The sequence below is a fragment of the Paenibacillus sp. FSL R5-0470 genome (assembly GCF_037975205.1).
Classification (GTDB): Bacteria; Bacillota; Bacilli; order Paenibacillales; family Paenibacillaceae; genus Paenibacillus_AQ.
This window is the reverse complement of the sequence record NZ_CP150238.1, coordinates 3,344,378-3,459,720: the sequence shown is the minus strand read 5'-3', so window position 1 is coordinate 3,459,720 and position 115,343 is coordinate 3,344,378. Positions and strand designations below refer to the sequence as shown.

The 115,343-nt window shown below is 43.4% G+C and carries 96 protein-coding genes and 7 pseudogenes (1 of these 103 cut by a window edge); 17 read left to right on the top strand and 86 right to left on the bottom strand.

Annotated features, from left to right (window positions below):
• Positions 1-52: 52 nt before the first annotated feature.
• The 5 genes from MKY99_RS15165 to MKY99_RS15145 form a co-directional block, all read right to left on the bottom strand.
• Positions 53-2,704, bottom strand: coding sequence for a discoidin domain-containing protein (locus MKY99_RS15165; protein ID WP_339264721.1), 2,652 nt, complete (start codon positions 2,702-2,704; stop codon positions 53-55).
• Positions 2,705-3,006: 302 nt separating this feature from the next.
• Positions 3,007-3,930: an aminoglycoside phosphotransferase family protein gene (locus MKY99_RS15160; RefSeq protein WP_339264719.1), complete on the bottom strand. Its 924-nt coding sequence runs from the start codon at positions 3,928-3,930 to the stop codon at positions 3,007-3,009.
• A gap of 69 nt (positions 3,931-3,999) precedes the next feature.
• Entirely contained in the window at positions 4,000-4,515 is a 516-nt protein-coding gene (locus MKY99_RS15155) for a phosphotransferase (RefSeq protein WP_339271657.1), read from the bottom strand.
• A gap of 6 nt (positions 4,516-4,521) precedes the next feature.
• Positions 4,522-5,022, bottom strand: coding sequence for a hypothetical protein (locus MKY99_RS15150; RefSeq protein WP_339264717.1), 501 nt, complete (start codon positions 5,020-5,022; stop codon positions 4,522-4,524).
• Between the two features lie 151 nt (positions 5,023-5,173).
• On the bottom strand, positions 5,174-6,088 hold the full coding sequence (locus MKY99_RS15145) for an ArsR family transcriptional regulator (RefSeq protein WP_339271655.1): 915 nt from the start codon (positions 6,086-6,088) through the stop codon (positions 5,174-5,176).
• A gap of 174 nt (positions 6,089-6,262) precedes the next feature.
• Here MKY99_RS15145 and MKY99_RS15140 point away from each other — a divergent pair, with 174 nt between their 5' ends.
• Positions 6,263-7,759 carry a glycoside hydrolase family 43 protein gene (locus MKY99_RS15140; RefSeq protein ID WP_339264715.1) on the top strand — a complete coding sequence of 499 codons (1,497 nt, stop codon included), beginning with the start codon at positions 6,263-6,265 and terminating at the stop codon, positions 7,757-7,759.
• A 232-nt stretch (positions 7,760-7,991) separates the two neighbouring features.
• Here MKY99_RS15140 and MKY99_RS15135 read toward each other — a convergent pair.
• The 6 genes and pseudogenes from MKY99_RS15135 to MKY99_RS15110 form a co-directional block, all read right to left on the bottom strand.
• A pseudogene (locus MKY99_RS15135) lies at positions 7,992-8,120 on the bottom strand (hypothetical protein); the annotation flags it as partial.
• Positions 8,121-8,219: 99 nt separating this feature from the next.
• Positions 8,220-8,699 carry a DUF6530 family protein gene (locus MKY99_RS15130; protein WP_042188373.1) on the bottom strand — a complete coding sequence of 160 codons (480 nt, stop codon included), beginning with the start codon at positions 8,697-8,699 and terminating at the stop codon, positions 8,220-8,222.
• A 74-nt stretch (positions 8,700-8,773) separates the two neighbouring features.
• A complete protein-coding gene (locus MKY99_RS15125) occupies positions 8,774-9,133 on the bottom strand; it encodes a GIY-YIG nuclease family protein (RefSeq protein WP_042188371.1) in 360 nt (119 codons plus the stop codon).
• 53 nt (positions 9,134-9,186) lie between these two features.
• Positions 9,187-10,398, bottom strand: coding sequence for an MFS transporter (locus MKY99_RS15120; protein ID WP_339264712.1), 1,212 nt, complete (start codon positions 10,396-10,398; stop codon positions 9,187-9,189).
• 291 nt (positions 10,399-10,689) lie between these two features.
• Positions 10,690-11,214, bottom strand: coding sequence for an N-acetyltransferase (locus MKY99_RS15115; protein ID WP_339264710.1), 525 nt, complete (start codon positions 11,212-11,214; stop codon positions 10,690-10,692).
• Positions 11,214-11,882, bottom strand: coding sequence for an epimerase (locus MKY99_RS15110; protein WP_339264708.1), 669 nt, complete (start codon positions 11,880-11,882; stop codon positions 11,214-11,216). Before MKY99_RS15110 ends, MKY99_RS15115 begins: the two co-directional genes overlap by 1 nt.
• 369 nt (positions 11,883-12,251) lie before the next feature.
• On the opposite strand from MKY99_RS15110, the gene MKY99_RS15105 reads away from it, so the two are divergent.
• A complete protein-coding gene (locus tag MKY99_RS15105; protein ID WP_339264706.1) occupies positions 12,252-13,109 on the top strand; it encodes a class I SAM-dependent methyltransferase in 858 nt (285 codons plus the stop codon).
• 65 nt (positions 13,110-13,174) lie between these two features.
• Here MKY99_RS15105 and MKY99_RS15100 read toward each other — a convergent pair whose 3' ends face one another.
• From MKY99_RS15100 to MKY99_RS15085, 4 genes are all read right to left on the bottom strand, one after another.
• Positions 13,175-18,097, bottom strand: coding sequence for an S-layer homology domain-containing protein (locus MKY99_RS15100; RefSeq protein ID WP_339264704.1), 4,923 nt, complete (start codon positions 18,095-18,097; stop codon positions 13,175-13,177).
• Positions 18,098-18,122: 25 nt separating this feature from the next.
• Positions 18,123-19,214: a peptidyl-prolyl cis-trans isomerase gene (locus tag MKY99_RS15095; protein ID WP_339264702.1), complete on the bottom strand. Its 1,092-nt coding sequence runs from the start codon at positions 19,212-19,214 to the stop codon at positions 18,123-18,125.
• Between the two features lie 204 nt (positions 19,215-19,418).
• The gene (locus MKY99_RS15090; RefSeq protein WP_339271654.1) at positions 19,419-21,578 is read right to left on the bottom strand and encodes a GH92 family glycosyl hydrolase; all 2,160 of its coding nucleotides are present in this window, start codon (positions 21,576-21,578) and stop codon (positions 19,419-19,421) included.
• A 57-nt stretch (positions 21,579-21,635) separates the two neighbouring features.
• Positions 21,636-23,813: an alpha-amylase family protein gene (locus tag MKY99_RS15085; protein ID WP_339264701.1), complete on the bottom strand. Its 2,178-nt coding sequence runs from the start codon at positions 23,811-23,813 to the stop codon at positions 21,636-21,638.
• Between the two features lie 307 nt (positions 23,814-24,120).
• On the opposite strand from MKY99_RS15085, the gene MKY99_RS15080 reads away from it, so the two are divergent.
• Together MKY99_RS15080 and MKY99_RS15075 are read left to right on the top strand one after the other, a co-directional pair.
• A complete protein-coding gene (locus MKY99_RS15080) occupies positions 24,121-25,362 on the top strand; it encodes a response regulator (RefSeq protein ID WP_339264699.1) in 1,242 nt (413 codons plus the stop codon).
• Positions 25,355-27,121, top strand: a complete 1,767-nt coding sequence (locus MKY99_RS15075; protein ID WP_339264697.1) for a sensor histidine kinase — start codon at positions 25,355-25,357, stop codon at positions 27,119-27,121. Before MKY99_RS15080 ends, MKY99_RS15075 begins: the two co-directional genes overlap by 8 nt.
• A 270-nt stretch (positions 27,122-27,391) precedes the next feature.
• On the opposite strand, the gene MKY99_RS15070 is transcribed toward MKY99_RS15075, so the two are convergent.
• The 16 genes from MKY99_RS15070 to MKY99_RS14995 form a co-directional block, all read right to left on the bottom strand.
• Positions 27,392-27,934, bottom strand: coding sequence for a hypothetical protein (locus MKY99_RS15070; protein ID WP_339264695.1), 543 nt, complete (start codon positions 27,932-27,934; stop codon positions 27,392-27,394).
• A 92-nt stretch (positions 27,935-28,026) separates the two neighbouring features.
• Complete coding sequence (locus MKY99_RS15065) at positions 28,027-28,554, bottom strand: GNAT family N-acetyltransferase (protein WP_339264693.1); 528 nt, start codon at positions 28,552-28,554, stop codon at positions 28,027-28,029.
• 197 nt (positions 28,555-28,751) lie between these two features.
• Complete coding sequence (locus MKY99_RS15060) at positions 28,752-29,000, bottom strand: hypothetical protein (protein WP_339264691.1); 249 nt, start codon at positions 28,998-29,000, stop codon at positions 28,752-28,754.
• Positions 29,001-29,209: 209 nt separating this feature from the next.
• Entirely contained in the window at positions 29,210-30,238 is a 1,029-nt protein-coding gene (locus tag MKY99_RS15055; protein ID WP_339264689.1) for a hypothetical protein, read from the bottom strand.
• A 63-nt stretch (positions 30,239-30,301) separates the two neighbouring features.
• Complete coding sequence (locus tag MKY99_RS15050) at positions 30,302-32,749, bottom strand: alpha-L-rhamnosidase N-terminal domain-containing protein (RefSeq protein ID WP_339264687.1); 2,448 nt, start codon at positions 32,747-32,749, stop codon at positions 30,302-30,304.
• Positions 32,750-32,847: 98 nt separating this feature from the next.
• A complete protein-coding gene (locus MKY99_RS15045) occupies positions 32,848-34,275 on the bottom strand; it encodes a hypothetical protein (protein ID WP_339264685.1) in 1,428 nt (475 codons plus the stop codon).
• A 141-nt stretch (positions 34,276-34,416) separates the two neighbouring features.
• Entirely contained in the window at positions 34,417-35,301 is an 885-nt protein-coding gene (locus MKY99_RS15040; protein WP_339264683.1) for a carbohydrate ABC transporter permease, read from the bottom strand.
• Between the two features lie 5 nt (positions 35,302-35,306).
• On the bottom strand, positions 35,307-36,239 hold the full coding sequence (locus MKY99_RS15035; RefSeq protein WP_218640913.1) for a sugar ABC transporter permease: 933 nt from the start codon (positions 36,237-36,239) through the stop codon (positions 35,307-35,309).
• A gap of 275 nt (positions 36,240-36,514) precedes the next feature.
• Positions 36,515-38,620, bottom strand: coding sequence for a hypothetical protein (locus MKY99_RS15030; protein WP_339271425.1), 2,106 nt, complete (start codon positions 38,618-38,620; stop codon positions 36,515-36,517).
• Positions 38,613-41,255 (bottom strand): glycoside hydrolase family 2 TIM barrel-domain containing protein, encoded by a 2,643-nt coding sequence (locus MKY99_RS15025; protein WP_339271422.1) that lies wholly within the window; start codon positions 41,253-41,255, stop codon positions 38,613-38,615. The genes MKY99_RS15030 and MKY99_RS15025 overlap by 8 nt, the downstream gene beginning before the upstream one ends.
• A 653-nt stretch (positions 41,256-41,908) precedes the next feature.
• Positions 41,909-44,713, bottom strand: coding sequence for a glycoside hydrolase family 2 TIM barrel-domain containing protein (locus MKY99_RS15020; protein WP_339271420.1), 2,805 nt, complete (start codon positions 44,711-44,713; stop codon positions 41,909-41,911).
• Positions 44,714-44,943: 230 nt separating this feature from the next.
• Positions 44,944-46,056 (bottom strand): alpha/beta hydrolase, encoded by a 1,113-nt coding sequence (locus tag MKY99_RS15015; RefSeq protein WP_339271418.1) that lies wholly within the window; start codon positions 46,054-46,056, stop codon positions 44,944-44,946.
• A gap of 239 nt (positions 46,057-46,295) precedes the next feature.
• On the bottom strand, positions 46,296-48,755 hold the full coding sequence (locus tag MKY99_RS15010; protein ID WP_339271416.1) for a helix-turn-helix domain-containing protein: 2,460 nt from the start codon (positions 48,753-48,755) through the stop codon (positions 46,296-46,298).
• A 102-nt stretch (positions 48,756-48,857) separates the two neighbouring features.
• Positions 48,858-49,994 carry an MFS transporter gene (locus MKY99_RS15005; RefSeq protein ID WP_339271414.1) on the bottom strand — a complete coding sequence of 379 codons (1,137 nt, stop codon included), beginning with the start codon at positions 49,992-49,994 and terminating at the stop codon, positions 48,858-48,860.
• A gap of 131 nt (positions 49,995-50,125) precedes the next feature.
• Positions 50,126-50,752 (bottom strand): FMN-dependent NADH-azoreductase, encoded by a 627-nt coding sequence (locus MKY99_RS15000; protein WP_339271412.1) that lies wholly within the window; start codon positions 50,750-50,752, stop codon positions 50,126-50,128.
• A gap of 34 nt (positions 50,753-50,786) precedes the next feature.
• Positions 50,787-51,371 (bottom strand): DUF3238 domain-containing protein, encoded by a 585-nt coding sequence (locus tag MKY99_RS14995; protein WP_042188329.1) that lies wholly within the window; start codon positions 51,369-51,371, stop codon positions 50,787-50,789.
• A gap of 152 nt (positions 51,372-51,523) precedes the next feature.
• On the opposite strand from MKY99_RS14995, the gene MKY99_RS14990 reads away from it, so the two are divergent.
• Complete coding sequence (locus MKY99_RS14990; RefSeq protein WP_339271410.1) at positions 51,524-51,997, top strand: MarR family transcriptional regulator; 474 nt, start codon at positions 51,524-51,526, stop codon at positions 51,995-51,997.
• A gap of 133 nt (positions 51,998-52,130) precedes the next feature.
• Here MKY99_RS14990 and MKY99_RS14985 read toward each other — a convergent pair whose 3' ends face one another.
• Together MKY99_RS14985 and MKY99_RS14980 are read right to left on the bottom strand one after the other, a co-directional pair.
• Positions 52,131-53,234, bottom strand: coding sequence for a Gfo/Idh/MocA family oxidoreductase (locus MKY99_RS14985; protein ID WP_197071293.1), 1,104 nt, complete (start codon positions 53,232-53,234; stop codon positions 52,131-52,133).
• A 24-nt stretch (positions 53,235-53,258) separates the two neighbouring features.
• Positions 53,259-53,918, bottom strand: a complete 660-nt coding sequence (locus tag MKY99_RS14980; protein WP_339271407.1) for a ThuA domain-containing protein — start codon at positions 53,916-53,918, stop codon at positions 53,259-53,261.
• 224 nt (positions 53,919-54,142) lie between these two features.
• On the opposite strand from MKY99_RS14980, the gene MKY99_RS14975 reads away from it, so the two are divergent.
• Positions 54,143-54,919 (top strand): helix-turn-helix domain-containing protein, encoded by a 777-nt coding sequence (locus tag MKY99_RS14975; protein WP_339271405.1) that lies wholly within the window; start codon positions 54,143-54,145, stop codon positions 54,917-54,919.
• A 141-nt stretch (positions 54,920-55,060) separates the two neighbouring features.
• On the opposite strand, the gene MKY99_RS14970 is transcribed toward MKY99_RS14975, so the two are convergent.
• From MKY99_RS14970 to MKY99_RS14960, 3 genes are read right to left on the bottom strand one after another with little or no spacing between them, the layout of a single operon-like run.
• A complete protein-coding gene (locus MKY99_RS14970; protein ID WP_339271403.1) occupies positions 55,061-56,041 on the bottom strand; it encodes an aldo/keto reductase in 981 nt (326 codons plus the stop codon).
• A 41-nt stretch (positions 56,042-56,082) separates the two neighbouring features.
• Positions 56,083-56,478 carry a cupin domain-containing protein gene (locus MKY99_RS14965; protein WP_076299760.1) on the bottom strand — a complete coding sequence of 132 codons (396 nt, stop codon included), beginning with the start codon at positions 56,476-56,478 and terminating at the stop codon, positions 56,083-56,085.
• 55 nt (positions 56,479-56,533) lie between these two features.
• A complete protein-coding gene (locus MKY99_RS14960) occupies positions 56,534-57,376 on the bottom strand; it encodes an SDR family oxidoreductase (protein ID WP_339271400.1) in 843 nt (280 codons plus the stop codon).
• 327 nt (positions 57,377-57,703) lie between these two features.
• Between MKY99_RS14960 and MKY99_RS14955 the strand changes: the two genes are divergently transcribed.
• Positions 57,704-58,267 (top strand): TetR/AcrR family transcriptional regulator, encoded by a 564-nt coding sequence (locus MKY99_RS14955; protein ID WP_339271653.1) that lies wholly within the window; start codon positions 57,704-57,706, stop codon positions 58,265-58,267.
• Positions 58,268-58,331: 64 nt separating this feature from the next.
• Here the strand turns inward: MKY99_RS14955 and MKY99_RS14950 are convergent, their stop codons facing one another.
• Positions 58,332-58,898 (bottom strand): NADPH-dependent FMN reductase, encoded by a 567-nt coding sequence (locus MKY99_RS14950; RefSeq protein ID WP_042188313.1) that lies wholly within the window; start codon positions 58,896-58,898, stop codon positions 58,332-58,334.
• A 19-nt stretch (positions 58,899-58,917) separates the two neighbouring features.
• Complete coding sequence (locus MKY99_RS14945; RefSeq protein ID WP_339271398.1) at positions 58,918-59,973, bottom strand: LLM class flavin-dependent oxidoreductase; 1,056 nt, start codon at positions 59,971-59,973, stop codon at positions 58,918-58,920.
• A gap of 244 nt (positions 59,974-60,217) precedes the next feature.
• Here MKY99_RS14945 and MKY99_RS14940 point away from each other — a divergent pair, with 244 nt between their 5' ends.
• Positions 60,218-61,264, top strand: a complete 1,047-nt coding sequence (locus MKY99_RS14940; protein WP_339271396.1) for a stalk domain-containing protein — start codon at positions 60,218-60,220, stop codon at positions 61,262-61,264.
• Between the two features lie 47 nt (positions 61,265-61,311).
• On the opposite strand, the gene MKY99_RS14935 is transcribed toward MKY99_RS14940, so the two are convergent.
• The 12 genes from MKY99_RS14935 to MKY99_RS14880 form a co-directional block, all read right to left on the bottom strand.
• On the bottom strand, positions 61,312-62,592 hold the full coding sequence (locus MKY99_RS14935) for an amidohydrolase (RefSeq protein ID WP_339271394.1): 1,281 nt from the start codon (positions 62,590-62,592) through the stop codon (positions 61,312-61,314).
• Complete coding sequence (locus MKY99_RS14930) at positions 62,589-63,926, bottom strand: LLM class flavin-dependent oxidoreductase (RefSeq protein ID WP_339271392.1); 1,338 nt, start codon at positions 63,924-63,926, stop codon at positions 62,589-62,591. The genes MKY99_RS14935 and MKY99_RS14930 overlap by 4 nt, the downstream gene beginning before the upstream one ends.
• 75 nt (positions 63,927-64,001) lie before the next feature.
• Positions 64,002-64,481, bottom strand: coding sequence for a DinB family protein (locus tag MKY99_RS14925; RefSeq protein ID WP_076299753.1), 480 nt, complete (start codon positions 64,479-64,481; stop codon positions 64,002-64,004).
• Entirely contained in the window at positions 64,459-65,655 is a 1,197-nt protein-coding gene (gene solA / locus MKY99_RS14920) for an N-methyl-L-tryptophan oxidase (protein WP_339271651.1), read from the bottom strand. Before solA ends, MKY99_RS14925 begins: the two co-directional genes overlap by 23 nt.
• Complete coding sequence (locus tag MKY99_RS14915) at positions 65,652-66,833, bottom strand: amidohydrolase (RefSeq protein WP_339271390.1); 1,182 nt, start codon at positions 66,831-66,833, stop codon at positions 65,652-65,654. The genes solA and MKY99_RS14915 overlap by 4 nt, the downstream gene beginning before the upstream one ends.
• Before the next feature lie 51 nt (positions 66,834-66,884).
• On the bottom strand, positions 66,885-67,901 hold the full coding sequence (locus MKY99_RS14910; protein ID WP_339271388.1) for an LLM class flavin-dependent oxidoreductase: 1,017 nt from the start codon (positions 67,899-67,901) through the stop codon (positions 66,885-66,887).
• An 11-nt stretch (positions 67,902-67,912) separates the two neighbouring features.
• Positions 67,913-68,665, bottom strand: a complete 753-nt coding sequence (locus tag MKY99_RS14905) for an amino acid ABC transporter ATP-binding protein (protein ID WP_076286779.1) — start codon at positions 68,663-68,665, stop codon at positions 67,913-67,915.
• Positions 68,662-69,372 (bottom strand): amino acid ABC transporter permease, encoded by a 711-nt coding sequence (locus tag MKY99_RS14900; protein ID WP_339271386.1) that lies wholly within the window; start codon positions 69,370-69,372, stop codon positions 68,662-68,664. Before MKY99_RS14900 ends, MKY99_RS14905 begins: the two co-directional genes overlap by 4 nt.
• Entirely contained in the window at positions 69,369-70,154 is a 786-nt protein-coding gene (locus MKY99_RS14895) for an amino acid ABC transporter permease (protein WP_339271384.1), read from the bottom strand. Before MKY99_RS14895 ends, MKY99_RS14900 begins: the two co-directional genes overlap by 4 nt.
• 33 nt (positions 70,155-70,187) lie before the next feature.
• Positions 70,188-71,039: a transporter substrate-binding domain-containing protein gene (locus tag MKY99_RS14890; protein WP_042188293.1), complete on the bottom strand. Its 852-nt coding sequence runs from the start codon at positions 71,037-71,039 to the stop codon at positions 70,188-70,190.
• A 4-nt stretch (positions 71,040-71,043) separates the two neighbouring features.
• On the bottom strand, positions 71,044-71,559 hold the full coding sequence (locus MKY99_RS14885; protein WP_339271382.1) for a GNAT family N-acetyltransferase: 516 nt from the start codon (positions 71,557-71,559) through the stop codon (positions 71,044-71,046).
• 119 nt (positions 71,560-71,678) lie between these two features.
• Positions 71,679-72,572 carry a LysR family transcriptional regulator gene (locus MKY99_RS14880; RefSeq protein ID WP_339271380.1) on the bottom strand — a complete coding sequence of 298 codons (894 nt, stop codon included), beginning with the start codon at positions 72,570-72,572 and terminating at the stop codon, positions 71,679-71,681.
• A gap of 363 nt (positions 72,573-72,935) precedes the next feature.
• On the opposite strand from MKY99_RS14880, the gene MKY99_RS14875 reads away from it, so the two are divergent.
• Positions 72,936-73,469, top strand: a complete 534-nt coding sequence (locus MKY99_RS14875) for a GNAT family N-acetyltransferase (protein ID WP_339271378.1) — start codon at positions 72,936-72,938, stop codon at positions 73,467-73,469.
• 133 nt (positions 73,470-73,602) lie between these two features.
• Here the strand turns inward: MKY99_RS14875 and MKY99_RS14870 are convergent, their stop codons facing one another.
• The 4 genes from MKY99_RS14870 to MKY99_RS14855 form a co-directional block, all read right to left on the bottom strand.
• Positions 73,603-75,540 (bottom strand): hypothetical protein, encoded by a 1,938-nt coding sequence (locus MKY99_RS14870; protein WP_339271376.1) that lies wholly within the window; start codon positions 75,538-75,540, stop codon positions 73,603-73,605.
• Positions 75,541-75,756: 216 nt separating this feature from the next.
• Positions 75,757-76,650, bottom strand: coding sequence for a sugar phosphate isomerase/epimerase family protein (locus MKY99_RS14865; protein ID WP_076299742.1), 894 nt, complete (start codon positions 76,648-76,650; stop codon positions 75,757-75,759).
• Between the two features lie 25 nt (positions 76,651-76,675).
• A complete protein-coding gene (locus tag MKY99_RS14860) occupies positions 76,676-77,533 on the bottom strand; it encodes a sugar phosphate isomerase/epimerase family protein (protein WP_339271373.1) in 858 nt (285 codons plus the stop codon).
• On the bottom strand, positions 77,530-78,588 hold the full coding sequence (locus MKY99_RS14855) for a Gfo/Idh/MocA family oxidoreductase (protein WP_339271371.1): 1,059 nt from the start codon (positions 78,586-78,588) through the stop codon (positions 77,530-77,532). The genes MKY99_RS14860 and MKY99_RS14855 overlap by 4 nt, the downstream gene beginning before the upstream one ends.
• Before the next feature lie 123 nt (positions 78,589-78,711).
• On the opposite strand from MKY99_RS14855, the gene MKY99_RS14850 reads away from it, so the two are divergent.
• Positions 78,712-79,581 carry an AraC family transcriptional regulator gene (locus MKY99_RS14850; RefSeq protein WP_042188277.1) on the top strand — a complete coding sequence of 290 codons (870 nt, stop codon included), beginning with the start codon at positions 78,712-78,714 and terminating at the stop codon, positions 79,579-79,581.
• Between the two features lie 180 nt (positions 79,582-79,761).
• A complete protein-coding gene (locus tag MKY99_RS14845) occupies positions 79,762-80,331 on the top strand; it encodes a hypothetical protein (protein WP_076299739.1) in 570 nt (189 codons plus the stop codon).
• A 35-nt stretch (positions 80,332-80,366) separates the two neighbouring features.
• Here MKY99_RS14845 and MKY99_RS14840 read toward each other — a convergent pair whose 3' ends face one another.
• The 6 genes from MKY99_RS14840 to MKY99_RS14815 all read right to left on the bottom strand — a co-directional run bounded on the left by MKY99_RS14840 (position 80,367) and on the right by MKY99_RS14815 (position 87,040).
• Positions 80,367-81,266 carry a glycerophosphodiester phosphodiesterase gene (locus MKY99_RS14840; RefSeq protein ID WP_081382910.1) on the bottom strand — a complete coding sequence of 300 codons (900 nt, stop codon included), beginning with the start codon at positions 81,264-81,266 and terminating at the stop codon, positions 80,367-80,369.
• A 141-nt stretch (positions 81,267-81,407) separates the two neighbouring features.
• Positions 81,408-81,611 carry a biotin transporter BioY gene (locus tag MKY99_RS14835; protein WP_339271366.1) on the bottom strand — a complete coding sequence of 68 codons (204 nt, stop codon included), beginning with the start codon at positions 81,609-81,611 and terminating at the stop codon, positions 81,408-81,410.
• Between the two features lie 151 nt (positions 81,612-81,762).
• Positions 81,763-82,752 carry an ABC transporter substrate-binding protein gene (locus tag MKY99_RS14830; RefSeq protein WP_339271364.1) on the bottom strand — a complete coding sequence of 330 codons (990 nt, stop codon included), beginning with the start codon at positions 82,750-82,752 and terminating at the stop codon, positions 81,763-81,765.
• A 130-nt stretch (positions 82,753-82,882) separates the two neighbouring features.
• A complete protein-coding gene (locus tag MKY99_RS14825) occupies positions 82,883-83,857 on the bottom strand; it encodes an AraC family transcriptional regulator (RefSeq protein WP_339271362.1) in 975 nt (324 codons plus the stop codon).
• Between the two features lie 284 nt (positions 83,858-84,141).
• The gene (dhaK, locus tag MKY99_RS14820) at positions 84,142-85,902 is read right to left on the bottom strand and encodes a dihydroxyacetone kinase subunit DhaK (RefSeq protein WP_339271360.1); all 1,761 of its coding nucleotides are present in this window, start codon (positions 85,900-85,902) and stop codon (positions 84,142-84,144) included.
• A gap of 1 nt (position 85,903) precedes the next feature.
• On the bottom strand, positions 85,904-87,040 hold the full coding sequence (locus MKY99_RS14815; RefSeq protein WP_339271358.1) for a glycerol dehydrogenase: 1,137 nt from the start codon (positions 87,038-87,040) through the stop codon (positions 85,904-85,906).
• Positions 87,041-87,242: 202 nt separating this feature from the next.
• Here MKY99_RS14815 and MKY99_RS14810 point away from each other — a divergent pair, with 202 nt between their 5' ends.
• The gene (locus MKY99_RS14810; protein WP_339271356.1) at positions 87,243-88,277 is read left to right on the top strand and encodes a PocR ligand-binding domain-containing protein; all 1,035 of its coding nucleotides are present in this window, start codon (positions 87,243-87,245) and stop codon (positions 88,275-88,277) included.
• Here MKY99_RS14810 and MKY99_RS14805 read toward each other — a convergent pair.
• The 15 genes from MKY99_RS14805 to MKY99_RS14735 form a co-directional block, all read right to left on the bottom strand.
• Positions 88,240-88,770: a redoxin domain-containing protein gene (locus MKY99_RS14805; RefSeq protein ID WP_339271354.1), complete on the bottom strand. Its 531-nt coding sequence runs from the start codon at positions 88,768-88,770 to the stop codon at positions 88,240-88,242. The two genes, MKY99_RS14810 and MKY99_RS14805, sit on opposite strands and share 38 nt — an antisense overlap.
• A 2-nt stretch (positions 88,771-88,772) precedes the next feature.
• Positions 88,773-89,492: an ABC transporter ATP-binding protein gene (locus MKY99_RS14800; RefSeq protein WP_339271353.1), complete on the bottom strand. Its 720-nt coding sequence runs from the start codon at positions 89,490-89,492 to the stop codon at positions 88,773-88,775.
• Positions 89,485-90,306 (bottom strand): ABC transporter permease, encoded by an 822-nt coding sequence (locus MKY99_RS14795; protein ID WP_076286793.1) that lies wholly within the window; start codon positions 90,304-90,306, stop codon positions 89,485-89,487. The genes MKY99_RS14800 and MKY99_RS14795 overlap by 8 nt, the downstream gene beginning before the upstream one ends.
• Complete coding sequence (locus MKY99_RS14790) at positions 90,306-90,863, bottom strand: nitrous oxide reductase accessory protein NosL (protein WP_339271351.1); 558 nt, start codon at positions 90,861-90,863, stop codon at positions 90,306-90,308. Before MKY99_RS14790 ends, MKY99_RS14795 begins: the two co-directional genes overlap by 1 nt.
• On the bottom strand, positions 90,860-92,176 hold the full coding sequence (locus tag MKY99_RS14785) for a NosD domain-containing protein (RefSeq protein WP_339271349.1): 1,317 nt from the start codon (positions 92,174-92,176) through the stop codon (positions 90,860-90,862). The genes MKY99_RS14790 and MKY99_RS14785 overlap by 4 nt, the downstream gene beginning before the upstream one ends.
• A gap of 244 nt (positions 92,177-92,420) precedes the next feature.
• On the bottom strand, positions 92,421-95,588 hold the full coding sequence (locus tag MKY99_RS14780) for an ATP-binding cassette domain-containing protein (protein ID WP_339271347.1): 3,168 nt from the start codon (positions 95,586-95,588) through the stop codon (positions 92,421-92,423).
• A gap of 102 nt (positions 95,589-95,690) precedes the next feature.
• Entirely contained in the window at positions 95,691-96,107 is a 417-nt protein-coding gene (locus MKY99_RS14775) for an SRPBCC domain-containing protein (RefSeq protein ID WP_042127759.1), read from the bottom strand.
• Complete coding sequence (locus tag MKY99_RS14770; RefSeq protein ID WP_042188252.1) at positions 96,107-96,430, bottom strand: metalloregulator ArsR/SmtB family transcription factor; 324 nt, start codon at positions 96,428-96,430, stop codon at positions 96,107-96,109. Before MKY99_RS14770 ends, MKY99_RS14775 begins: the two co-directional genes overlap by 1 nt.
• A gap of 181 nt (positions 96,431-96,611) precedes the next feature.
• Positions 96,612-97,703, bottom strand: a complete 1,092-nt coding sequence (locus MKY99_RS14765) for a Ger(x)C family spore germination protein (RefSeq protein ID WP_339248262.1) — start codon at positions 97,701-97,703, stop codon at positions 96,612-96,614.
• A complete protein-coding gene (locus MKY99_RS14760; RefSeq protein ID WP_339271344.1) occupies positions 97,700-98,797 on the bottom strand; it encodes a hypothetical protein in 1,098 nt (365 codons plus the stop codon). Before MKY99_RS14760 ends, MKY99_RS14765 begins: the two co-directional genes overlap by 4 nt.
• Positions 98,798-98,818: 21 nt before the next feature.
• Positions 98,819-100,147: a spore germination protein gene (locus tag MKY99_RS14755; RefSeq protein ID WP_339271342.1), complete on the bottom strand. Its 1,329-nt coding sequence runs from the start codon at positions 100,145-100,147 to the stop codon at positions 98,819-98,821.
• A gap of 194 nt (positions 100,148-100,341) precedes the next feature.
• Positions 100,342-101,250 (bottom strand): hypothetical protein, encoded by a 909-nt coding sequence (locus MKY99_RS14750; RefSeq protein ID WP_339271340.1) that lies wholly within the window; start codon positions 101,248-101,250, stop codon positions 100,342-100,344.
• Entirely contained in the window at positions 101,247-101,873 is a 627-nt protein-coding gene (locus MKY99_RS14745) for a sigma-70 family RNA polymerase sigma factor (RefSeq protein WP_339271338.1), read from the bottom strand. Before MKY99_RS14745 ends, MKY99_RS14750 begins: the two co-directional genes overlap by 4 nt.
• Before the next feature lie 251 nt (positions 101,874-102,124).
• A complete protein-coding gene (locus MKY99_RS14740) occupies positions 102,125-102,814 on the bottom strand; it encodes a hypothetical protein (RefSeq protein WP_339271336.1) in 690 nt (229 codons plus the stop codon).
• Positions 102,815-102,895: 81 nt separating this feature from the next.
• Positions 102,896-103,762 (bottom strand): alpha/beta hydrolase, encoded by an 867-nt coding sequence (locus tag MKY99_RS14735; protein ID WP_339271335.1) that lies wholly within the window; start codon positions 103,760-103,762, stop codon positions 102,896-102,898.
• A 157-nt stretch (positions 103,763-103,919) separates the two neighbouring features.
• On the opposite strand from MKY99_RS14735, the gene MKY99_RS14730 reads away from it, so the two are divergent.
• Positions 103,920-104,618, top strand: coding sequence for a MerR family transcriptional regulator (locus MKY99_RS14730; RefSeq protein WP_339271334.1), 699 nt, complete (start codon positions 103,920-103,922; stop codon positions 104,616-104,618).
• Positions 104,619-105,024: 406 nt separating this feature from the next.
• Here the strand turns inward: MKY99_RS14730 and mtnN are convergent.
• The 7 genes and pseudogenes from mtnN to MKY99_RS14695 all read right to left on the bottom strand — a co-directional run.
• Positions 105,025-105,558: pseudogene (gene mtnN / locus MKY99_RS14725) on the bottom strand (5'-methylthioadenosine/S-adenosylhomocysteine nucleosidase); the annotation flags it as partial.
• 371 nt (positions 105,559-105,929) lie between these two features.
• A complete protein-coding gene (locus MKY99_RS14720; protein ID WP_339271333.1) occupies positions 105,930-106,337 on the bottom strand; it encodes a GNAT family N-acetyltransferase in 408 nt (135 codons plus the stop codon).
• A 168-nt stretch (positions 106,338-106,505) separates the two neighbouring features.
• Positions 106,506-106,835: pseudogene (locus MKY99_RS14715) on the bottom strand (HIT domain-containing protein).
• Between the two features lie 280 nt (positions 106,836-107,115).
• Complete coding sequence (locus MKY99_RS14710) at positions 107,116-108,030, bottom strand: phosphotransferase (protein ID WP_339271332.1); 915 nt, start codon at positions 108,028-108,030, stop codon at positions 107,116-107,118.
• A 433-nt stretch (positions 108,031-108,463) separates the two neighbouring features.
• Positions 108,464-108,643, bottom strand: a pseudogene (locus MKY99_RS14705) (SDR family NAD(P)-dependent oxidoreductase); the annotation flags it as partial.
• 84 nt (positions 108,644-108,727) lie between these two features.
• The gene (locus MKY99_RS14700; protein WP_339271330.1) at positions 108,728-109,408 is read right to left on the bottom strand and encodes an NAD-dependent epimerase/dehydratase family protein; all 681 of its coding nucleotides are present in this window, start codon (positions 109,406-109,408) and stop codon (positions 108,728-108,730) included.
• Positions 109,409-109,460: 52 nt separating this feature from the next.
• Positions 109,461-109,595, bottom strand: a pseudogene (locus MKY99_RS14695) (MarR family transcriptional regulator); the annotation flags it as partial.
• Positions 109,596-110,029: 434 nt separating this feature from the next.
• Between MKY99_RS14695 and MKY99_RS14690 the strand changes: the two are divergent.
• From MKY99_RS14690 to MKY99_RS14680, 3 genes and pseudogenes are all read left to right on the top strand, one after another.
• Positions 110,030-110,755, top strand: a pseudogene (locus MKY99_RS14690) (IS110 family transposase); the annotation flags it as partial.
• A gap of 47 nt (positions 110,756-110,802) precedes the next feature.
• Positions 110,803-110,931 (top strand): annotated as a pseudogene (locus tag MKY99_RS14685) (transposase); the annotation flags it as partial.
• On the top strand, positions 110,932-111,216 hold the full coding sequence (locus tag MKY99_RS14680) for a hypothetical protein (RefSeq protein ID WP_339271328.1): 285 nt from the start codon (positions 110,932-110,934) through the stop codon (positions 111,214-111,216).
• A 285-nt stretch (positions 111,217-111,501) separates the two neighbouring features.
• Here the strand turns inward: MKY99_RS14680 and MKY99_RS14675 are convergent, their stop codons facing one another.
• From MKY99_RS14675 to MKY99_RS14660, 4 genes are all read right to left on the bottom strand, one after another.
• Positions 111,502-112,125, bottom strand: a complete 624-nt coding sequence (locus tag MKY99_RS14675) for an HXXEE domain-containing protein (RefSeq protein WP_339271326.1) — start codon at positions 112,123-112,125, stop codon at positions 111,502-111,504.
• A 23-nt stretch (positions 112,126-112,148) separates the two neighbouring features.
• On the bottom strand, positions 112,149-112,730 hold the full coding sequence (locus MKY99_RS14670; protein ID WP_339271324.1) for a TetR/AcrR family transcriptional regulator: 582 nt from the start codon (positions 112,728-112,730) through the stop codon (positions 112,149-112,151).
• Between the two features lie 257 nt (positions 112,731-112,987).
• On the bottom strand, positions 112,988-113,341 hold the full coding sequence (locus tag MKY99_RS14665) for a VOC family protein (protein ID WP_042188233.1): 354 nt from the start codon (positions 113,339-113,341) through the stop codon (positions 112,988-112,990).
• 76 nt (positions 113,342-113,417) lie between these two features.
• On the bottom strand, positions 113,418-114,218 hold the full coding sequence (locus tag MKY99_RS14660; RefSeq protein ID WP_339271321.1) for a phosphotransferase: 801 nt from the start codon (positions 114,216-114,218) through the stop codon (positions 113,418-113,420).
• A 220-nt stretch (positions 114,219-114,438) separates the two neighbouring features.
• Between MKY99_RS14660 and MKY99_RS14655 the strand changes: the two genes are divergently transcribed.
• Positions 114,439-115,343: the beginning of an ATP-binding protein gene (locus MKY99_RS14655; protein ID WP_339271320.1), read on the top strand. Its footprint extends 2,206 nt past the window's final position; only the first 905 of its 3,111 coding nucleotides appear in the window; it begins with the start codon at positions 114,439-114,441; the stop codon falls past the right edge of the window.

Here is a 115,343-nt window from a genome sequence, read left to right as displayed (position 1 = left end):
TTTTGTGTTTCCCGCTATTATTTGTTATTCAAAAACCATGGTTCGAACCGAACTACAACCCATAGACTTCAAACTCATAAATTCGTGCTGCTGTATCGGCTCCTTGGGTTGGCTTAAGAGTTATTAATTTTACATAGCGAGCTTTCACCAAAGCAATCGCGTCTGTCGACTCAGCTGCCGAGTTTCCTTGCACGTTTACAACATCCGTCCAGTTCGTTCCGTCGTTACTCACCTGAATGGTATAATCGCTTGTATTAAACCCGGACCATTCTCCTCCACTCTGAGCATGCTTGATGATAAAAGTGCTGATTTGATGCTCGGCTCCTAGATCGACTTGTAGCCAATGAGGCAGATTTCCAAGTGCACACCATTTGCTATTATCCGTCACTTTACCGTCAACTGCGTTTGGTGCGCCTTCCTTGTCTCCGCATGCATGATCGGCTGTTGCAGGTTTTCCAAGTGCTAAATTTTTCACCGCACCAGCTTCCTTACTCACTGTAATGAGCGCCTTTTTCATAATTGTGTCTTGGCCCGAACTGTTGGTTGCAGTTAGTGATACGTTATATATGCCCTCCTGATTGAACGTTACAACCGGGTTTTTCGATGTGCTGACAGCTGGGCTACCGCTTTCGAAGCTCCATGACCATTCTTCTGTCACTTCGGTCGACAGGTCGGTGAAGTTTACGCTCTCACCTGGAGCTACCAAGGTCCGATCTGCCTTGAACTCTGCAATCGGCTTCGGATAAGCTGGCCAGCTGATCTTCACGCTGGAGGCCTGACCTTGCTCGTATCTCCCATTGATTGCAACGACCTTTAATGCTGTGAGTGTTTCTTTGTCTATTCTTCTCATCTCAGGAACGTAAAACACATGATTTGGCGTTGCGCCCAATAACACCTCACTGCCATCTGGCAGTACTCGATAGATTTCGTATTGCTTCACCTGCTGGTCAAGTGGTTTCCACTCCAATCTAGCATCTCCATAAATTCCATCGCGGAAATCGGATTGAGTAGCCTTCAGTTCGCGAACCGCTGGTAGCGTTTTAACCGGGTCGTTGGTATTTTGGATGGAGAGCTGGCCAATTTGAATACTATAATTACTAATTGTATCCTTGGTATCAAAATAAAGTGATACTGCTACGATTCGTTTCCCTTTGTATGGGGTCAAATTCAAAGTTTCGGTAGTCCAGTCTGGTGCTGTCTTATCCTTCACATTAAGAAAGATTAATTGGTCTGGTTGGTCTGCAAAAGCAAGACCTACCTTCAAGCTTGGCTTGTTCAGTGTTTTATAAGTAACCGATAGCTTTGTGCTTGCTTCGATTTTAAGGTCTGTCTTGTAGAGCTTCAGATGTGTTGCATTGTTATGGCTCAGATCACCTGAAACCTTCAGTGAACTGCCGCCGTAATACGCATCGGACCAATCGAGTTCTGGAGTAAGTGAAGTTCCTTTGCTGTCTGCGATCCAGCGCCATGTTGGCAGGATATCCTGCAGGCTCCGGTTATTCCATCCCTTATCTCGTACCTGCTGCCCTCGGACATAATATTTCTGCCCGCTTCCTGTATTGAAATTTGTGATGAAAGGTAGCTTATTTACAGGGGATGATTCTACCACATTGTTCGCGATTCCTTTCCAGGCCTGATCGCTCACGGTGTTACCCGGATTCCCGTTTGGCCCCACCCAGAATTTGTTCTCGCGTGCGAAGAAATCCTCCATGCTTTCTGCGCTGTTGAAAGCCCAGTCTGGACGGTAGATACCAAGGGAAGTGACGGCAGGTTGACCATCCGGAAACAGCAGATTCCAGTTCACATTCGTATCGTAGCCCTTGGCTTCAACATCTATCCCTGCATACAGGTCATACGGACTTCTATCTAAACTTTTGGCCTTCTCTGCCGAGCTTTTAAGATCTTTCCACCAAAAGTTCAGGAACATATTGTCTGTTATTTTCTTATTATTGTCTTGCAGGAACATTGCATTCTTGTCATTTAGCGCATTTTGCCAACTGATACTGCCCTCCTTGGTCATGGAGTCGTACCATACGATTTGCATAGATGCAGATTTGTGCGATTCTAGATAACTTAGGAAAGCTTTCATTTTCTGGGCATCAGCTGGTGTTCCACCCTCAGTCTCCTGGTTAATAAACCAGCCGTCAAATCCGTAATACTTCGCAACCTGGATCAGCTTATCTGCGGCAGGAAAGGAACCGTCGCTGTTCTGCTGAAGCATTTGCTTCACCCATTCAAATTTCCCTCCATAAACAGTTGGTGGGAAGAACACTGTTCCGACGATCGGTACGCCATTTTTATGTGCTGCGTCGATCGTATCAGCGCTTGGTGGTACGATAATTCCTTCCCCGGCAGATCCGCCCCAATAGACCAGCTTGTCAACATATTGCCAATAAGTAAACGTATTAGCTCCAAATTTGTCTGATCCCTGTGATGGCACACCACTTGTTCCCGAGTTCAGTGCTGATAAAGCCATAACTTTTGGCGCTTTTGTCGCATGAGCATTGACTCCATCTGTCACAAAGCGGTCTTGCAGCGGAATTGTACTTCGGTTGAATACCGCATCCGGGTCGGATGCAGGACTCCACTGAAGCAATTGCTCTGGAAACCAGTAGGATGAATAAGGCTGTTTAGCGAACGCAGTAGTGGATAATGCTACGAACATCACAAATAAGAATATAAAACCTGCACCAATCTTTTTCATGCCGTACTCCTCCAATCGATAATTTTATGATTGCGCTTACATTTTATCAAGTTGGACAAAGGTGTAGATAGTGGATTAATGACAAGTCCAGGTGCAAATATTACAGATTGTAAGCCTGAAGCTCTATAACAAGCATCATTACTAGGATCAATAATCCTAGTAGGAATTAGAAATTTGATATTTATATACAAAAAGCCGCAACTATGCGGCTAGTATATGTATATGATTTGGTCATCTTACATGAAATCAATTTATACTGAAGTGTTTACCTTGTATCCATTCAAATGTAAAGCGTTCTGTTATTAAGCTTTCAGGTTTAAAAGAAAATGCCGTGTGTCCTGATAAGCATCTGTCCAGCCCATCTTAGCATAGAAACGAAGTCCATCGAGTCCCTTAAAATAATAGGCGCCGATTAGCCGCTCCTCAAAATTCGGGGTCACTATTCTAGCTTTCTCTTGATAGTTTTGATACGCGTTAATGACATCACACCAAGGCATATGCTTGTCGAGAATCGCAAGGTCTATGAGAGAATCGCCATACATGCAATTTCCATCAATAATTCCGGAAATCCGTGTTCCGTTGGACAAAATATTCCACTGTTGAAAATCTCCGTGTATAAAGCTTCTATTAAATTCATTATAGGGTACGTATGTCATCAAACGACTATAGATTTCTTCGTATACTTCTCTCTCCAAGCAAGACGTGCGGAAGAGTTCATGCCAATTCTCCCAGAATGTCCCCGTCTGATCTTCCGCATTTACGGCAATGACGAAGTCTTTCCAAGATGAATAGGAGCCATTACCATCTGGTCGGATCCAACCATACCCGTTAGTTCCACCAATATCCGTTTCGGCCAATCTTGTTAAAATGCCGATAATTTCTGGCATCAGACGGGTTTGTTCCTCTGCTGTAAAATCGGATAGATTGCGACCTTCCATTCGCTCCATGATCAAATAGGTTAACTGATTAGTCCTCCCTAACCCCAAACATTTTGGGAAAGGAATATCTTGATCGAGTATCAAATTGGATACAAATTGTTCGGTCTCATATGCTCGTTCCAAATCGCTGAATTTCACAACATAGTCTTTTCCTTCTAAAATAAATGAAAACACGTTGCTAATGTTGCCGCCAGACAACGGTGTAATCTCAGCCGCTCCCTGTCCAAGATGATTCCACAGTACTTTTTCAATTTCACTCATGGTCAATTCCGGTTTTTCGTAAGTCATTTTACTCCAACTCCTGCTTATTAGAGTCTACTATGAAATTATCCGCAGCATATCAAAAACACCATCTTCCTAAATATCTCGTTCCTCATACTCAAAGGGTTCATCACATGAGTAAAATTCATGGAAAAATCCTACATATGGGATATCGTCTTCTAGACATTTTATACGATATGACAGCTCTTCATCGCATTCCGGCTCTTCACCATTGTTCCGCGTTACCTCGAATGCATCAACAATGTTTTCCATGAGGGTTACTTGGATAAATAATGGCAATGTGTCTAACATCGAATCTTCGATCCTGGTCTCGGATCTGTAGCCCTCAAGCACTGTTTTAAAATAATCATCCATAAACTTTTTGCGTTTAAAGACGTCTTGTTCAAATTGTATCCAGCCCACTCCAAGTGTCCAGAGATTTGCCAGGTCATACATATACCAACAAAAGCAGGAATTATCGAAATCAAAAACAGTTATTTGCCCTGTATCAAAATCGATCATATAATTCCCATCGCAGTAATCAAAATGTACCATCCCAAAAGACTCGTGATTCCTGTCCATCCCTTCTAAGGTTGTAAGGAGATCTACCAGCTTCTCCTACAGCAGAGATAACGAGTCAGGTATTAGCTTATCTATATAATCGGCATTGTATTTATCAAAAAAATTATACCGAGAATGGACAGGCGTATATCCCTTCGATAAGTGATGCATTTTCCCAAGGACTTTGCCGCAGTTATAATAGTATTCAGTAATAGGAACGCCTTCCCGATACCGATAATGATTTTCCACGAGCATGCTCCCCTTGGCCTTTTCAAACAAGCAGACAAAAAAGGTATGATTATTAAGAGTGATCGTTTCCAACAGGTTCCCCTTCTGGGAGTTGACTACATTCGAAACACTGCCGCCATGCTCGTACAAATACCTGATATATTCCACTTCACCCAAAATATCTTCTCGGCTTCTGTCACTTAAGAAGGCAATTCTGATTATTTTTGCTTCAGAATCAGCTTTATCACAGTTATATGCGATATTCCGTCCTCCTTTATGTGCATTGATAAGCCTGATTTCATAACCTTCCAATCCGTACAATTCCATCACTAATGGAAGTAAGTGTGTATCAGCGATTTTAATAACCTCGTTATAATTCAGAATATCTCTCCTCTCAACTTCTTCAATATATGGATAGTTTACCAGTTCCAGCTGATAAACTGGATGGAGAAAACAACTATAACTGAAATATCCGGCTTCATTAGGTCATTGTTCCTAGGTACACACGAATTAAAATATCTTGGTCATGGTTACCGAATCCAGCCCCATAAAGTGTCAAACCACCAACATTAACAGCCTTCTCGTCAACTGCGAACCGAAGCGTCCAGAATTGTTCCCGTAGCAAAATATCTGCGACAGTAATGTCCGACATCCTTTCTTCATCAATAAATGTGCCAGAAGTGTCAATGCGGATCGTCTTCAATAACCCGTATTGATTTACATTCCGATGCCACCAATCCGGAGTATATATGCCTCGTGTCGCTCTTCCAAAGTCTGCTGGACTGGTCCAAGTTCCAAGCTTTACACCGTTAAAAAAGAACTCAATATCCGAAGGCCAATGATCTCTCAAGCCTGGCGCTTCAGAAGCAATTTCCATTGAAATCTCGATGGCCTCGGGCATTTGACCGGCAAGTAAGTAGTTAGGCGTTTTGTACTCTACGTAACCTCTCCCAAACCACAAAATGCCAGCGTTGACCCGCTCGGGATCGAGAAAATATCGGGGATCGTCCCAAACCCCAATTTCTTTCTCTTGTGTCCCAAGACCACATGTAGGATGGACATCAAATGAGGTATAATGACCCACTGAAATGGTCTGCTCTCTGATCCTCGGGGTTTGAGTGGCAGTGGGGAGTTCGATTTCAACTCTTTTTTGTTTAAGGAAACACATTTTGTGCGTTCCTCCGTTTAGGCGTACCCTGTGGCTTCCTGTAAGTCCAGCTTGTTCGAGCTTTCGGATATGCATAGTGACTATGGAAGGGCTAAGCTCTAACTTAGCCGCAATCTCCTTCACATTCATTTCATTATCAGCAATAAGGCTCATAATCCTCCATCTGACTTCGCTTGCCAGCGCTTCATATAACGCCATGAATTTTGCTTCGCCGTTTGCTTTGATCATCATCATAATCACCTGACCTGTGCTTATTGAAATTACATATATATTAATTTAATAAATATAACGTATATCTTCAACCCTGATTCATTGAAAACCTATAAGCAATAGTGTTTAATTTTCTTAGTAGTTAAATATATTGAATTCTTATTTATATGAATTTATTAATGAGGTGGAGAAATGAAATACAATAATCCGGTCATCAAAGGGTTTTATCCTGATCCCAGTGCATGTAAAGTTGAAGACACTTATTATTTGGTTTGCAGTTCCTTTCAATATTTTCCCAGTGTTCCGATTTTTGAAAGTAAAGATTTAATTAATTGGACCCAAATCGGTCATTGCTTAACCCGAAAGAACCAGATTCAACTGGATATTGTGGACAGCTCCGGTGGTGTATTCGCCCCCACCCTGCGGTACAATAATGGACGATTCTACATGACGACCACTAATGACACTTTGCGCCAGAACTTCTATGTCTGGACTGACAATATTTACGGCGAATGGTCTGATCCGATTAATGTAAATCAAGGCGGTATTGATCCAGATTTGTATTTTGAAGACGGCAAAACATATTTCATGAGTAATGGGACAGACGATTACGGAGTTAATGGTATAGTCCAATGTGAAATTGAAATTGAAACCGGGCAGAAGCTGTCGCCAAGCCGTTCAATCTGGCAAGGATCCGGTGGGCGTTATTTGGAGAGTCCTCATTTATACAAAATTAATGGACAATACTATCTGCTAGCAGCTGAGGGCGGAACCGAATATGGGCATATGGTTACTTATGCAAGGGGCAATTCTCCTACTGGTCCATTCGAAGCCTACCCGCATAACCCCGTATTGACTAATCGAAATTTAGGCGGTTACGAGCTTCAGGGAGTTGGACATGGAGATTTGGTACAAGACCATGAGGGGGATTGGTGGCTGTTACATCTTGGATTCCGGCAGACTGGCCAGTATCTTACCTATCACCATTTGGGGCGCGAGGTTTTTCTAACTCCGATTACCTTTGGCGAGGAGGGATGGTTTACAGCAGGTCATGAAGGTACCACTCTTATAAGTTTCGAGACTGATCGTATTGCGGACAAAGTCATTCAGCAGGAGAAAAGAGTCTTTACGTTCGAGAACACAGATTGGAATTTGGACTGGTGTTACCTGCGTCACCCGGTTACAGAAAATTATAGGTTAGAAGCTGATAAAATAAAGCTTAAAGGAACTGCTGTAACGTTAGATATCCCGGCTACCCCGACATTTATTGGTATTCGTCAAAAAGACTTTAACGCGATTATTTCATGCGAAGTCAGCCTTACGAATGGTGAAGCCGGAATTACACTTTACATGGACGAAAATCACCATTATGACTTGGCCTTGCGTAAACATCCAGAGGGTTATGAGATTATCGAACGGCTGAATATCGGAGATATCAAATCCATTGAAAAAACAAAAAATATAAGTCAGTGCAACCATGCTTCATTAATTATCAAAAGCAGTCCAACACATTATCACTTTTATATCCAGGTAGATGGTACTGAGATCTTACTCGGAGCTGCGCAAACCAAATATCTATCCTCTGAAATAGCCGGAGGGTTCACAGGTGTGCTTATTGGTTTGTACGCCACTGGAGAAGACCAAGATTATAATGCGAAATTCACAAATTTTAGCTGCCTTTATTCTTAAACCTCCAAAATAGAATGAACTGTACAAGGCTAAGGGTGTTCTTATAAATAAAAGATGGGTTAACCCCTTAATTATGGTTAACCCATCTTTTATCAAAACCAACAAAATCGTAAGAAAAATTAGATATCCAGCTTCTTAGTACTTAACGCTTTTACCATTACAGGATCTCAATGTGAAAAGAACAGGCTTTCTTCCCGGACAGGCTTTGGAATCACAACAACTCCTCTTTGCGTTAATCAACATAAAACCACTTCAATAGAATGACGTCTACCTGTTTCGGTACACCTCCAAGAACTAATACCTCTGATTTAAAGCCTGCTATTCGTCGCAGAGGAAAATTGACTACAGCTATCATTTGTTTTTTATGACTTACTTTTTGTTCTGGCAGTATATATGCTGATTATAATAAAAAGTGGCAGTCACGAAGGCTTTTTTGCCCTGTTTGACTACCACTCACTGTTTAATATCCCATATCCTTTAATATTTTGGATAACGTGCTCAGACGCTCACCGATCATTTCATCGTCATCGCTAAGAGCTTGATTAAATAGCTTAATATCTTCATTAATTCGCTCATTATCTGTACATACCGCTACAGTCATCGCATCCCCTTGCAAGCCAACTCTGTCGATGACGGGCTGCTCCGGGTCATATAAATTCTCATATCGATACGCTTCGCGGAAATGTTCTAACGACCGGCAAATTAGAATGGACAAATCAAGCACGCGATGAAGAGGCAGTTCCTCTGATTGTCTGGACCATTTTTCCCCGGTATATCTCCATACCTTAGCAGAAATATCGACCTTTCCTCGATCATTCCACTGCGCCAATCCTAAGGAAAGACCTTTCGCATCTGTGTTTCCAGCCATTCGGCCGTCAACCTTCTCATAATTCTCCGATACGACAACAGGCTTATGTTTTAAAGTTGTAGGTATTTTCATGTTTTTTTCTTCCTTCCAGTTACTATTTTACTAATTTACTAAACGACGGTTTCATCTTATCTTGGATTTCATCGTTAGTCAATTCGTGGTTTGTTATAACCTTTATCTCCGTAGGGCTGTAACTTCTCTAACCATGGCTTTAAGATTTTCTTCCGTTCCCAGCGCATATCAGTTACCTTATCTATCTCCTTCTGTTCTAGTACCTCATAAGTGAACGCATCCGCACCGAATTCTTTCCAATCCTTCTGGAGCTGGGCATTTGCAAATCTCCCTGAATCCAACTGCATTTGCAGGGTAAGCCATTTGTTTTTCAAATTAGGATAGCTGTCGATAAATATTTTGCCGTTGATTTGGTTTTTGATTTGAGCAACACCCATATAAATCTTAATCTGTTTGTACTCCTCGATCAGCTCTTTGCGTTTATTCATATCCATATCTTTCTCTCCTTATCTTAGATAATAAATTCATGGAAATTGTAGTTGGATTTTCATTTTCCCAGCGATTCCAGCTCCACATTACTTCTTATCTTAACCACAATAGGAAGCAGAAAAAGTGCACCGATAAGCACAAATACACCACTCGCCATAAATACGCCCATCAAGGAGAACGTATCCTTTAGATAGCCGGAAATGAACATGCCAACCACCATCATTCCCATAAAAATAGGCATGATTGCTCCTGAAACTCGGCCAATAAAGGCCCCTTCGGTATTTCGCACAAGAAGTGTCTGAATCCCTCCTTGAATGCAAGGGTAAAACAAACCACTGATCACCAAGAAAATAATCGTCAGCCAAATTTGCTTAGAAGCTCCCATTCCAACCGTACAGACGGCATTGACGAGTAAGCCTATCAAAAGCAATAGCTGTGGCCTTACTTTTTTGGCTATCCCGATTATTGCAGCTCCGCCTACTAACATGGCTGCCCCACTAGCCATCACAAGCCACTGAAGAAATTGTTTGTCCTTACCTAAATTCTCGATGACAAGAAAAATCTGAAGCGGCTGAGTTAGTCCTGATGCCAATCCCACCACCGAGAAAGTTAAACTAAGTGTTCTTAAGGGTTTACTCGATCCGATGTAACGCAAGCCAGCCGTTAACTCTTTGATGAAGCCGCTGGCTTTACCTGACTTCGGTTCTTCTTCATCCCGAGGAAGGGAAGACAATATAAGCGAAGAGCCCAGAAACATAACGGCTGTCAGGATCAGAGATACGTGAATTCCAAACTTAATAAAAATAAACGTACCAATAACGGGTCCCAAAACCGTAAAGACAGCGACAAGGGTTTGGGACATCGCCATAACGCCTTGCAGCTGTTCAGCTGGCACATGTCTCTTGTACAGTTTCATCGCCGAAGGCTGAGAAAATTGAGATAAGCTGGCAGATACAAAAGATCCGATAAGAAGCGCAATCCATTCGCCATTCATGACCGCAATCAGCACCACCCCGACGGACAAGCCAGATAACAAATCGCTCCATACCATGGTTCTCTTCGGCCGCCATCGGTCGGCAAAGGTCCCACCAATAAGACCAAAAAGAAAGATCGGTGCAAATTCGGCAACCGATATCAGAGATACATCTACCGGATTATTATTCGTCAATTCAGATACATAAAGAAGGACGGCATAATTCCGGATCCATATTCCGAGCTGCAATAACACACGGGAGAGGATAATTGTTCGAACATAACGATTAGAAAACATTTTAATTCCCCATATCCTTTACTATTTTTTGCACCTTCTCAAAACTCTCCAACATGACAACAGGATTATGTTTAAACGTTGTTGGTATTTTCATTGCACCACTCCTATTTACTAATTTACTCATTTACTAATTTACTAAATCACTGCTTCATTTTATACAGGATAGTGTCGTTCGTCAAGCCGTTTTCAGTCTCGATATTCCACAATCCTTTTTTTAAAGGTGTTAATTGATTCTGTAAACAAATAAAAAAGTGGAGCAACTGCCGTAGCATTTGCTCCACTTTTTTACGTTTATCTAATATCAAAAAATTCTTTAGCGTATTCGACAACGCCATGGACATCTGAGAGACCGTCATCTATAAGCTCAACGGCCATAAAATTATCGTCTGAAACTTCGAAAGGTGCATCTATACCAAATTGACTAGCTTTTTTATAACCAAACTTCGGATAATACTTATCATGACCCAAAACGACAGAGCCTTTATATCCAAGCTGTGTTGCGATTTTGTGGCCTTCAGTAATCAGTAGCTTCCCTATACCCTTGCTTTGCATTTCTGGTAGTACTGCAACAGGTGCAAGCGCAACCAGAGTTTGATCACCCACTAGAATTTCTGTAAAAAGGATATGACCGACGATCTTATTCTCATATTCAGCTACAAGAGATAACTCCGGAATAAACTTTGTCGAGCTCCTTAGTCTATTTACCAAATTGTGCTCATCATGATCTGAATGTTCCGCATTTTCAAATGATTTTTGGACTACATGGTAGACTTCGTTAATATCTTGAGCTTTTTCTTGTCTAATGATAATGTTCATTAAATTAACCTCCTGATCATGGATTTGAGCTCATTGCTTTCTATTCTGGGTCTTGGATAACCGTTAATCGTTACCAGAATCATAGCTCGTCCCAATTGTTCCGATGTAATGACACTGTTTAACTTCTTTAGCATGGGATAAAGTGGCTTCATCACATCATAAAAAATCTGATACACTTTTGTTTTGGATTGTATGCCATATAGGGGTAGAATTACACCTGGTCTGAACATATAAGCGTCCTTAAAAGGTAGCTTCAACAGATCGTTTTCTGTCTTCCCTTTCACTCTTGCCCACATAGAGCGTCCTTTTTCCGAACTATCCGTCCCACTTCCAGAAACATATACAAAGGTCATTTGAGGGTTCAATCTTGCTAATGTTGTTCCGGCGGATAGCGCGATATCATATGTTACTCTTTTATATTCCTCTTCCTTCATACCAGCAGAGGAAACCCCAAGGCAGAAAAAGCATGCATCATAACCTGTGATTTCATGTTCTATACTTGATAATTCAGCTACATTGGATAGTTGAATTTGACTTAGTTTTGTATGTTGCTGCTCTGTCTTTTTACGCCCAATCGTAAGTATTTCTTGAACTCTATCATCCATCAAACATTCACGTAACGCGCTTTGACCAACCATACCTGTAGCTCCAAAAATAATGACCTTCATATCATTGACTCTCCAATCTAAAAGATGATTCTATTTCCAATAGTAACAGGCATTTTCGAAGCCAACAATCTTTTGGCGTAATCATGGATTGTAACAATGTGCTTGCTTCTTCATCCTTTATAATCATGCAACAACAGAAGGATTCCCAATTTCCGCTTCACCTAATATAAAGTCCTAGAAAGCTATACTATAAATCTATTAAAGTTTGACCTTGTTTAGGATCAGTGAGACGAGCATATTCTATCGAGATTGATAATAGAATGAATGAAATGAAACCCACTCCAAGCCCTTCAACTTAACTATGATGCCCTAACCCCAGCTAGTGGCCTGGGAGGAATAAGTGAAACGATTAACGGAGGTGTTTTTTATATGCAATGTATTTTGTGTGGTCCTGCTCCAGCTATTACCGTATTCCATGAGTATCATTCGTTTACGTTGATGCGGTGTAGCAACTGTAGTCTTATCTTTAGAGCGAATATTGCGGAGGTTGATACAACCGGCTTAATCGCAGATATTTATAATACAGAATGGATTGCAATGCGTGAAAAATATGCTCAAGCTACCTATTCTGATCATGCTCTGTTTAATTTAATGCTGCTGGAAATGTTCAGTCCAGAAAAAGGAGCATTGCTAGAGTTTGGTTCTGGAACAGGTGAATTTTTACATGCTGCTGGAAATGGCGGCTGGAGAGCGGTTGGCATTGAACCCTCACAAATGTCTCGAGCCTATGCCAAATATAAATACGGTGTGGATCTGGTTAAAGATGAATGGAAAAGCACCCAAGACGATGACTCGGCTGAAAATCCTGATCTTCCTCGTTATGATGCGGTAGTGTTCTGGCATGTGCTTGAGCATATTTCCGATCCATTTGCATTTTTGAAGGATATTCGTAATCTTTTGACAACGCAAGGGAAAATTTATTTCAGTATTCCCAACAGCCATTCATTAACCAACGAAGTCTACGGACCTGAATCACCGTTATTTATTGAACCCGATCACCTGTATCATTACACGGACGCTAATGTGCGTGAATTACTCAATCAGGCTGGATTTGAGATCATTTCGATATTCACGCGGCAGCTGGTCTCTGTTTCGGATGTTTTAATCGATGCACATCCTCACTGTGGGCCGAATACTCCATTTGTAGAGCGAATGGCATTATTGGCCAAATGGCAAGGCGAGCGTCGCGGACATGAGATATGTTGTGTGGCCAGCGTGAAGGAATAATATTTTATACTTGCAAGAAAAAAAGCTGGAGCCAAATACACTTGGCTCCAGCTTTTTTGTGATGATTACAATCCCACAATTCTATAAATCAAAGCAGCAGCCTCCGCACGGGTGGTCAGATTCAGTGGTCTGAAGGTTCCGTCGGAATAACCATTGATTATCCCTGACTGCTGCAGGTACTCAACTGCTTCCCTGGCATAAGCTCCGATTTGCTTCTGATCAGCAAATACTACCGTTTTGCTGGAGTAATCCGGCTGAAGAGCAGCTAAACTCCGAGCGCGAAACAAAATAACAGCCATTTCTTGGCGAGTAATCGGTTCTTTTGCGCCAAATAAGCCTTCGCTGCGTCCGTTAACAATCTTTAGCGCCTGAGCTGTTGAGACAGCTTGGTAATACCAAGCGTCTGGACTCACATCTTCGAAAGTATTGCTGTTCTCAGCCTGAAGGTCCAGTGCCGATACCAGCAGTTGAACAAACTCCGCTCTTGTGATTTGGCGGGCAGGCTCATATTTGCCATCGCCTGTGCCGTGCACCAGGTCACGGGAAGCCAACGCTTCTAGGATAGCAGCGAAGTCCGAATTGACATCAGAGAAGTGTATATCTCCATTCGCTGCAGCGTATAATCCGAAGTTCCGTGTTGTGAAGGTGATGCTCTCTGTACCTGAAACGTATTTGGAGTTCTTGACCACTTCCGCCAGCCCCTCGCGGGTAATAGAATAGACGATGGCTTGATTCGGCGCTTCACTTGGATTCAATTTATATCCAAACGATATCTTCATTGCCGCAGATTGACTTAATGTTTCTATTTGCTTTCCATCTACCATCAAGGAGATCCGGTACACGGCATGCGTTTTCCATTTCTCTTTTAATGCAACAGAAAGGGTTGAAGGATCAACAAAATGAATGGACAGCTCCAACTGCTTGGAACCCTCCGGAATATTGCTACCCATCTTGTCAATTGGGAACGTTACGGTGGTTTCACCTGCTTTTATTGTAAGAGAGGTAACATTATCTTTCAGTTCGGTAACGGGCAATTGAAAGGTTACTCCCTTAGCTGTGGCATCTAATTTAGTAAGCTCAAGTGCCAATGCACCATCTTGCACACCCTTCATTGCTTTTTGAATTTCTCCAGTAGGAAGCTGTGCAAGGCGCATTCCTTCAGCATCAGGTGAAGCCTGAATCTGAATACGGCCGGCTGAGATTATATTCACTGGATTAACTATTTTCCCTCCATTGTTACTATTGTTACCGCCATTATTGCTGCCGGACGAACTGCCAGGCGTTTCTGTTCCCCCGCGGTCTTCACTCCGTACCACTTTCAAAGTGTAGGTCTTTGTTGTTGTTCCATTTGCGGCGGTAACTTTGATGCTGACGCTATTTTCTCCTACTTTTAGTTCACTTCCGCCAGTTACTGTTAATTTGGCTTTCGGATCTAAAGGTATCCCTATAACAGTCACGGCTGTTTTAGAAAAGGGTACATTTATTGTATAGGTCAATGTATTACGGTCAAACCCGGGAATATCTGTACCGTCCATACTCAAAAAGCTCAAATCAGCATTATCACTTGGTTGTGTCTCCTCCTCATCTTCGACATACATAAACTGGAAGGTGCGGAAAAGTGCCGGATCCTTCGCAGCGCCTATGCCTGATCCCCACTCAATATACCCTTTTCGGCCAGCACCATCATTATCGTTAACCAACATCGAGAAGCTCAAGATATTGCCTAATGCTGCCCGAATTGGACTTACTTCACTCCAAGGTAGTGCCAGTGCATATGAGGTAATCTTAGTCGCTTCATCTCGGGTTACACTTAGAGTTCCTTTGGTCAACACTCCGGTAGCGGCACCCTTCATAGACAGCCAACGATAAATTTGCGGCCCCTCCGGCGTTTGCGATATTCCGTATTCATACCAGGATTGGCTATCGCCCGGTACACCGGGAGCAAGGCTGAATTGAATACTGTCATTTTGCCAAATATTAATCCCGGATGCATTATGGCTGAATACATCATCACGGATGTCGGCAGTCAAATAAATGTTATCCGCGTCCCAGCGTAATTGCGCTGTTCCGCTAAGATCATCCGTACCGTTATACCCGCTCAACAAAGGGGTTCCGTCTGCAAGATCAATCAGCGCGGGAGTTCCTGTGTCTGACTGATGCTTCATCCGGTTAATATCTATGTTTTGCTTGAGGTGAACTGTCTCATAGCCTTCAAGGTCAACGGTCAACTCTAGTGGATATTTAACGCTTTCAGAGAATCCCGGCAAAGGAATTGGATAAGTAAATCCGCTATTCGGAGCGATTTCAGCTAGTTGCGACTGGCTACCACTGAGCTGATCACTTCCTTCTCCTATTTTCCAGGAAATTTTGTTAATTCTCAGAGGGTCTACTCCAGAACTGTTTGTAAACTGAAGTTGAAGGGATATGCCTCCGTTTCTACCATCTGTAATATGAGGAGCAATTTTTAAGCCTTGAAAATATAATCGCAGATCATCCACAGGTGCTTCAGGCAGTGTGGCAGGATCAAGTCCGGGTCCATTATAGGCTCCGATATTCGGTGGATTTTCTGCTGAAACAGCATTTCCCCAATAGTCACGGCCTCCGTTGTCTGCAATGATTGCACCAGCCCCAAGCGCAGGGGAGCCTTCTCTTAGCTTGTAACCGTCCACTGTATTCCAGCCAATTCCACCGCTGCCCTGAGCAACCAAGAGCGGATTCGCTGTGACGGGATTCGTATTTTCCGGCTCGCTTACTGGATGATTTCCATACAACAGGTTGTGGTCGAAGCTGCCATTTACCCCGGGCAGATTATAACCTCCCTGTCCAAGGTTGTAGACCAGATTGTTCCTGAACGTATAGGGAGCGTTGATATTTCCTGCGTCGTCCCATTCATGGTCGATTATTTTGGTGTTTTGCCCAGTGCCGATATAGATCGTATTGTTATAGATTTGCGTATCCGGCGTAACCCCACCTGCAAAATTAAACGTATGCGTCAGATCATTCTGGCTGATGTTGTATCTGACTACATTGTTAGAGGAGCCGGTCAGCACTCCTGGAGTTAAACGGGCATCGACAAAAAGCATGAATCCGCCCTTATTGCCATGGCTGTAATTATATTGAACTACACTGTCCATAGTATCAATATCCAGATTGAAGCCCTGACCATCTCCCTCTGGTTTATTTGTGTTAAAGGACTCATTAAACTGCACGATATTATTCTTGCCCCGAGTTGGCCAGATTGCGGCTGAGCCGTTAAACTCGCCTTCTTCGGAGTAGTTCCCACCTTCTTCTGCTATGTTATGCTCAATTAACGCTCCGTCCGCACCGAAGGTGAGGATGCCGTCGCTGTCTGCTTGTTTGACATAATTTCCGCGGATCGTAACATTGACCGTAGCATAGTCGGCTCCGTTGAAACGCTGATCCCATACCACAATTCCTGTCCGTCCAATTCGTTCGACCGTGTTGCCTTCGATCCATACCCCATCAAATTTGTCCGTGCCCGTCGTTCCGCCCACATATACGGAGATTCCACCGAACGCATGTGGACCACCTTCTGCACCGGAAACTGTCGGATAACGGAAGCTGCTTGATACATCATGTATATAGTTATCCTGGATGCGGATATTTCTTAAAGTTCCTCCGTTTGCGTTCTCCACCATTATGCCTTCCCGGTAAATGGTTCCTCTCTCGGAAGCATAGTTAGTGACCTCCAGATCCCGGATGCTCCAGTTTGAGGCGTTGCGCAGGTATACAGCTGCTCCGGCCATGCCTCCACCATTGATAGTCGGTTTACTTCCGCTGCCATAGGCAGTGATTGTTATCGGTTTATCGTCTGTTCCGCTACCCTTAGGATATAATTGTTCGTTCCAGATTCCACCCTTCTTTAACAAAATTCGGTCTCCAGCCTCAAAGGTAGTCTGGTTAACTACAGAGAAGGTCTTCCAGGCTGTCTCAGGTGTTCTTCCATCATTGCTATCGCTGCCTGCAAATGAATCGACGTAATAATCTCCGTCTCCACCGCTGTTCCCTCCATCTCCAGGCAAGCGGTTGGACAAGGAGACCGATCCTAGCTGCATCAGCCAGGGGGCGGAATCGCCGCTGAGCTCGATTTTCAAATAATGAATGCCGGAAGGAATCCTTTGTGCTGGGGTATAATTCGTCCCTGTCCAAGCTGCATCTCCTGTGGCCTGTGGAGCTTCATGTATTGCTGAAATTTCTGTCCACGTGGATGCATCCGCCGATCCATAGAACTTGATGCTTCCGCTAGACCCGGCAAAGGAATGCAGACGGACGATGAAATGCTGCAAATTATGCAAATGGTACACAAGTGATTCTGCCGAATCTGCTGTTCTCACTGCACGAGAATGATCTCCACCAAAAAAAGTGGGATTGCTTGTATCTAAAGACCAATTTGTACTAAATGCATAGAGCTGTGAAACGTCATCAAGCTCATCGTTAATCGTTTGAGGTGCAAGTGATACATTGGAGAGCGTAAGGTGTCCGAGCTGCATCAGCCAGCTGTCAAGGTCGCCGCTGATCTCGATTTTGAGATAATTGATATCATTCGGAAGTGTACCTGCGGGCGTGTATATTGTTCCATACCAACCAGAACCGGTTGCTGTAGGACTGTCATTAATGGACGGAAGCTCCGTCCACGCTGTCGCATCGCCCGATCCGTAGAACTTGATTACGGCTGTTGAGCCAGAGAAATAATAGGCCTGAAGCGTAAACGACTGAATTCCTGTTAATGAATAAACGGCATAACCGGTATCCGTGGATGTCCTGACCAACCGCGTAGCATCTCCGCCGAAGAATTGAGGATTGCTGCTGTCAATCAACCAATTCTCCGAACGCAGCTCCGCTGCTGGCAGAGCAGAGAAATCATCGGCATACGTCTCTTCAGCATGGGCAGAAGCACCCATTACAGGGAACACTGTCGTGAAGATCAGCATTATCATTAGCAGTGATTTTGCGAGTTTTTTTAACATTGTTGTAGGATTCCCCCTTGAATATTTATTGATTGGCTTGGTTTGCGAGTCTTTCGGCCATCGGGTAATTCCATTCTGCGATAGCTTTGCCTAACTTATCGTCCACCATGGATCTAAACTTCTGTTGCGCCAAATGAAGTGTGATAGCATCCTTCACTTGATCGAAAGGTTCAACTCCTGCATCCTCTATCGATAGACAGTAAAGTAGATGAATGGCCCCATTTTCAGCAAACAAGCCACTAATCTGTCCAGGTGCAAGCTGATCTGCAGCAAGCAATACCTTAGGATTTTCCAGCGCTGCTGTTCGCCGGGAAGCACTTGTTATTTTGACTTCGCCTACGTTTATACCCAGCTCTTTTGCCTGCTGATGGATGCCTGTGTCTGATCTTATTTCTGCTGCTATTACTGCTGCCCGGAGCAATTCCATTTTCTCCAAGGCCTTCTGCTGATCTTTGTATTCTGTTTCCGGACCAAAAGGCAGTGACGCCCATTCAAGACGTATAGCTCCCGGCCGAGAATATTTAGCAGCTAGATTTGCTTCATATTCCAGCCTTACCTGTTCATCTGAAATCACGATACCTCCGTTGCTGCGCATTGCCTCAATCGTGGCATCCTCAAGGTTGCTCATGTAATAACTGTAATAGGCCTGTGCGTCCAGGTGAAGAGGACCATACACCACCTCCTTATTCGCTGCCGCCTGACTCCTCCGTTGATTCTCGTGCTCCATTCCTTTTAGAAAACCTTCAAAGTTGATATCCGATACCACCCCTGCTTCTTGAGCAAGCTGCAACTCCATCCGCTTCGTCAGTAGCTGTGTCTGGGATTCTTTTATCCACCTGTGGATTGGTTTTTCGCCGGAATAGTCGGTAGACCAGAATTTCTCTGAGTAGTTGGCATCGTAGGTCTGTTTGAAGTAATCAGCAGTCAGTGCCCGATTCATTTGAAGATGCCAGTTGAACTCCGCTGCAGTGACCTCCTGTCCGTTAAGGGTCAGAAGTGGTTCTTCTGCTTGTGGAGCCTGCACATTCATCGCGCCAATCAGCAGCAGGCTTCCCGCAATCAGGGCGAATAGAATAGTGATAAGTCGATTTCTTTTGGAATGAAGTCTTAAAGTCATAAGTTGATTCCTCCTCTCCGCACTCATATTAAGCGCTTTCATTCTCTTCGATATTAGACATGTTACCTTTGAAAAAACAGGCGGGAATGCTGCGAAATGGTTTGCCATTTCACCATTTGCCTAAAAAGAGCAAGATGCTCCATCTATAAATACAAAAACAGCCCGGAATGTTCCGGACTGCTTAGCATTGCTCTTATGTTGGGGCTAACCCGAAAACATACTGAAGCTCAGGACGCCGCCTTTGATAATCTCTTCATGAGGCAAAGAATGGTGCTCCCAAAGCGTATGGTTCCAGTGGATTGATTTACTGTACACATTGGCGGGGCTGTTGTTTTGCGCTTCAATGACCCATTGCCGCCCATTTTCAAGCCGAATCGTTACTTTATCAAATAGTGGGCTGCCCAGTACATATTCAGAAATCCCGGGACTTAACGGATACAGTCCGATGGCGCTCCAAATATACCAGGCACCCATGCTGCCATTATCCTCGTCACCGGGCAACCCATCCATTCCACTGTTGAACAGTTTAGCCATGGTTTTGCGAACCCAGTACTGTGTTTTGGACAATGCCCCGAGTCTGGCGAAAATATAAGGAATATGGAAGCTGGGCTGATTGCTGATGGCAAACTGCCCTAGATCGGCCGCAGCCATTTCCGACATTTCATGAATTTCCAAGCCATAAGACCCCACTTTGAATATCGGTTCCTCGGCCATTAACTGGTCCAGACGCCGAACAAAAGCTTCCTCGCCACCCATCAGACTGGCTAATCCCGGGAAGTCATGGGGAACCGCCCAGCTCCCTTGCCAAGCTCCACCTTCACAGAACGGATCACCCCACGCTAAAGGATCAAATCCTTCCTGCCAAGTACCGTCCTCGTTACGGCCTCTCATAAAACCAACCTCGGCATCAAACAGCAGTTTGTAATTCTGCGCCCGGACCATAAAACGCTCATAATCATCCATTTTGCCGAGTGCTTTGGCAATCTGGGCTATACAGAAGTCCCCGTATATATAATCCAGCGTGTTACTTACACTTTCATGAAAACGATCATGCGGCAGATAGCCGTGCTGCAAATACAATTCTAGCCCCCGTCTACCCAGCTTCTCGTCTGTAGCCGGACGATCTGCATGTTTCAGCAAACCTTCATATATTAGCTCTACGTCGAAGCCGCCGATGCCCTTAACCACGGCATCCGCAGCTGCCGCATCGATCAGTGTGCCGGGCATGGCACTGCGTTCGCCTGGTGACAGCCATTTTGGCAGCCAACCACTTTCACCGTAAGCTAATGTCCAAGCCTGCATGATCTCACCGAGCAAGGATGGAAACAGGATACTGTATAACGGGAAGCTAGTCCGGTATACATCCCACAGTCCGATATCTGAATACATTGGACCCTGGCAAATGCTGCCGTTAAAAGGACTGTAATGAATTTGCTCGTCCTGCTCGTTATATTCATGCCATGTTCTAGGAAACAGGCAGATCCGGTACATACAGCTGTAAAAGGTGCGGAGGTTCTCTTCATCCGCGCTTTCGGCTACAATGCGGCTCAATCGTTCTTCCCAGCTTGCCTCTGCTTTGCTCAAAATCTCCCCAAAGCTGCTCTTGCCGACTTCCCGGTCCAGATTCAGCAGCGCCTGTTCCTTGCTGATAAAAGAAGTGCCGCATTTCACTCCTACTATACCGGATTCCGGTACGGCTAATCCTACGTATGCGCCCAGCCTTTCGCCAGTTCCTTCATATGTGCCCATTGGCTGATAATCCCCGTCAAAGATTCCCGACGCTTCTATAAGAATGTTCGTATCAAACTGAAAGACGAAATACATTGCAAAATTATCGGGTACCCCGGCGGTATGGCCTCTTGTAAAGCCGATGATCCTGCTTTTCTCCGGTTGAAAGGTGAGTTGAGACTCGCCTTTAAGCGGTGCTATTATGAGCCTGTTCTGCTGTCCCTTAGCGTATGTTATTCTAATCACCGCACAGCGCTCTGTAGGGGTCAGCTCCAGTCGGGTACGATATCGCTGAAGAGACACACCGAAGTAGTGTGGGGACACTTGCATCTCTTCCGGTTTAAAGGAAGATGAGCGCGAATCAGGACTGAGCATTAACGGTCCAGTCTGCGGCAACAGTGTTAGATGTCCATAATCTCCGATCCAAGGACTGGGCTGGTGAGTTAGTCGTATGCCCTCCAGGTGGCGATGGTGCGGATGGAAGAACCAGGTCCCCCCTGCTTCGTGGGTTTGCGGGCTCCAAGCCGCCATGCCAAATGGCATCGCTGTAAGCGGCAGCGTATTGCCGTGTGAGTAGCGGAAATCCGACTTAGTCCCTTGTAATGGATTAACATAATCTAACAAACCCAAATGGATACACTCCTTTGGCTGGCTTACACCAGCTCTATAATCTCCGACCTTAACTGCTGCCGGCTAAGATAATCGAAATACTTGAACATCTCCAGCTTCTACCCGTATAGACAGGTGAGTTGTTGAAGGTTCAAACGGATTTATTGGCTGAATTTTGGCATTCCCATCGTCAAACCATGGCTCTACTGAGGTATAATTGGCAGGCAGCGTAACTTTGGCTTCTGCCAACGTCTTCCCTTCATTATGCACATAGAGGAACGCACCTCTGTCTTCTTCAACTTCCCACTCGGAAAGATCAGCGCGGACACCTCCGCTTACTTGCACATTCGGCTGTAGCTTCAATTCCTGCTGTAAAAGATCGCGCACTAACTGGAGCGTTCCGGTATGTCCATCCTGCCAGTAGGCAGCCGCAAGTAAGGTACCGAACCACACAGCACGCCCATTTCCATAAGCAGCGGCCGTCAACACAGGCATGTTGTCCTCGGCAAATTCGGCTAGGACCTTCACATGACTTTGCAGCGAAATATCTGATTTGTAATAGGAGCCGTGTGCCTTATCATCTGCGGCTGCTTCCCCTTCCTTGCTGTGCTCCATTACATTAAGGAGTGGGATCGCCGTCCGTGATTCGAATGCTACCTGATGATAGCTATGATCCAGATTCTCGGCAGAATGAATCCAAGTCTCCCGAACCCCAAAGACTTCATCAAATCCGTAACCGGGAACTGTATAGCTGTGACAGCCATTCTCTGCCTGAAGCGCGCCGAAGGAGCATTCCGAAATCAATATGCCTCCCTTTTCTACCCACTCACGCAGGAGGTCACACAGTTTACGGTTCAGATACAGTGGATAAGGCATCCACAGGCAGCGGTATTGCTCCAATGTCTTTTCCGTAACATCCGACTCATGCAGAAATTCCACTTTATAATTAAGATCATGTAGCAGTTTATGGACGCCTTGAAGGGAATCGTTATAGGTGTCCAAATGATCATGGGCAGCAAAGTTTGCGATTTGGTTCTGTGGGCTGAATAGAATAGCAATCCCGTCCCCACGCCGTTTTGCCTGTAAAAGCTCTTGCTTATTGTCTTGCACAAGCTTATTTAGTTGGGCCATATCCTTGTACCATGGGGTTGGACTGCCGTCCAAATACACACTACCCCAAGCCGGAGCCTCCTGTCCTAATACCTCCGGTCTATACTGCCAGAACAGATATCCCGTGATGCCACGGGCGAGCGGGGTCAGAATATGCTGCTTCATTTCTCGCAGCTCCGGCTGGCGCGGTTTCATCGCCGTATTGCCAGGCAGCGCATGAATCTCTGAGTTGATGATCGGTTTGCCTTTGGCGGCAGAGATCAGTAGATCAGCCGACCAAGCTGAGGACCCTAGGCTATTGCCTGTCAGGTCACAGGGCTCAGCCAGCTTAAAGTCGTCTGATCCTGCTGTAATCATATTAAAAATAGGAGCTGGCACAGTATGTGCCATAACAGGATGCAGCAGATCCAGTGACTTCACAGTATCTACCCGGCTCCGCAGCTCATCTGTTAAAGTACCGGACATGAACAGCCGCCAGTCCACCAAATCATTGAATACGCCTTGCCCACGCGGTGCCTCTACTTCCTCCCAGCTTCTGTAAGTCCGCTGCCATGATTCGTTCAGAGCTTCCAGAGTAATATATTTATTTTTCAGCCATTCTTGGAATGCCAGCACTGAGTGCTCGCAATAACATACCTGGTTGTCAAATGACAGCTTGCGCTTAATCCCTGTTGTCAGCTCAGGCTCATTCCATAAATCCCACACCCAGAGTGCAGGATGATCTTTGAAAGTCTTCACTGTTTCCACCAGAAATTTCGCCTTCTCCGTGGCTGCAGCTGCATGGTGATAACAAGGTCCAGGAGCTCCGCCAATCTGGCGGCAGTTAATTGCCCTTGGTTCCAGAACGGAACCGTCTGCTGTGATCATTTTGGAATCAGGATGTTTTTTATAAAACCAGGCTGGCGCCACATCGAAAATCACGTTCAAAATGACCTTTAAGCCATTCTGTTGAGCAATATCCATCAGCTCCTGAATATCATCGAACTGGTAGACCCCTTCTTTGGACACGCTGGCGCGCCACTGCACCCAATACTTTACACAATTGAAGCCCTGCCCGGCAATATTGCTCTGGTCTTTCTCCCATTGATCCCGGAATGGGGTTGGGGAACGGTAATATTGAAACCCGAATGGAATAAATGAATTTTGTATCAAGGGTACTCCTCCTACAGCGTTCAATTTCGATGTCATGTATTTATAAAAGCGCTTACCGCTCTTTTACGGTTAAAGTCTATCACAGTACATTTTGCAAAAGTTAGGATGGAATCCTATGAAACGGTTTGTTAAGCTGTTGAAATGTTTAGAACTTCCGCTATGCGGAGATTTTTGTACTTAGCCACCGGTGAACATACTGCGAAATCGTTTGTGATCCTGACAACTGAGAAATTACCGCTCCTCTAAAAGAGGTTTCATGTTTATAATGACTGTAAGACATATTAGAAACTACTTCGAGGTGAGGCCAATGTTGAAAGCGCTTATAGTAGATGATGAATATCTCGTCCGTATGGGCATCACCCAAACCATAGACTGGGCAGAATACAACGTCGAGATCATAGGAGAAGCCAGCAATGGTGAAGAGGGTTTGGAGCTTGCACGACAGCACCGCCCGGATGTGATTATTACCGATATCCGTATGCCGTATATGAACGGTCTTGAACTTATCGAGAAAATACGGGAGCAGGACATGCTCGTAGGCATTGTCGTACTTAGCGGTTATGACGAATTTCAATATGCGCAGGCTGCATTACGTTATGGTGCCTCCACCTATTTGCTGAAGCCCATTAATATAGAAGAACTCGCAGATACAGTACGAAGCGTTGGTGATGAAATCCTGGGGAAAAAGCAACTCTCCAAGCGATATTCACAGCTTAATGAGGAAATTGCCGCGATATCCAAACAATTCTGGCAGGATTTACTGCATGGCCAGCTGCATAGTGAGGAATTCATTACCAGCAAAATAAAGCTGCTGGAGCTGCAATTGGAACCAGGAAAAGCTATGCTGCCGCTGTCCATAGCCTTCCCTGCTGATAATGGTCTTCAAGGAACTGATGTAGGCAATGCGTTGGAGGATGAAGCAGCGGTTATTCTGGAAGCGTATTCTTTTGAACAGCTCTGTCTATTCCGCGATAGTCATCTGGAGTGGGTTATGATTCTCCGAACCGATGAACCTGAGCTTGCCGGTGATTCTGCCCGCAGATTAGGTAAGCAGCTATCGGAATGGAGCCAGCAGCACTTCGGCCAGGCTCTTAGCGTTGGCATCGGCAAACCAACTGAAAAATGGAACGGAATCGTAGATTCATACAAACAGGCTATGCTTGCTGCGCAGCGTGCCTTGTCTGGTATTGAACGCGTGTTGTACGCTGAGGAAGAGGCCGGAGCTCGATGCCGGCGTGAAATCAGAGACGCCCTCGCTTTTATCCGGGAGCATTATGCTGGGAACATTACAGTGGAGATGGTTGCTGCTGCGGTGTTCGTCAGTCCAACCCATTTAATGCATCTATTCCGCAAAGATTTGAACAAGACGTTCTATGAATGTCTGACGGAATATCGGATTGAAGAAGCCAAACGTATGCTACGCAATCCGATGTACCGGGTCTATGAGGTAGGCAATCAGGTTGGTTTCACCGACTCCAAATACTTTAGCCAGATTTTCAAAAAGATGACGGGCATCCCACCGAGCGAATATGCAAAAACCTATGGTTAAGCTAACGATGGCCAACCGGATGGATTCTTGGATGCGGAAGTTCAAGATCAAAAGTCGGATTGTTGTTGTCCTGTTAGTGGGATTGTCTCTGCATCTGGTGCTGATGCTTGTTATTTTTAACTTCTATTCCTATACCTATCTGCAAAAGGATCTGTATCGCCATGTGGTCCAGACTCAGCGCCAAATTGGGCTCAGTGTGGAGTTGATGGTCGATGACATTCAGATGTTGTTCCTGCGATTTCTGGTGAACAGCGACATTTACCAGATCATTAATAACGATTCCCTGCCGGCTGCAGACAAGGAATTACGGATCGGGGCTATTATCGACGGTATGCTGGCACAGAATGATCTGGTGGGCAATGTAATCATCAACACCAATGATAATATGCTTTACTCTTATCAGTCCAAGGAGCAGATGCTCGAGGTTCCCGAAGCCTTGTTCATTAAACGTATACAGGAGAGCAGCATGCCTGTTGTCGGTGAAATCAAACGAGATGGCGACGGTAATGCCTATATCCCCTTTGGACAGCAATTCCGCAACTTCAATACGGGGCAAAATATCGGGGTCGTCATCATCTATGTCAGAGAAGCCGCCTTGGCAGATCTTTATTCCTCCAGTTTCACTGGCATTGGCTACTCCTTCCTGACCTCCAGCGACCGGATTATATCTCACCCCGACAAGCGGCTCTTGGGCAATTTTTTGGAGGAGAACGCCCCTCTTCGTCCGGGTCAGAAAGAAGGCTACCGCACCTGGTCAGATAACGGGAATTCCTATATCATTGCTACTTATCCTTTGAATCCTAGGTTGGAAACGCTTGGCGTTAGCTGGGAGTTCACCAGTGTGATTTCTAGCCACAAGTTGCTGGAGGGAATTGCCAAGGGTAACCGAAATGCCCTTCTTTTCGCCAGTGTTACCTTCATTGTGCTACTGATTCTTTCCTTTTATCTGGCGGCCAAAATCACCCGACCACTACTGAACTTGAAGAAGAAGCTGAGTCTGTTTGGCAAAAAAGACCTAGCAGCTGTTTATGAGCAGCGGGCACAGGTCGATGAGATTTTCCAGCTAGAGAACAGCTACTATCAGATGGTAGAACGGATCAGCCAATTAATGCTTGAAAAAGATGAGGAAAAAGAGAAGCAGCGCAAGGCGGAGCTGACTGCGCTGCAGTCGCAGATCAATCCTCATTTCCTCTACAACACGTTAGATGCGATTGCCTGGATTGCCCGGCTGAAGAAGCAGCCCGACATTGAGCGGCTGATTTCTTCTCTCGCGACCTTTTTTCGGATTAGCCTGCATAAAGGCGATAAATTCGTTACTGTCGACGAAGAAATCCGTTTGGTTGAGAGTTTTGTGACGGTCGAGCAAATGCGTTTCCCGAATAAATTCGAGATTGAATACGATATTGAGGAATCGCTGCGCAAAGTCCGCATTCTAAAGCTGATTCTTCAGCCAATCGCAGAGAATGCGATCAAGCACGGCATTAGCGAGAAACGTGGCATGGGCAGAATCTGGATTAAAGGCGAGCTGCTGGAGGATGAGATTCGCTTTACAGTGACGGATGACGGAGTCGGCTTTGCCAACGGTGCGACACTTAGCCAAGCTAAGGAAGATGTGCTGTTCCAGAGCGGATATGGGTTGCGAAATGTGGACGAACGGATCAAGCTGGAATACGGTCCTCAATATGGGCTAAGCATCTCCAGCACTCCGGGGCAAGGCACCACGGTTACGATTAGCTTGAAGAAAGATCTGCCCAATTAACTAAGATTGTTAATGAATGCGGACACTACAAAGAAATCGTTCCTTTTTTGAGAGGTAGGTGGTACTTCCACTTTTCTCATAAAGAGCGATTTCTTTTTTTGACGTGTGAGCAGTGTAAATAGTTATTCTGTCTTTTCTCAAAGTGAATTAAGCCCTCTGATTAGTTCATCTCCTAAGGAAGGGTGTCCATTCATTACTTCAACAAATAAAAGAGGAGCATTGCCATGGCAAGCTCCTCAGAAATCATAAACCGTTAGTTCAACCAATTAATCATTTCATTGATTTTGCTAACGCGACCATTTCCACTTTAGTCAAATCTCCACTGTTGAATTCAATAAAAGTACCATCTTGTACCACACGTAGGTATCCTCCTGGTGTATGATTAGCCCATGGTTCAAATCGCCCTTCGATTCCGTTTATGTTAATTTTCTCTCCACGTTCATTAAATTTAAAATCCTCGACTATAGTTCTTGTTGTACTTGTTTGGTTACGAACATCTAAATTAGTGACAACTCGGTTTATTTTATAACCAACCGCCTTATGTTCTTCAATTCCAAATAAATATGTCTTTCCTGATTCATCAAAAAAATGAAGTCTAACTTTTGAAACTGATTGACCAAGAACAAGCGGATATGGTTCCTTAATTTCTAACTTATAACCTTTAAAAGAGTGAGACGGTACTAGTAGTTTGAATTCCGCAATTTTCTTCAGCTTATCCAACCCCATATTTGAAAAAGCAAGCGTAGGCTTAGCTGATGCGATTCCAGCAGACAGCGTAAAGATTAAAATCAATGAAATAATCCATTTAAACAAGGGCGATTCCTCCAAATTTTTTGGGAATATTATGCCCTTGATTAATTCAACTATCCTGCCCGTTTAGTTAAAATCCAACTCTATTCTGGTGATTATAATTTCTTTAGCATGTGAATGTCATTAGGTTCTTTTTCAAATAATTCCAAATCAATCTCTGATGTAATGGCTGAATCATGACTAGTATAAAACTTCACCGCAGATTCAGTCTCGGTAGACGAAATATATAAGTACTTCGCCCCTTTTTCAACTGCTGCTGTACTCAGTGATTCCATAATAAGACTACCGATTCCTCTTCTTCGATATTCACGTGTCACATACATAAGGTCAATCTGAAGCCTATCATTATCATAACCCCTGAACTTATGAGCTAAGACACCAAACCCGACCAGTTTATCTCCGTTAAATGCTCCAAAAGCCCTACCACCATTGGTGAGTTCATATTCATATCGAGATATTATCTCTAGATAGATATCTTCTGTCCATCTGGGACTTTCATGTGCTGTTCTTATTTCTTCAAGTACCCCGTGCTTTAATTTGTACGTCAATTCTATTGTTTCCGAACGATCGATGTCACGAATTTTATAAGAATCATAAAGTATCATTTGAACAATTGAAACCATTGTAATCCCTCTTTTTTAAAAATTCGTATTCATCATTATCAATTTAATTGCATACATCAGAATCTATAATATAAGTTTTAGACTGCCCCTAGAACTTGAAACAGCGACATCAAAGGACTATAAAATAAAGTCCAGACTGTCGCTATTTCATTAAGTAACGTATCCCGTTAACTTAATGCTGTGGATTGGATACTGATTTAATAAATAATATCGTGTTGTTCCCCGTCTTTGGGATCGTTAATAACAACCCACTGTTCCTCAACTATGTTTAGTTCCTCATTGCAGAACTCCATTGCTTCTTCTAATGTTTCATAACAATAGTCAGCATTTGCACCCTTATTTTCATGAGTTTCAAATAGAAATAAATAAACACGATACTTTGATTCATAAATCATTACCTTACTTATGTCCCCTTTTGGTTCTGTAAGAAGAGCATACATTCTCATATTTTCACCCCATATGTTCTATTGCATTATCTTACCATAACGTTATCCAGCCCAATAGTTGAACAAACCCCTACGAAGTAGATTCGCTGTGATCGGTTCCCACCCAAGTAGATATAAGCACTGCTAGCCAGTGACCTTTTGGAGATTTTAGCAGGTAGCCTGAAATTCCAATGCTTCATAGATTCTGTCTGCCATTCCGACTGCCAATCTTAGTCTTTCATCGTGGAGTTAATTTTTAAGTACAACTGTTTCAGCGGATTAACAATACTGCCACTAAGCATTGAAATCAGCAACCAGAACACTATGAACACGACGATGTTTAATCCGATCATTAAATACTTAAATGTCCGCAGCTCTGCATTCATCCCGTCTGCAGAGATGTAGGTGACAATGCGCTCGTCCGATTCGGGCAGCGGATAGAGCAAAATCAAGCCGTCGGCCGTTTCACGCTCCAACAAATCCATAGCACTGCTACTTGAACTATCTTGTTCTTCCGGCATAGCTGGATTATCCTTCTCTGGTGTGTCCAGCGCAGTTCTAATTTCTTGCAGTCGCTTCATGGGCACATCCGCCGCATTCAGCAGCTTTCCGTTACTTGTCAGCAGATAAACTTCATTCTCGCCGTAGATCGTATTCTTGCCTGACAGGTAGAAGCTGTACAGCTTGTCAATCTCAACTTCGAGCGAGAGCAGACCTAAAATTTGCCCCTCCGTATTCTGAATTTTTACCTCAAGCAGCAGACGGTCGCGCAGATCAGAAGGCGCGTTCATCAGATGTTCCCGGTTCAGCACCGTCCAGCGCAAAGCCTGTTCCCGATTATCCAGAAATTGTTCCATCCCCGGAACTTTCTTGATCTCTGTAAAGGGGAGAAGCCCGGATACATTGCTCGAGGAGTACGTCCCCCCTGCTTCACCCCAAATATAAATGCCGAGAATGTCACTGCTAGAGGAGCGAATGCCCTCAAGTATCGGAGAAATCGCTCCGTCGTACGCTGGTTTTTTCAACGCATTCTGTACCACCTGATTGTTGGAGATAAGCTTGGAGGTCTCCTCTAGCCAGTTCATGAACAAAAGAGTGTTCTTATGCTGCTGGCCAGTGTATTGAACGGACAACTGCCGCAACATATCCAAGCTTCTATGCTCCATAGTACGGTACAAAATGAAACTCGAAGCGGCAATGTAAACGGTAATAAACAGCACCAGGACAAGGCGGATGTTGCGGCCGAATGATCTGAACATATAACTCCCCATCCCCTCTGGTGTATGAATCAACGAAAACGAAGATCAATTGAAATCAGACTATCAGCTAAAGTGACTAAAGTCGATCTCCTTATAAATAGAACCTGCATCTGTTAGCAGCACTTCATGATTAGGCAAGATAATTGTAATCTCCGAACCGACTGGCCAGTTAGCTTCAAAATGGAAGCTTTTATGTCCCGCTTCTGAATGGATTTCCCATTTTACATGTATTGGACCCAGACTTGTGCTTACGATTCCACTGGCCTGTTGCAGTTCGCCGCAATGTGGCTTTACGGTTATTCCCTCTATCCCTTGCCGGACACCCAATATCCCTCTTGTGAACTCAGTGATCGGCAGCGCGCTCCAGGCGTGACAGTCACTTCTGGTTCCAACAGAGTCCATTTCTGGGAGTGTAGTGAGGTTCAAATCCAGCTGCTTCATCCAGCGTACCCATAGTCCGAAGGAGCGGTCATACAATCCGCAATGCTCCAGCGCGCGAAAAAGATAATAGCTCATCGGCAGCGAAAGTTTAGCCAGTGATGTGTCAGCCATTGTAGCCTCTAGTAGTACTGCCCCCTCTACAGCGTCCACCGTGCCAGCTAAAATCGCCCAGACCTGCGTATGCTGGCTCAGCTGCATTTCCGCTGTTGCCGCCGGACTGTCGCGGAACATCAAGCTGTTCGATTGGCGACAGCAATCCAGTACCGCAGCGTTGACCGCGGCTTTGCGCTGGCGCAACTCAGATGCAATCTGCGTCCACCCGCTGGCGGCAAGTAATTCAGCCGCTTGCTCCAACGCGGCTGCATACATCAGGCTAAGCACGGTTGCAGGTGCATCATCCGTACAGTCTGGTGCACCAAGTGGCCATTCTTCTACCCAGTCGAAATAATTCCAATATTGGCGAGGTGTTCTGTCCACCAGACCCTGCGGTGTCAGTCGCTGATCGAACCAGTCCAATACAGATAACAGTGGCAGTCGGTACTGATTTACGATATCCAAATCTCCAAAGGATCTATAGTGGTCATGAATCATCCCGATCCAATACAAGGAGAAGGAGGGAATGACCTGTGGCAGCACGGAGGGGTAGCGGCTTTGCAACATGCCGTTTGGCAGCTGCGAAGCCCTATAATCTTCCATTGCCCTCCGTGCCAATCGGTCGTCTCCTGATAACAGGTACGTAAATTCCATCATTAGTTTGGTATCCATGGTATATTGCAACTGTTCATAATACGGCGTATCCTCGTAGGTCTCATGCATGCAGCGTTGTAGTGTTCGGACACTCAGCTCCCAGAGCTGGTTATATCGTTCATCGTTGCAATGAAAGCTTCCTTCCGGCAGCAAAGGATATCCGGTCTCCCGATAACTGAAGCCGGATATCGTCAAAGGCTCAGCTCCAGTATTCACCTCCAGCCGGACATACCGGAAAGTACGAAACCAGAATGGCTCATAGCATTCCATCTGCACCGAGGTGCCATAACCGGCTGGATGGTAGCTGTCATAACCGCCTCTTAACACATGCTCCTGCATATCATCGCGGACAGCTTTGCGGCGGATCTCGTCATCCCCAGTCTCTTCTTCGTAGCACTCGGCGTACAGTAGGGTGATCCGGCTACCTTTCCCCCCAAGAAGCTTAAGCTGCGGATAAGCTGTGATTAGCTCACCTGCATCCAGCTCCAGCCAGAGTTGCTGTCCCCCTTCTACGTGTATTCCTGCAAATGGCGGCGAAGCTCCAGCAGCTTCATTCCGCAGCTCCAGACTATGCCCGTTTTCAAAAAGGGCTTCCCCTTCACCACTACTGCTGCGCATCAGCTTCAGGAAGAGTTGCTCGCGCTCATACAGCAGCGGAATCGGTCGCTTCGCCAATTGCCAGGGGGTTAATTGACCATAATCATCCCGTACCGGTTGTACAATACCTGCGGCTAGCCAGGCGCTGTCGTCATATTCCGGCAGTGTCCAATCCAGCAGCGCTACGTCCCCATCCACCTCTTCCAATCCGCCCATCCAGCGCATAATCGGAAACGGTTGAAGCCGGTAGCTGTGGTCCCTAATGCTTTTCCATGAGGTATCTGTATTCAGTTCCTGCACAAGCTGCCCATTTTTCATAACTTCCGCTTCTACAAGCAATCCGCCTTTTTGCGAACGCCAGATAGATAGAGGTCCGTCTTCCCCCAGCTCAAAGGGAGATGTCCCAGCATAATGAACTACCATAACAGCAATCACATTTATACCTGGTTGCAAAACGTCGCCCAAATTGAACTCCTCATAATAGTGAATATGACCATGACCCTTGCAAGGACCGGCCCATAAACGCTTCCCGTTAACAAAGAGTCTGTAGCGACTGTCAGCAGTAATGGCCAAATTCAGACTGTAGGCCCTCCCGGCTCCAGCTGGTAGCTCAAACATTTTGCGAAAATACACTCGCTCGTGTTGCTCCTCCCAACTTTCTGTTCCTTCCTCATCCAAAGGCCAGATCCATCGCGCGCTCCAGTCTCCCCATTCTTTTGCAGCCATATAATGCACCTCTCCTTTATCCCTTAGAGTAGATTTGGCAATCACGCAGAAACGGCATCGCCGCCCTTCAGAAGGACGACGCCGCCGTTTGACTGTGTTTATTTCACCTTGTCGAGATAATCACGTTGGAATTCTTCAGCAGCCTTAGTCAAAATCTCCAGTGGATCTGCGTTTTTGTCCGTTAGGACGGTTTGCAGTACAATATCCAGCTTCTGGTACAATTCCTGAGCGTTGACCGGCTCTTCTGCCCGCATGCCTTTACTGCCGTTGTCCATATAATCACGGAACAAATCCAAGTTTACATTGTTGTATTTGTCGAGAATCTTCTGTTCTTCACCGATCCGTTTCTCATCTGTCCAAATCCGCAGTCCGTAAGGGCCTACGATCAGACCCTGATCACTCAGTGTCTTTTTCTCGATATCCCAGCCGGTCAAAGCCTCCTCTGAGGATTCCGGAGTGAATCCGTAGGTTTTTAGCCATTTGAATCCAGCATCAATCTGCTCAGGTGTTACATTAGGCGAGAACATATATAGACCACCGCCGAGCAGGGTTACAGGTTTACCGATCGGTCCGACTGGAAGTGCGGACATTGCCACATTATCTTTAGACATTTTAGTCTGCTGCTGGATGACTGGAGACCAGTCATTCGTGCCGAAGCTCATAGCGACTTGATCAGTTCCGAACAAGCGGAACATATCATTTGTAACATCCACCAGATTATTGTCCGGCAGTACATCATATTTCCACTTCAAGTCTTTCACATATTGCAGTGCTGCCGCTGCTTCTGGAGAATTGAACACCGCTTGCCATTTGCCATCTACCTGTTTTTCGAATTCAGCGCCGTAAGCCCAGGCAATATTCATGAACATCCAACCGCCCTGGCCACTTTTTGTTGGTAGGAACATTCCCGCCTTACCAGTCTTTTGCTTGATGATCTGCGCGGTTTCTGCCAGCTCATCATATGTCTTAGGGAACTTTGGTATGCCTTTATCGTCCAACAAACCAGCTTCCTTGAAGAGATTCATATTGTAGAGCATACCGATGACGTATCCGTCCTTCGGAATCCCGTAATATTTTCCGTCTTTAGTAACCATCTTAAGCAGATCTGGATTGATCGCCTGATCATAACCGTATTTTTTCATAGTATCCGTTATATCAGCTGCGTAATTTGCCTTGATAATTTTGCTTGTTTCTGTAAAAAAGGTCTCGTAAACCGTTGGAAGCTGACCGCTGGCCGCTTTAGGCAGGAAAGAGCTGACGTCATAACCCCATTCATCCTTGTCCACAATGATATCCGGAAAATTAGTTTTCATCTTCGCCATAACCTGCTCATACTGGGCGATTTTGGCTTCCTCATTCGGCTTTGGCCAGTTACTGACCTTGATCGTCACCTGTTTGTTGCTCGCTTCCTCCGTATTCCCTCCAGCATTCTCCTCTTTGGAACCTCCGCAACCAGCCAGACCGGCCGTAAGAAGTAGCGTTAGCGCCAGTGTAGCTGTGATTTTTTTGGTGTGTTCGATTCTCAATGTAATTCCCCCTAGTCTTATTGTTAAAGCATTCTTCACAACATGTAAAGCGCTTTCTTTTGAATCTGAAATCATCTTACCACGCACCTTCTGCAGCACCCTACGGGGCAAAACTGTGAAATGGTTTGTGATCGGGTGATGTTACCCTTTAATACTTCCGCCAAAGGATTGCCCGTTCATAATGTACTTTTGGAAAAAAACAAACAGAATAATCGGCGGCAGAATCGCAAACGTCAGCGCAATAAACTGAATGTCCTGCGGCAAAGTCGCTTTCAGATTATAGATGGCCACAATGACCGACCAGGTCGATTTATCCTTCAGCACCATAAAAGGCCAGAAGAAGTCCTGCCAGACACTGTTCATCGTTAGTATTGTAATTGTGGCCATAACTGGTCCGCTAAGCGGGAGGATTATCCTGATAAAAATGCCGATGGTGCTCGCTCCGTCAATTTTGGCCGCTTCCAGCAGCGCCAGTGGGATGGTATCAAAAAAGTTCTTGAAGATCAGAATTACCACTGGATTCACGGCAGCCATAAACCACATCGGCCAGTAGGTATTGGTCAGATTCAAGTGCAGCAGTGGAAAATCAATCAGGTTTTTGAAAAGCGGCACCATTCCGACTGTATTCGGAACCATCATGGTCCAAACGATCAAGGCAAACAGCAGTGCACTCCCTCGAGGCTTCAGCTTAGAAAAAAAATATCCTGCCAGCCCGTTAAACGTAAGACAGAACAGTACAGAACCGACAGCTAAGTAAGCCGTATTCAGATAGTAACTGAGAAAGTTAAATTCCTGCCAGGTCTCCCATAGCTTGCCAACATTGAATGAGCGAGGAATCAGGGTAGGCGGGATCGCATAAAACTCTTTGATGTCTTTAAGACTCGAAACCATAATCCAGACCGGAGGCAGAATACAGACGGCGGCAAGCACAATCATCAGAATGAACATGCACCAATACAGCACGCGTACCCAAGGTGACCTGTATTCTATATTGCCGATAATGCCAAATGCTTCTTTTGTTTTCATAGCTTCTACTCCCTGTTCAATTTCTTATCCAGCCGGAAATATATAATAGTTAGCACCATCAGGACAAGGAAAGTAATAACCCCCAGCGCCATGGAATGGCCTGCTTCAAAACTCCGGAACGCATAGTAATAGCTTTGGAGCATTAACGTCATAGAGGCGTTGTTCGGCCCACCTTCGGTCATAACCAGAGGCTCGTTGAAAATCTGGAATACACCGCTGATCTGCAAAATCATCATCAATCCGATCATGCTGGAAATTTGCGGAATGGTGATGCTTTTAAATCTCCGCCATACATTCGCACCGTCGATAGAAGCCGCTTCGTACAGATCATGATTAATGCTTTGCAGACTGGCTAGATAGAGCAGCACCGTTCCCCCGAAATTCCGCCAGGTAATCGTGAAAATAATCAGCATAATCGTCATGTCCGGGTCCTGAAGCCACTGCTGCACCGGGAATCCCAGAGCGCTCAGCATAATATTCAGCACGCCGCCCTTCCCAGGCTCAAACAGAAACATCCATAACATCGAGGCAGCAATGCCGGGAACCATGCTCGGAAAAAAGACCGAAAAGCGGAAAAACGATTTCCCATGCCTGAGCTCATTGATCACAACTGCGACTATAATGGGTACAGCAAAACCGATCAGCAGCGACCAGAACACATACACAAAAGAGTTGGTCAGTGTCTGCTGAAATGCTGAGTTCTGTATCACATCCTTGTAATTCTGCAGTCCGGCAAAGCTTACGGCATTATAACCCTCTGTATTGAAAAAAGAGAGCACAATGCCCTTCACCAGCGGCTGCCAGGAAAAAAAGAAAAAGGCAAACAGCGTAGGGACAATTAATATCCAAGATGACCAATCTCTAAATAGACGCCGCACAGGATAACCTTTCTTTTTCTTAGTCATTAAAGGATTTAGTTCAGTGGTTTTTCCAATCATGCTCCTGTCCTTCCTTCCTCCCGAAGCCAAGAATTCACTCCGGTCAGGCGTTGTATAGTTGTTATATTTAAATGATAGCGCTTCCTACAAAACCTCGAAATCCGGTAACCCTGCGAAAGCGTTTGTAAAGCTACTTATTTTGCTGGCAAGCAATCATGCGAGAAATATAAAAGATTGTGTATGGTATGAAACTTATACTTTCTTATATTTCAAAAAAAGCGATGTACGCACCGGAATGGTCGTACACCGCTTATGTTCATAGTATGACGTTTTGTTTAGGCCTCACTTAGCCCTGAGCTAATGCATAGGACGGCTGCTTCCGCTCGAAATGCTTCGCTCGCCGGATTGGGCTGCTCCTCCAAAATGCGGAGTACCGCCTGCGGCTCCACGCCGGGCTGCGGCACACGGGATGGAGATACTACGTTCCAGTCCTGTTCACCCTTGAGCCTGTAAGATAACTCATAGAGATAATAACCCGCATGCTGCCCGTCAGCGAGTTGACTTACCCCATCCTGCCACGAGCAGAGTTCAAGAGGATGCTGTTTGTCAGGTAAAACACCGGACGCGAGGGTAATGCACTCATTACGGACTACCTGCTGCTTCTGTTCCCAAGCCTGCTGATCTAGGATCCCCAGCTCTAGGCGGTATTCCATTCCCGGCTCTCCATAAAGAGTCCAAGCCACTGGACTACCCACCGCTACGAACTTCGGTGCCTCCAGAAAAACTGGCTGATGAACCGGAACAAAACGTTCCGTCTGCTCCCACTCGCCCACAGCTGGACTGCGTCTGCGATAATGCACCGTCCCCGTGAATTCAAGCTCCTGTTCCTGTAGTATAGCTTTTAGACACAGAGCAGCCTGCTCGTAAAGGTCCGTGCAGTTGTTATGCCCGAAGCGGTAGCCGATCTCATGGCGAAGTGGAATGCCGTGACTCCGGACCAAGGCCGCGAAGGCAAAGCTGAATCGGCTGAGGGTAAAGGCATCATGCGTGCCATGATTTATCAGTAGCTTAGTGCCGCTCGCTTTAAGGCCGTCTATGAAGAAATCGGATTCTAGTCCGGTTGTTTCCCGCAGGCTCGCAGAGTCACCGGCTCCCGTAAGAGTCTGTAGCAGAGTCTCGATACCTGATCTTCCGGTCTGAGGATGCCGCCAGTCCTTCTTCCAGATATCCCGGTAACCCGTATCCACCTCTGCCACATGCCAGATCAACGGGCATGCCCCTTCCGCAAACTCACGGGTAAGCCCGTTCAGAATTAGCGGAGGTGCATAACACAATGTGTACCGCACCCGGTACGGCAGCCTTAGAGGATTGCCTCCCGCCAGCAACGCGGTCAGCCCACCGCGTGAGCCACCCACGGCCACAACCTGCTCCGCATCACCACCATAGCTATCTTGGCCTCTGGCAATTGCCGCCCCAATGCCGGCGTAAATGGAACTTTGCAGGGAGCGGCTGCCGATGTAACTTCCACCGTTCCAGAGAACACCAACAACACCTTTGCCTGTGCTGGCCAGAGTCTTTCCGATGATTTCCAGAAATGAGGGACCTACAGTGCTGAAGGTATTTTCATTGGCATCATAATAACCGTTGAATAACAGCGGATAGCCCTTAACACTTTTCGCACTCCAATTGGGCGGCAAAATATAGGACGCAAGGCTATGCTGACCGTTCTTCGTAACTAACAGACTGCCGCTGATGAGCTGAAACACAGGCGCATTGCTTAAAAGAGCCCCATCGTCAGCGGATTCATTACGGTAGACCACCGGATACCCGAAGGTCTTCAGGATACGGTCGCTCAAGGAGATGGCAACTAAATCATCTACTGCATAGAGACTGTAGCGGTCACCAATATAGCGTTCAAATTGCGGGGTTTTAAGTTCTTTATCCCCTTCGTTACTGCCGAACAACTGATAATCTTCGGTATTGTATACATAAGGGCTATCTGGATCGTTATTATAGAGCCGTACATGCTCAGCTACAACCTTCTCTCCAGCTTCGTCCATCCGCAGGGTCCCGATGCCGTCGGTCCCACCATAACGGAAGCCGCCTTTCCCCTCAGCAGCACTGTTATCCCAGTGTGACACTACTGGAAGCGTATTGATCAGTAACGGACTGACCAATACGAACACTCCTTCCTCTGAATTCTGGGTTCCTTCCGCGTTTTCAGCCTCGACTGTATCCTCTCGCAGGGTTGACCAACCGGCTTTGTGATAAGTTACTTCACCGCTCCGCAAGTAGGCCAGCAGTAGTTCTGCATCGTGCATTTTTAAGTAATCGGCCACAGCCCTAGTAACAGGTAGAGCAATGGGCTCAGATCCACCACTCAGAATAAACCGACTTAGCGGAACGTATTTTCCCGGTACAAAACACAATGATTTACTCATAAATTCCTTCTCCTTCATCTGGTATCGTATCGCCATGTGCTGTCAGAAACGAGCAAAATTTAATTTCTGGCAGACCGTCGGTACTACAGTAATTCTCCCCAGCCAGAAATCCTCCCGACAGTTTTGGTGTGCAAGTAACCGTCACCGTCCTTTTTTCTCCTGGAAAAAGGGTGAGGAACTGTTCATCTGCTTCCATCCAGTAGCGGTCCCCCTTCTCCTCTGCATGTACATGTAACAGTACTTCACTACCAGTATTATGGAGAGTGAAGTGAGCTTGGTGACTTATCTTTCCTACACCAGTAGGTTGCCATAAGCTTTCCTGCCGCACCTGAAGGTTGCCACCTGTAAGTTCAAGTGCTGGGGCATAAAGATGTTGGTTAGCTGTAGAGAACACATATAAATTTTGCTGCGATTCTTCTTCAATGTTCCGGAATGACAATCTGACAAAATATAATAGATCCTCAGGCTCAGGCACGCTGAAATTCAACTCCCCAACACAGACAGCACGATCTTTGTCTCCTTCTGCCTCGAAGGTTTGCCGATATAGGCTTCTACCCGTTGCATCTAGCACTTCTGCATCAACCTTTACCTTGCCTCCATCCACACCATGCACGAATACATTTCCATGAAATCTAGTACCAGGCGTTAAAAGTAGGCTGCGATAATCTAGCGAAGCATGCTGCGGACGGAAGGCTTGTTTCACCCAGTGGTAGGCCATTTTAGTTTCACCATAATAATCTACAAGATTGGTGCAAGACACATTCGGCCATGGCTCGTTGAACTGCCAGACAATGCTGCCGCTGTTCCTGAATTTGCGGCGACGGTTAGCCTCAAGCACGAAGCGGATTCCTTCTGCCTGCATCCATTGGCTGCAAGCAGAGAACTGCTTCAAATCATTCATGCTACCGAACATTTCTTCTTCACGGCTTAGCGTATCCCACCACTCCCCGTGATGTCTCCATACGGCGCTGTTCTCCATCGAGACAGGCTGCTGGTTGGCTTCATTCAGAAATTTCTCTAGGCTTTTGAGAGAACTCAGACCGTCCACACCAAATTCGCTATGCAGCAGATTATCGTTACTGCCATATAATTCGTAGTGATAGGGGTTGCCCATATACTTCCAGTAGCCATGAACATCATGCCCCTGGCCCTTGGCTTCCGTAATATACTCCACCGGACCAGATGCCGAGGTCGGCAGAAAGAGCCGCTGCGGATCATACTGCTCTACCAGCCCCTTTAGCATCGCCAGATTGGAATCACTGAGGTCTGAAGGCTTGTTTGGTTCACTCATTAATTCATTTCCACCGCTCCATACCGTTAGTGATACATGATTGCGTTTATCACAGAGTGCGGTGCAAGCCGTCTTACGCAGCAGTTCCAGGAACTCTGGCTGCTTGGATGGAATATTATCAATGCCAGAACTCGATTGGATGAACTCCTGCCAGACCATAATGCCATTTACATCACATAAGTCGTAAAACGCTTTCTTCTCAATGATTCCACCGCCCCATACCCGAACGAGGTTGATATGTGCCGCTTTCATTAGATGGATCATCTGCTGATACTGTTCGACCATCACATTTCCGTAGAGATGATCCAAGGGTGTCATATTTACACCTTTTATATAAATCTTGCGCCCGTTGATCACGACCGTATAAGGTAGTGCGTTGTCGGGGCTTCCTTCATTAAGGATATAATCGAGCTTGCGGATGCCTGTCTGTAACCTCCGGGTATCCAGCACCATATCCTCTTCGTCCAGCAGCTTCAGCTCAAGGCTGTAGAGCGGTTGTTCTCCGTAACCGTTTGGATACCATAGCTGAGGTTCAGGTATTTCGAGCTCCGTGTTCACAACTTCTCCCGCAAGAACAGAGTACGTCTGAACCAGCAGCGGATTCCCCTTCGGATCAGAACAAGTGATGCTCGCTGTCAGCCTTTCTGTATGTTCAGGACCAGCCATCTGTTTGATGCTTGCCTGAATAGAAATTCGACCAGACACCTCCCCGTCATTTTCACCAAGGTCCGCATCTGTAGTGATCGACACGTCTTGCCAAGAACAATCCCGGTGAACCCTCAGTACCACATCATCCCAGATTCCGACGTTAACTAACCTGGTGGAGAAATCCCATTTATAATTAAAACGGCTCTTCTGCGTAAAGGTGGCCGAGGTTTTGCCGATTTGGCCCATTTCATCCGGTGCCTGCTTCAGTAGCATTGAGATTTCCAGACTCTCCCGCTCCGAGAGGAGATCTGTAACATCAAATACAGCAGGCTCGAACATTCCCTTATGTTCACCCAACTGGATATTGTCGGCGTAAACAGCTGCTTCATAGTCTAGCCCCTGAAAGACCAGTTCAACTCGGGATGCCTTCAGCTCAGGATGTTTCAAAGTCGTGCGGTAAACCCACCAACGGTTCTCTACCCATTCACAGCTTAAGCTGTTCAACTCTTCATAAGGATTGCTAATCCAGCCCTGTCTGTAGAGATCATAATGAACTCCACCCGGCACAGTAGCTGGCATCCAGTCTGTAACTCCCATCAATTCCTGTCCTAGCTCCATGCTGGTGCCCTTTAACGGCACCCAAGGCCAGTACCCTTTGACTTCCCACTTTAGATCGTTCAATAAAATTTGTTTCATGTCTTCTCCCGTTCCCCCAAATCCTGCTTAATTTGGCGCTGTTCATGACTAAGAACGGCTCTGGCGCCATCGGTTAATGCGCTTACAATTCTATTCATCTAGCTTCATTACCAATGATAGCATCGGGTTATCATTTTCGAAGGCCCCTAACCCTGTGAAATCGTTTGTTAATCTGCGCAGTTGCAGCTAAATACAAACAACCATTCTAGAACCAAGCCGTTTGTAGAACGCGAAAAAGGAGTTCCCTCAAGCCGTGAAAGGCCACCGGGGATCTCCTTTGCTTTTTGTTTGGACTGAGATTCAAGAACTCCTGCAACGACGTAGCACCTATCGGACTGAGATGACCCTAAGCGCAGTATTATTACACTTTTGGAATGCTAACGGACCCCGAGTCGCTATTCGCATAAAAAACTCTGTAATTGAGCCTCTTTCTGAGCAATAGGTTCACTGGAGTCCGAAACTCTCACAAGCTAGAGGATGATTACACTGTTGAAGTTGAAGTCTGCCTCCTGACTAGCACCAAAAGAGCAGCGGTTCTCTCGTGACTTAGAGAATCGCTGCTCTGCTGTTAAACGGGCCATCGTATATAAAGAAGCACTGTCCCTGTGTTCTGTTCATCCATATGAAATACAAAGAAGAGTCTTAGAAACCCCCTACTTGATTAACTCAAGAAGCTCGTTAACAGTTGCTTTGTATTGTGGTTTGAACGCTGCGGATTTCATGTAACCCGCAAGGCTTGATAAGAACTGTCTTCCTTCAGGCGTATCGCTTACCTTGTCTGCATCTAAAGCGCACACTAGTAAGTTGCCTGCTCCTACGCTGCATTCCACGAGGAAACTAAGCTTATGATTTCTTTCAAAATTGTCGATGGTCTGCACCACGGGATTCCAACTGCGATCAGCTTCATCCATGATAATGGATTTTGAGTGCTGAACGATATTCCACCATGGATATGTTGAATACTCCTCGCTAGGGAACTCGTGGAATACAGGATGGCTGTTATCAATTAAAAGTCCCATGGTACCCACAGGAACTGGCCGGTTCATGCTCTCTGAGATAGAGCGGAACATTGGGTAACACCAGAAATCTGTGCAGTAATAACCCTCGACAGCATTTTGGAGAGTTTCCGGTTTCGGCATCAGCAACACGTTCTCACCTTGCTCCAGTAGTGCAAGCGCATCACTAGACAGCTTGTCGAATACATGGATGCCTTCCAGCATATTGCCGCTCTTTTCTGGGTAAATCCATAGATCGTAGCTCTTACGAATATCTGTCCCCTGTATCGAGAGAGACAATACGATTGTACTCATCCGGTCAACTACAGGCAGCGTTATTTCCAAATCGCAGATATCGATGTAATTCGTTCCTGCAGGAACGTTCACCTCGCTTGTACCTTCTGCCAAAATACCATTATCCACAGTCAGTTCCCAACGTAATTCAAGTGTATCTGGCAAACCGCTGCGGAAGCAGCTTAGCTCTACATGAGCATCGAACGGTTCACCGGAGACATAGTTATACTTAGGAAATCTCGCCAGCAGAACGGCATCATTACAGAAGGTTCGCCATTCCTCAGGGCTAATCATTCCTTTGGAATCCATAAAGGCGTCGAGGACACCTACTAATGCTGTTCCCTGACCGCTGAAATCCTGGAGATCCAAGAGCTGGAAGCCGGCAAGCCGCCGGGAGCGGAATGCCGCCTCGAGTTCCTCTTTGTAACAGGCTACGGCCAGCTGCCCTGAACATTCGAAGTATTTAGCGGCTAAATGCCCCAGTCCCTTACTTTCCAAGCGTTCACGGAAAATTTTGAAATTCTCGGCCTTGAGTGGTCCGTTGTATTTTTCGATCTCTTCAAAATTTGGATAGGTTGCGTATTGTCCAATCTCATGCGAAACAACAGGAATGTGCGGTATCCATTCTCCGGAAGCCTCATCTGCTTTCACGGTCTTGGCTTCGGCACCATACTGAATCTGGATCTCACCGCCAGCTGTATCTTCCATCTTCTCTCTATTCAAGAGATCCAAAGGTACGATCTGATCATCATAATCCTTCAATGAACTCGGCAAGGCAGTCTGTACATGTCCTAGTGGTGCATCACACATGGCATAAGAACCTCTGAACAGTCGGTCTCTGGAAAAGCGTACCCCACTGAAGAAATCGTCATGTTCCAGAATTTCCGGTACCCATTGGTGGTTATTGGAGCCCTGTGTATAGAGAATCCGTTTATCGAACGCTTTATAGTCCTTCAGGAAAGAATCAATTTTAGCTTTACTGCCCCATAACTCATTACCAAGGGACATCATCACGAAGGAGGGATGATTGCCGAAGGCCTGGAGAATGGCATAACCCTCACTGATCAGATAATCCTGCTCTGCTTGATTATGGCCATCATCGGTTTTTTCCGTGATTGTACCCCAGAATGGAAGTTCTGGTTGCATATAGATCCCAAGCATATCCGCAGCGGTAAATGCAGCCTCCGGTGGACAGCAGGTATGGAAGCGATAATGATTGATACCGTAGGACTTGGAAATGCCAAGGATTCTTACCCATTCCTCGACATCAGTTGGGGCATAGCCGGTGAGCGGGAAGATCAGGCCGTCATGTTTGCCGCGGAGAAAGGTTTTCTCTCCGTTGATTGTAAACTTGTCGCCCTCCGCTCGGAATTCCTTCAAACCAAAGATGAGCTCCTGTTGGTCAGTAATATGTCCATCCATGTCTTTCAAAACAAGGGTTATTTTATAAAGATTGGGAGCGCCTTCACTCCAGAGCAACGCGCTTTGGCCCAGCACATAATCGACGGAAAAAAGCCCCGGTGAAACAGGAAACTCACGCTCGTCCACCGCGTGTGTCTCTTCACTATTGAAGCTTTGAGCAGACACCGCAAGCGTAGTTTCACAGTTGCTGTCCAAAATTGCTGTAATACGAACCGTACGTGCAGCCAGATTCGACTCCAGTCGGATATTAGTAAGCTGCGATTCCCCATAGAACTGAAGCTCCATACGACCGGTAATTCCATTCCAGTTGGTCTGGGTATCCTGTGAAGTCAAATGTCCGCCTTTGGTTGGGTAATCGGTATTGTCCACACGGACGGTGATTGTATGAATTCCAGCTTGTAGCTTCGGCAATTCATATATATGCGGGGTGTTCAGACTGTTACGGCTACCGATCTCCGTATTGTCCAGCCAAATCGTCGTAAGTCTCGTCCGTTCCAAAAATAGATAGCAGGCCTTACCGGCCAGCTCATCCGGAATGAATACCTCTCTTGCAAACCAGACTTGCCCTTCAAACAAATATTCATCGGTTAGAGCGCTTACTAAAACTTCCTCGTTCTTTGGTCCTTTACGTGCGTATGACGTTGTTCCCGGCAGTGTGATAACATCTGTAAAAGGCAAGGTTAGTCCCTGTTTTGTCTCATCCAATTGCAACTTCCATTCGCCTTCTAGGTTGATCTTTGTCTGCAAAATATCACTCCTATTATGGTGATCACTGATCTATAGCAGTATAATGCTCTACTATATAAAGCTTAGCATATTAAGCCAGATAATTCAGTAGAGTGGTTAACACTCATTTGAATGACGACAGGTCTAATCTTACAATATAGCCGGAGCATGAATGTGCCTGATGACAAGATTTAATAGTAATTTCAGAACAATAAAAAAAGCCGCAATGAGCGGCTTTTGAATATAATTTATTACACATTCTCCAGCATGAAATTCCCAATTTCAATCAAACTATCTTCCGCTTGCGGTGTGACGCCCACCTGATCGGCAAAGCCGTGAGAAAGTCCTTTGTACCGTACCGTTTTCACTTGGACGCCCGACTCCTTCAGCTTTAAGGCATAAGCATCATCTTCAATACGCAGAAAGTCATATTCGCCAAACAAAATAATGACAGGCGGCATCCCTTTCAGATCTCCTCGCAGCGGGCTCACATAAGGGATTGTATCATCGGACACGCCCAAATATTCGCCTAAGCCCACAGTTCCTAAACCACCGCTCAACAAATTCAGTATAGAACGAATCTCTTTATCCTGAGACGGGGATATTTCATAAACATCTCTGCGCTGCATATGTTCCTGCATACCTGCTGCGTCCACGCTTGGATATAGTAGTGCCTGTGCCTTTACCATCTGCGTTCCTTCATCCCGATCTTTCATTGCGCATACCGTGGCTAAATTCCCACCTGCGGAATCACCGGAAATACAGATGCGATTCGGATCACCATTAAATTCTTCGGCGTGAGCATATATCCATTTCAACACGGTATAACAGTCGTCGAGCCCAGCGGGGTATGGGTTCTCCGGAGCTAAGCGGTAATCAACCTGAATCGATACACAGCCCGTATTTGCAACCACAAGCTTGCACATCTCCTCTACTACTTCGGGTCCTCCTGCTACGAAACCGCCTCCGTGGATGTAATAGAACACTGGCTGCAACTCTCCACTCTTCTTCTGCGAAGTGTAAATTCGCACCGGGACAGCAACATCACCGTTTTGAACGGTAGCATGCCTCACATCAACACCTTCAGTAATCGGAATGCTGTTCACGCCATTCATCATCTTGCGCATTTGAGCTGCACTTTTTTGGATATTTTTCTTTCGGCTGCCTTTCAACATCATCTTAACCAGCATTCCCTTGAAACCTTTTAGGATTGACTCCATACTTTGATAAAAGCGAGGATCCAGCACACCTGGCTCATCGGTTTCAGGAATAGGCTTAATCAGGATATCCAGTCCATTTACATTAATTACATGTTGCCTTTCTAGCATCGATGTAAGAAGCTGTTGCGAATATTTACGTTCCATGATGATTACTCCTTTTCAAATGTTGTATGGTAAAATGATTTGCGGCGATTTGTATTGGTTGCCATAACTCAATTATAGGTTTGGGTTTGCAGAAAAAATATCGCATTATTTCTTTTGTTATATCCTTCTTTTATCATTATTATTGAAAGCGATTTCAAAAATGATGTCGAGAGCAAAAATACAATATAAAAAACAAAAAAGGACAACACTAAAGTCATCCTTGTTATACTATTCTCTATTTAACGTGTTAATCTAATCACTTGTACCTCATGTGGTTGTACAACAGCATTTACCACAAAATTTGCTGTCACTTGCAGTGAACGTATTTGAAATAACGGCAGGGACCGACCTTCAAGATAAGACCATTCTTCTGGACGCATGTCCTTAGGTGCCCCCATATTCAACCATTCATCAAAGGCGCTTCCCCCAGCCGGACCTACCGAATACCTTCGCTCTGTATAAACACCCGGCGTTAAGCCGTCTAGACGAATGTGATACTGACGGGTATTGCGTATATTGAACACGTTGTAACGTTCGGTTTGAGTCAAGTGAGTGGTATGACGGTAGCGATATAGAGTATCATAATGACAATAATTATATAGAAATATCTGTATTTCAGCTTTCGAGGAAGTTATAAAATACCCATCACCTTCAGCTATCAGACCGCTTCCTGCATAACGCAACAATTGCAGCGCCCGATAACAGCTTTTGGGCAAACCTCCGCGAGTGAATAAACCAAACCCGCCATGAAAAAGATCCGACGAAGGAACAATCTCCTCCAAATGGTCACTAAGCGACCAGTATCCCATAGCCTCAAAGTGGTCGTAATTCTCCAGAATATTTTTGAAAAGAAAAGTAGATTTGTAGGAGGTATCATTACACAAATCACGCTGCCATATGTTATTACTCCACTCTTCAAGAATCACGGGCAGACTAGCGAAACCACGTTGACGCAACAGCTTTTTGACCTTATGTAACGCGTGTTTCATAAACTGTTCATCGCCGCTTACCGCAAGTGGAAAAGCTTCATCCTCTGCCATGAGCTGAAGACCAGTGTCTTCTTGACCCGGTAAGATGCTGTGATAAGCACGTAGAGCCAGAGAGTCGGGCAAACAATTTCCCTTACTGCAAGACACTAGGAATTCGCTGATAAAATTACTAGAGTCAATGTTGCTTCCTGGACCAACAATATGTAGCTGCGGATCGATAGCACGGATGGCGTGGCTGGTTTCACGGTAAAGCACCCAGTATTCTTCCATGGTAAACACACCATATCCTGAGAACTCTGGACTCACGAAAGGAGCAAACCTCCATTCCCGCACGGACTCAATCCCATACCGATCAATGAAATGCCTAACAAGTGAAGTCACAAGGTCGAGCCATTTGTCAAGATGCTCAGGCATAGAAAGGATGCTTGGCCTCTTAAATGGAAACACGGCTTCCCTCGCTAATGCAGAAGGCATATAACTAAATTCAACATAAGGCTTTAACTCCACTGAAAGCATGAAGTCCAGTACCTCATCTACATAAACAAAGTTATAATCTGCGCTACCAGACATTTTCCTGACATACAGCATCATGTCATCGTCTAACAGACCTTTGCAGCGCATATAGCGAAAGCCAATCTCCTTTTGCAGCTTTCGTATTTGCGCCTGTACCGCGCCATTCAACAGATCCTTGGCGTAACCTGCATTAATCAACGTCCGCCAGTTATGACTCAGCGTCCGAATCTTACGGCCAGTGTCCACATGAAGATCATATCCCTCATTGACTTGAGGTTGGACAATGGAGTGCTCGTTGTGATGCAAATGCCGCATTAGTGAAGTGAAATCGGTCGAAAATCCCGCTGTGACCATTCTGTTCTCCTGTGGATCTGTCGCATCATGCTCATTTACTAGACGGTATTGCCCTGGTGTAACACCAAAGCGCCGTTTGAAGGCGTCGATCAAAGCGTTGGTACTTGGAAATCCAACTTCTGAGGCGATGTCCGTGATCGTTCTTTCACTACGAAGAAGTGCCACTGCCTGACTCAGTCTGACATTTGTAAGGTAGGCAGTAAAAGTAAGACCAAGCTGTTTCTGAAATAAATGGGACAGGTAGGAGCTACTTAAATAGATAGTAGAGGCTAATCCACTCAGAGTAATATTTTCCCGATAATGTCGGTGGAGATAGTCGGTTGCTTTGCGCAATCTTTCCTTACTTGAGGATTTGGAGGGATCCTTCTGCTTGTTCTGCTCAAGAAAAGTATGCACTAGACTGTTCAGCAGTACACCTACACGACTACGCATTAGTATAGGTAAACGAGATTCGTTTTTGTAATAGGCCTGGAATACACTGGCGAACTCACTTCGGATTACATTAAAGCGAGCTTGTTCGTCCTTAGGGTATAGAAAAGACTTACACTCTATAATTATACTTTCAATCTCAGGACAAAAAGCTGCCAAAAATGCCGGCGAGATAAACAGCGATAGCGCCTTGCCCGAACCTTTCATATTTAAAGCGTGCAGTTGGTAGCTATTCAATACAATAATGTCATCCTGCTGAACTTCATAGGTAAACTGATTGTCATCCAACTGTAGTACCCCAGTTCCCTGCAAGATGTACATTACCTCAAGTTCTTGATGCCAGGAAGCGATAGCGTCTTCAGGGAGGTTAATTGAAAACCTGAAATCCGAGGCTATCAATGTATTTTCTTGCATACCTAACCTCCTATTCTTAATCTTAATAGAGCCTTGCCTCATTCAAAATCCTATCATATAAACCCATGAAATCAAGTTTACTGTCTTATTGATAACGAAGGTTCATGTTGTTTTTAGTGTCTTTTTTACAAACAATATAAAAAACACCAGACTAATAAACCCAGATATAGCACAAGTAATAAATACCATCTGATATCCCATAAGCTGTGAAACAAATCCAAGTAGTATAGCTCCTAAACCAATTCCTAAATCAAAAGCAGTAAAGAATGTAGCGTTCGCTACACCTCTTTTCGCTGGCGGGGCTAATCGAATCATCGCTACTTGAAGCGCTGGTTGAGCTGATCCGAATCCAATTCCGTACAAAATAGCTGTAATAACCACTCCAACAATTCCTTTAGTCATTGTTAGGACGAATAGTGCGACTATCAATATGAAAAGAGCAGGTACAATAATGACCCCTTCCCCATACTTATCGGATATCTTCCCTGTAAGTGGTCTAATTACTGTAAGTGTGACTGCATACACTAAGAAAAAAGCACCCGTGTTAACTTCAATATTTGCCGCAAACAGTGGTAAAAAAGTTGTAATACCACCAAAAGTAAATGATAAGAAAAATGTAACGATAGCGATAGGTAAAACTGTTTTTTCATAAAATGATATTGTTTTTTTTGATGTGTTTTGTACTGTTGGAATTTTTGCACCAAATCCAAGTATGAATGCAATCAAAGCTAATGCTGTACATAGAAGAAATAGGTAATGAAATGAATAAGATTTTGTTACCCAAAGACCAATGATTGGTCCTAACGCCATACCTAATGTCATTGCTAGTCCATACCATCCCATTCCTTCTCCACGACGAGATTGTGGAATAACATCAGTCACAGCCGTTCCTATCGAAGTTGTAGCAACTGCCCAGCTGACTCCATGAAGGATACGTAATATTACTAAAAATATAATGCCTGTTACCCAATCATAAAAATACATGGTTATAGCAAAAAAAAGTAATCCGCTTATTATAAATGCACGTCGACCAAACCGATCCATTAATCCTCCAATAATAGGACGAAAAATTACTGCCGATATTGTAAACACTCCAATTATTAATCCAACTTGAGATTCACTTCCACCTAGTTGTTTGATAAACATAGGCAATGTTGGCATTAGTAAATAAAATCCACTAAATAGTAATAAAGCTGTAAGGGTCAGCATGATATAGTTTTTTGTCCATAAACGTTCCATTGTAATGTAATCCTTCTTTCTATCGACTTTAGGTAATCTCCAAAAATAGTGAAATAGGCGAATAAAAAAGCAGCACCACCGCTATAAAAGTGTTGGTACTGCCCTATATAGACTGATACACGCTTGGTTATTTAGAACGTCCTTGATACTTTAACAGCTTTTTCAAGCCCTGCGACAATAATCTCTTCTGCCTTATCAGGGAATTGGCTGTGCCCTTCAATGATAATAGTCTCTATATTTTTCACACCAAAGAAGTTCATCATACTTGTTACATATTTAACAGCCATCTCTAAATCAACTTTTGGTCCCTCAGAATACACACCACCACTTGCGTTTAATAACACTATTTTTTTATTTCCAATAAGCCCTACTGGACCTTCTGGTGTATATTTAAATGTTTTGCCTGCGCGGTTTAAGTAATCAATATATGTGTGTAGTACAGCTGGGATGGTTAAATTCCATAAAGGGAACCCAAATACGACTTTATCCGCTGCAAGGAATGGATCTAAATACTTATCAGCAACAGCTACTGCTTTTGCTTCTTCTACTGTTAAATCTAATCCTCTACTAGACTTAAATGTTCCGTTAATCATATCTGCACCTACGTAAGGCAATTCCTCATTGTATAAATCCAGCTCTACTACAGTGTCATTTGGATGTGATTCTTTATAGCTCGCTAAAAAAGCCTCAAATAATCTAACACTTATCGACTGATCTGCTGGTCGATTGTTTGCTTTTACAAATAAAACGGTTGTCATTCCTTGTTCCTCCTGATGTGCACTCTTATGTTGTTTATAATATTTTTTTGAAGCTATACTCCATTTCTCCAGCCATAGCTTCTGGTGTATCACCAGTTACTCTGTAATCATGTGTATAAATTTGTTCGAACGTTCCAAAGTTCACTTGTTTATAAAATTCAAAACAAGGAAATCCATCATGTGCTCCTTGCATATTGACAGTACCATCCTTTTGAATATGAACTATTAAAAGATAGTCAACTGGAGGTGCAAATGCATTTAATGGATTGCTAGCACTTGCACTCATTTGAAACCTAACGTCTTCAGAGCCCCACACAATATCAGTGCACAAAATACCTTCTGTAGTAGCTTTTCCTGTTTTTTTATTAACAGAACCATCTGGAGTAGTGACTCTTTCTGTTGTAATACCAGTATTTGCATATGTGAAAATATCTTTTTTGTAAAAATCTACAACTACTTCTTGTTCCACTCTGGAGCGCATAGCGTTGACAGCATAGGGTGTGAATTCACGTGAGTCACCTTCAAAATGGATTACGTTTCCTGTTTCTTCATCCTTCCTAGGATCAGTCCACGGTGTTGGAATAAATACACTTGCTCTAACTTTAACAATATTAGTCATGAGAACCCTCCATAATTTATTAATTCTGTTTCAGTGATTCCTGTTTCTTTCACAACAGAAAATATAGTCAACTTGATTGACTACTTTTCGCATAGTACAATGTATTTCGTACAAAGTCAACTAAGTTGACTTTATTTAAGGAGGTTTTATGTATGACTCAGGAAGTCTTTAGTGAATTGGATCTGACAACACTTTTATCATTATCCTTTAGTACATCAATTAATGAACTACATGATAGATTGCGTGAATTAGGATTTGCTGATATTAGACCTGTACATGGTTTTATGTTTAAGTGTATTGTTCCAAACGGAGCAACAGGTATAGAATTAGCCGAATATTTAGGAATTACGAAGCAAGCCGTAAGTAAAATGGTAGATTATCTTGAGAAAAGTGGTTATGTAATTCGCGAAAATCATCCCACTGACAAGAGAGGAAAAATCATTGTTTTGACTGAGCGAGGTTGGTTAGCAGTGAAAGCAAAAGAAGAAATACTAACTGAGATTGAGCAACGTTGGATTGAAATCATAGGTGCTGAACGACTGCAGATGCTCAAAGATGATTTAACAACACTTGTATATAAAGCAAATGAAGATAAATCTACTATGAGATCAAGACCTGTCTGGTAAGTGTATGGTGAAGATTTGGTGTATGCTGCGATTCATCAAACCAAAAAGGGTAGAAGACTTAAAGATCTGTCTTCTACCCTTTTTGAAAGCTGATTATCTGCAGCATACATTTAGTATTTGTTCTGGGAAATTACTACTCTAAATACCCTTTGACTAAGCCCAGCGGCAATGGCTTGGGCTGCTCGCAGCTGGTTACCAGTTGAGCATATTGCTTAGAGTCGGAACTTGTATGGAATGCATGCATGATCTCAAGTACGTGATTGGCGAGTTCTCCGTTTGCACGAGGAGTCTCCCCCGTGTCGATGCAGTGTGCCATATCTGCTACTCCTATGCCTCTACTATTATCTGCATAATTGTAGATAAGTGGGATCTCTTGGAATTCCGAGCTGTGTGCCGGGCGTAAAAGGATCGGCCCTCCAAAGTTGTTAGGGTCCGGTACGATCAAGGTTCCTTGCGATCCGTAGATTTCGATCCTCGGTAAAGTACTGTGCCAAACATCAAAGCTGGTAATCATGGTTGCCACAGCGCCACTGTCAAACTCAATCGTTCCAGCAACATGTGTGGGCACCTCTACATCAATGACTTTGCCAAACTTTTTGTCGCTCGTGATCGTTCTATGAGCAAAGGAGGTTTTAGTGATGCCGCATACTGTTTTAGCTGGGCCTAGCAAAGATACTAACGCAGTTAGATAGTAGGGTCCCATGTCAAACATGGGTCCTCCACCGGCTTTATAATAAAATTCCGGATCAGGATGCCAGCTTTCATGTCCATGACAAAGCATAAAGGCAGTTGCTGCCACCGGCTCCCCGATATAACCATCCGCAATCAGCTTACTGCAGGTTTGCAGACCGCCTCCAAGGAAAGTATCTGGTGCGCAGCCAAGGAACAGGTTCTTTTCCTTCGCCAGACGAACTAGCTCAGTGCCATTTTCAAGGGAAAGGGATAAGGGCTTCTCCACATACACATGCTTGCCAGCTAGCAAGGCTTGCTTGCACACGTCAAAATGAAAATTAGGCGTTGTTAGATTAACGACTATTTCAATCTCTTCCGAAGCAAGTAATTGTTCTGTCGTCCATACATGAGGAACGCCATATTTCTCCGCCGCTTGCTCTGCACGACTTTTATCCAGGTCGGAACAAGCATAGACCTCAGTATTAACGAAGGTCCCATTCAAATTCTCAAAATAAATGCTGCTGATGTTACCGCAGCCGACTATACCTACCTTCACTTTGCGCAAGATCATTCCCACCTTATCTCAGTTTTAGTTAGCCGCCCACAAAAAGCCTTTTCGCATCAGTTCCTTGGCTTCCGGTATATCGAAAACGTCTGCATGATGGCCAAGTGAATTATAGAAAACCTTCCCTTTTCCCCATTTCTTCGTATATACAACGGGCATCCTGATGACACCATTTGCTGAATGCTCACCCTCACTCATTACAAACGTAGTTGTTGCCAAGACATCCACTGCAGGATCTACATGTAAATAATATTGTTCCGATTTCACCTTGAAGTCTTGGATACCCTCCACAATGGGACTGGAGCCAGAATGTACGATATTAACTTCATACTCTACCCCATCGTTAAATGGATGTGCTACCCATTGTGACCCAGTCAAAAATTGCCACTCTGTATTGTTACGGAAAGAGTCGCACATCCCTCCATGACAACCGGCAATTCCTACTCCAGAAGCTACTGCCTTCAGAACTGAGGATACCTGATCATTACTGATTTCTCCCATGGTCCATACCGGTACAATAAGGCTTAAATCCGTAAGCTTGTCTACACTGTTGAAGCTATCCAGCGTATCAGACACTTCAACTTCAAAGCCTTCAGCCTCTAGAATGCCAGCAAAAATTGCGGCTACTTCATTTGGTTCATGCCCATCCCATCCACCTTTTACAATCAATGCTTTCTTCGTCATCCTGCAATCTCCTTTTCCTTTATATATGTAATCAACCTTTCGTCCATCTGATGAAATTGTAATCCAGATCAGAGAGGTGTGCTCGCCATTTCACTTGTAGGAATGGTCATTTTTTGCTAAGTTTTAGAGGTGAACCTAAAATTCAAACCACATGAACAGGAGATCTCATGAAAGCCTTTCACGAAAATAGAACTTACCATTCGACTTTCCCCTTCACTGTAATAATGTCTAATGATATTGATTTTCTAGCCCACTGGCATAACGATCTTGAGATAGTCTATGTATTTGAAGGTTCAATTCGGATGGGAATTAACTCCGAAACGAGGATCTTGAAAGCGGGAGATATGGCTATATGCAGCAGCGGAGACATCCACTACTATGACAGTAAAGACAGCAGCTCCAAGATAATGATGGTGATATTCAATCCTTCATTAATCGGTTTTCCTGGTGGATGGCCTTTGAATGTGAGGCTGACTTCCCCATTTATGGAGAAACGAGCTATACGAGAAGAAGAAGTGCGTATCAACAACCGTCTTTCTCAGATCCTGCAGGAACTTATGGACGAATATAATCAGAAGCTGGAATATCATGAACAGGTAATCATTGGCCTTTTGCACGAGTGGAGCGGACTCATTTTACGGCATGTCCCCTTGGATAAGATTAATCTACAGAAAGATAAAAGACGCATCACTAACATGAAGATTATGCAAGGGGTTCTTGAATACCTCGACGTCAACTACATGCATCCCATCACACTTGCTGACGCCGCAAGGCAAGCCAATATGAGCCTCTTTTATTTCTCCCGCTTCTTCAAGAGTCTTTCGGGTATGAGCTATATTGCATACCTTAGCAACATCCGAGTCAACCAAGCAGAACAGCTGCTGCTGACCACAGACAAATCCATTTTAGATATCGCACTGGAATGCGGTTTCACTAATATCCGTACCTTTAACAGAGTATTTAAACAGATTAAACAACGGACTCCAAGTGAATTACGTTAAGAGATACATGGTCCGTTATCTTATTATGCAAACAAAAAACCGATGATCTTTTGGTTTAGATCATCGGCTTTATTTTAATATTCGAATGCACAAAGACGGCGAAAAGGTCTACGTTTAAGTGACAAGCTTAACCAGTCTTCATTACTGAGCTCCAACTATTGGATGTGGAACATACAACTCTTCAAGGAATGAAATTTCTTCAGGTGATAATTTCACCGCTAGAGCATCTACTGAATCTTCGAGCTGAGCAATTTTCGTCGCGCCCACAATTGGAGCAGCTACAGAAGCTTTTTGCAACAGCCATGCAAGTGCGATATGAGTACGTGGTACACCTCGTTTCTCTGCTAACGACGCTACTCGCTCAACAATTAATCGATCTACATCAGCGGTTGAATCATACTTTGATTTTTGAATGAGATCGGTTTCGGATCTGCGTGTTGTTTCCGACCAATCGCGAATCAATCTTCCTGATGCCAGAGGACTATAAGGAGTTACCGCAATTTTTTGATCCTGACAAAGCGGCATCATTTCCCTTTCCTCTTCTCGGTAGATGAGATTAAGGTGATTTTGCATGGATACAAAGCGAGTCCAGCTATTTTTCTCGGCTACATGTAATGCTTTTTGGAATTGCCAAGCATACATAGCAGACGCACCGATATATCTAGCCTTTCCAGACTTCACTACATCATGCAAGGCCTCCATGGTTTCTTCAATGGGTGTGTTATAATCCCAGCGGTGAATGATATAGAGATCCACATAATCGGTCCCAAGTCTCTTCAAACTGTTATCTATTTCGCTCATAATAGCTTTTCGAGAAAGCCCACCACCATTAGGACCTGGACGCATCTGGCCCCAGACCTTCGTGGCAAGTACAATTTCATCCCGATTCGCATACTCCTTAAGCGCACGTCCGATAATCTCTTCACTGGAACCACTTGCGTAAATATTAGCTGTATCAAAAAAATTGATGCCGAGCTCAAGCGCTCTTTTAATGATAGGACGACTGTTCTCCTCATCGAGCACCCATTGGTGCCCTCCAGGCAGCACTTTTCCAAAGCTCATACAACCAAGGCAAATCCGAGAGACGTCCATTCCCGTATTTCCAAATTTGATATATTCCATAAAGCAAGCCTCCATTTCTATGTTTAAATGAGTTTTAGTTCTTACAGTGCTTCAAACCATTCATCCTCGACAGCTTCAAACCATTCTGTTTCGCCTGGAGTCATAGCCAAATGAACGAACCAACTATCCTTTGTCGCGCCATGCCAATGTCTCACATTAGCTGGAATGTTGACCACATCACCTATTTCGAGCAATTGAGCAGGTTTTCCTTCTTCCTGATACCAGCCATTTCCACCAGTGACTAACAGAACTTGTCCAACCTGATGAGCATGCCAGTTATTGCGTGCGCCTGGAGCAAAGGTTACATTACCAATTGCGGTATTAAGCGGCTTCGGATCTGTAAACACCATTTGCAAATAAGCGTCACCCGTAAAGTTTGCTTTAACCTTTTCCCCTAAAGGAAAAATAGTGCTGCTACTAAGTTGTTCATTTTTCATCGTTGATTCCTACTTTCTGCCTATAGTTAATGATTATTAGTGCACTGCGATCCTCTTACTCTCCCGCTGGAAAATCAGTAGAAGCTGCCAGTTCAGTCTGCTTCTCATAGTGGGCAACACGAGCTTTGAGGGTCGAAATCGTGCTAGCCAGTGCATGAGATCCAAGTATCATTCGTATCGGTGCCGGTTCTAATTCAACACTTTCTATGATTCGGGCAGCCATCCGCACTGGATCTCCAGGAGCTAAACTCTTAGAAGCGTCCAGCATGTTCAAAAAGTTATGTGCTGGGTTGCCTTCGTATTCTGTCATGAGTTTCGCTACCTGTGCGCTCCCATAACGGAACTCGGTACGGGCTCCTCCCGGCTCCACCAATGTAATACCGATGTTGAAAGCTTCAACCTCCTGAGCAACGGACTCACAAAAGCCCTCTATCCCAAACTTGGTCGCATGGTACATCGAATTTCCTGGGAAGGCGACCTGCCCGCCATAGGAGGAGATCTGAATTATGCGTCCACCACCCTGAGTGCGCAAATGCGGGATAGCTGAACGAATAAGCTGGATGGACCCCGTTAGATTCGTGGCAATGATATGATTAACCTCGTCGTCAGAGAGTTCTTCTGCAGCCCCAAAAAGGCCATAACCAGCATTGCTTATGATAACGTCGATACGTCCAAACTTTACAAAAGATCTATCGACAAGATTTCGAATGGCTGGAAAATCGGTCACATCTAGAATCTCGCAACTGAAGGTTTCGGGATACTTCTCAATGAGGTCAGCGACCTTGCTTTTGTTACGAACAGTACCGATAACCTTATTGCCCTTCTGAAGAAGCTGTCTCGTCATCTCATAACCAAAACCACTGCTCACACCGGTGATAAGCCATGTGCGATTGTTCATAATCATTTCCTCCTAAACTTCATATTCCGATTTTGCTGCTGGAATACTTAGCATATGAGTAGTTGTGACGAATATTTAATACGCATAATTACAATAATGATCACATGTCTATTATTATAATCAGATTAAATTTGGTGCCAATTGTTAATTTGATGCGATTTGTACATTAATAAACAAAACCATCGAAATTGTTTATTTCCTACTGCGTATTCGCGATTCTTTTATATAAATTTATAAACAGATGTCCCATTGATGAGCTCGTTATAGTATGTTATATAATGAATTCTTACTCTTTTGTTGATGAATAAAGAAAGTTCGGTGAGCAAATTGTCTAAAGTCGATCGAAGAATCTTAAAAACACAGGAAGCCCTGAAGACAGCAGTCATTGAACTAATGACTGTGAAAAATTTTGATGATATAACCATTCAGGAACTCTCAGATAAAGCAAACGTAAGCCGTGGTACTATTTACCTTCACTATATGGATAAATATGATCTTCTTGATAAGCTTATCGAGAAGCATATCAATGAACTTCGTGAAAGATGTGAAGCAGCCTCTGATTTGGATTTTGTAACGGGGTCCGTGATTTGGACGGAATACTTTGAGAGTAACTATGCCTTTTTCTCCATGATGTTAGCTAGCAAAGGAGCCCCTTTCTTCCGGAGTCGTTTTCTGGAATTTCTTATAGAAGAGTTCAAAGACGAAGTGGATATCACAAAGGGTAAAAACGAAGGATTAAATAAGGATCTAATCGTACAATTTGTAGCTTCTTCGTATGTAGGTGTAGTTGAATGGTGGTTTACGAACGAAAGACCAGTAACCTATCAAGTATTAGCAGAACAGCTGGGAGCCTTATTGGAACGAAATTGTACAAATAACCCCTCATCCTAAAGGATGAAGGGTGACTTGGAAAATAGTAACTAGTTTGCGAAATATTAACCTATTTTGATCTTCCTTAGAAACCATATTTAGCTTCTTCAGCCTCTCGAATTTTGGCATAGGTCTCAGAGAGTACATAGGTATCTTCCACTAAGCGATCTATACGGAATAGCACATCATCATTTACTATTTCTTTTCGATAAAAATCCTTCTCTTCTATAAATACATAGGTTTGAACAATTTGCGCTTTCATATAGGCCAATATCGGTTTCAATTGCTGCTCAGCTACCAGATAGTGACGTGCAGAACCTGCCGTGACGAGCATACTTACAACCTTGTGTTGAAATGCTTTTTCGGGCGCTAAATCGAATATATTCTTTAGTGTTGCTGGGATGGAAGCTTGAAATATTGGCGTTCCGATTACGATTACATCTGCTTCCATGATCGTTTGAATTACGTACTTGGTGTCCCCTTCGTATTCCAGATAATTGCGACCATCACTGAATTGAACATCATACTCCGCCAGATCTAGAAGCGTAACTTCTGCATCTTTGTATTTTTCATGAAACGAATTTATTGTGTAATTCATAGCGATTCTAGTTTTCGATCCTATCTTTGACCCTGATAATGCTACAATTTTCATAATTCTGACCTCCTGGAGTTTATTTTTTTGCCGTATATTTTTTAATAGCTGGTAGAATTTCAGAACCAATTAAATCTATGTTTTTCATTAAATTTTCAAAAGGTACGCCACCAAAATCCATTTGTGCGATATATCGTTGATGGCCGAAGAGTTCATGTTGATATAGAATTTTTTCAATGATTTCCTGTGGGCTGCCAATATTCATAACATCGCGGGGATCGGCTCCTTGAGCAAACGCCTGTTTAGGAAAACCACGTCCATTGGTTAATTTCATTCCTTCGTTTATATATGGATAATAGGCTCTTTGTGCCTTCTGTGTCGTTTCATCCGCGTAAAAGAATCCAGCAGTCGCTAATGGCAGCTTCGACGGATCGAATCCGTTCTGGCTTGCAGCTTCACGATAAGCATCAATGGATCTTTTGAACAAGACAGCGGGACCCCCTAAATGGGCCAAAAACATAGGAACACCTGCAATGCCTGCTTTGATCGCACTGGCAGAAGTCCCACCTACAGCTCTCCATATCGGTAAGTTTCCCTCAGGACGGGGGAGGATTCTTGCATTTTTGAGAGGGTTACGAAATTCTCCCTTCCAATTCATAACTTCGTTTTCATTTATCTTTAATAACAAGTCGAATTTTTCTTCAAATAATTCCTCATAATCATTAAGATCATAGCCCAATAGTTCATATAACCCCACTCTAGAGGCACGGCCAGCTATTATTTCAGCTCGACCATTTGAGATCAAATCAATTGTAGCGAAATCTTCGTACACCCTAACCGGATCAGAGGTGCTTATAATCGTAGATGAGCTACCTATTTTCATTTTCTTAGTAGCCTGTGCAATAGCTGACAGCACAACGGTATGCGCCTGAGTAGCAAAATATTCTTGATGACTCTCTCCTACACTAAAAAAATCAATTCCTGCTTGCTCCGCTAATTGAGCCAAGTCAATAATTTCACGTATGCGTTGTTTGGCAGATATTCGGCTCCCAGTTTCAGGGTTCGCTAGATGATCACCTAATGTATAGAGTCCAAACTCTAAGCCGTTGTCTGCATTGATCCGATATTGTTCCATGATTATCCTCTTTTCTTTAAGAAGTAAGAATTCATTTATGATTTGTCGATTAAATATAATTAAGTAAGTCACTATAATAAGTATAGTTAAGTGCTTGCATAATGTCAAACTAATGATCCTGTTAAGAAAAAACTACTCGATTTAAGCCTTGTGCTAAGAATCCCCTATAATAATCTCCACATGGTATATTTAGGATATTGATTTGATTATTAAAGTGATAAACAAAAAAAGGAGACTTGTATTCATGCACAACCGCCGCTTCATGAACGTATTACTTATTCTTTTCTTATCGGCTTCCAATTCGACTCCGATCTTTGCATCGGCTTCGGTTGTACCGAAGTTATCCGATTCTATCCAACGTTCTGCGATCCAACCCTCCGTCACAATTAATGGCATAAACTTTTTCTTTCAAGATGAGTTGCCTACGTTAATAGAGGGAAAAACGTTCGTTCCAACCCAACTTTTTGAGCATCCCGACATACAAGCCGATATTTCGAAGTTTATAGATAACCCTTATCCGCATGTTTTTATATCACATTTTAACGGAGCACTTTCTATTTATCCGGATAAAAATGATTATATGTTTAGCGATTACAACGAAGATATAGAGGATTCTGATGTTTGGATCAATTGGAAGAGTCCTACACCTTATCTCTCCGGCAGTGATATTATGGTTCCATTGCGCGCTATTGCCGAACGAATCGGGATCTCCGTTGATTGGGATGTAACAACTAGAACAGCGATCATTACCACGGATGATGACTTTCGTGCTGAACTCGAATCTCCTGAGGAGTGGGAAGATTGGCTAGGAATGAAACCTATCGAAATGGATTATCCCTCAGGAGAGGCAATAACAGAGCAGGAGTTAACTGAATTTGCTATTTTGAGCGGACTCCCAGTTCTGGATTCTCGGATTATTGATAAATATACAGCTGTACTCTTACATATCGAAGAGGAAGATGGCGTAGAATCGCTTACGTTGAAATACGTCGATCGTTTAAAAAACGGGAGTTTAGACTGGAGTATGGATTTAGGCATGGGGGATGATGGAGACGACGTCCAAGTGAAGAGGAGCGGACAACTCGTTAGTGTCGGTATGTTCGATCAAGGCCTTAAAAAGCAATTCAGTCATTTCGAGGTAAGTTACAAAGTTCATGATAAGAAAGTAACTCTCACCTTTGATATCGCGGGTAAACAAGGCATGTTTTTTGACATTCCTGAGGAAGTGACAAGCGGTGAGATAACTTTCTTTGGGAAAAACGGTTATACATTCGAAACGTATTTCTGGTGAGTTGACAAGCCTAAACAAAAGTAAAAGGTATCCCATTGGGGTACCTTTTACTTTTGTTTGCCGCTGGCCGATCCATTATGCTGTATTGCGAGTCTAACCAGTATCCTCGCACCATGAACTAGCATCGCTTCATCGATATTAAACTGTGGCTGATGGATAGCATGGACAATTCCCTTCTCCTTATTACCGCAACCAATAAAGGCGAAGGCACCGGGAACCTTTTCAAGATACCAACCAAAATCCTCACCAGCCAGACTTGGCTGCTCCAGAAGTATTACCTGATCCTCACCTAGAACTTCACGGGCTGCATGAAGCACCTGCTGCACCGCTTCCGCATTGTTCACTACTGCAATTCCTTCACGCAGCTCCAGCTTGTATTTCCCTCCATAAGACTCAGCTATAGCTGAAGCATGGCGCTGTAAACCATTTGTAATTACAGCTACCGTCGTCTTGGTAAACGCTCTGAACGTTCCTGTAAGTTCACTGTGTTCAGCGATCACATTAACAGCAGTACCAGCCTGCAACGTTCCGAAGGCCAACACCGCCGCCTCCTGCGGATCGATTCGATTAGCCATCATTCCGTTAATCTCTCCTATATATCGTGCCGCCATCTGGATCGCATCTACAGCTCTGTGCGGAGCACTATGATGACCGGATGTCCCCTGAAATTCCACCTTAAAATGGCTGGACGCTGCCATGGCATCATGAGGGTGAATACCAAGCGTTCCGACCGGAAGCTCTGGCATGACATGTAGCGCGTAGGCATGGTCGACACCTTCCAGCACGTTATCCTCAATGAGATCGCGGCCGCCTGAGAGTAATCTTCCATCAAGCGGACTCTTGACCGCGCCTTCCTCAGCTGGCTGGAAGACGAAAATGATCGTACCCATCAATCGTTCCCGGAAGGCTGCCAAGGTTCGGGCAGCCCCCAATAGCATAGCGGTATGGGCATCATGGCCACAGGCGTGCATGATGCCGTCATTGACTGACTTGTAAGGCAACTCATTACACTCTTGTATCGGCAGGGCATCCATATCTGCCCTTAGAAGAAGAGTGGGCCCACTATTGCCATTGTCTGCTAAGCCTTGCAGGAGGCCGACCACTCCCATTCCGAAATGTTTGCCGACATTTCTCCGTACTGTGATCCCCCACTCCTCCAACAATTCTGCTACTTTATTAGAAGTGCGGACGACATCATACAGTAGCTCCGGATGGGCATGCAAATCACGACGGTATTCAATCATTTCATCCTGCAGCTGGCTGGCGTAATGCATCATCTCCGCAATATTCGAGTTTTGGCGGATTGTGAATACTGGATCAACTGTCAAATTTGCCCTGCTGGCTGAGAAGCTTTGGAATAGCGGTTCTCCGGCAACGGAATGCCGAGGTTTCCACGCAGCGTGTCACTTTCGTATTCAGTGCGGAACAAACCCCGCTCCTGCAGAATCGGTACCACCCGATCGATGAATTCCTCCAGTCCGTTAGGGACGGCAGCCGCGATCATAAATCCATCTGCCCCACCACTCTCAAACCAAGCTTGAATCTGATCAGCTACTTGCTCCGGTGTGCCAATGAAGCTGCTGCGTGGGGTAGCCGATTGCAAGGCGACCTGTCGAAGCGTCAAGCCTTTCTCCTTCGCATCCTTTTTGATTTTATCCGTGCCGCTCTGAAAGCTATTGCGCCCCAACTCACCAAGCTCAGGGAACGGCTCATCCAGCGGATATTGCGAGAAATCATGATGCTCGAAGAATCTGCCTAAGTAGTTCAGTGCATTCTCAATCGTTACAAGGCCAGCAACCTCCTGGTACTTGCGCTCTGCCTCCTCCGGCGTGTCACCGATGATTGGAGCAATACCAGGGAAGATCAGCACTTCATCCGGATTCCGGTCAAACGAAGCTACCCGTGTCTTAACATCGTTATAGAATGCTTGGGCATCTTCTAACGTTTCGTGTCCAGTGAAGATAGCATCTGCTTCCTTGGAGGCGTAATTCTTACCGACTTCCGAGGAGCCTGCCTGAAATACGACAGGCTGCCCCTGTTTCGAACGAGCAATATTCAGCGGCCCCTTCACAGAGAAGAACTCTCCTTGATGGTCCAGGGTATGCATTTTTTGCGGATCAAAGAATACACCTGATTCCTTGTCTCGTACAAACGCATCATCCTCCCAAGAATCCCATAGTCCGCGTGTCACCTGCAAATATTCGGTGGCAATACGGTAGCGCTTGCCATGGTCAGGATGCTCTTTTTTGCTGTAATTTGACGCAGAACCTTCCAGAGGTGAAGTCACCACATTCCAGCCGGCCCGGCCGCCGCTGATTACATCCAGTGAGCCGAATTGACGCGCTACGGTAAATGGTTCACTGTACGAGGTAGACAAGGTACCAACTAAACCGATGTTAGTGCTGACGGCTGCGAGTGCGCTAAGAATAGTCAGCGGCTCAAACCGGTTAAGGAAATGAGGAATGGACTTTTCATTAATGTACAGTCCGTCTGCGATGAAGATCAGATCCAACTTGCCTTCTTCTGCCTTCTGTACCCACTCTTTGTATAATTCAAAGTTTACACTGGCATCTGGTTTGGCATCTGGATGGCGCCACATCGACGTGCTGCCTCCTACCCCATGCAGCAGTGCACCCAGCTTCAGTTGTCTTGGTTTGGTCATGTTCATTCCTCCTAAAAGTTTTGTGAGCATACGCTTCCTTGATTTCACTTCATGCAAAACTGACTTTGGAAGCAATCATTGCACAAACGATGCATTAGCTGCGCCCTGTTTGATTCGCTCGATCTGACCAAGATGTCTCTCCACATGTCCAGTGAAGCCGTGCACGATATCGGAAATTTTCACGGTCTCCCCCTTGAAATTAATTCCGCTTTTCTCCCAATCTTCTTCGCTAAGCCGTTCAAACAAAAGGCTGTTATAGTAAAGCAGGCTGCGGAACAGCTCCAGATTGTCGGAAGCATTGCCGCTGTTGGCGTACTGACCGCTGACCCAAGCATCCTGATTGAAGACTGGAAGCTGTGTAGTCGTAGCAGCGAGAATATCACGAATGCGGAACGAAACTACGATGCTGTGATCAGCCAGATGAGTCAGTACCTCAGTCACACTCCAACTGGCGGGTTCTGCCTTCCATTTCAGTTGTTCCTCCGTTAACCCGGCGGTCGACTTTACTAATTGATGATATGTCCTTAGATAATCACTGATTTGAACTCTGCTCATTAAATCCCCTCCAATATAAGACTTGTTGCGAATGATCCGATGGTGCGAAACGAGATAACGAAAAAGGCTGGATGTTATGAGTTGTAACTCCGCCGATCGCTAAGTCAGCCAGTATTTCACCCACAACACTAGAAAATTTAAAACCATGCCCCGAAAACCCTCCAGCTATCAGCACATTGGAATGGAGCGGATGGCAGTCTATAATGAAATCTTCATCAGGCGTATGCTCATATTTACATGCAGAACCTTTTAGCAATCGACCAGCAGCACCGGGCATGTAAGACTCCAGTACCTTGCGGAGGTCACCCTCATCGCTGGCTTCACTGCCGAACGGGGCAAGCTGTGTACCCGGCTTCCATTCCAGCCCTGTATCATGCCGGCCGATCTTCAGGCCAGCTCCATCAATGCTGGGAAATCCGTAATAGCCACCTTCCTCTGCTCCTAACGTAAAGCCAGGGAAATTACCAGCAGCAAAAGCAGGGGAGCTCTCAAACCAGCCCACAACTTTGCGGATTGCTTTAATCGGCAAATGTACAAAAGGTGCCAATTTGCCAAACCAAGCTCCGGCACTAAGAATAACTGCCGCTCCGTGATAATCGCCATTTGTCGTATGAACCGTAACGCTGCCTTCGCGAGCGGTGACATTCACTACTGGAGTGTTCGTCAACAGTTCCGCACCATGTCCAAGGGCAAGCTGACGGTAGGCGGAAATACAGCGTTCGCTGTACAAATATCCGGCATCTGGTTCATACATTGCCGCGAATGATTCCGGTATGTTCAATGCCGGCCAGCGCCGCCGGATCTCTTCGGCATCCAGATGATGGACCTGCACCTTCCGTTTCTTCGCTTCTTCGAGACGACCGTTGAAGGAATACACTGCGCTATCCGCGAGATTCAAGACACCTGAGCGGACAAGGAGTTCTGTTCCGCTCAACTGTTCCGCTTCTTTCCATAGTGTATCTGCCCGTAAAGCTAAATCAGTGTAGGCGGGGTCACCGCTGTAAGCATGCCGGATCAGCCGGGATTCCCCGTGATGGCTGCCCTGTGTATGTGGAGGATCGAAGGCATCCACTAGTAGCGTCTTCACTCCGCGCCTCGCAAGATTGTAACCAGCGCTCATGCCCATCGAGCCTGCGCCTACGATAATTACATCGTAACTCTTATGTTCAGCTATAATTCTGCACCTCCACCGGAACTGTGGTACTCAAGGGAACGTACAGCCGCATCCGCAAGGAAACGTGCTGCCGCAGGCAGTGCCTGTTCATCCAGATTGAAGGCTGGATGATGCCATTCTTGGCTTCCTTCAGTACCTATAAAGACGAATAATCCCGGTACCACGCGCTGATAGAAGGCAAAATCCTCTCCGGCCAGTGAAAGCTCTGGTTTGACCGCTCGGTAGCCAAGAGCTTCAGCCGACTCTACCCCTAACGCCGCTAAGGCGGCGTCGTTGATGACCGGAGGCGGCCCTTCGATCCAGCGGACAGTGGCTTTAGCTCCAAGAGCAGCTGCCACACCAGTCGCCACTTCCCGAAAGCGGTCAAGTACTTTGCTGCGCACCGTTTCATCAAAGGTACGGATTGTACCCTCAAGCACGGCTTTTTCGGGGATGATATTCCATGAATTTCCGCTGTGAATCTGCGTCACACTGACCACCGCACTTTGTAGGGGACTGACATTGCGACTTACAATGGATTGAAATGCAGTCACGATATGCGAAGCAGCTACAATCGGGTCTATCCCAGCTTCTGGAACGGCAGCATGAGAACTGCCACCCTGCACTTCAATCACAAACCCGTCAGCCGCTGCCATTAAAGGGCCCGCCGTAATACCGATCGTTCCGACTGGCAGTTCCGGCTTGTTATGCAGCCCGATTACTGCCCGGACTTCTTCTAGCGCCCCGCTAGCAATGATCCGCTGTGCCCCTTGCGCCTTCTCTTCAGCCGGTTGAAACAACAGGCGTACCGTTCCTAGTAACTGACCCTCTCGCTGCTTCAACTGATAGGCGGCACCGATCAAGGCAGCCGTATGGAAATCATGTCCGCAGGCATGCATTTTGCCGGGATACAACGACGCATAAGCTGCTCCAGTTTCCTCCTGGATTGGCAAGGCATCGATATCTGCGCGCAGCGCGATGACCGGACCGGGCTGCTTGCCCCCAATTTCTGCGATCACTCCGGTAGACAGACCGTAATCTACGACCCTGACTCCTGCCCGCTCCAGCAGGGAAATAATATATTTTGTTGTCTCATATTCTTCGTTCGACAGTTCCGGGTGCCGATGCAGATGACGGCGTATCCCGATTAATTCTTCTCCAAGCGCTTCCGCACTCAGCTCTTTAGCTTTACTAGTCATATACAGTCACCCTCCTTTAAACGATTTCCCGTGTGATCCTGATCCGCCCGCTTATGCCTCTGCCGGCACTTCAGAGATTGCTTCGCTCAGTAGCTCAAAGGAGCGGAACCGTTTGTCAAAAGGCTGCACATTCGTAGTTATGATGAACTCCTCAACACCGGATGCCTCTGAAAGTGCCAACAGCTGTTCACGTACAGAGTTTTTTGTTCCTTTGGTAATCTCTGGTTCCAACTCTTCAATCGTGTATGCTTCATTGCTCTGGCGGGCAAACTCCTCCGCCTGTTCCCGGGTTCCAACGGTTAGCTTCTTCCCGCTTGCCAGCTGAATCCGAATCAACTTATGTGCGCCCGCCAGTTCTTTCGCTTCCTCTTCGGTATCAGCCACCACTAGTGCTAAAGCGATAATTGCTTGCGGTTGTCTGCCCTGTGAAGAAACAAAACCGCTTCGGTAAGCACGAATAGCATCTAGCGCTACTGTCTTATCGCTATTAATAAATAGGGAGAACACATAAGGTAATCCAAGTTCAGCAGCAATCTCTGCACTGCCTACACTCGCGCCAAGCACATACAGCTCAGGCGGAATACCAGGAAGGGGACCTGCCTTCAAGCCAGCCAGCGGGTGGTTTTCTTCGAGCCGGTTATGCACATATTTCTCCAACTCGATGATTTTGTCCGTTAAGCTAGGGGATTCGGTTCTTTCCTGCTGAAGCGCTTGTGTGCTGCGCGGGAGTCCACCGGGAGCGCGTCCCACTCCGAGATCCACTCGGCCAGGAGCCAGTGTAGACAGCACATTGAAGTTCTCCGCCACCTTGTACGGACTGTAATGCTGGAGCATGATGCCACCGGAGCCAATGCGGATGCGCTCTGTTTTGGCCAGCAGATGTGAGATGAGTACTTCTGGAGAAGAACCGGCTACCTGCTCAGAGTCATGATGCTCGGAAACCCAGAATCGATGAAATCCAAGCTCCTCAGACAGTTGAGCCAGCTTAATGGTATGCTGGAATGCTTCCTCTGGCGTTTCTCCCGGATAGATCGGACTTTGATCGAGTATGCTGATAGTAATAGCCATTGTTTTTCCTCCTATATGGAATAGTTAAATTCAGGTGTGATTCGCTTCAGGAACTGCTTCGTTCTTTCTTCGCGCGGATGATTAAACAGCTCTGTCGGCGTTCCTTCTTCAACAATGACGCCTCCGTCCATAAAAACCACATGATTCGCCACATCACGAGCAAACCCCATTTCATGGGTGACTACAATCATTGTGATGCCTTCCTTGGCAATTTTTCGGATAACAGCCAGCACCTCACCCACTAGCTCAGGGTCCAGCGCCGATGTTGGTTCGTCGAACAATATAACCTCTGGTTCAAGCGCCAAGGCGCGGGCAATCCCTACACGCTGCTGCTGACCCCCGGACAGCTGACTCGGGTAGGCGTCCAGCTTGCTGGCAAGACCAACCTTTTCAAGCAGTGCAATGCTCCGCTTTCTCGCTTCGTCCTTCGGAAGCTTTTTGACAATTAACAGCCCTTCCATCACGTTCTCCAGCGCGGTTTTATGACGGAACAAATTGTACTGCTGAAATACCATTGCCGTTTTTTGCCTTAGCTGATGAATCTCCTTTTTGCGGGCATGTTTGCAGTTCACTTTGAAATCGCCAATGGCGATCTCTCCGCTGCTTGGCCTCTCCAGATAATTCACGCAGCGTAAGAGAGTCGTTTTGCCGGAGCCACTGGGGCCGAGAATGACGACAACCTCTCCCTTCGTCACCGTTAAATCTATATTATTTAATACCTGATTCCGACCGAATGACTTCGAAATTTGCGCAAGTTTGATCATGCTACTCCACCTCGATTGTACAGATTAATCCTTTTCTCAATGACCGACGTCACGCGTTCGATCAGAAATGTTAGTGCCCAGAAGATCAGTGCTGCCGCCAGATAAGCCTCAAAAAACTTCCAGTTCGTTGAAGCCACTATCTGTGCCTTAGCATTGATATCCACCACCGAAACAGTAAAAGCAAGGGTAGATCCGTGCAGCATACCGATTACTGAATTCGAAAGATTAGGCAGACTTGCCGCCAGCGCTTGAGGAAAAACAATCCGCTTTAGTGCTTGGGGCGTAGTCATACCGATAGAGTGGGCTGCTTCTAGCTGACCGCGATCCACAGCGAGCAGACCGGAACGGACGACCTCGGACATATAAGCTCCAGCAGTAATCGAGAACGAAATATAAGCAAAACCGATCATCGGAATCGAAACCGACCTAAAGCTCCAGCCGAAATGCGCCGCCAGACCATCAATCAGCACAGGAAGCCCAAAATATATAAGCAGCAGATGCGTCAGCATCGGTGTCCCTCGGATGAAAGTTACATAACCAACTGCCAAGGGGTAGAGCAGTGGAACTCTGTATAGCCGGATTAAGGCTACAGCCACGCCAATCACAAAACCAATTAACACAGAGACACAGGTGATATATAAGGTCGTAGGAATTGCACTTAGAATCTGCACCAGAGCGGTCCATATAAACGATGGGTCTAGTTTCATAATCCGGTGCCTCCTTTGCCCGTTCCTAATTCTGCAATAATGCGACGGTAGGACCAGCTTTTGTTGATTTTGAACAAATTTTTCTCCGGTGTATTCCGTTTCTCATGCCGTAGCAGATGGTGTTCTGCTACAAGCAGCAGCTTCTCAATCGTAAAGCTGATGACCAGATAGATAAGCGCAAGCGCGATATACGTTTCAATAAAATGCTGAGTTAGGCTGCCAAGCGTCTGAGCTTTACCTGACATTTCCATCACCCCGAGGGTAAAAGCTAATGACGTATCTTTCAGTAGTGCAATTACTAGATTAGAGAATACCGGAACTGCTATACCTAGCGCTTGGGGCAGCACGATTCGTGTAAAAGCTTGAAACCCCGTCATCCCCGCAGCATATGCAGCCTCCACCTGCCCCTTATCCACCGCCATCACAGAAGCCCTAATCATTTCGGACATGTATGCTCCCGTATGCAGACCGTAGGTCAGAATCACAAAGACAAGTACTGGAGTTCGGGTCATATCCACATGGACCAGCTTCATGATTTCAGGCAAACCATAATAAAACAAGAAGAGCTGGATAAGAATCGGAGTTCCCCGAAAAAAAGAAATATAGATTTCGGAGAGGGTCTTTAACACAGGCACTTTATAAAGTCTTGGCAGAGCTACGAGAAAGCCGACAATAATTCCTGTCAGTAGAGAACAGGCGACAATCAGAAGCGTGGTGCTTAAAGTCCCTAGTAACTTAGGCAAAAACGAAAATACAAAACTGATATCAAACTGTGCGCCCATATATTCCCTCCCTTCCCGTGCTCACCGGCTCAATCATTTAACCGAATCCGCTGTAACATCCGCACCCAGCCATTCCGTGCTCAGCTTACCCAGTGTTCCGTCCGTCTTCAGCTCTTTAATCGCACTGTCAATCGCATCTGACAGCTTTTGTGAATCGGCATCATCCTTACGGAAAACATAGAGAATGTCCGCGGAGGACAGCTCGTCGCCCGTAGCTTTTAGCTGACTCTGCGGATCAATGATCGGCAGGACAAAATCTGCAGCCAGCGTAGCGTCCACACGCCCAGTACTAATCTGTGCGACGGTATCATTCGCTGCACCGTTCTGATACACGATATTAATCGCATTGTCGTGCTCTTTATTGTAGTTCTCCAGAATTTGCGCTTGTGCGCTTGTCGCACCGACTAATACCTTTTTTCCTTTAAGATCATCCAGTGATTGGATCGAGTCATTATCCTTCGCCACTACGATGCGGTTTCTCCAATGGGCATAGGCTTCTTTGTTAAAAGAATATTTCAACTCCCGCTCCGGATTTTTCTCCATGACATGGGCAACCAGGTCGATTTTTTTGGTTTCCAGACTCAGCAGTAAATTGCTGAAATCCATGGTTTGAAACTCGAATTCATATTCAGGCAGCTGCTTATCGATTTCTTTGAGCAGTTCCACATCAAAGCCTGTAAGCTTGCCGTTCTCATCTATGAAGCAGACCTTCGGAAAAGCAGTACCCGTGCCTACGATGATCTTAGTTACCTTTGTCGAACTATTTGCCGTTGCCGAAGCTTCGGCTGCATTTCCATTCTGACTACTGTTCGTGCTGTTATTTCCGCAACCTGCTATCGCCAGTGTCAATAACGATGCAATTACTAATGAAATGGACTTTTTCATTGTTCTATCCCCTTTGAATGATTTGTGGTTTATCTATGAGTGTTTTTTTCATCAGATACATAATGCCGTCACCATTCTGCTGATCCAGTTCCAGAAACCGTTCATATCCCCGGCGTTCATACATTTGAACTAACCATGGGTGCTTCTTCGCCGTTGCCAGCGTGACCGCAGCCGAACCCAATTGTCCAGCAATAATGTGCTCTTCCACCCAATCCAGAAGCTTTCCACCATAACCTCTGTTACTGTAATCCGGATGAGCAGCAAACCATTTAATAAAAGGCAGTGGGCTAATCTTCTTAATCTCTTCTTCTTTTGAAAGTGTTATCGTCGCAACTATCGTTCCATCAACTTCAAGCACATAACACTCATTCGTAGCAATATTGTCTTCAATAAGTGCCAAGTCAGCTGTAGCCGCCGGCCAATGCAGCCCGAGCTCACGAATCAGCTCATACGCTCGATATGTAACCTCAAGCAAAATCTCCGCATCTTGCAGTTCTGCCAGTCTGTATGTCTCACTCATCGCAAGCCCTCCATCCTTCCGAAATTAAATTTTATAATTCCTATCGAATTAGTCGTCATTATATGCAATTAACTTTATCACTGCATGTGTCCATGCGCTAATAGAGTTTTTTAATACATCTATACAATTAGTCGATCTCCCGTTTTACCAATCCCGAGTTCAAGTAGAGTTTCTATGAATTCAGCGTTCTCCCCATTTAGTGAAATCAGGCTGGTACGTAAGGAGATGCCTTCCGTCTCCGCAATATCCACCCGTACTAACGTCCCAGCTGCTACTTCCTCTTGCACACTAAGTGCCGGAAGGAAACAGATACCTGCTTTTTTCAACACCAGCTTCTTGGCTGTCTCCAGGTTATCCACCTGATATTCAATCTTCGGCGGCTGTTCCATGCTCTCAAATACACGATGCAGTCGCATCCAATCCAAAGACCCGCATTCAAAAAAGACTAACGTCTCCTGGCGAATATCTTCCAGCGATGTACGTTGTGCCTTAGCTAAGCGATGCCCCTTCTCTACATACAGCGAAATGGGGTCTTCGCAGAAAGGAAAGGCTTGAATGGCTGGATTTACGACTTTACGGATAAAAGCCAGATCTAGCTCTTTCGATTTCAGCTTATCAATCAATACTTCCGTAGAAGCTGTCGTCAGCTTGATCGTGATATGCGGATACCTGCGCTTCAAATGAAGCATCAGATGCGGCATTAAATAATTGGATACCGAGACAGTACTGCCGATTCTCAGTTCATTTGGAATATGCCCCTTGGCCTGAACCTGATATTTACCGTTCTGATAGATCTGGAGAATCTGCTGGGCATAGGGAAGAAATTGCTTACCTTTATCCGTTAGGCTAATCTGCTTACCTAACCGATCAAACACTCTGCAATCCAACTCCCTTTCGAGCGATTGAATCCGTGCCGTAACTGTCGGCTGAGAGATATATAGGACTTCGGCCGCTTTATTGAAGCTTCCATAATGGTTAATGTAGACAAAAGCCTCAATATTTTCAATGTTCATCCCTAATCCCCCTAAACTAATATTAATTTTACTATTCCGATGAAAAAACAATGAAATAAAACGATGCTTTCCTATAGATTTTGTTTATATCTTATGCACCCCCCTATTTTTTGTCAACTTAAATTCCGTGTAAAATAATCGGATTTCCACAAAACTTCATTCATAAAGGATTAATAATTTAAAATTTGAAACTACAGAAGTTATAGTAAATCCCTTTATAATCGACTGTTATGTTTATTTCATATAGAGCTTTTCTATTCATTTATCAAAATAATAAAATACCCCTTATATAACTCGGAATTATCGTTTATAATGACTTCATTCGTATGAACTATACATTAACTGAAAGGGGATCGCGAGATTATGTCACAAAAGATTATTATCCGTGAAGCTGAGAATAATGACCGTGATGCCATCGCTGAAGTGATACTGGACGCTTACCACCAATATTCGGAAATCATGCCCGAGCCGTTGTGGCTAGCGTACCGGAAATCACTTCTTGAATCTGTCCATGGCGATGCCCCGATCGTGCGGATCATCGCTGAAATCGACAAGAAAATCATTGGTAGCGCACTCTTGTTTAGCTCCTCGGAAACGGCTTACGGTAAACCAGAACTAGGCATTCACTCCCCTATCCTTCGCCTGCTTGCCGTATCCCCATCCGCTCGCGGCCTCGGCGTTGCAACCCATCTAATTCATGAAGCTGCAAGGAGATCTAGCGAGTTGGGTGCCACCACTTTAAATCTGCATACCTCAGAAATGATGGCTTCAGCAATCAAGCTCTACTATCGCTTAGGCTTCAAACGGGCGTATGAGACCGATCTTATGAACGGGGAAACCCTGGTACAGGGTTTCCAACTAGACCTACTAACATCAGTCCGTAATACAGCAGGATAATTATAAAATTCGAGACAGACTAACTCGATGAATATAACGCATTCTTAAGCATTGTCTTGAAATTATAAAAAAGAAGCCTCGGGAAGCTTCCAATGTTCTTATGTGATTATTGCGGCGAACTTCCGAGGCTCATTTAATTTCCTTTTTTATAAGTAATTTCTTTAAAACTCACAGTGATATCGCCTTCAGTATCTGCATCATTCATGCGATGATCTAAAATTACAGTTGCGCTGGAGGGGATGGACGAAAAGCTAGCCCCCTTCTGCTTCTTCTTTACATCATAGAGATAATAAGAAACATTCTTAATCTTCAGCCCTATAGTATCCTTGTACAAAAGTTCTACGGAATAGGATTTAATCACAGCTACATTAGCGTCCGTCCATCCTACAACTTCAACGGCTGCATCTTCATGGTCGCTTTCAGTCTTAATAGAGCTGATGGGAAGCCCATCCTGATTATAAAAATTAATTTTTTGTGGAGCGATTTTCAAATAATCGATGTCGATGTCATGGATTCGGTTTTGGTTCATCTCTGCTGTATCCATCCAGGCAATCGTGCCCGCCGGGTTCCACTTTATTTTCTCAGAAGGTACATACTGCTCTTGTGGTAACGGCACAGTACGTAGCGAAGCTCCATTATTATCATAAAAGGTTAATTGGCCGCTCTCATCATCATGTACAAATCTCTTAAAGGTTGGTGAAAGAAACAGGGATGGCGCACCGGTCGTCGAGTGAGGGATTACCGGATATTTTAGAAGATGCACATCGTCCTTTCCTTTCCTCAGATCAAACAACCATACATTGCCGAGGTAACTTTGCATAAATAATATTTGTTCATCCGCATTCCACTGGAATTTATAGATGTAGTCAGAATCATCAGAAAGCGGCCAAAAGTCTTCCCGAAGTCGCTCAATATCTCCTGTAACAACGTTATAAGAGGACAAATGATATTTCCCAGCTTCTTTCGTCAGATCCGATTCCAGAAATAATAGATGATCCTCGTCCAACTTGATTAGCATATTATAGTTGTTCATAAATGCATTGTTCCAACGGTTATCGGTATCGATCAGCTCATCGCTCCATTTCACCATCACCTCATCCGTAGCAGGATCATGGGCTAGTAAAGCGTTAACTGCATTATGGTCGCCATAGAAAAAATGAATGGTGTGATATAAGATTCCTTGTAATTCAACCACTGCCCCACCGTTTAATAGATAGTTATTTTCGGTTATGCCAATTGGTTTAGCCACCAGTTCTCCATTTGAGCTCCGTACTGCATTAAACTCCAGACCCTTAAAGTTTGCTTCCAAGAATATAAGCTTTTTTAACTCGACAGTTGATTCCTTAGTAAGTGTATAGCCTGTGCTTGTTTCGTTCACATTCATTAACATGCCTTGCTCGCTTGTTTCGTTAATCCATAGATGAAAGGCATATTTAGTATTATTTGAAATTAGAACAATATCGTAGTTAGGCGTTGCGGTATTTAAATTTCCTGGTATTTGTACAGCGGTACGGATGGCTCGGACGAAAGTTTCTATGCTTTCATGATCTATGTATTCAGCCTTTATGTTAGCATTCACTGAACCATGTGCTAGAGATTTCGCTACTGTGATTCGCTTGATTTCTTCGTCAATTTTTAGATTATCGGCTTCTACTTGTTGCTCATTGGGTTGAAATAAGTCAAGTAAAACTACTTTTTTTGTTTCCGGCAGCTTGTAATGTCCATTTTGTCCTAATTTGGTGAAAAGACCACTATTCTCGCCCTTAATCCAGAATGAGAACTTTTCGTTATCTTTATTCTTCAATTCAACAGTAGCTTCATAATCAGGTGCTGCAATATCAAGCTTGGCGCTGTCATACTCAGCAGTATGTATAGCTTCATTGAATTGTTCTATTAAATTGTTGTCCGTTATGGTTATCGATTCACCGCCAGCATTCTGGACTTTAATGGAATTAACAGAACTCAGATCAATTAGTGGTTGATTCGCTTTATCCTTATTCCCTGTATTGATACATCCAACAATGATTACTGAAATGACTGCTAAAAGGGCTAGTAGATTTATCTTTTTCATATAGGCTCCCCCTTCATGTTCTCTCTTCTTTAACGCCAAATAGAGGATAAAGTTGCAATAAATGAGATTAGCAATTGGATCAGATTCTTATCCTGAACTAAGTAAAATTGTTTGTAGCAATAAAAAAAGCCACCGTACAGGCCTGTTCTCCTGTAAGGCAGCTTCTCTTTTATCCCAAAGGTTGGATGAACTATTTAATCATTATCACTACCATGTTCAGACCCGAAAAGCCTTTAAAAAATTCACAGCCTGGCGGATATCTTCCTCTGGATTAGTGCCAACTTCCCGTTCTATGGTCAGGAAACCTGTATAACCGATGTCGTTCAGCGCTTGCAGATAATTGTTCCAGTCGACAGAACCTGCTCCAAGTGGAACTTCACGGAACGCCGAGCCGGTCTCGGCCATTTCAGCCATCTTCTCATGGTCTAATGCGGGTGCTTCATAACCATATTGACCGTAAACATCGCGCGGATCGATATCGGCAAGTTTGAGACCATCTTTAGCATGGGTGTGTACAATGTAGTCTTTTAGTGTATGAACACCTTGCACGGGATCATCACCAGTCACCATCACCATGTTGGCCGGGTCAAAATTAACAGAAACCCCTTTGGAACCCAAACCGTCGAGGAACGTCTTCAGACGCGCAGCGGGTTCTGGCCCAGTCTCAATCGCAAAGTAAGAATTCATCTCATGCGCGTATCTGCTTAGTTCCTCACAGGCGATGTGCATGGTTTCATAAATTTTACTGGTGTGGTCAGAGGGAACAATACCGATATGTGTAGTTACGATATCTGTACCTAGCTCCTTGGCCAGCTCCATAATGCGTTTGGACTTTTCGATTTTGGCACGGTTCTGTGCAGGGTCCTGAAATCCATGTCCGCCTAAATCTCCAACGAGGGCAGAGATTTCGAGACCCAGTGAAGCGATGTATTCCTTCCATTCACGGCGGGCTGAAGGAGAAAGGTTAGCGGGATCAAATTCACCTTGCACCGCATAAATCTGAACTCCATCAGCCCCTGCTTCTTTTGCCTTGCGCAACCCCTCTTTTACTCCGACCTGAAAACTGTCTACGATAACGCCGATTTTGTTAGTGATAATTGGTTTAACCATGGTAATAATCCTCCTTTAAAATGAATTAGATTTGGTTCCAAACCCGCTTGATATATTCTAACCCAAGTCTTGTCCCCTTACGGCACTCTTCCATTCCCTCAAATTCTACAGAGATATATCCATCGTAGCCACTTTCCTTAACGGTTCGAATGACACTCGGCATATCGATGTCTCCTTGACCAACGATGGCACCCCTCAACCAGTTCCCACCAGTAGACTGGAACCAGCCTTCGCCAGGCTGGCGATCCTGCGGACGAATATAGAAATCTTTGAAATGTACCATCGAAGCAAGCTTAATATTGTTAGTCACAGCAATAAGCGGATTCTCATCTGCGCACAGGAAGTTACCAATGTCGAGTGTTGTACGGAAGTTATCTCTTCCTACTGCGTGAACCAACGCCTGTACACGATCGCTGTGCTGAATAAAGTATCCATGATTCTCCACACTGGTCGTGATGCCCAAACCTGCGGCATAATCGGCAATTTCTCGACAGGCTTCAGCCAAATGTGGAAGCTCTTCCAGAAAGTGCGCAATAGATAGATCATTTGACGAGGCTACATCATGCCGCATCCGCTGAATGCCTAACGCCGCACAGACGTCTACTTCCCGCTTTACCCGTTCGACTTCACGCTGTCTTTCCGCTGTCTCCAGACCGGCAAAATTCGCCCCGATAGCATAATTAGACAACTCTAGTCCACGACCTGCTGCTGTTCGTACAATCTGATCAATTAGCTCAGGATTCTCAACCAAATTGATGCCCAAGGGTACAATCTCCGCATGCTCCGCGCCCAGATCGGCGATCGTCTCAATGACTCCTTCAAGCGTAAGCTCACCCGTTGAAAAAGCTGAATGCAAACTGTAGGTACTGATTCCTAGCTTCATAGTTTCACCTCTTCGCCTTTGGCAGCGGATTCATAGATCGCGCCGAGAATCTTCATGATTGTAACGCCGTCCTGCACAGGACTAATCGGTGTAGAGCCGTTGCTGATGTTGTTCGCAAAGTGATTAATCTCATTCTGGAATGCACTGTTGAACTCAAACCCCTTATGATCGGTCTGCGGATAGATATTGACGATCGTATCCGACTGTTCTTTGACGAGGACTATCTCAGGATCAATTTCAAACCCACCCTTGTCACCGTACAGGCGGACTGAGCGCTCGTCTTCTTTGGCATGCAGTGTAAAGCTAACATCAACCATCAGCGAAGCTCCATTCTCAAAACGAATTAGTGCATTTGCTAAATCTTCCACCGTATTGTTCGCTGCGTCGTAATCAGCGGCTTTATAGAAAGAAAGATTCTTGATATTGGAACGATTGCCGAGCTTCCGGTAAGTATTGGCACTTACTGATACTGGATTCGGACGGCCCATCAAATACCAGCATAGATCGATCACATGGACGCCGATATCAATCAATGGTCCGCCGCCGGAGCGTTCAATATCACTGAACCAGCCGCCGGGATTACCAAGTCTCCGGAACGTCGTTGCCTTCGCATAGTAGATTTCGCCGAATTCTCCTTGTTCCACCAATGTCTGAAGTAGCTGGGCATTAGAGTCATAACGTCGTACAAAGCCTACTTGCAAAATTTTACCGCTCTTTTCCACTGCCTGCTGAACCTGAAGCGCTTCTTCCACCGTGCGGCAAAGCGGCTTTTCCACAAGTACATGCTTGCCTGCCTCAAGTGCCGCGATGCTGATCTCAGCATGAGAGTTGTTCCATGTGCAGATGCTGACTGCATCTATTTCGGAATTAGCCAGCAATTCACGATAATCCGTGTATACGTTCTCCACGTTATACTCAGCAGCAACATCTCGTGCACGCTCTTCATTCAGGTCACAAACCGCATATATGATTGTCTGCGGATTAGTCCGATAAGCACTTAAGTGCATGCTGGAGATAGAGCCGGTTCCTATTACTCCAATTTTAATCATATCCATAAATATTCTCTCCTTTATTTTGCATAGGTTATGATTCGTATTATAATGATTTCAACCCTAAACACCATGCAGAACCTTGCGGTTTCATTTGTACAATTGTGCTATAGGAGGTGCAGTCAATAAATGTTGGACTATGATAAACATCTACAGGAACCCATGGACATGCCGGATCCCGAGTTTCCGATTAAAGTACATACCCAGCGCTTCAACCAAGAGGGAGTTTTGTTGTTCCCACATCATTGGCATGAGCATCTTGAGTTTCTGTTTATTGAAAGCGGTGAGGCTGTTTTTGAATGCGGACGAACACCGATCAACGTACGGGCTGGTGATTTAGTTGCTGTGAACAGCAACGAGCTGCATTATGGGGTGAGCGCTTCTTCTGATTTATTGTATTATGCGATCATTGCAGATACTTCTTTGCTGCATAGTGCGGTAAGCGACGCTGCCGAGACCAAGTTCATCGCCCCGATTCAGCAGAACCAGCTGCTGTTACGTAATCATATCCGGGGGGATCAGCACATTACAGACTGTGCGCTGGCGATTATTCGGGAACTGGAACTTCGCGAATTTGGATATGAGCTGGCCGTGAAGTCCGAGCTATACCGCCTGCTAACGTTGCTATTGCGCAGACATATCGTCACCGTACTCTCACAGGCTGAGCAAGAAAGACGTATTCAAACCGTTGAACGCTTCGCACCTGTTTTGCGTTATATCGATACACATTACCAGGAGCCCATTCAAGTTGACGAACTTGCGGCACTAACAGGGCTAAGCCGCTTCCATTTCAGTCGTCTCTTCAAGGAATTAACTGGTCATACGATTTCGGAATATATAAATGCTGTCCGTTTAGACCGTGCAGATTATTTGCTAAGGCATACCCAGTTAACGATTTCTGAAATCGCTACCACAACTGGCTTCAGTGATATCTACTATTTCAGCCGGACTTTCAAAAAACATAGAAAAGTACCCCCAAGCAGTGTGAGAGGGTTCTAGTTAGGGTGAACAAAGGAAGCAGTCTTGTACTTGCTATCGCTCCTTAATTTTAACATCAAAAAGGTCAAGAAAGGGTAATCCCCTCTACTGACCTTTTTTTATTTTATTAATTGCATAAAAGAAACTATCTTCCATCTTATGGGTATAATTAACATAACAAAAATATAGGAGGAGATTTCATTGAGAAAAATAATTAAACTGACTATATTAGCACTTTGTATAATGATTCTACCGGGAACAATGATTTATGCCGCATCGAACCAATCAGAAGTTTCATTATATTTCAATAATGTGGTACAAAAACAGGCAGCAGTAATATCCGAGGGGGACATCCTCTTACCTGTTGAACAGCTCTCTAAAAATTTGTTTGCATTAATCGCTTTAGATGAAACAAGTAAAACGGTTCGAATCTACAAGCCAAATGTGAACATGGTATTGCTTGATAACAATGGAGAGATTTTCGGTAAGGTAAAAAGCCCTGCGCGGTTTGCCTTTTCAACCTTATTACAAGTAGATCATTTAAAAACAGAAATTTCAGATATAAAACTTACGATCACTGATCCTGCAGATAAAACAGAAACTATCGATAATCAACAAATTAAGAAAAGTGAAGAAAACTTTTGGTTCAAAACTAACGAATTTACTTATTCGTTTAATACAAAAGGTACCTATACTATTCAAGTTTTTTTTAAAGACGTAAATTCAAAAACATGGTATCCTGTCTCTGAAATCGATGTATTCGGCATATGAATTTCCGATAGTTGAATTCCCGTTTCCGTACTTCCTCACTTCTTATTATTCTTAATCACTTCATTAAAACGGTCAGGAAAGTTGGTATGTACCCCGTCTACGCCCCAAACCACGGCTTTGTCCATATTCACTTGATAATTCACTGTGTACGGAAATACCTTTAGACCCGAATTTTTCACCTGTGCCACATAGGAGGAATTTATTCTTTGAAAGTTAGGGCTAATACCAACTGCATAAGTTTTCACCCGATTGATAAAAGACTCTGGTACTTTGTAAACCGGAATATTATACCAAACAATTTGATAAAGCGGGATCTCTGGGTTAATCGAATGAAGCTTACGTAAACTCGCCTCACTAAATGAATGTACGGAAACATGATCAGACAGATTATATTTTTCAATTTGTTCGTTTAATATGGTTTCGATATTCGGATTCAAAGCAGGATCTTTAATCTCAATCATATAGTCCACTTCTTTTCCAAACCTTTCAAATACCTCTTCTAAAGTCGGAATACGTAATCCAGCATATTGATCCCTAGCAAACATGGGATATTGTTCGTTAAACCAAGAGCCAGCGTCTAATTTCGAAAGCTGCTCTAAAGTATAATTCTTAACATACCCCGTTCCATTTGTCGTACGATTAATAGTTTCATCGTGAATAACAACAGGAACACGATCCTTAGTTAACTGAATGTCTAACTCGATATAATCGGTATCCATATCAATGGCTAGTTCGAATGCAGGTATAGTATTCTCAGGAGCATATCCCGAAGCGCCACGATGAGCAATGGTATAGACTTTGTCCGCAGGCTCGAGAATTTCCTTCACTTTAGTACGAATCCATGGAGAATAGGCATACATTGAGGTACATAATAAGATCAACAAAAATATGTGAATAAATATAAAGTACATTTTAGAATTTTGAATCCTTTGCATAAAGCTTCCCTCTTCTTTTCAATAATTTATTGTTGTTTACTTGGTGCTGTTTTCTACATCATATCCAGTTAATTACCATTCATAATCCTATCAAATCTCCTCTTGATTTATAATTATGTAAAACCTGCGGATTATTCTAAGCTATATCGCAATGATGGCTGCAATAGCCGCTTTAATGATATCACCTGGAAGAAAGATCACCACACTTGTTAATCTAGCCCAAATGGGAGTATTCGTAATCAATGCCATGATAGGCGCACCTATCAGATTAATCAACATTACACCAAAAATCAAATTTACGACAATCAGATTCCAAGTTCTGACATACAGCGAATAATGCAGCATATACAAATTCTTTGATTTTCATGAAAAAACCTACATAGGAAAATTGAATGTATTGATTAGATTCATAAAGTTGGAAGAATCTCGAACTAAAAAACACTGATCCAGATTAGGATCAGTGTTTTTTAGCTACACATTTTTAAACAGAACAGCTCTACTTGTTGATATGTTCCTTGATTTGTTCAGCGATTTGTTCCAGCAATGCCTCTTTCCCCAATGCAAAGAATGCTTCATTGTAATTTTGTCTGCTTGTCATGCGATATATATTTTTCGATTTTACAGCTTTTAGGCTGCTCCAGACCTTACTTTGGTCTAGAACATTCCGGTCATTATCAGATAATAAAATGATGTGGTCTGGATTAAAGGTAGACAGTGCTTCTAGACTTGTTACTTTTCCTCCCCATGGGTCTGGTTCCGGTGTACCTGGCGCGATGAGTAATCCAAGATCATTAAAAATCATATCTGCAATACCTGTGCGGGAATAGATCCGGATTTCTTTCTCTGTAGCTTCGATTACCGCAAACGTTTCTTCATTAGTTATCTTTGTGATTTGATCATGCAGTTGTTGAGCACGTTGATCATAGGCCTTCAGCCACTCATCCATTTCTGTTTTCTTATCAAGTACCTCTGCAACAAAGGCAAACCGCTCTCTAAAAGCATTAAAGCCATAAGGAACCCTTACAGTTGGAGCAATCATATTTAATTGATCATAGATTTTCTCTTGCGTAGGCCCTGCCAGTATCAAGTCAGGACTTGCTGCACTAATCGCTTCCAAGTTAACTTCCGTTTGAAACCATCCAACGGGCGTTACATTAGGCAGTTCTTTTTTTAGAATAGGTGTGATTTCCAGTGAATTAGCCATGTCTGTATTCCCGGTAATCACAGGTTTATATCCAAGCACTAAAAGTTCTTCAGTTGAGCCAGATACATCGGCAATTCTAACCGGGTTTACCGGTATTTCAACATCTCCCTTGGCGTCCTTAATGGTACGTGTTTCGGAGGAATTCGTAGCGACGGGTTCAGATTTTACCGCAGGTGGGGAGTTCTCCCCTTGAGCCTCCTGCCCTGAATTCCCACATCCGTACAACATCACCATCATGAATAAGGCGATTCCGACAAAAGAGATACGTTTTAAACTGAACATTTTTTCCAACCCTCTCCAATCTATTGATAATCATTCTCACTACTAGCAAGTCCGATCTTACACTCTGCTGATAGGGCTAAACTACCGATAGAGGGATTGAATAACGGTTTGGCGGATATTTATTTGTTGTCTAACGTTTTTTTATTATTTCAGAAGGATTTTTTCCATACTGCTTCCGAAACGCCTCCGCAAAATGACTAAAGTTGTTGTAACCTACCATCGTCGCTGTTTGACTAACACTACTCTCCCCGCAACGCATGATTTCCCATGCTTTTTCTAAACGTTTGTTCCGTAAATAGGCAAATACAGTCGTACCATACTCTTCCTTAAAACCAACTTTTAATTTGTATTCGTTAATACCCGCCAGCTTGGAAAGCTCTATGAGTGATGGAGGGTTTGCCATTTGCTCGAGTATGATTTCTCTGGCTCTCCGAATACTTTCCCGGTCAGTGCGAGATAAATGCAAGCTACGTTTAGTATGACTCTGCTCAAAAAGAAAAGCGCCCAAATATGCGGAAAGGAGTTCTAATGCCTTACCCTCTGCGTATAACCTGCGCATTGAGGTATGATATGGGCAATCTCTCAATTGAACCAATATTCGGGAGGTTTCTGGAAGAATAGGCATACGGAACATACGAAATGATTGTGTATCTAACAGCCCGGATAAACTGCAAGTATGTAGAGATCCTTGCTCTACCATCCATGAATCGAACAGTGTTACCGGTACACCAATGGACAGTAAACGGATGGGTTCAGCACTGCGATAGTGAAATTCGGCTTGGAAATCTCGCATGAGCTGCAATGAACAACTGTCGGGCACCAACTCGTGACTATTGCCTGTTACATGAACTTCTCCGCTGCCCTGTAGACAAAAGCTTAGCTCTATCATAGCTGCTTCGGATTGAACTCGGACTAAACGATCCTTAGTGAAACGGTAATCACTATCTACAATTTCGATCCCGGAAGATGTGATAACCCTATCGACGTATCCATGGTCACTAGGTTGTGAAAAATGCATTCGCTCTGTGGTGTCCCTTATAGACGGAGTCTCAAACAATGCATTGAAATACCCGTTATAGATGTTATGAATTGATTTTCTTGTCATTAATTCATACCCTCAGTAGATCTGTAGTACGCTGTAACCCCAATGTAGTGTTTTATCATGAGGAGATCACCTTTATTCATATATTAAATGATAACGATTATCATTTGTATCATTATATTCGAGACATTAGCTAAACTGCAATGAACAGTTTATGAGGAGTGTTAGCGTATGATTCCAAATACAAACACCCCCTCATCCTAATGGATAAGGGGGTGTCGATTTCTGTTAATCAGCTTTTAACTTTCGTAGCATTATTCAGATCCGGATTCAGTTTATATTATCTCTTATCTCATCGATTTAGCTAGCTCTGTGAAAATAACTCCAAGCGCGTAAGCTCCTGCATCCGGATAACCAATGCTGCGTTCACCTACCGTGCCTGCTCTTCCCATACGGGCGACGATATCGGAAGTCTTCCGGGCACCGAGAACTGCCGCCTCAGCAGCTTTGATAGCTGCCAGCTTTATATCTTCGCCTTGTTCTGCGCTTTGTGTCCAGGCATCCGCAAAAGGTACAAGCGCATCAATTAAAGTCTTGTCTCCAACGACAGCACCTCTCCCGAAAGACCTTTCGCCCGTATCTTGAATTCCTTTGACAACCGCTTGCATCATATTGGCAAATTCCTGAATGGATAACTCCTGCTTCTGCAGCGCAGTCTTGCTCGCAGCGCGGAAGCCCGATCCCCAGATCGGCCCTGAAGCTCCTCCACAATGCTCCATAATGATCAATGAACAAGCATCAAGGAAGTCACCGATATCGCTGTGATGATTAGCTAGAATATCTTCCCATTCTACTTTCAACTGCTTAAAGCCCTTGGCTACGCTCATCCCAAAATCACCATCTCCGGCGTGGGCGTCTAGCTCGCAGAACGGTACCTCATTCTCGATAATGACCTCACTCATTTGATCGATCAAAAATACGATATTTTGTAAGGAAAACTGGTTGTTCTTAATTATCGCTGCTTCAGCATCCGTATTATTCTTGAAGGATACCGTGCTGTCTGCTTTCTCTTCCTTGATGACTTCCGTATATTTTACAGGCTCAAATGGACCTTTAACCGACAATGCCGGTGTATCACACGGAGCAGACAACCATTTCTTCAGCGTCTCATCCAGCTTCATAATCGACACTGATGCGCCAGCCATATCGATGCTGGTCATATAGTTGCCGACAAATACTTTAAACACTTGCTTATTCTTCGCCGTCAATTCACGGATCACAGAATTATTCAACAAATAAAGCTCTTGCAGTGGTGTTCCACCAAATCCATTGATCAGAACTGCAACTTCTTGCTGCGACTCATCGTTCATTTGCAAGTTGCTCAGCAAGGACGTAACCATTCGCTGCGCGAGTTCATCCGCTGACACGGCTTTTTCTCTGCGAATTCCAGGTTCACCGTGAATTCCAACACCGTATTCCATCTCATCCTCTTCGATATGGAACGTCGGGGTTCCTTTGGCAGGAACGGTGCAAGATGTAAAGGCGAAGCCGATGGTGCGAACATGGTCAATCGCATGTTGCGCCGCTTCTTTTACTTCCGACAGGGACAGCCCTGCTTCTGCCGCAGCCCCGGCTACTTTATGAACGAGAACAGTTCCGGCCACCCCTCGTTTCCCTACGGTGTAGAGACTGTCTTCAACGGCAATGTCATCGTCTACTTTAACGTATTCCACTTGTATGCCATCTTCACTTGCGAGATGAGCCGCATTTTTAAAGTTCATGATGTCACCGCTGTAGTTCTTAATAATAAGCAGCGTTCCCTTTTTACTAGCAGAGCTACGGATCGCTTGGTAGACCTGAATCTGGGATGGAGAAGCAAACACATCACCACACACGGCTGCATCCAGCATACCGCTGCCTACGAACCCGGCATGGGCCGGTTCATGCCCACTACCGCCACCGCTTATAAGTGTAACTTTATCGGTGTTGATCTCTTTTTTAGAAATCACTTTGAATTTATCGTTGAAATCCAGCTCAGGATGCGCTAAGACAAGTCCATTACACATTTCCCGGACTAGCGTTTCCGGCTTATTCATAATTTTCTTCATCTTAAAGCTCCTTACTTAATTTGTATTGACGGCCTAATTGGTCGGCAGCCATAATCGCAGATGCTACGGCTTCTTCTGTAATTGGGAACGGCATCGAATGAATCGATTCCTCAGCAATACAAGCTTTTTGAGCAACCTCAAGAAGTTCTTCGTAAGTGACTTGCTCCACTCCGATATCTGCTAAGCACACCGGAAGCCCAATAGACAGGCAGAAATCCAATACTTCTCTTAATTCGGTACGGTCTGCATTTTCAAGCACCAATTGAGCAATTGTACTGAAGGCTACCTTCTCACCATGATAATAATGATGCGTTCCTTCTAAAGCTGTTAAACCATTATGGATCGCATGAATCGCAGCCAATCCTCCACTTTCAAAGCCTAGTCCCGATAACAAAATATTCGTTTCAATGATATTCTCCAAGGCTGGGGTTACGATATTCAGATCGCAAGCCTGCTTCGCCTTGAATCCATTTTCAAGTAAAGTGTCATAACACAGTTTGGCAAGACCTAGTGCGGTTATCGTTCCTTTAGCTTCCCCACAAACACCTTCACGAACCCCGCAAGGCAATCCCGCATTCACATTGGAATAAGAATTTGCTGTAGCTCTAGCTTCGAAATAAGTTGAGAGTGCATCACCCATCCCTGCAACAAGAAATCTTGTTGGCGCTTTGGCAATGACTGTTGTATCGATCATGACTACACTTGGGCTTTGTTTGAAATAAGCATAATCATCAAACTCACCTTCTGGGGTATAGAGTACCGCGGAGTGGCTCGTTGGTGCATCAGTGGCTGCTATCGTTGGAACGATAATCAATGCTTCACCTTCTGCTACGCATTTTGCCGTATCAATCGCCTTGCCTCCACCCAAACCAATCGTACATGCACATTGATGTTCCTTAGCCAGAGCCTGTAATCTTGCAACTTCTTGTCTTGAGCATTCCCCATGGAAGCCACTTTCAACAAGCGTTATATTAAATTTCTGTTTAGTTGACTCCAATTTATCTTTCACACGTGTAACATCATCTGGATGTGCAATGAGCAGTGCGGAATCACCGAATGTTTTTACAAAATAGCCTAAATTCAAAAGTTCATTCTCACCTTGCACATATTTCGTCGGACTGATAAACGCTCTTCTCATTTTCATTCCTCCTAGGTTGTATATAGTTATTATTATAGATTGCTCTATTTCGGTATGCATGAAACAATAAGATCAGAATAAAGCGTTTTCTTATCGAGTTTTTTTGTCTTCTTATTAAGGAATAGTATTATCTTGTCCTTTTGAGCAAAAATTCGCTATAATGTTCAATATGTTTCTATAACTTACCTAGGAGAATATCGTGATGTCCAAATCTCGATTTAATTTAGAAGAAATAATTGATTTGAAGAAATGGGAGAAACTGCAGGATTCTTTATCACTCGTGACTAAAATGGCGATTCTTACCGTAGATTATAAAGGCGTTCCCGTGACTAAGCACAGCTTCTGTCAGCCTTTCTGCCAAGGCGTTCGCCAAGATTCTACTCTCTCTCCTTATTGTCAAAAATGTGATGCTCGTGCCGGCATTGAAGCTGTACGCCAGAACAAGCCTTATATTTATTTATGCCATTTCAACATTATCGATATCGCGATTCCAATTATTATTGACGATCAATATTTGGGTGCAATTATGGCTGGACAGCTTAAGCTTCGTGAACCTGATGTGTCACAGCTGGAGCAGATAGTATCTAGGCCACCTAATGTTGAGTCGAACATGAAGTTTCAAGCGCTCAAAGAGGATTACGAAGCACTTCCTGTCCTATCCTACGATGAGGTAACCAAGTGTGTGGACCTACTTCTACAGTTAAGTACTTACATCGTGGAAGAAGCCATTCAAAAGCGTACTACCGTTGATTTGTACAAAAGAGTACTGACCACAGATATCGATATATCTGCTTCAGCAGAATCTTTCGAGGAGACAGACCTTACTTATCGCAAAATTCAGTCTCTGCAGCAAGAGTTGTCAGGAGCGCTTATTGAGACCAAATTGAAAAATGGAGCACAAAAGTTGGTCTCTTCAAATGCAGTGCTTCAGCCTGCGTTCGATTACATCTATGCGCACAAAAATGAAAATTTCAGCCTAAAAGAAATGGCCAAGCTTTGTCATATCAGCCCTAGTTATTTCAGTCGCATATTTACAAAAGAAACAGGCGAGAACTTCTCCCTCTTCGTTGCCAGGCTCAAAATTGAATGGGCCAAGCAGTTGCTGGAAACCACAGACGCACCTATTAATCAAGTGAGCGATGATTTAGGATTTTGTGATACTGGTTATTTTATTAAAACCTTCAAACGGTTCGAGAATCTCACTCCAGCTGTATACCGGAATATGTATATGAATTGATTAGTTGCATTAAGGGGAAATCTGTGATTTCGCCTAATATAGCCTCTTTGATCTTTCCCTCTCCGTTTATAATAAACGTAGCAGGAAGCGCTCTAACTCCGAATGAAGTAGATATTTTTCCGGAAACATCGATGACAACTGGAAAAGAAAAACTGTGATCCTTAAGATATTCTGATACAGTCCCTTTAGACTCACCAACATTAATAAACAAGGTTTCAATTTGAGAACTAGTGGATTTGTGAATGTCATTCAGAAGGGGCATTTCACGCACACATGACGTGCACCAGGAAGCCCAAAAGTTAAGCACCACAATCTGTCCCTGAAAATCGCTTAGTCGAACCTTTTTACCTTCTATAGTAGTAGCTTCAAATTCGGGAGCGATAGAGCCCACTGCAATCCTCTCAGATGAATCTCTTGTTTCATTATGGCTAAATACCCATACAACAGTCGTGACAGCTGCGATGATCACCAGCAAAGCAATGATTCGACGCATGCTCATTTCAGACCCAGACTATGATTAAAGGCTGTATACAGAGAACCAAATTTCGCATGAAATTCTTTGGTCGGACCTGAACCAACATTTCTTCCATGACTTAAAAAGACAATCTGATCTGCGATCTTATCAGCGATTTCTAACTGGTGTGTGGAGAAAATAACAGTATGCCCTTCTTCCTTGATTCTTTGGAGTAGGTCTACGAATTCATTCATCCAGAAAGGGTCAAGACCGTTTGTGGGTTCGTCCATAATTAGCAACGAAGGCTTGGCCAGCAATGCCTGAGCAAATAAGATACGCTGACGCATTCCCTTTGAAAAGGTGTTGACCAGACGATTTGGTTTATCCTGTAGACCTACTAAGCCAAGGACTTCGTTTACTCTCGCTTTGCGATTGGGTACCCTACGGAGAGCGGCCCAAAAAGTCAGAGCTTCCTCTGCCGACAGCCCCTGATTGAATTGATAATCATCCGGCATATAACCGATTTGTTTCGAGAATTGTTTGCGTGATTTGTGCCAGTATAAACCACCCACTGAGATTTCGCCCACCGTAGGCTGAAGAATACCCGCAACCATTCGCAAAACGGTGCTTTTGCCAGCCCCGTTACCGCCACATAGTGCAAGTATGCTTCCAGTGGGGATTTGAAAGCTAATCTCTTCAACTATTGTTTGCTTTTTAATAACCTTAGAGATTCCTCTTACATTCACTAAGGAGTTATCCACGAGAGCGCCCCCTTTCCCATATCCAATATACAAACAGGATCGAGCTCAACATCCAGACTAGACAGACTCCCATAAACAACAAGCTACCCTTCGAACCATTTATCCATTCTACCCATTGGTAATATTCAGGTCCCAGTACTGAACCTCCGCCCAGCTTAATTACAACGAATAACCGAACAAGCTCTGCTGGGTTGAGTATTGTGAATACGACCAGCAAGGGCTTAATCCAGAGATAAGGCATTAAACCTAAAAAGGCGATCAAAAAGGTCGGCCACCCTATTACTGTGAAAAACCACACAGCAACAGAAACAGTCAGCGCCTGCCAGCGGTTTCTTGATAATGAACCGATAAACAAGGCGATGGTCAAGAATAGTAAAACAAGTCCTGCGGAAAACAACAAAAATAGAAAGTAAGTAGTAGAATCATAGGCCATGCCCAAGAATCCACTAATCATTCCCATTAAACCATAGCCGAAAGCCACAACCGTAAGTAATACGACAGCCAGCCCCACATACTTGCCAAGAATAAATGACAATGTTCCTATTGGATAAGTAGATAAAAGCTGCCAACTACCTTCTTCCTTTTCTGAGGTCAGTGAAAAAGAGCCTAGGAATAAGGTCATAAGCGGCAGCAGATACAAAATCAGACTTAGCATGGAACCTGTAACTGCGGTGTAGCCTTGAATCTCATTTTGTGCATTAATCAGCAGTAAGCCAAGACTAAACGCACAAAATAATGCCAAAAAAGAATAAGCCCATGGATTTCGAAACCCCATTTTAATCTCTCTGCGTGCGACTTGCAGGATATCAACCATTACATATCCATCTCTTTATCCGATGTCATACCTTCCATTTCCTCAGACTTATGCTCGTCCATATGACCTTCTCCGCCATTCATATCCATTTGCATCATATCCGTATTTTGTTTCCATTCATGCTTGGACAGATCACTTGCGGACAGAACGCTGCCAACACCTTGTTCCTTCACAAAAGCTTCGGCTGAAGCAGTGTCCTTGAAGCTGATAACTCCATAAGCCATAGGTGTGCGTAGTGTCTCATCATAGACAAAGCTTGCCTTACTGAATTCCACCCATTCTTTGTCGTTATAGTCACGGACATAATCCTTTCCGATGTTTTTGGTTCCATTCTTGTTCTTCCATTCATTCATACAACCAATATCATCAAACTTATAATTCTTCCCGTCTTTCGTTGTTAGCTGAGTAGCAAAGGCATCGTCCTTAACCTGCATATTGCAAATCGCGCAAATATCAACTTCTTCATTAATCGCCAAAGGTTCAAACTGTTTGGAACCACAAGCCGCTAGAATTAACAAACCCACCATCAACATCAGCATTAAACTCCATTTTTTCATAACCGTAATACCCCCATATATAGTATTGTGATCACAGAGAAAAACAAAAGCAGCCAACCGGCTACCATCACCGACCCTTGCCCCTCACTAACTTGTCCAACATCTGCATGAACTGAATCCAATTGCATAAGCGGCTCTGGATCGGTGGACCATTGTTCTTTATCATTTGTATACAGATCGCTTAAAAATGTCATGCCCGGTGATTGAAAAAAGAGCTGATAAGCAGCATTTTCTGTAACTAATTGCTGATAAAATGGATTAATAGCATATGGCAGATCACTTATGCCATCACCCGATACATCCAGACCTTCGAATGAATCCCAAAAATTTCTCGTCATCTTATTATTCTTAGAATCCGTTGCCTGTGCTTCAATCACATTGGCAATAAAAGCATTCTTCTGAAAGCGGTTGCCTTCAGAACCCTCAAATTGAATCCCAATATAATTTCGGAGCACCATATTATTCTGGAGAGTGTTGTCGGAGGATTGTTGCATATAGATTCCTACCCGATTTCCTTCCACGAGGTTATTTACAATCTGAGAGGTACGAACGTCAAAGAGCAGGATTCCTTGAGAATGAACATTCTGATTTTGTTTACGGAAAGAGTTTCTTGATACCATAACGTCGCTCACTCCCATCACCATCGCGCCAGTAATGTTGTATTCTCCAATATTGTTCGTAACAGATGATCCATTGATATACATACAGTGAACACCGTATCGTAAATGATAGAGCCGATTGTGATCAACCTTTGTATTGCGACTCTTCTCTAAATAAATGCCATCTCGGAGATAAGAGATTTCATTCTCTCTGATATCTGAACCATGAGAGTTATAGAGATCGATGCCATTACCTCTTTTTCCCGAAGCAGCACCTTTAGGTATAAACCAACGGATTTTATTGTTTACTATAACTCCACTATCAGCCTCACGTAGCATAATGCCAAAGCCAAATGTATGTATGACTAAATCTTTCAAAGTTACCTGATCGGCTTCCACCCGAATCGCTGCTGCTTCTCCCCCGTTATGCTGCTGTATATTAAGTCCTTGAAGCTTTACCCCATCAGCCTGAATCATAACTGCAACCTCAGCATCGGGAGATAAATTTAATAGTGTTGCCCTTCCTTCCCCGCTAATCGTCAGCCTTTTATCAATTTGAACCGGACCCAGGTAAGTACCTGGAGCTAAAGTAATCGAATCTCCGATTTGGGCCGCATTAATAATCGGCTGGAGTGGAACCGCTTTCGAAGTAGTATTTGCACTGGCACTCCCACTGTAGATCGTGATTATTAAGAAAAGGCTGAATAACATCATTAGCATTACTCTGAGGTGACAGAAACTTTTGCGTATAACCATTGTTCACCCCCTATCAGTAATTCATTCTCTAATCTATCATTTGCCTAATTGTAAAGAAAAGGAAGTTGCATGCCTATAGCTCAATGTAGCTATCCCTATTAATAAGATGTGTCTAAATTGTGAGTTATGTCACATCGTTTACTATCCCAAATGTGTGTCCATATAATAAAAAACCGCGCATAGCGCGGTTTCATTAGGTTAACTAATTATTTTCAAGGTATTGATAAACGGCCATCATTTCTTGTTTATTTAACTCCCGAATACGATTGAAAATTGGAATATCTGCTACAGCATCAATATTTGAGCTTTCAGACATAACATCACTAACATTGCCAGTTAGCCAAGTTTGTACGTCAATGCCTTCGACAATTTCTTTACGCCCTTCATCATTAATGCCACTTGCGTAACAACTAACACATGGAATCGTTAACTTATAAACGCCATCGTGAAGTCCATCTTCGGATATGACTTTCTTTCCTTTACAGAATGGACATGGCTGACTAGCTTTTATCTTATTAATTAGAGTGACCAGTTTTTTGTAACCAAACGCTTCGTAGACATAAGTCAGCTTTTTGTATTTTCCATTCGTGAAATACTTATCAATGATGTATTCTCTGGTTTCGGTGATATTCTCAAAATCACAAATCGTAATCTGATTATTCAAGCTAATAGATTCAATACTGCCGCTAATATCGCCCCAGAATGGCAGTGCATTTTGTAATACCATTTCATAGTGCGCAAAGCTCGCTACTTCAAGTTCAAGCATTTTTAGAGCAACTTGTATTTTCCTAGGCAATAGAGAGACATCCTCTGCTAGAACCATATCACCGCCGACAATAGCTTTCATTTTTTCAAGCACCGGTAATTTGCCAACGGTACTGATCACTTGATCAAGAGGTAGTCCAATGATCTCACGAATATCTGTGTCGCCAAACTTTAGCTTCTTATGATGATTTAGTACGGTTCCTTCACAGATTGGACAGGTAATCAGTATTTTGGATTGTTTAATATGCTCTTTAATAATCGCTTTCGATATCACCATGTAGTTCCCAATGATGTAATTAAAGCCTTCCCAAGTTCTCGTTGCCTTGCTTGCTTTATCATAAAATGACTTTTCCCAATATCCGTACCAAAATGTATGCTTTTCTGCATCCATCATCTCATTATAACTCTTACTGATATCTTGTCCGAGTTCATTCTTAATCTCATCAAAGATGAATTTGATTTTGGGGAATTGATAGAATTTCAGAATATCCATTGCATCTGGATGCAATAAGCCATCCCAAAATGGCACATTTTTATTCTGAAGAACAACTTCAAAATCAAATTTTTCAATGACTCGACGTCCCTTGCAGCATGGACAATGATTGTCTTGATTATAGAAATCGAAGCTATTTGTATCTTTATTGGTCGGATGTGCTGTTACAATTTGGTTGATCAAGCCACCAATTTCATATAGAAAAGTATATTGACTATATAGGTGTCTTTCCAGATCAATGGCGATGACAGGTGCAATGGTATCTGATTCATATTCACCATATATCAAACGCGCCATAGAAGATAAGCTTTTTAAGATGCCACCTTTATAAACGTTTTCCGCATTTTTAAAGTAGGCAATTTGATTTTCTTTTAAATAGTTAATGCCATTTTGTTGCCGCAGTGTTGAAGAAATCTGCAATGGAGCGACATGATCTTCACTGATTTGCTGGAGATAATAATCTTCATGACTTACAACTTCTAGATGCTCAACAGGTTCAAGCTGTCTTTTACCAAAATCAACGATAAAATCAGAATTTTCCAGCATATACGAGTTATGTTCAATCATCATTATGGAGACGGATTCGTCCTGAAGAATGTCTCTAATGCTATCAATGAATTGATTTAGAATATTTTGTGATAACCCTTTGGAAGGCTCGTCAAAAATGAAAAGTGTATTGGGGTTTCTTGAACCTGCAAATAGCTCGGAGACTAAATGAACACATTGAAATTCACCTGTGGATAAAGACTGTGTTTTTCTTTCCAACGTTAAATAACCCAGCCCGAGCTTGATCAATAAACTTAAACGTTTATGAGCGATGTCTTCATTTGGCAGTTCATCAATAATATCTTCAATTGAGCGCTGAAAAATATCATCAATCTCTTCGCTATATTTTGTGAGCTTTCTCTTAATATCAAGAAAAGTCGCAACCGTAGACCGGCTGGTAATCGATTGATTTCGATCCTGCCCCACAATCACCAGCTTATCCTTGGGATATCGCTTCACAAAATCCTTGGACATACACTCATTGACCAATGTAGATTTGCCGCAGCCAGATTCCCCAGTGAACGTTACAAGTCTATTACGGGGAATCTGAATTTCGGCGATTTGAATATTACGACAGTAAAGATCATGAAAATGATAATATTCAGTTGGAGCTGTCTGATTTATTTCTCCATTGATGGGCGCCGGACGTGGCGATTCTTCAACGATTTTTCCGCCGTATTTACCACTTCCTGGTCCAAAGAACAATTGCTCGTCCGTTATGTCTAATACGGTATCCGAATGATCAATAAGCCAAATTTGATTCTTAAATCCTAGTTGTTTTATCTGCTCTAATATTTTCAAAAGGGTTTGGTGATCAAGACCCACAGAGATTTCGTCAATGATAATTACTGTATTTTCACTGGTTGCCATGAATTCTGCCAAGTAAAGTCGTGTTAACTCTCCACCTGACAAGGTACCCATTATTCGATTTAAGGTTAGATAACCAATATTCATATGGATTATGTTCTTTAGAATGTTTTGTTTACCTTCACTAATGTTTAGAACTTCTGCTAGAGAAAAAATGGTTTCAATGCTTAAGTCATTAATATCGGAGATACTCTTGTCTTGATCTAATAACTCCATTTTGTATTGTTCAGCTTCGTGATTATATCGCTTACCCTTACACTTTTTACATTCGACATTTTTAGTAGTGCCGCGACCTTTACAATCTGGGCACCAGCCTAATTCATTATTAAATGAAAAAACCTCTGGCGATAGGTTATATTGTTCAGCAATCGCAACTCGAATCTCTGTGAACACGCCCGTATGTGTGCCAATGGTTGAACGAGGATTGGAAGAAATAGATGATCTCCCTAGAAAAAGTACGAGTGGCATTTCTTCCATCTGAATCGCACTGAAATTAGTCTCCATAATGTTAGGGAATAAATACTGATATTCTGCCTTTGGCAATAAAGAAACGAGACGTTTCTTGGATTCTTCGCCGATGGTTTGACAAAAGGTGGTTTTACCGGATCCGGATAAACCAGCAATCCCTAGGGATTGGTCAACTGGAAGTACTGCATCTAACTTATTAATATTGTTCGCAATCAATCGGTTGATTTTCATAGTGGTATCATCTCATCTCCATTCTCTTCATTTAGTATTGCCATCATTTATTCCATTAAAAAGGGCACTTTCCATTTTCAGAAAAGCGCCCTATTCTTGAAATTACAGTTCTGCTAATACTTTTTCAAGCTGACTGCCCATATTCGCCCAAGCATATTTAGCTCCTTCAATAGCGCCTTGGCGAGCTTTGGTCTCTTCACTAAATCCAGATTGAGCAAGATGCAGATGAACCTTACCATCTTCCTCTTTGCTCAAAGTCCAAGTAACTGTTGTACCTTCTCCGGCACTATGCCAAGTATAGGATAATGTATGTGGCTCATCTACTACGAGAACCTCGCAATCTACAATACCATCCCACCATTCATTTGGCTCTGCGCGAAATTGAAATTTATGCCCTACGACTGGCTTAAAGTCATTGCTCCAAATCCATTTTGCTAGTGTATCTGAATCCGTTAAAGCGTTCCATACCTTCTCGATGGAGCTTGTAAATTGATAATCTAAGGATACATCTGGTTTCATTATTCTTCCTCCAATAAAAGTTTTAGTTTATCGATTCTTTCTTTCCAGAAGCCTTCGTAAAAAGATACCCAATCCCGAATTTCTTTCAATGGATTGGCATTCAAACGATACCTCGTTTCTCTACCAACCTTTCGAGCAACTACAAGATCAGCCTCTTTAAGAATAGACAAGTGCTTAGATACTGCAGTACGGCCCATATCAAAATGAACTGTGATTTCATGTAGGGGTAATTCATCAACATCAGCCAGGATTTGAAGTAATTTTCGCCTTGTTGGATCTGCAACAGCGTCATATACATCTCTCACTTGACTATTATCGTTCAAAACCACCCCCACCTTTTCCGTAATATTACCTGTAGTGTAACCGATTATACTTCATCAGCACCCAATCGGACACCATTTAGTGTCATATTGATTATAGGACACCAAATGGTGTCGTGTCAAGGTCCTTAAAATTTTAATATTTGATCTTTCAATGGAATAAGGCGTAAATATCGGTGCCTTGTTATTTTATTGCTCCCGTTCCCTGTATAGAAACTTTAACATTTACATCAAAAACAGCTTCGGGATAAATAGACTGCCATTGCTCCCATTCCTTATCCCCTTCATGCCGGGTAGCTCTATAGAGTAATCCAAAACCGAACGGATCTATCCCGTTTTTTTGCAGCTTTTTCAGCAAGCTTGATATCTTCGTCTTTTCTTCCTGTTCAACATGCTTTTCAAATTTAGTCCAATTTTCCTCATACACCTGATTTACGAATTCTTCTACAACTCCACGCATTTGAATAGATACACGAATAACTGGTTTATTCTTATTGTTTGTATCAATCGTATAACGTCTCTTCAACTGTTCAATTGCCAAGACAAAAGGTTGACTTACCATTTTTGTGGTGATTTCGAAATGAGGATAGCTATGAAGAAGTTCTTTAAAGACGCGCGTTTCATCTGTTGTCAAAATCGTTTTTATTTTATGTTTGTCTAAAAGAGCAACCATATCAATTTTGTATACCTCTTTTTCTGTCTCGATAATAGGCAAGTAGGGGTCCATGCCCTTTTCCGTCGTTCGACGATAGAAATCATAAAGGTGTTCGGGAACCGTGAACGATGAGATTGATCCCGATTCGGACAGACTTAATAACAATGCATTACCTGAAAAATTTTCTGATTTTGGTTTCATTTTAAGAACAGTCTCCGCGTTGGGCTTCCCTAATGCCACCATCCCCTCCATCGGAATATCGAATCTTCTTGACAGCCAATTAAGTGGCTCGTTGATACTCTCATGGGCTAATGATTCACCCAAAATACATATTTCTAAAAGACCAAAATTAAGATCTTTCGATGATTTTGACCTTATTCGTCCGATCGCGCCTGATATCGTTTCGGAATTTTCGCTTATAATTTGAATATTATTCACAGAAGGATCAAATTTTTGAGCAGGTAAAGCTAATTTCAATGTCACGCGATATGGATTTTTTACATCATCTGATTGATCTACTCCGATGGCGATTACGAATATTCGTTTGTCGATATCCTTGAATGCACAACCCGATTGTATAACCACTGTAAAGCAGAGAACCAATAGGATAATGTTTCTCATACTTTACGCTTCCATTTCATTACAGCAAACAACGCAACAAGCGCGACCATCAGAAATTCGGTATAAAATCGCAACTCTAGCCAATTGACTGTATGGTTTATGATTTGTTTTAAAGTGAATGTACTGAAGTAGATTACTGTAACAATGGTAAGTAGGCAACAAATTGCCCAAGATAATAGTTGTTCCTTTCGAAGATTATTTTGAAATTTCATAGAGAAGCATCCTTTCAACAGCTCAAGTCCAACATGAATGGTTACAGACGCATACACTAAGAGCAAAAAAAGGACGATGAGAAAATAAGGCATAATCGTACGTGAGAATAACCCTGACATCATACCAATTGAATCTAATGCAGAATACGTGGGGGCTATATAATTCCCCACCCCGTAAGTGCCATGAATTCCAATGGAAATAATCAAACCAGTGACTAATATATGCAAATTAACAATAAGGACAATGGGAGTGTATTTCCATTTGATTTTGCTGGGAACAACTCGATTAAATACGATTAAGCCAACAAATCCGGAGAAAACACTATTTGCAGCCGTAATCGTTCCCCATTTCGGCCAAATGAATGCATAATCTGCCATTGCTTTAATGGAATTCCACTCTATTCCTTGACTAAAGATGGCTTTTGTAAATGCATAGTACATTAAAGGAATGCAAATAAAAAGAACGATCTCAAGCGTACTTAAAATTGTTTTGCTTGACCTTGTAGCTCCCCAAGATACTGCAAGAAAAATAAATACCATAATAGTAATTGTGTTTACATCTGTTAGATATAAATTAAAAAAGGTTGATGCGTACCCTATCATGATGCATCCTTTTGTTATAGTCATAATTGAAAAGAATATTAATAATGATATTCTTGCTCCTGCCGGCAAAAACATCCGAAAGATTTCAGGCAAACCCTTCCTTGGAAAATAACCAAGTGACTTGGTCATTGTTACAAGAAATATCATGCCGCTAACCGCACTTATCACAATAGCCAGCATGCTTCCATTAAACCGTTCATTCAATAAAAGGGTATATAATAAAAGACCTGTGATGGTGATCCCATCACACCATAAAACATAAAAAACATATCGATTCAAGGAAAAATATCCTCCTTTCCTTTATAATTTCCCGAATTTTTCTTGTTCTCCGATAAACACTTTTAAATAAGGTTTCCCAAAGCTTTTTAAATCGTTCAAGTAAAGGATCAAACAAAATAGTCCTGCGATTAGACCTACATATCCAAATAAACTAGCTAACAAGATGAAAGGATATTTGACAATCCGTAATGCGAAACTCATAGCATTAATCGGCACGACAAAATTGGCAATGCCAATGGCGGAAGTTACGATAATCATGATATTGCTAACCAGATTTGCCTGCTGCGCAGCTTGTCCTAGAATTAGTCCACCAACTGTTGTTGCCGCTGCGCTGATCGACTTGGGAAGCCGTATACTAGCTTCGATTAAGGTATCGATTAAGAACATCATAATAAGCACTTCAATGTACGACGGATAAGGGATACCCGCACGACTACCGGCAATAGAGAAAGCGAGCTGGGCTTGAAACAACTCAGGGTTGAAAGAGACCAGAGAAATATAAATGCCAGGAAGTAACACAGTAATGAAAATGCCGATATAACGTAGTACCACAAGGCTAAAACCGACCCATAACTGCTCAAAAGTATCATCCATTGAGGAAATGAAATCATAAAAAGTAGCCGGCGCGATTAGAACGAATGGGCTACCTTCCACAAGTATAACGATTTTGCCTTGTTTCAGATTTAACGCGACGCGATCTGGTCTTTCCGTAATCATCAATATAGGAAAAAGCGAGTATTTTCGACTAGTAAGTAATCTTTGAAGGTGTGCCGCCGAAAGAATGACATCCGGTTTGACCGAAGCTAGCTGCGTTTGAAGTTCGCTCAATACTCCCTTATCAACTAGTAGACTGTCATAAATTAAACCAACTTCAGTCTGTGGTAATCCACTAACCTCTCTTTTCTCATAAACAAGACTTGGGGAGGGATAACGATTCCGAATCAAATTAAGATTTGTATCAATCACATCGCTGAATGAACGTTGCGAGCCATATATAGCTGTTTCCGAGCTTGCATCCCCAAGCTGATTATTGATCACTTTTTTCGCACTGAACAAGAAAAGCTCATTTCCCATTTGAATACAGGCATGACCAATCATCAACTTCTGTAAAATGTCTTCGTCCTTCTCCGGTTTGCTGATGTCAAGAAGAGAAGTAAGATAATCCTTGAATTCCTCTTTTCCTGGGCATTTTAGTATGGAGATGATCAGATCATCCTTAATTTTCTTTTCATCGCAAACGCTGTCCAAGTAGAGGATTTCCAACTCGATATTCTGAATTCGGACGATTTCCTCCTTCATATCACTTGAGGAAGAAAGCTGCTTCTTAATTAGTTGAAAAGCTTCGATCATGATGTAGCAATCCTCCAGTTCGTTTTTGATATCATTTCCTTTTATTCTCAGTTTTATCCTACCTGTAAATATACTGGTAATTGAAGGAACCATGTTCATACTCTTAGTTCTAAAACAAAAAGGCAGGAACAAGGTTTATCACCTTAGTCCCTGCCTTTCAATTACCACGTCAATTCAACGCATTACATTTTTACTCAATAAAGCGGCAACACTTCTTGTTTAAGCCCTGAAAAAAGTTCGCCGGATTGTTTAAAGAAGGTGTCAGGCAAATGATAGTAAGCATCTCCAATAGATACGACTTTTAATTCAGGAATGATATACATGCCCATATAGGTTCCATCCTTGAGGTTGAACTTTAACTGATACGATTTTCCTTGGGATTGCGCCTCTGCAATAGCCTCGTATTCTTTATTACTTAAATCAGCTGTTTTTGCGCTGTACAGCCCATCAATGATAGACTCTACAGAAGCATGATCTGTCATTTTCTTTAACACGTCATTTCCCACATGATTAAGAACATGAATATCTTTTGCATGCTCTTTTAGATTAGACATATCCAGATATTCCTTAGCGGTCATCGTAGAATCGTTAGTCTTCGCCACGATTTCTGCCAAATAATAATGCTCCTCAACTTTAACAGCGATGCGGAATTGGGATGGGTACGTCGGAATCTCATATAACTTACCTCCAACAGCGAACGTAGACGAAAAATCCTTTTCTACAACTTCTCCTCCATTGTTCTTCCCAATCTCTTGGTTAATATCAAAATCTATGGTACCAAGTGATTGTTCAGGCTTCATTCCTGTGAACTTAAACTGAGCACCATCACTTACGAATGCATAACGAAATCCATTGTAATTTAAAATTTTCCGAACTCCGGTAGGAGCTGAAACGGGCGTTTGCTGCGAGATTTGTGGTGAATTCGTTAATGATGACTTTAGAGGAGATGTATAAATGGCCACTCCTAACACAAGTGCAGCACAAGCAGCCATGGTTCCCCACTTCGCATATGTTCTCTTATTAGTACGCCTCGCAGTGTTGGCCTTTTCCACCAGATTGCCGTCTACATAACCAATAGTCTTAAATAAATCTTTATTATTCATAGGATATAGCCCTCTTTCATAAGGTATAATTGGAGTTTTTTTCGTGTTCTAAAAAGAACCGATTTCGTTTTACTTTCACTTATTGAGAATCGAGTTGCGATATCAGCCAAAGAATCGGAATACCAGTAACGTCTCAGAAAAATATTCCGATGATCTTCATTAATCTTCAGCAGAAAATTGCTTATAGATTCAGCGATTTGTTCTTCCTCATATTGACTTTCGACATTGTCTGGAGAGGATAAACAATCATTTAATTCATCAAGAATCGTATCGAATGTTTTATTCCGCTTTTTGGCCATGTAATAATCGTGTTTATTTAACGCGATATTTCGTGTGATCCTCCCCAAAAAAGATGAGAGCTTAGCAGGCGTCTTCGGCGGTATCGTTTCCCACGCTCCTAGAAAGGTATCGTTCACGCATTCTTCCGAATCTTCAAAATTAGACAGAATGTTATGAGCAATCTTGGTACAATAATTTCTATATTTTTTGGATGTTTCTTCTATTGCTGTTTCATTGCGGGCAAAGTACAGCTGTATGATTTCACTATCGTCCACTCCATCACTTCCGTTCAGTTTGATTAAGGCCTCACTTATAAAGTAAGAAAAGAAGGGTTTTGGTTGCAAAAAAGTTTTTTTCTTATGTACTAGTGCGGGAAATCATTTTATGTCTTCATAAGCTTCGACATTCAATGCCAATAATATGACGTGTGATCTTATCCTTTTGATTCCTATGAAAAAAGCCGGTGTACCCTATAATGGGCAACACCGGCCAATATATTAAAAGTAGAAACTATAGAGGAATTGCTGCAGCTTCATGATAGAAGCATAGACGCTCCGCGATTTCGTGAACTGACCTTTTTTTTGTTCAAATCATGCTATTCAGCCACAAACCGTTTATTGTTTAAATCCAATTTGTAAAAGATATCTTTTGCATCTGCTTCTTGTGTACCTGCTCCAACTGGTGGATGGACTACTAAGATATTATTTTCGACACTTGGTAAAGGCTCAGCTTCTGAATAAAGAAGTGTTTTCGAGACTTGATCCTTCTTTACGATTTCTAATGGGAATACATCTTCATTTTGCTTATCAATCGCGAAAATATATCCTTCCACGCCATGACCTGTTTGATATTGAGGAGTAAGGATGTAAACCTCAGCTTCTTTAAAACTCAGCTTCTCAAAAGATATTTTTTTGCTGGATGGTCGGAAAAACAAGTAATTGGGTAGTTCCATTAAGACTTTGTCCTGATCTCCCTGTCTGTAGATAATAGAGTAATTACTCTGAAACGTCTGATCACCCTCTTGTCCCATCGTGCTCGATACGACCAAATGCCCAAGTTCTTCTCTACCTTTGGCTATCATCAATAATGTTCCCTTTTCCGTTTGCTGTTCCGCCCGAATTGATTTATCCTCATTTACTGCGTCAATTACAATAGAATCCATGAGATCGTTTTTTGGAAATAAGCTAACCTCTGATGGTTTTTGTTCCTGAGTAGATGAGTTGATTTGTTGATGGTTACAGGCAACGAGTAAACTAAATGCTAACACCGATGATGCTACTTGCAAAATAAGCTTGTTAATTGTAACCCTCTCACTTTCATTTACAGCTGGGGTACAACTGCTCCCGAATTACAGTCCAGTCTGTATTCATAATTGTTTTATAAACCAGGGCTTAATTAATGGTATTACCACGGCTGGTTGCATAGCTTTTGTATGATCCATTTGGCTTCCCGTTAGCACTTCAACATCCCAGCCTAAATCACACAGCTTCGTCGTATTCTTCTTTAATATCCCAGCAATATCAACGGTAACATTTCCAAAATTCTCACCATATACGATAGTATCATTTTCTCCTGCAAAAGCTAATTTTGGAAGACTAAGCAATTGGTGAATACTACGATCATCAAAAGCAGTGAGGCTCTCGTATAAGGCAACAAATTGAGCTGTTACACGGGTATCCATTGATACTTTGATGTTGTCCCAGTCTATCTCATCAGGATTCTCTGTTTCAATGGAGCTTTTTTCAGCTACCTCATTTTGATTATTCAAAGCTTGGGTATGTGTTTTTTGAGTTACAATCAGCATCTCTTGATAGGGACCATTATAAGGCGGAAAACCTCCCATGACCAAGCTTTCCAGACGATTTGTTCTGATAGCCAATTGTAGTCCAATTAAAGCTAGCCAGGAATAACCGTAGTAGCTAAAGCTCTTAACGTTCATTTCATCAGCAATGAGGAGCAGATCCTTCACAATATGGTCTACGGTTAAGTTGTCCACTGGATGTTGAAAGAGATGACCTTCATAATCAAAATAAAGCACTTGAAACGTATCCGCGAGACCTTCAACAAAATGTTTACCTAATTCAGGATCTACGCCCCATAGCTTTAGATTTTCTGCCTCCTGATTGTACACGGATTTTCTAGCGATAGGTAACATAATGGTTGGACGATCTGATCCTCCTGTCAATCCTACTTCTATTGCTGAATGGTTGGTTAATCGTATGATTTTTTTCAAACAATCCTCTCCTTACTGTTTTATAAAAATATCATATAACATTCATGCAATCTTTCGGTTTATCTCATACTAAGCCTTGATATATCTAATTAAATTAGATTTAATGTTGTTGTAGCACTTGAAGGTTTAACTTTAATGTTCTGGGGCGATGACGATTATGAGAGATAATTATACACCAACAATGATAGCTAAGAAATTAAATGTAAGTACCACTACATTAAGAAGATATCAAGATCAAGGCTTAGTTCCCGAAGTCCCAAGGACTCCTAGCAATCGCCGGTGTTATACAGACATTCATGTCCAAGCTTTTATTACGATTCGGGCACTTTTACAAGGATATGAGATTCCAGTTGTGTACGATGTGATGAGAAAGATTAAAGCTCGGCAAATTGAGGATGCACTTTGGTCAATCAATCAGGAACAGCATAATACACAAACGGAAAAGCATAGGTTAGAGGATGTGTTACGCATGTTCCGAAATGCAGATTTATCAAGATACAACGATTTAGAGGTCACAAATGCAATGACTATTGGTGAAGTTGCACAAATGGCAGGCGTTAAGCCTTCAGCCATTCGACATTGGGAACAAGAAGGCCTTATTACTTCTAACAGAAATAAAGACAACGGCTATAGGGTCTATACTATAACGGAATTAAGAAAGATTATACTAATCAGCAGTCTAAGGAAGACCGTGTATTATATCGAGAATATGAAACAACTCCTGAATGAAATAGAGACACAAAACTATAAAAAAGTAGAAATGTCATTCGAGCTTGCGTTACAAAAATTAAATAGTCAATTAATGAAGCAGTTTTTAGGGATCGCTGAGCTTATGAAATATGTGAAATACTATTAAACTTGATAACTTGATATCAACAAACAATCTTTCCAAAAAGAAGAAAACTTAACTCAAATACCAGTGCACCTGCATCCCCCTTCTTTCGGCAAGAAGTCCTTACAGCAATAAACATATTCTGGCTCAGAATTCGATCGAATGCATAGATTTTTTGGAACATAATTAATCCTTCTTAAAATCATTTATAAGAACACAAAAAACTCCTCCCTTAAGGGACGGAGTTGATTTCGCGTTACCACCCTGATGGGTGTATTCATGAATACACCCTCTCTGTTATCGTCCAATAACGATGCCCCCTTGTAAAGGGCAGAATCTCGGAACTATTTAGACAGCCGCTAGTTTATTGAACTAACGTTCCCCGTTAGTTCAATACGTCGTTTTTTTCTAGATGGATGGTTCTAGGCGACTAATTTAGTAATAAAATTAGTAAATTCTCTACAACTTTAATTGAATTTAATGATGCAGTTTTCACGTTGCACTCAAAAGTTTCCGGCGCTTCACTATCAGCATTATCCGATATTGCTCGAATCACAATAAATGGAACATTATTTACGTAACACACTTGGGCGACACTGGCACTTTCCATGTCTACACACATAGCTTGATGTTTCTCAATCAATATATTTCTTTGTTGATGGGTAATAAATGTTTCACCAGTTATGATTCTTCCTAAATGGCATGTAAAACCGAGTCTTTCAGATTTAATTATCCTAATACATTTTCCTATTAGTGCTTCATTAGCTTTTATGTATTGATGCTCTAACCAAGGATGATATTCAATAATAATCTCAGGAACCACATCATGATGAGCGACTTCTGTTGATGCGACTACATCACCAAATTTAAGATTATCGTTTAATGAACCCGCTACACCAGTTAAAATGATTAAATCCACCTGGAATTTATCGATCAATACTTGGGTATCTATTGCAGCATTTACTTTACAAACCCCTCAAAAAGCACCTACTACCGACACATCATGATATTGCCCTGAATAAAAATTTAGCATGATATGCTTTGTGATTGTCTGATTTTTTATTTTATCGATAAACGGATTAATTTCATCTTCAGAAGGACCCGGTATACTATCTTCATTGAAATTACCACCTTTTATTTTCAATAACACCTAATTATACATACACACAAATTCCAACGGATCAACACATAGTATTCGTTGATTTAGGGGGATTTTCCTTTTTATGCAACTAAACTGCCCGATAGTTAAACAGGTAGCCACTAATACCGACTGCTTGTTCTTCATGATGCTAACCATTCCCCGTTTGCGTAATGATCACTTGAATTATTTGTGACTTAAAAAATACATTCAAACCGCTCTACTCCTGGGTATTTTTCTCCCAAACTTGTTATCGAGAAACCAATTTTTTTATAGAAGCCAACAGTATCTTTATCGGTTTCTGCTTTTATTCTCACATTCTTTTTAGTTTTTATGAACTCATTTATCATTTCACTGCCTATACCTTTACCACGATAATTGGCTTTAATTGCAATATGCTTAAGTTCTATTTCATTAGTTGATTCGGATATGAATCCAATTAACCCTACTAGTTCATCATTTTTTAAACTCCCAACTAATTCCCGTGAATCATTGTCTATGTATGTTTTAAGTTCATTATCAATTCTTTCATCATTAGCCCACATACACTCAGCCATTAAAAGCTTCAATTCACCTAAGTCTTCATAATTTTTTAAACTAATCATAAGAAGCACCACTCCTTATTTAGATGATCTTACAGATGTTACGTATTCTTGACACATGTTAAGCTATCCTGCCGTTGAATAAAGGCAGCCGATCGAGTTGACTGACGTCTGGCTTATCGTGTTTGAGCTAACGTTCCCCGTTAGATCAACAACTAAGAATAAAATGATTTAGCGTATTGGCTCACCATAAATCACATGAAAATGAAGATGCTTTGAGTCTTGGTGTTTTCCTAAATTAGTCGATACCCTACAAGCTCCATACTCAGACTGCACTTTAGATGCTACTTTTTTAACAACGTCCATCAATTCAATTAAGAGGGCGTTGTCACTCTAATCTAGTGTTAAAAGAGATGAGATATGCCTCTTTGGAATTGTAATAATGTGAACGGGATAAAAAGGGCGAGTGTGATGGTACGCAAGAACGTTATCAGTTTCAAGTACTTTCTTTACATAAGTACGACCACTTAACACCTCATCGCAATAAAAATCCTCAGTCATCAAATCTCCTCCTTCTTACTTTTCTCATTTTAACATTTGTAATTATTTGTAACTATCCTGCCCGTTAGTTCAATGAAAAAAGCAGGATACCGTAGCTCCTGCAAATCAATTTGTATTATTCAACTATCGTTCCCAGTTAGCGCAACGACTTACTCTGTTGAATTTCGTGTTCCTCAACATAAAACGGCATCAGAGAAGGCGAATCGTACCTTATCGCGGCCTTTAAACGACAAAATGGTGCCGATAGCCCTAGCCCCATAGCTGCAACGAAATAATGAGCCTAATCCGACAGTGCTCGCATGATGTTGGATTTCGCCTCTGCCGCAATCGCTTCATTCCCGTCATCGACCGCTTGCATCAAGATCAGTACGGGGATGTATACCGCGATCAGCCGCGCCAGCAGCTTCGTTTCCTCGTCCGCTCCTCCGTACGTTTCGAAAAACACGCCGCGAGCGTAAGGTGGTAAAAAGCTGTAAGCAACGCTCAAATCGCAAGCCGGATGGCCTACGCTCAGATCGCCCCAATCAATGATGCCGGAAACGATCCCGTTCTCATTCACAAGCATATTTTTGAAATGAAGATCGCCATGTAGCAGTGCATTCACCGCCTCGACATGGTCCGTTTGCAGCCTGCTAATATACGCTTCGATCACACCGGACTCCTCCGGCGACAAGTGTTCAACCACCTTCGATAGAAAGCCTTCCAATTTCACTTTGCGCGATGCTATGTCCGTCAAGCTTCGATGATCTTGCTGAACTCCGCAGTTCAGCGCCGCCTGCACCGGAAACTCATGCAATCTCCGCAAAAATTTCGCCAGCGTCTCTGCCGATAAAGCCCGGCGTTCTTCCGTCAAACCGATGGGGAAATCTCCTGGCACGTAGGCATAGCCAAGAAATGGTGCCGGGTATTCGTCACTTGCTTCGCCATAAAACAACGGTTTCGGATAGGGGATGGTCATATATGCCTCCAGCTTCGGCAGCAGCTTCCCTTCCATACGAATCGAGCCAACTGCAATCGTTCTTCTTGGAAACCGGAACACGTACTCGTCACCGATGAGAAAAACCGTATTGTCCCAGCCCCAGCCCAATCGTTTCACTTGCTTCGATGACAGCTGAGGGAATTGTCTGCCGATCAGCGTCCGCGCCTGCTCTTCGTTAACCTCCCACTCCGCATCCCATACATTCGTCCCTCCCATGAAATGTCTGCCTCCTCGTTCCTTACTTTATTTAGACGTTTACATTCCCTGGAAGTTATGCATAACTGCCCGTTAGCCATACATGCAGCGCAAACGCCGCACCACAGATGATGAAAATGGGTAAAATCAGTCAATACTGCTACTACGGCTGGCGAAGAAGGTCGATGAGCTATGGTGCCTTAGAGCCCATCCGTTAGTCTGACTCCAACGACCCCGGTGCATCACAGATTGTCGCTCCCTTTCGGGAAGCACTCATGGGAGATTAATCCTACTCTGGTTTTTGCACCAGCCTAGTTTTTAGTAATTGTAGAACGAAGTTTGTTCTTTTACTAGTTTTGAGCTAATTTAATTTTCATGGGAGCTCAATGACTTGTCTGAGATCGGAACAAAATGCTGCCAATGAGACAAATTTCAAAATAGGTGGACTCCGCCTCTACCTGAAATTTTCTACACACTCATGCAGAAAGGCCTCTAACGTGCGTGGCTCCCTGCCGAGTAAGCGCTTCACAGTGTCATTTGGTCTTTCTGGCACCACCGTAGACATGGTTTGAATTTCCACAACGTGGTTCGCGAGCCAAGGAGGCATATGCCCGTTCTCCATAAGATTGCGCTTTGTGCTTGGGAGAGCGACACATTGAGAATAATTACCCGGATAAAACAGCTGTATTATTGAACTCAGATGAATTAGGTTATGAGATCAGCCAAAAGTACCCGGTTCGGATTTAGCCAATTTAATGATATCCTTGCTCTCAAGAATAGATTTATCATATCCTTTTGTAACAGTATGAATCATTGCAATACCAAGCTCCTTTAAAGACACGGTAAAGTTTGGAAAAAGTCTTCTTAGAATAGGATATAGCCACATAAATGCATAATAAGATTTATGCGTATTTTTTAATCCCTTTATTGGATTGATGTAGGCAGGGCGAAACATGTATGCTTTTTTGAAAGGCAGCTGCATGAGGTGATTTTCTGTCTTGCCCTTCACTCTTGCCCACATCCTTTTTCCTAGCTCTGTACTATCCGTCCCCATTCCGGAAACATAGCAGAACACCATATCTGGGTTCAAGCCTGCGAGCATTTCTGCCATATGCACAGTAAGATCAAACGATAATCGTGAGTACTCCTCCTCCTTCAAACCAGCAGAGCTTACACCCAAGCAAAAGTAGCATGCATTATAGTTGCTTAATTGAGACTTGATTGCAGATAAATCAAAAAAATTTTTGTGGATGATTTCAGTTAATTTGGGATGTGAAACGCCGCATGGTTTGCGGTTAATCACTAAAACGTGTTCCACATCAGGATGCTGCAGGCATTCATGTAAAACACCCTCGCCAACCATCCCCGTAACACCTGTAATTATCGCTCTTATTTTCACGATGGATCCCTCCCTTTTCTCAATTAAATTGTTATTAACTATTCGTCTGTCCATAGTGAAGCTTGGCTCCCGCTGCCATTAGCCTAGACGCGACGAGTATAGCCTGTGCGTCTATGTCTAGCTTATAGCGATCAATCTGCCGCTTGGATTGTACAAGCGAGGGAATAGCGTCAATGTCATTTATTATTGTTGTTCATATAAATAGTATGGTTCCTAATTACTTTTGTGTCAACGCATTTTTATAACACATCAACACCCCGCCTTTCTTCATATCTGGAACTGTATTCCTCCTCGGCCACTGCAAAAGGCTCGATCTCTCTTTTATTCCAAATCTAGTTAGCCCTACATGCAGCGCAAGCGCTGCACCACAGATGATGAAAATATTTGTATTTGTTAATACTTCTACTATGGCTGGGAGAGGAAGGTCGATAAGCTATGGTGCCTACGAGCCAATCCGTTAGTCTGACTCCAACGATCACGGTGCATCACAGATTGTCGCTCCCTTTCGGGAAGCACTCATGGGAGATTAATCCTACTCTGATTGTTGCACCAGCCTCTTACCTAATTTAGCCGTAGAGAGGATACTTGAGAGTGGAAATCGTAGTTGAACGGGCATGTGGTATGGATATCCATAAGGATAACATTACCGCATGTATTCTAACGTCTAATGGAAAGGAGATTCAATCGTTTCCGACTAAAACAGTGTTTCTTTTACAATTAATTGACTGGATTAAACAACATGAATGCACTCACGTCGCTATGGAAAGTACAGGTGTATTTTGGAAGCCTATTGTAAATTTGCTTGAAGCTGAAGGCGTAGAATTTTTAGTAGTGAATGCCCAGCATATGAAAGCTTTGCCTGGACGTAAAACAGATGTCAAAGACTCCGAATGGATTGCAAAGCTTCTTCGTCATGGGTTACTTAAAGCAAGTTTCATTCCAGATCGAAATCAACGGGAGCTTCGAGAACTTGTTCGTTACCGTCGGAGTATTATCGAAGAACGAGTTAGACAACATAACCGAATTCAAAAAGTGTTAGAAGGAGCGAATATTAAACTCAGCTCTGTTGTCTCTGATATTATGGGGGTCTCCTCTCGTGATATGCTTCATGCTATTGCTGATGGTGAAGATGATCCTGAGAAACTAGCGAACTTTGCTAGACGCACCATGAAACGAAAGAAGGATGACCTTGAACTTGCTTTACACGGCTATGTAAACCCTCATCAACGCTCGATGATTAAGACTATTTTAACTCACATTGATTTTTTAAGTGAACAAATCACAGTGCTAGACCAGGAAGTCGCTACGAGGGTTGTTCCATTTTCTGACGATGTCGAACGTTTAGATTCAATTCCTGGAATAGCCACTCGAATGGCAGAACAAATCTTAGCGAAATTGGGACCAACATTAAGAAGCAGTTTCCCAGTGCTGCGCATTTATGCTCATGGGCTGGACTTGTGCCTGGGCATAACGAAAGTGCAGGAAAAAGAAAATCTGCTAAATCTAAAAACGGAAACAAATATTTGAAGTCCGCCTTAGTGGAAGCAGCCCATTCCTTATCAGCCTCAAAGAACTATCTTGGTGCCATGTACAGACGAACAGCGGCAAGAAAAGGAAGAAAAAGGGCTGCAATCTCTGTCGCGCATGCTATGTTGAGAATAGCCTACTATTTGTTGACTCGTGAAGAAATGTACGTGGATCTAGGCGAAGATTACTTTGACAAGCAGAAGCAACAATCTATTGTGAAATACGCAGTTCGAAGACTAGAAAACTTAGGTTATTCTGTAACTATTGCAGAAGTCTCCTAATTCATTAAGACACCCATATTCTTATTTCGGATGCTGTGACATTCAAAAAAATGAATGGACTGCGTCTTATTTACTTTGCCTCTTTACAGTTACTGCAGATTTAATTTTCATGGGAGTTTAATAAAAAAGAGCAGGATACGAAGCACCTACTCATCATTGTGTGTTATTGAACTAACGTTTCCCGTTAGTTGAGAAAATAATCATCCTTCAATTTCAGTTACATTAACCCATCTAATTTTACATCAAGAGTTATAACAACTGGACCTTCTGGTGGGTTATGAGGACCTACTTACGAAAAGACCATAATTGTTTTTGCGAAAATTTGTGAATGGAGTTTTTGTTTTTCATCCATGTGTTTCCTTTCACTATTAAAATATAAACAGCTATGGCAAAATAAATTGCGCTCCAAATCCAGTCTGAGAGGGTTATTAAATGATGCTCACATAAGTAGTTGATGTACCAGATCCCCACCGGTAAATGTACAATAATTGCGGAGACTAATCCTGGATTATACATGCTCTTTGCTCTTATATTAATGACGACTCCATGGAAAATGATTTGGAAAAAGCCCATTAAAACAGGTGCCATCCCCAGCCATACTACTGACGGGAAGAATACAGGGAGCAAGTAGAACACGTAGGCGATGACCACATTAATAATCATTGCCGACTGTTTATTTAATGGATAGTTGTTAGGGGATTCACTTTTAAACAGGGCTATATTGAATATGCCTGGAAAGTACCCTGGCCAGCGGTATTCCTCAAACTGATGAAGAAGGATCGCCACAAAGCTTAACCATAATATACTGTTTATCAGCGGTATTGTTTCCCAGTTCATTAGAAGATAAATGCATATAACAATGCCAATGAATAGTCCTATATCCTGCCAATATTTTCTCAAAAAATTCATTTAATCACCTCAATCTGAGTTTATTAATGAAAGTATCTTGCAAAGAGCAAGTCAATCTGTTCCTCTATAGGTGCAATCTTCACGGAAGCTCCTGTTTCTAGAATAGGACTCATAAGTGCTGGTAGAAAAAGCGCTCCAAAAATCTGCATCGTCATGATCATCAGGTGCTCTGGCTGCTGTTCATCGGTTAACTCTCTTAAAGTATTTTGTATCTTAGGAAACCCCAATAGATTCAAAAATGATCCATATTCATGCTGGGAGGAGAAAACGGTATTGCCCATCAGGATGATTCTGGAGAGCAATTCGGGATATTGACGGATCACTTGCAAATAATCTAGTAAAAATTGCCTCAATCTATCCCGTGAGGATATAGAGAAATCGTCAAGTATGGCAAAGGTATGCTGAAAGCTGTTCAATATCAATTTGATGGACTCGCTAAACAAGTTTTCTTTGGACCCAAAGTAATAGTTAACTAGAGCGACATTCGTGCTTGAGGCTTCTGCAATTTTTTTTATAGTGATCCTTTCAAAGCCTTCTTGTTTGGTCAACTCCAGTGTGGCACGCATAATCTTCTCTTTTGTTTCCAACTTTTTGTCTGTCTCCATAGGCAACCTCCAAGTATATTTACCCTGATTTAAACGTTATTTTAAATAACATTTAAAATAACGCTTAAACTTAGTATAGCAATATTTTTCCTTTTTGCAACTTTTATTTATCCGGAATCAAACCAAGTTTCAAAGTCTCATTGTGACTATCCTGCCCGTTAGTTTAATAATAAAAGGAGCTCCCCTATAGGAAGCTCCTCTACTATCGTTTCAAGTTTGTTTAACAATCTAGATTTCTGCACGCCGTGACCGTTTATCTAATGTCCATGAGCAAGGATGTTGATAAGTTTGCCAAATGGGTCGCGGACATAGAATCGCCGAACACCCCAAGGCTCATCAACAGGTCCATATTCTATCGTATATCCAGCACTCTTCATACGTTCAAACACTGCATCGACATCATCAACTTCAATCGATAGATCAGGAGTAGGCGTATTGGAGCCGCCCTGTGATGCGAAGCTTATTTGAATGTTCTCCTTCCCCAGTAAGCCGTATGTTTCAATCCAACCATGATCCATCAATAAATCAAGCTCGAGTACGTCCTGGTAAAAGCTTTTTGCTGCCGAAACATTCTGCGTTTTAATATTTGTGACAATTCGTTTCACACTCATTCTCAGACCTCAATTCTAATGGTATACTTTTTTAATTTTATTCAATGATCCTGTCCGAGAGCGAAATATCCGATTTTTATATCCAATCTTCGAAATGATCTGTTACAAACCTAATCTCACTCTCATAGTGGGCCAAGTGACCCTCATCAACCATTTTCTGAAAGGCAGGATTCCCATCAGCAGCACCATTTCTCAACGTATCACACAGTACTATCAAACGTTGTATAATCCACTGTCGCAGATTATTTGGGACGGGAATTCCATAAGCTTCAAAAAACAAATGAATTCGCCGACGTCGCTCTACGTCATGTATTTCACATTGGTATGCTACTATGGTTCCAGAAGTATGGTCAGGTGCAAAACTCGCTAGTGGAACAGATGTGTAAAGGGTGTACGCAATGTCCCACATACGCGGACCTGGACCTGCCATGTCAAAATCAATGAGCGCCACAGGAGCCTCCTTTTGAAAGACAACATTATACAACGCTGCGTCGTTATGACAGATCACTTCATGTTCGGCATCCTCGGCATAGCTGAGCTGCCATCTGTCCTCCATATTGGGCCTGAACACTGTAGTCACATCATGGAAACGACGTATAAGGTGTGCCAGACCCACAAGGGTTTCGTCCGTCCACATATACGGTTCAAGGTTTGGATAATTATTCCCTGGAACTTCTCCAGGAATAAATGTCAATATTTCACGACCAGAATCATCGATTCCGAGGAATTTTGGTGCTCCCTCATAGCCCTGTTGTTCCAAATGTTTGAGTAGTTCATGAACATTCGGACTCCAATAACCTAAAGGGCGGCGAACAGTGTTCGCCATACGGACTATATGATTTACATTACCGCCTTTTAACACTTCTTCCTTAGGCATTAGGTTCATTCCTTTTCTTTTCAGTGCATTACCTGTTGCAGATTTTGACCTGTTAGCGATGAAAACTCTCTCTCTAATAATAACAATATTTACAAGTTATTGTTTAGAAAGAACAATTATAACTATACTGTCCTTTAAGATCATTGCTGGCATTTGCTCATCTTATATAAATAAAATCCATTTTAGAATCTAGATTAGAATTATTTGCTATAATGTTCTCATGAAAAATAATACGATTCTAAACAAATTAGCAATCATTCTACTTTTTATCAGCATTCTCTTTGGCCTACGCTGCATTTGGTTCAGCATATTTAAGGTTTCCAACAATGTACCTATGATTAGCAACGGTGTACTGGATTTACGTGGCCAGGATCTGGAGAAGGCTAACTTATTCAGGCTAGATGGTGAATGGAGCTTCTATCCTTCGCAATTTGTTTCATCCAAGACTTCTACTATCCCAAAGCAATCCCAAGCGCTTCAAGTACCTGGGAAATGGAGCCACGCTATCGGAACTGATCAGACAACTTCATATGGATACGGGACTTACCGTCTGCGTATTTTGGTAGAACCGCTTCAGGAGCCTATCTCGTTCTGGATCAAACAAATTTATTCCGCGTCCAGTGTGGAAATTAACGGTACCCCTATTCTCAATAATGGGACAGTTTCTCTCGATGCCAATACATATGCACCAAAAACCACCTCATTTACAGCATCATATTTTTCGAAAAATATGACAGAAATAGATGTACTTATTCAGGTAGCAAACTTTGATCACCCCTATAAAGGCGGTATTAGTGGCCCTATTTTCTTTGGCTCTCAGGAAGTGGTTAACCGGACAAATTTTTATACCGTTGGATTTCAAATACTTACTGCAATCATCCTGCTACTACATGGGCTGTATGCCTGTATTCTGTATTTATTTAATCCTAAAGAACGTGCCCTGTTTCTTGTAGGGCTAATGACATTATCTGTAGCCGTAATCCTTTTAGCCCGAAATGACAATTTAGTTTTAGCGTTACTGCCGATTAATTACACTTGGTCATTAAAAATCCGTTTAATCGCCTTCTTATGGCAGAACCTTTTTATTCTGCTTGTTTTCAGGAAATTCACCTCAGGTGCCGAAGT

Coding starts and splice junctions, on each gene's coding strand:
- MKY99_RS14835 (WP_339271366.1), bottom strand. CDS start 81,611: ATGCTGCATTATTCGCTGTATGTCAGAACTTGGAATCTGATTGTCGTA.
- MKY99_RS15075 (WP_339264697.1), top strand. CDS start 25,355: ATGGTTAAGCTAACGATGGCCAACCGGATGGATTCTTGGATGCGGAAG.
- MKY99_RS14885 (WP_339271382.1), bottom strand. CDS start 71,559: ATGAGTGAGACATACAGACTGGCAGAACTGCAAGATGCGGAGATTTTG.
- MKY99_RS14875 (WP_339271378.1), top strand. CDS start 72,936: ATGTCACAAAAGATTATTATCCGTGAAGCTGAGAATAATGACCGTGAT.
- MKY99_RS15050 (WP_339264687.1), bottom strand. CDS start 32,749: ATGGCTGCAAAAGAATGGGGAGACTGGAGCGCGCGATGGATCTGGCCT.
- MKY99_RS14930 (WP_339271392.1), bottom strand. CDS start 63,926: ATGACCAAACCAAGACAACTGAAGCTGGGTGCACTGCTGCATGGGGTA.
- MKY99_RS14710 (WP_339271332.1), bottom strand. CDS start 108,030: ATGGGAGGGACGAATGTATGGGATGCGGAGTGGGAGGTTAACGAAGAG.
- MKY99_RS15080 (WP_339264699.1), top strand. CDS start 24,121: ATGTTGAAAGCGCTTATAGTAGATGATGAATATCTCGTCCGTATGGGC.
- MKY99_RS15100 (WP_339264704.1), bottom strand. CDS start 18,097: ATGTTAAAAAAACTCGCAAAATCACTGCTAATGATAATGCTGATCTTC.
- MKY99_RS14850 (WP_042188277.1), top strand. CDS start 78,712: ATGTTGGACTATGATAAACATCTACAGGAACCCATGGACATGCCGGAT.
- MKY99_RS14795 (WP_076286793.1), bottom strand. CDS start 90,306: ATGGTTGATATCCTGCAAGTCGCACGCAGAGAGATTAAAATGGGGTTT.
- MKY99_RS14775 (WP_042127759.1), bottom strand. CDS start 96,107: ATGAAACCAGATGTATCCTTAGATTATCAATTTACAAGCTCCATCGAG.
- MKY99_RS14940 (WP_339271396.1), top strand. CDS start 60,218: ATGCACAACCGCCGCTTCATGAACGTATTACTTATTCTTTTCTTATCG.
- MKY99_RS15105 (WP_339264706.1), top strand. CDS start 12,252: ATGCAATGTATTTTGTGTGGTCCTGCTCCAGCTATTACCGTATTCCAT.
- MKY99_RS15145 (WP_339271655.1), bottom strand. CDS start 6,088: ATGATCAAAGCAAACGGCGAAGCAAAATTCATGGCGTTATATGAAGCG.
- MKY99_RS15115 (WP_339264710.1), bottom strand. CDS start 11,214: ATGAACATTATCATTAGACAAGAAAAAGCTCAAGATATTAACGAAGTC.
- MKY99_RS15010 (WP_339271416.1), bottom strand. CDS start 48,755: ATGCAAGAAAATACATTGATAGCCTCGGATTTCAGGTTTTCAATTAAC.
- MKY99_RS14815 (WP_339271358.1), bottom strand. CDS start 87,040: ATGAGAAGAGCGTTTATCAGTCCGACGAAATATGTGCAAGGTGAGAAT.
- MKY99_RS14950 (WP_042188313.1), bottom strand. CDS start 58,898: ATGAAAATTGTAGCATTATCAGGGTCAAAGATAGGATCGAAAACTAGA.
- MKY99_RS14965 (WP_076299760.1), bottom strand. CDS start 56,478: ATGAAAAATGAACAACTTAGTAGCAGCACTATTTTTCCTTTAGGGGAA.
- MKY99_RS15110 (WP_339264708.1), bottom strand. CDS start 11,882: ATGAAGGTCATTATTTTTGGAGCTACAGGTATGGTTGGTCAAAGCGCG.
- MKY99_RS15035 (WP_218640913.1), bottom strand. CDS start 36,239: ATGATTGGAAAAACCACTGAACTAAATCCTTTAATGACTAAGAAAAAG.
- MKY99_RS14765 (WP_339248262.1), bottom strand. CDS start 97,703: ATGAGAAACATTATCCTATTGGTTCTCTGCTTTACAGTGGTTATACAA.
- MKY99_RS15130 (WP_042188373.1), bottom strand. CDS start 8,699: ATGAAAATACCTACAACTTTAAAACATAAGCCTGTTGTCGTATCGGAG.
- MKY99_RS14880 (WP_339271380.1), bottom strand. CDS start 72,572: ATGAACATTGAAAATATTGAGGCTTTTGTCTACATTAACCATTATGGA.
- dhaK (WP_339271360.1), bottom strand. CDS start 85,902: ATGAAGAAAATTATGAATAAGCCGGAAACGCTAGTCCGGGAAATGTGT.
- MKY99_RS15065 (WP_339264693.1), bottom strand. CDS start 28,554: ATGGTTTCAATTGTTCAAATGATACTTTATGATTCTTATAAAATTCGT.
- MKY99_RS14730 (WP_339271334.1), top strand. CDS start 103,920: ATGAGAGATAATTATACACCAACAATGATAGCTAAGAAATTAAATGTA.
- MKY99_RS14660 (WP_339271321.1), bottom strand. CDS start 114,218: ATGCCTAAGGAAGAAGTGTTAAAAGGCGGTAATGTAAATCATATAGTC.
- MKY99_RS14995 (WP_042188329.1), bottom strand. CDS start 51,371: ATGACTAATATTGTTAAAGTTAGAGCAAGTGTATTTATTCCAACACCG.
- MKY99_RS14750 (WP_339271340.1), bottom strand. CDS start 101,250: ATGAATAATAAAGATTTATTTAAGACTATTGGTTATGTAGACGGCAAT.
- MKY99_RS15095 (WP_339264702.1), bottom strand. CDS start 19,214: ATGACTTTAAGACTTCATTCCAAAAGAAATCGACTTATCACTATTCTA.
- MKY99_RS14865 (WP_076299742.1), bottom strand. CDS start 76,650: ATGGTTAAACCAATTATCACTAACAAAATCGGCGTTATCGTAGACAGT.
- MKY99_RS14825 (WP_339271362.1), bottom strand. CDS start 83,857: ATGACAAGAAAATCAATTCATAACATCTATAACGGGTATTTCAATGCA.
- MKY99_RS14810 (WP_339271356.1), top strand. CDS start 87,243: ATGTCCAAATCTCGATTTAATTTAGAAGAAATAATTGATTTGAAGAAA.
- MKY99_RS14675 (WP_339271326.1), bottom strand. CDS start 112,125: ATGAATTTTTTGAGAAAATATTGGCAGGATATAGGACTATTCATTGGC.
- MKY99_RS14670 (WP_339271324.1), bottom strand. CDS start 112,730: ATGGAGACAGACAAAAAGTTGGAAACAAAAGAGAAGATTATGCGTGCC.
- MKY99_RS14870 (WP_339271376.1), bottom strand. CDS start 75,540: ATGAAAAAGATAAATCTACTAGCCCTTTTAGCAGTCATTTCAGTAATC.
- MKY99_RS14900 (WP_339271386.1), bottom strand. CDS start 69,372: ATGAAACTAGACCCATCGTTTATATGGACCGCTCTGGTGCAGATTCTA.
- MKY99_RS14665 (WP_042188233.1), bottom strand. CDS start 113,341: ATGAGTGTGAAACGAATTGTCACAAATATTAAAACGCAGAATGTTTCG.
- MKY99_RS14910 (WP_339271388.1), bottom strand. CDS start 67,901: ATGGCTATTACTATCAGCATACTCGATCAAAGTCCGATCTATCCGGGA.
- MKY99_RS14895 (WP_339271384.1), bottom strand. CDS start 70,154: ATGGGCGCACAGTTTGATATCAGTTTTGTATTTTCGTTTTTGCCTAAG.
- MKY99_RS14780 (WP_339271347.1), bottom strand. CDS start 95,588: ATGAAAATCAACCGATTGATTGCGAACAATATTAATAAGTTAGATGCA.
- MKY99_RS14945 (WP_339271398.1), bottom strand. CDS start 59,973: ATGGAACAATATCGGATCAATGCAGACAACGGCTTAGAGTTTGGACTC.
- MKY99_RS14720 (WP_339271333.1), bottom strand. CDS start 106,337: ATGATTAGTTTAAAAAATTATGAAGACTTAGGTGAATTGAAGCTTTTA.
- MKY99_RS14905 (WP_076286779.1), bottom strand. CDS start 68,665: ATGATCAAACTTGCGCAAATTTCGAAGTCATTCGGTCGGAATCAGGTA.
- MKY99_RS14990 (WP_339271410.1), top strand. CDS start 51,524: ATGACTCAGGAAGTCTTTAGTGAATTGGATCTGACAACACTTTTATCA.
- MKY99_RS14840 (WP_081382910.1), bottom strand. CDS start 81,266: ATGCAAAGGATTCAAAATTCTAAAATGTACTTTATATTTATTCACATA.
- MKY99_RS15040 (WP_339264683.1), bottom strand. CDS start 35,301: ATGAAAACAAAAGAAGCATTTGGCATTATCGGCAATATAGAATACAGG.
- MKY99_RS15140 (WP_339264715.1), top strand. CDS start 6,263: ATGAAATACAATAATCCGGTCATCAAAGGGTTTTATCCTGATCCCAGT.
- MKY99_RS14855 (WP_339271371.1), bottom strand. CDS start 78,588: ATGGATATGATTAAAATTGGAGTAATAGGAACCGGCTCTATCTCCAGC.
- MKY99_RS15120 (WP_339264712.1), bottom strand. CDS start 10,398: ATGTTTTCTAATCGTTATGTTCGAACAATTATCCTCTCCCGTGTGTTA.
- MKY99_RS14975 (WP_339271405.1), top strand. CDS start 54,143: ATGTCTAATGATATTGATTTTCTAGCCCACTGGCATAACGATCTTGAG.
- MKY99_RS15165 (WP_339264721.1), bottom strand. CDS start 2,704: ATGAAAAAGATTGGTGCAGGTTTTATATTCTTATTTGTGATGTTCGTA.
- MKY99_RS14970 (WP_339271403.1), bottom strand. CDS start 56,041: ATGGAATATATCAAATTTGGAAATACGGGAATGGACGTCTCTCGGATT.
- MKY99_RS15060 (WP_339264691.1), bottom strand. CDS start 29,000: ATGAGAATGTATGCTCTTCTTACAGAACCAAAAGGGGACATAAGTAAG.
- MKY99_RS15025 (WP_339271422.1), bottom strand. CDS start 41,255: ATGAAACAAATTTTATTGAACGATCTAAAGTGGGAAGTCAAAGGGTAC.
- MKY99_RS15030 (WP_339271425.1), bottom strand. CDS start 38,620: ATGAGTAAATCATTGTGTTTTGTACCGGGAAAATACGTTCCGCTAAGT.
- MKY99_RS14915 (WP_339271390.1), bottom strand. CDS start 66,833: ATGACTAGTAAAGCTAAAGAGCTGAGTGCGGAAGCGCTTGGAGAAGAA.
- MKY99_RS14980 (WP_339271407.1), bottom strand. CDS start 53,918: ATGACGAAGAAAGCATTGATTGTAAAAGGTGGATGGGATGGGCATGAA.
- MKY99_RS14790 (WP_339271351.1), bottom strand. CDS start 90,863: ATGAAAAAATGGAGTTTAATGCTGATGTTGATGGTGGGTTTGTTAATT.
- MKY99_RS15125 (WP_042188371.1), bottom strand. CDS start 9,133: ATGGATATGAATAAACGCAAAGAGCTGATCGAGGAGTACAAACAGATT.
- MKY99_RS14805 (WP_339271354.1), bottom strand. CDS start 88,770: ATGCGTCGAATCATTGCTTTGCTGGTGATCATCGCAGCTGTCACGACT.
- MKY99_RS14755 (WP_339271342.1), bottom strand. CDS start 100,147: ATGATCGAAGCTTTTCAACTAATTAAGAAGCAGCTTTCTTCCTCAAGT.
- MKY99_RS14785 (WP_339271349.1), bottom strand. CDS start 92,176: ATGATGTTATTCAGCCTTTTCTTAATAATCACGATCTACAGTGGGAGT.
- MKY99_RS15005 (WP_339271414.1), bottom strand. CDS start 49,994: ATGGAACGTTTATGGACAAAAAACTATATCATGCTGACCCTTACAGCT.
- MKY99_RS15015 (WP_339271418.1), bottom strand. CDS start 46,056: ATGGAACGTAAATATTCGCAACAGCTTCTTACATCGATGCTAGAAAGG.
- MKY99_RS15055 (WP_339264689.1), bottom strand. CDS start 30,238: ATGTTCAGATCATTCGGCCGCAACATCCGCCTTGTCCTGGTGCTGTTT.
- MKY99_RS14960 (WP_339271400.1), bottom strand. CDS start 57,376: ATGAACAATCGCACATGGCTTATCACCGGTGTGAGCAGTGGTTTTGGT.
- MKY99_RS14890 (WP_042188293.1), bottom strand. CDS start 71,039: ATGAAAAAGTCCATTTCATTAGTAATTGCATCGTTATTGACACTGGCG.
- MKY99_RS14925 (WP_076299753.1), bottom strand. CDS start 64,481: ATGAGCAGAGTTCAAATCAGTGATTATCTAAGGACATATCATCAATTA.
- MKY99_RS14860 (WP_339271373.1), bottom strand. CDS start 77,533: ATGAAGCTAGGAATCAGTACCTACAGTTTGCATTCAGCTTTTTCAACG.
- MKY99_RS14830 (WP_339271364.1), bottom strand. CDS start 82,752: ATGTTCAGTTTAAAACGTATCTCTTTTGTCGGAATCGCCTTATTCATG.
- MKY99_RS15000 (WP_339271412.1), bottom strand. CDS start 50,752: ATGACAACCGTTTTATTTGTAAAAGCAAACAATCGACCAGCAGATCAG.
- MKY99_RS15160 (WP_339264719.1), bottom strand. CDS start 3,930: ATGACTTACGAAAAACCGGAATTGACCATGAGTGAAATTGAAAAAGTA.